This window comes from Cupriavidus agavae, assembly GCF_004217045.1.
GTDB classification, from domain to species: Bacteria; Pseudomonadota; Gammaproteobacteria; order Burkholderiales; family Burkholderiaceae; genus Cupriavidus; species Cupriavidus agavae.
Genome location: NZ_SGXM01000001.1, coordinates 2,232,592 through 2,345,794 on the forward strand (window position 1 = coordinate 2,232,592; position 113,203 = coordinate 2,345,794).

The window sequence follows — 113,203 nt, forward strand, 5'->3', positions numbered from 1 at the left end:
CAGGAGCGCTTCGGCGGCGTGGATATCCTCGTCAACAACGCCGGCATCCAGCACGTGGCGCCGGTGGACGAGTTCCCGGTCGGCAAATGGGATGACATCCTCGCCATCAACCTGACCTCGGGCTTCCACACCACGCGCCTGGCCCTGCCCGGCATGCGCGCGCGCAACTGGGGCCGCATCGTCAACATCGCGTCGGTCCACGGACTCGTCGGCTCGGCCGGCAAGTCGGCGTATGTGGCCGCCAAGCACGGCCTGGTCGGCCTCACCAAGGTCACCGCGCTGGAGACCGCCGCCACCGGCGTGACCTGCAACGCGATCTGCCCCGGCTTCGTGCTGACGCCGCTGGTTGCCGCACAGATCGACGCCATCGCGCAGCGCGAAAGCATCACCGCCGACGCCGCCCAGGCGCGCCTGCTCGCCGACAAGCAGCCATCGGGCCAGTTCGTCACCCCGGAGCAACTCGGCAACCTCGTGCTGATGCTGTGCTCGGCCATGGGCGACCAGGTACGCGGCGCAGCGTGGGCAATGGATGGAGGGTGGACCGCGCAGTGAGGTCCACCTGAACCATGTAGCACTGGGAACCCCGGCCGATGCCGGGGTTTTTTCGGCCTGCGGCGCCGAATGTGAACGTATCGCCGCGCCGCCTTCGTGACCCTCATACTCCCCACCCACCCGATCATACAAAAGCATCCACCGGTCGATACCGACGTGTAATGGTGACGTGGGGCCCGGCCTCCGAGAATGGTCCCGCGCCGTGACGGGCCGCTGTCATGGGGACAGCGGCGTCACGGCGCGGCATTGTCAGGAGGCTGCGACATGGACGTCCAGACCATCCGGGAGCGCGCGTATGCCACGCCGCTGGTCAGCCCGGCCTATCCGAAGGGACCGTACCGGTTCCTGCAGCGGGAGTACTTCGTCGTCTCTTACCGCACCGATCCTGCGCTGTTGCGGCAGGTGGTTCCCGAGCCGCTCGAAGTGGCCGAACCCGTCGTGCATTACGAATTCATCCGCATGCCCGATTCCACGGGCTTCGGCAGTTACACCGAGTCGGGCCAGGTGATTCCGGTCACATACCAGGGCCGGACCGGCAACTACACGCACGCGATGTTCCTTGACGACCACCCGCCGCTGGCGGCCGGACGCGAGCTGTGGGGCTTTCCGAAGAAGCTGGCCAGCCCCCGCCTGTCGATCGAGGCCGATACGCTGGTCGGCACGCTCGACTATGGCCCGGTGCGCGTGGCCACCGGCACGATGGGCTACAAGCACCAGTGCATCGACAGCGACCGGCTGCGCCAATCCCTGGCCACGACACCGAACTACCTGCTCAAGATCCTCCCGCATGTCGACGGCACCGCGCGCATCTGCGAGCTGGTCTGCTATTTCCTCAAGGATGTCGAGGTCAAGGGCGCCTGGACCGGTCCCGCCGCGCTGTCGCTGTTTCCGCACGCGCTGGCCCCGGTCGCCCAACTGCCCGTGCTCGAAGTCATCGATGCCAGGCACTACGTCGCCGACCTCACGCTCGGCCTGGGCGAAGTGGTCTACGACTACCTGCAGTCCTGAAACCTGATTCCCCTTTTTCGCACCGGCATCCGTCGGGGAGGCCGGGCACCCATCCGGAGAGCAACATGAAGCTTCAAGGCAAATCGGCCATCGTCACGGGCGCCGCCAGCGGTATCGGCCGCGCCATCGCGGAACTGCTGGCCGCCGAGGGCGCCGCAGTCGCCATTGCGGACCTGAATGAAGACGCTGCCGCCAGCGTGGCCCGGGGCATCGAGGCCAAGGGCGGCATTGCCATGGGCGTGGCGATGGACGTCACGAACGAGCAGGCCGTCGATACTGCCACCGAGCGTGTGGCCGAGCGGTTCGGAGGCGTGGACATCCTCGTGTCCAACGCAGGCATCCAGATCGTCAATCCGATCCACGAATACAGCTTTGCCCACTGGAAGCGGATGCAGTCGATTCACCTCGACGGCGCCTTCCTGACCACGCGCGCCGCGCTGCGGCACATGTACCGCGACAACCGCGGCGGCACCGTGATCTACATGGGCTCGGTGCATTCGCACGAGGCCTCGCCGCTGAAGTGTGCCTACGTGGCCGCCAAGCACGGCCTGCTGGGCCTGGCGCGCGTGGTGGCCAAGGAAGGCGGCGAGCATAACGTGCGCTCGCACGTGATCTGCCCCGGCTTCGTGCGCACGCCGCTGGTCGACAAGCAGATTCCCGAGCAGGCCCGCGAACTCGGTATCACCGAGGAAGAAGTGGTGCGCCGCGTGATGCTGGGCGGCACAGTGGACGGGGTCTTCACCACCGTGGACGACGTGGCACAGACCGCGCTGTTCCTGAGCGCCTTCCCTTCCAATGCACTGACGGGACAGTCGTTCGTTGTCAGTCACGGATGGTTCATGCAGTAAGGCAATGGCGCACCGCGCCGTGGCCGGCTCCCCCTCCCGTCCCGCGGAAGCGGGGAGCTGCCGGCGCCGGCGCCAGTACAGGAATTCCAACATGTTTCATGAAAAACCACCGCGCCACGGCTCCTCGGGTGCCGTCGGCACGCGTCCCGAGATCGACAAGGGCTATGCCGTCAAGGCGCTGGTGCTGCAGGGCGGCGGCGCCCTGGGCTCATATCAGGCGGGTGTCTACGAGGGGCTGGCCGAGGCCGGCATCGAGCCTGACTGGGTCGCCGGCATCTCCATCGGCGCGCTCAATGCAGCGATCATCGCGGGTAACGCGCCCGGCCAGCGCGTGGCACGGTTGCGCGAGTTCTGGGCGCATATCTGCCGGCAGCCGTGGCTGCCGAGCCTGTTCCCGTACGAGATGGTGGCCGAGAGCGCGCAGCACTGGCCCGATCCGCTGCGCGTCTGGTTCGATGGCGTCGAGGCCGCGCGGGCGCTTGTAGAAGGCCAGCGCGGCTTTTTCTCGCCGCGCCTGTGGCCCACGGGCTTTGCCCAGCCAGCCACGGCACATACCGCGAGCTACTACGACACCACGCCGCTCAAGGCCACGCTGGAACGCTTTGCCGATTTCGACCGCATCAACCGGCCCGGGGAATTGCGCGTCTCGGTCGGGGCCGTCAACGTGCGCAACGGAAACTTCGTCTACTTCGATAACACGCAGATCCGCCTGGAGCCCGAGCACTTCATGGCTTCGGGCGCGCTGCCACCCGGTTTTCCGGCCGTGGAGATCGACGGCGAGTATTACTGGGACGGCGGCCTGGTCTCGAACACGCCGCTCTCCGCCATCCTGAAAGCCAGGCCGCGCCGCCACGCGCTGATCTTCCAGGTCGACCTGTGGAGCGCACGCGGCCCGCTGCCGCACACGCTGGCCGACGTGGCCACGCGCCTGAAAGACGTGCAGTACTCCAGCCGCACGCGCTTCATCACCGACTACATGAGCGAGCAGCAGCACTTTCGCCGCCTGCTCGACGACGTGCTGTCGCTGGTGCCGCCAGAGCAGCGCAACACTGCCGCCTACCGGCGCGCGGCGGAGAGCGCCTGCGACGCACGCGCCAATGTGATCCAGCTGATCTACCGCGACAAGCCGTTCGAAGGCAGTGCCAAGGACTTCCAGTTTGGTCCGCTGACGATGGGCGAGCACTGGACGAGCGGACTGGACGATATCCGCGACACCCTGCGGCACCCGGAATGGCTGGCGATGCCGCCGCACGACGAACCCTTCGTCTCGCACGACATCCATCGCCGGCCAGACGCCGGCTGATCCGCTCAATACCCCGGCGCCGCCCATTGCGGCGTCGCACCCCTCTCGCGGCGCGAGCTGCCGGCTGATGCGGTCTCGCGCAGCAGCAGCGGCATTTCCAGCTCCAGCGCCATCTTCACCAGGTCGGCAAACGTCCGTGCCGCCATCTTGCGCATGGCCCGGCTGCGATGGATCTTGATGGTCACCTCGCTGATGCCGATGGTGGCCGCAATCTGCTTGTTCATGAGCCCCGACGCCGCCAGCGTCATGACCTCGCGCTCGCGGTCGCTGAGCGTGGCCAGGCGCGAGCGCAGATCGTCGCTGCATTGCAGGACATGGCGCTTCTTGCGGTCCGCGGCAATGCCCTCGGCTACCGCGTCGAGCAGGTCCTGGTCGCGGAACGGCTTGGGCAGGAAATCCACCGCGCCTGCCTTCATGGCGCGCACCGACATCTCGATATCGCCATGGCCGGTGATGAACACCACCGGCAGGCACATGCCGCGCCGCTCCATCTCGCGCTGCACGTCGAGCCCGTTGGTGCCGCGCAGCCGTACATCCATGACCACGCAGCCGGGCGCCGTATCGAGCGAAGCCGCCAGGAACGCGTCGGCCGACAGAAAGGCACGGGTGCGCAGGCCCACGGAGCGAAGCAGGTCCTGCACGGCGTCGTTCATGCCGACATCGTCGTCGACGACATAGACCACAGGTTCGCTGGGCGCGCGGCCATTGGGGAGCGAGGGCAAGGCTTTCACGATGGACTCCGATGTACGGGATGGACTTGAGATCGAGCGCCGTACGGCTCGGAGAAATATGTTGCATCGGCCATACGACTTTATGTCAGCAAGTCTAGGCACCGGCGCCGCGCGTCACAAGACACACGGGGGGGAAGCGGCGTTTCCGGATGCGCACCAATCGCCGGCGGCTGGCGGCAGACGAAAAAAAGCCGGCGCCCCCGGAGGAGAAGGCGCCGGCCAACGGGATGAATCCTGTCTTCGTCTGCGTTACGGCGTCAGGCGTAGCTGATGTCGGGGTCGCCGGCGGCCAGCGCCTGCTCGCGCTCGGCGGCGGGCGGATAGATCCACTGCGTGTTGATCAGCATCTTGCGTTCCTTGCCCTCGGCCCGCACGAGCTGGACGTCGCGCTCCCAGCCTTCCGTGTACACCGCGCCCCAGGCACCCAGGTCCAGGCAGGTGGCGTAGAACGGCTGGCGATAAGTCTTGGTGGGCAGGCCGAGCAGGTCGGCAGCCACGTTGTAGCCGGCAAAGCGGCCCATGAACAGCGCGTGCTGGCACGACATCAGCGAGTAATGGCCGTCGTCGTCGGTCAGCGCCTTGACCACGTCGCCGGCACCGAAGACATCTTTCACACCGGTCACGCGCAGGTCCTCGCTCACCTCCAGGCGGCCCTGGCGGTCTACGTCCGGCACCACCTGCGCGGCCAGCGCGCTGGCAACCATGCCGCCGGTCCAGATCACCGTGGCGGCGTCGATGCGCTCGCCCGTGGCCGTGACCACGCCGTTGGCATCGAACGACACCACGCCGCCACCGATGCGCGTCTCGATGTTCAGCTGTTCGAGGGCCTCGAGAATTTGCGGGCGCGGACCCGGGCCCAGGTCCGGGCCGATCGCGTCGGCCCGCTCCACGATCACGATGCGCGGACGCATGGTATCGCCGAAGATCTTGCGCAGCCGCTCGGGCAGTTCGGTGGCCACTTCGAGACCCGTGAAGCCGCCGCCCACCACCACGAATGTATTGCGCGCGGCGGTCTCGGGCTTCGCCGCCAGCCCTTCCAGATGCTCGCGCAGCTTCACGGCCTCATCGAGCTGGTCCACGGCGAACGCGTGCTCGGCCAGGCCGGGCAGCGGCGGGCGGAACAACCGGCTGCCGCTGGTCAGCACCAGGCGGTCGAACGTGAACGCCACGGTCTGGCCGCTGGCCGTGACGATATCGACACTGTGGTCGGCCGGGTGAATGCGCTCCACGGTGCCTTCGATGAATTTCACGCCCACGGCATCGAGCAGCGGCAGGAACGGCACGGCCATCTGCTCGGGGTGGGTTTCGTGCAGGCGCGGGCGGATGTGGATCTCGGCGCGCGGCGAGACCAGCGTGATCTCCACGTCGTGCGCCGCCTTGCGCTGCAGGTCGAGCACGCGCGCGGCGCCCAGGGCCGACCAGAGTCCGGCAAAGCCGCCGCCGACGATCAGGATCTTTCGAGTCATGGTGTTTTCCTCACAAATTCAAGGTGGACCGATGCCAGTTGGCGGTTTCGGCGAATGCGGAACGAGCGCCCCCCTGCCGGAGGCGCCGTGGCGCCGGCAGACAAAGGCGGGAATCACAGGTGGAGTGGGCGCGGCCAGCACGGCCGCGCCAAGGGACAGACGGGCTACTTGACCGGCGTCAGGATCGGCGCCCCCTGCTTCTTGAGCAGGAAGACGACGAACTTCGCCGGCTTGGTCTTGCTGGCGTTGCGGCCCACGGTGTGGATGTCGTCGGGGCCTTCGTAGAAGGTGTCGCCGGGCTTCAGCGTGACTTCCTTGCCGCCCTTCACACCCATCACGATGCTGCCTTCGAGCACGTAGATGAAGCCGTGCGCGTCGTGGCGGTGGACGGGATCGGCCGCACCGGGCCCGTACTCCACGACGATCATCTGCCCTTCCTTGCCGGGATAGTCCGGCAGCGGCTTCACGATCAGGTCCTTGACCTGCACGTCGTCCGTCGCGGCCCGGGCCGGCGGTGCCGCCATCAGCACCGACAGCGCCAGTGCCGAGGTCATGGATACGAGCGCTTTCATGGCATCACTCCAGGCCGGCCTTGTCGAGGCCGAACGCCTTGTCCGACGATCCCGGCACGATGCGGAACGCCACGTTCAGGCGGTTCCACGTGTTGATCGAGCCGACCAGGAACGTCAGGTCCGACAGTTCCTTCTCGCTGAACTGCGTGCGCACGCGCTCGAAGATTTCGTCGGACACGCCGTGCGCGTCCAGATGCGTCACGGCCTCGGTCCAGGCCAGCGCGGCACGCTCGCGCGGGGCGAACAGCGTGGACTCGCGCCAGATGGCCACGTGGTACAGGCGCAGCTCGCGCTCGCCGTGGATCTTGGCCATCTTGGTATGCATGTCCACGCAGAACGCGCAGCCGTTGAGCTGCGATGCGCGGATCTCGACCAGCTCGCGGATATGCGGCTCGATCGTGGTCTTCTGGAACAGCGCGCTCAGCTCCATGAGCTTGCGCGACAGTTCCGGGGATTGCTCGAAGAAGTTGCTACGTTGCGTCATGGTCTCTCCTGGTGGACGATGGGGCGATGCGGTCATGCATCGCGTGGAATGCATCGTAGGTGGCGGCGCGGCGCGGCGGAAGTACCGCCAGGGTGTCAACGCTGTTGCCCGCCGCGCACCAATCGCAACAGCCGCTCAGTTCGATACCGTCACCACGCAGTGCATGCCCTCGCGCGCCACCTTGGCGTACGGGCACATGCGCTCGGTATCGCGCACGAGTTCCTCGGCCAGCACCTTGTCCACGCCGGGCAGCCGCACGCGCACGTCGGCCACCAGCGCATAGCCGCCATCGACCGGGTCGCGCCCGAACGCCACCTGCACGGCGACCGAGATCCCTTCGACGTCAAGGCGCTCGCGCCGGACGATCAGGCTCAGCGCGCCGTGGAAGCACGCGGCAAACCCCGCCGCGAACAGTTGCTCGGGATTGGTGCCGCCGCCCGGCCCGCCCAGCGCCGCCGGCAGGCGCAGGTCGAGCAGCAGGTTGCCGTCGTCGGAACGCGCCACGCCCGAGGCGCGGCCATGGCTGGCTTCGCCGCCCGAGACCGTGACCGTGGTCGTGTAGAGCGAGGTAAAGCTCTCGCCCCGGAAGCGGTCAAGCAGGCTCAGTGGCGGGGGTTGCAGGCTCTCTTCCTTTTCCATGAAGTCTCCTGTGCGGTGCGGTCTACTTCTTCTGGTTGGTGCGCATCCATTCTTCGAAGCCGACGCGGCCAAGCCGCGCGGCACCCTCGGGCACCAGCGAGCTTTCCTCCAGCGGGGCGCCGAAGTAGCCCGCGGCCGGATCGGCGGTCACGGTGCGCGCGTCGCCGGTGGCCTTCAGATAGCGCGCCACGATGTCGCAGAGCCGGTATTTTTCGGGACCAGCGATCTCCACAATGCCGTTGACGGGCGCTGCCAGCGCAGCGTCGGCCACGGCCAGCGCCACGTCGTCGGAGGAAATCGGCTGGATCAGGGCCGGTGTGAGGCGGATCGTGTCGTCCCCGCCCGCCGACTGCGCGATGCTGCCGAGGAATTCGAGGAACTGCGTCGCGCGCACGATCGTGTACGGGATACCCGCCTGGCGGATCAGCCCCTCCTGGGCGTTCTTGGCGCGGAAGTAGCCGCTTTGTTCGAGCTTGTGAGTCCCCACCACCGACAGCGCCACATGGTGCGCCACCCCGGCGGCCTTCTCGGCCTCGGCCAGGTTGCGGCCCGAGGTCTGGAAGAAGTCGAGCACGGCCTTGTCCTCGAACGAGGGCGAGTTGGCGACATCGACCACGACGCTGGCGCCAGCCAGCGCCGCGGCCAGCCCTTCGCCGGTCAGCGCATTGACGCCGGTGCTGGGCGCACCGGCCACCACCTCGTGGCCGTGTTCCTTGAGCCGGGCCACGACCTTGCTGCCAATCAGGCCCGTACCGCCGATCACTACGATTTTCATGATGCGCCTCCGTCTGGGAAATGTGGAATGACTCCACGCTCATGCTAGGCATTGGCCCAGGCATGCACCAGACCGACGCAAGGCGCACGGTGTTTCCCATTTCGCACCAATCGCGGTGCCTGGGCGGAGGGACGGGATGGCAGCCGGCTAGCGGTTGACCTTGAGCCGGTACTCGCTCGGCGACAGCCCGAAGTGCCGCTGGAACGCCACGCGCATGCGCTCCTCGCTGCCGAAGCCACATTCGCGCGAGATCTGGTCGATGGGCCGCGCCGGGTCCTGCAGCAGCCGGCGCGCCGCCTCCATGCGGAAGTGCTCCACGCCCTTGGCCGGCGTGCGGCCGGTCTTTTCCTTGTAGACCCGGGCAAAGTTGCGCGGACTCATGCCGACATGCTCGGCCAACTGCTCCACGCCGAGCGCCTGGCGCGACAGGTTCTGCACGATCCACAGGTGCAGCGTCTCGAACAGCGGCACCTGGCGGCTCTGCGAGATCAGGATCTCGCTGAGCTGCGGCTGGCCGCCCGGGCGCTTCATGTACACCGCAAGTTCCTTGGCGGCGTTGAGCGCCACCTCGTGCCCGTAGTCGGCCTCCACCATGGCCAGCGCCAGGTCGATGCCGGTGGTCACGCCAGCCGAAGTCCACAGGTTCTGCTGCTGCACGAAGATCGCCTCGGGATCGAGGTCCACCGTGGGAAACAGCTCCCTGAAGCGGTCGAGCATGGCCCAGTGGGTCGTGGCGCGCTTGCCGTCGAGCAGGCCCGCATAGGCCAGCAGGAACGCCCCGCTGCACACCGAGGCCACGCGCCGCACGCTGCCGGACACCGTATGCAGCCACGCGATCAGCGGCGCGGAGTTGCGCGCCACCTGGAGGATGTCGGGCGAGCCCGGCACGATCACGGTATCGATCACGCGCGGGTCCCACTCGCACAGCGACTGGGTCTGCATCACGGTGCCCTCCACGCTCGACATGGTGCCGCCCGCATAGCTCGCCGTCAGGCAGCGGTAGCCGGCCATGCCGCGCGCACGCGCGTAGTTGCTGGCGGCCCAGAACACGGTCTGGGGTCCGGCAAGGTCGAGAAGGCTGACATCGGGATATGCCACAAACAGAATGTTGCGTGGCATGTCTTCAGCGGTCCCGGAGACTGGGGGCAGATTGGGATCCATGGTGGGCGGGGCGGTAAGTACCGGATGTTACGTCAAGCAGACATGCCCCGGCAATCGCTCCCCCTGACGGTGGGCGCCAGCGCCAGGACGGGACCGGCATGCCTTCTGCGGGCAGGTGGTGGGACACACGGACCACGTCTTCCTCCATCGTCGAATCGGGAGCGCCCAGGGGCACGATGAAGAGAAAGTCTAGTGAGCGCCGATACCGGTCACAAGACGGCTCGGAGGGAGGCGGCGTTTCCTCGAACTCACCAATCGGCCCCGAAACCTGCCAAACGTGGCGAAGTCTGCCTCTGATCTGGCAGTAAACAAGGGAACGCTGTCATTTACGGCAAATGCACGCGTTATTACCATCTTCTTGCCGTAATTTGGTCAGGGTGAGTACTTAGGCGGGCGCGGCGCGCGGCGCCTCGCAGCCAGTCGACAGTAAGGAATCGAGCATGAATCCAGCACGTCTCGCGATGGTGGGCAAGAGCGGGCACGGCCGGCTGTGCACGCCGGCAACCTAGGCCGTCAGCCGATGCAGCCCGAACACGTGAACCGCCTCGGCATCCTGGGGCGGTCCGTCGCCATGATCGTCCACGAGGCCATGCAGCCCGTGGCGTCGGTGGTCACGCGCGGGCAGGCAGCGCTGCGCTGGATGCGCCAGGACGAACCCGACACCGCCGCCGCCATCGCCTCGCTCGAACGCATGGTCAGCGACGCCCAGCGGGCAGCCACCGTGCTCTCCGAACTGCGTTCGCTGGCCTCGCCGCCCTCGGCCGCCCCCCGGCCCCGTGCACCGCTGGCGCTCGGGGCGCTGCTGCGCGACACCATCCGCTGGCTGGACGATGAACTGCGCCGGATGCAGCTCAGGCCCGACGTCGGACTCCCTTCCGAGGATGTATCGGTCACCGCCGATCCGACGGCGCTGCGGCAGGTGTTCCTGAACCTGCTGCTGAACGCGCTCGAAGCCATGGCCGATTGCCCGCCCGGGACGCGCCGCCTCGCCGTCACGCTGGCCGTGGCCGGAGAGTGGGCCGAGATCACCATTGCCGATGCCGGATGCGGCATCGCGCCGGACGTTGCCGATACGCTGTTCCGCGCCTTCTACACCACCAAGCGCGACGGCATGGGCATGGGGCTGGCGATCTGCCACCGCATCGTCACCAACCATGGCGGCAGCATCCACGCCGAGAACCAGCCGGGCGGCGGGGCCCGCTTCGTGGTGCGCCTGCCGTGCACACCGTTGCCGCCGGCGCCTCAGGCGGCTTCCTGCGCCGCGGCGAGGTAGCCGTGGATCTGCGACACCACAGCGGCCCCCTCGCCCACGGCCGTGGCCACGCGCTTGGTCGAGCCCGAGCGCACGTCGCCGATGGCGAACACGCCCGGCACGCAGGTTTCCAGCGTATGGGTGGGCAGGCCAGCCTGGGTTCCCGTCAGCACGAAGCCCTTGGCATCCACCCCCACGCGGCACCCGCCCAGCCAGCCAGTATTGGGCTCGGCGCCGGTGAACAGGAATACGTGCTCCACCGGCATGGTGCGGCGCTGGCCGGTATCGCAATGGCGCAGCACGGCCTCCGCCAGATGATCGTCGCCGCCCAGGTCGGCTACCTCGGTGCGCGCATGCACGGTGATGTTGGGCTGCGCGGCGATGCGGTCGATCAGGTAGCGCGACATGCTCTGCTCCAGGCTCGCCCCGCGAATCACCACATGCACATGGGCCGCCTGCGCGCCCAGGAACACCGCCGCCTGGCCGGCCGAGTTGCCGCCGCCCACCAGCACCACCTCCTGCCCGGCGCAGAGCTTGGCCTCCACGGGCGACGCCCAGTAATAGATGCCGCGTCCCTCGAAATCGACGCGATGCGGAATCGGCGGGCGCCGGTACGCGGCACCCGAGGCGATGATGACGGTACGCGCCTGGATCACATCGCCGGCGCGCGTCCGGAGCCGGTGCACGGTACCGCATTCGAGCCGCGCCACTTCCACCGGGCTGGCGATATGGGCGCCGAACTTCTGTGCCTGTGCGTAGGCGTTGGCGGTCAATGCCTGCCCCGAGATGCCGGCCGGAAAGCCAAGGTAGTTCTCGATCCGCGCGCTGGCGCCCGCCTGCCCGCCCGGCGACAGCGCATCGAGCACGATCACGCGCAGCCCCTCGGACGCCGCGTAGACCGCCGCCGCCAGCCCGGCCGGGCCCGCGCCGATGATCGCGACGTCATAGACCAGCGTGGCGTCGATCTCGGGCAGCAGGCCAAGGCAGGCGAGCACCTGCGTGGTGTCCGGCCGGCGCAGCACCGTGCCGTTGGGACAAATCAGCAGCGGCAGGTCGGCGGGCACGGCGCCAAACCTGCCGAGCAGGTTGGCGGCGCCCTCGTCGGCATCGATGTCGAGCACCGAGTACGGATAGTTGTGCCGGCGCAGCAGCGCCTGCAGATCGATCAACGCGGCATCGGCACCCCGGCCGATCAGCGTCGGGCCACGCCCGCGCTGGATCAGCCCGGCGCGGCGCTGGATCAGCGCCTGCATGATCAGCTCGCCGAGCGCGGCCTCGGCCACCATCAGCGAGCGCAGGCAGGCCGGGCGCACCACGATGGCGCGCACGTCCTCGATGGCAATGGCGTCGACGAGTTCGGGCATGCCGGACAACTGCCCGATCTCGGCCAGGAAGTTACCGGGGCCGTGTTCGATCACCAGTGCGCTGTCGCCCACGCCGTCGCGCTGCACGATGCGCACCCGCCCCGCCAGCACCAGGATCATGCCGTTGGCCGGATCGCCGGTACGCACCACGTGCGCGCCGGCCTGCCAGGTGCGCTCGCTGCCATAGGGCGCGATGCGGGCGATCTCGGCGGCCGACAGCGTGGGGTACATCTGCTGGCGGTTCAGCATGACCGGCGTGGCCGCGGGCGGCGCCGCGGCAGCCGAGACAGCCGAGACGGCGGAAAGCGACACGCGCGATGGCACGCCGGTGTCGGGCTGCTGGCTCGGGATGGGGGCGTTGGCGGGTTCCATGGCGGCACGCTCTGCAGTGAAGTTGTCCGTGCAAGCAGCCTAGCAGCGCGCGCCGCCAACCTCACTCATGCACTCGGTCACGCCTCTAGTACTTACGTATGCGTGCCTCGCCCCCACGTATTTCATGCCGCCGCGCCGGGCCTTTGCCAGCCTGGCCTGGCGGCCATCCTGCCCCGCATTGTCTTTCTTTGGAAACCCCAGTGATGCCAGACAAGAACCAGTCGGAGTCGACTATGGAGCCCTTGCCGGAGCCAGACGAGGAGATCGGCGCGGACGATTCCGTCGAACCGGCCGAGCGCGGCTTCCGCGTAAGCCTGCCGAACCGCGCCGACGCCCTCTCGACCAGCTTCGCCGCCAGCTACGCGGGGATCATGGCCTTCATGGCCGTGGCCAGCGAGGGCAGCTTCGCACGCGCCGGCGAGCGGCTCGGCATCGGCCGCTCGGCGGTCAGCCGCAACGTGCAGAAGCTGGAGACGCAACTCAGCACGCGGCTGTTCCTGCGCACGACGCGCACCACGCAGCTCACGCGCGAAGGCCAGCGCTTCTTCGATAACTGCAGCCAGGGCGTGACGCACATCGTCGACGCCATGAACGACCTGCTCGAACTGCGCGAAGGCCCGCCGCGCGGGCTCGTGCGCATCAGCTCCACGGTGGGCTTCGGCCGCAAGGTCGTGGCGCCGCTGCTCGACAAGTTCATGTCGGCCTATCCCGACGTCGCCGTGGACCTGCTGCTCGACGACCGGCCCACCGACTTCGCTGCCGAGCAGATCGACGTGGCGTTCCGCAACGGCCGCATCGAGGATTCGAGCATCATCGCGCGCCAGTTGATTCCGATGCAGATGGCGCTATGCGCGGCGCCGTCCTATGTGCAGGCGCATGGCCTGCCGCAGACGGTGGAGGAACTGGCCCGCCACCACTGCGTCAACTTCCGCTTTGCCAGCGGCCGCATCTTCGAATGGGAGTTCAAGGTGGACGGCCGCGTGCGCAAGTTCATGCCCACCGCGCGGCTGACGTTCAACGACGCCGACCTCGTGCTCGACGCCGTGCTGCGCGGCTGGGGCATCGCCCAGATCTCGGGCTACCAGATCTGCGACCACCTCGCCGCCGGCCGGCTGGTGGTGGCGCTGGCCGGCCACATGCCCGACGACCGCGGCCACTACATCTGCTACCTGAGCCGCCAGCACCTGCCCGCGCGTATCCGCGTGTTCATCGATTTCATGATCGAGAACATCCGCGCGCTGCAGCTCAATTGCCTGACCGCGTTCAACACGGAGGAAGCCTGACGGCGGACCTCCCGCGCGGCAGCGGAGACCAGACACCGGCATGCAACCACCGGATCCGACGAAGGTCTCGGGTGCCTACGATGAAAGGCGTAACGGGATCGGACGATGGTCGCGCTTGCCGTCTTCTTCCTTGAAAAAATGCTGCAAAAAGACGCGTTTTGGCGCGCTACCACCGCTTTCTGGATGTTAGGCTGAAGCCCTTTTGCAAACTGGGCGCCGGTCTTTGCGGCTGCCATTTCTCAAGGAGGTAAGCATGAGCACGCAACCGGGTTCGCCCGAGAAGAAAACCGCCTACTGGGGCGTTCCATGGGAAGACGCATATGGCTATGCGCAAGCCGTGCAGGTAGGCAACGAGATCTATGTGTCCGGTCAGCTCAGCCACGACAGCAGCGGCAATCTGATCGCGCCGGCCAGGCTTGACGAGAACGGCAAGCCGAGCGACTTCTCCACCATGGAAGCCCAGATGCGCGCAACCTACGAGAACCTCGCCACCCTGCTCGGCCGGTTCGGCGCAACGCTGGACAATGTGGTCGAAGAAACGGTCTACGTTCTCGATGTGGACGCCGCCTTCGCGGTGGCAGGCAAGGTTCGCAAGGCAGCGTACGGCACAGAACGCCCGCAATGCGCCAGCAACCTGATTGGCGTCTCCCGCCTGGCGATGCCGCCGCAGTTGATCGAGATTGCCTGCAAGGCGGTGTTGAGTCCCAAGGCAACTGCCTGAAACTGACGGCCGCAGTGCAAGAGAGCCCTCGCATGGAGGGCACTCTTTTCTGGACTACCCGGCGTGCGGTACCTCACGCAACCTGCTGGCCCCGAGACGAAGCCAGGAATGCGGCCAGCGAGACCAGCGCCAGTGTGCCTCCCGTGGCCACGATGCCAGCCCATCCGAAACGGGTGTACAACGTGCTGGCAATCGCCGATCCTGCCGCGCCACCAACAAAGATCGCCGTCATGTACAGCGCATTGAGGCGGCCCCGGCTGGCTGCATCCAGTGCATAGATCGCGCGCTGTCCAAGCACCATGTTCATCTGCACTGCAAAGTCGAGGAACACGCCGGTCAGCCCAAGCGCCAGGATCGCCAAGCTGCCGCCCAGCAGACCAGGCAGGAAGCTGAGCGCCGCAGTGACCATGGCAGCCAGGGAAGCGGTGCGGCTATGTCCGGCATCCGCCAGCCGTCCGGCAATGGGGGCCGCCACGGCGCCCAGCGCCCCGACCAGGGCAAACAGGCCAATCTGCGACTGAGAGAGCCCGTGGCGGCCTGCGAGCTCCATGGGCACCGCAGTCCAGAAGAGGCTGAACGCCGCAAAAAGCAGCCCCTGGAACAGTGCTCGTTGACGCAGGACCGAGAAGCGCGCGAACAGGTGCCAGAGAGACGCCAACAGGCTCGCATAGCTGGCGCGATGCTGGGGGACGCGACGAGGTAGGGTCACTGCGATGACGCCGACCGTGAGCAGCGTCATCGCTGCAGCAATCACGAACACGGCACGCCACCCGAGCCACTGGGCGGCCATGCTGGAGAGCGGCCGGGAAAGAAGAATCCCGGAAAGCAGGCCTCCCATGATGGTGCCGACAGTGCGACCCCTGAGTGCCTCAGGCGCCAGATGCGCGGCCAGCGGTATGAGGATCTGCACGCTCACCGAGCTCAACCCGAGCAGCAGCGACACCATGAGGAAAATGCTTGGCTGCGAAGACAATGCCGCAGCCGCCAGGCTTGCCGCCGCAGCGATGCCACTGATGATCAGCAAGCGGCGATTTTCGAGCAGATCCGCGAGGGGGACGAGAAAGAAGAGTCCGATGGCGTAGCCGATCTGCGTGAGGGACACGATGACGCTCGCCCGCTCGATCGACATGCCGATCTCCGGCGCGATCAGCTCGATAATCGGCTGTGCGTAATAGAGATTGGCGACCAGCACGCCCGCGCACAATGCGAAGAGACCGACCAGGCCGGCGGACATTGGTGCATGTTCGCCGCTGGCAAGCGTCGGGGAGGACTGGGTAGACATGGTTCCGTGCTCCAGTGGAAGGGATGCACGGAGGTTACCGATCCGAAGATGTTGCGAGAATCGCAACCGGGCGCAACACAACGTTGCGCCCCGGACATAGCGCTCAGCGCGCCGGACTCCGGTGGAGGCCCGTGGGGCCTGGCAGCGTCTTCAGGAACTCAAGGAAGGCGGCCACGCGCCTGGACCCTCGGTGATTGGGAAGATAGAGCGCCGTGACGGTAGAGCTGGACTGATTTGGCGTCACCTCCCATGCACTGAACAAGCGTTTCAGCCGACCATCGGCAATATCCGAGGCGACCAGCCAATCCGGAAGCAAGCCGATACCGAGCCCCGCAAGCGCCGCATCCCTCAGAATCTCGATGTTGTTGCTGCGCATCGGCCCTTGCACCGGCACGACCAGTTTGCTGGCGTCCTTCTCCGCCCCGCTTTCGCGGAACGCCCAGACCTGTTCGCGGGAGCCGAAGGTGAAACGCAGGCAACGATGGTCCACCAGGTCAGACGGGTCCGAAATAGCTGGCCGTTGCTCCAGGTACGAAGGGCTGGCCACCACCAGTCGGCGGAAAGCGCCGACTTCCCGCGCGATGAGTTCGTCGTAGGCCGAGGCACTGCCAAGGCGTACCGAGACATCGATTCTTGCTCCGACAAGGTCGACGATGTCGTCGCTCAAGTGCACGTCCAGTTCGAGTTGTGGATGTTGCGCCATCCATTGACCGAGATAGGGGGATATACAGCAGCGTCCGAACGCAACAGGCAGCGACACGCGCAGTTGACCCACCGGCGCATCTCCGCGGTCCGCGATTTCGGCGTCGGCCTCCTCCACGGCGTCAAGGATTCTGCGCGCGTGGTGATAGTAGCTGGCACCTGCCTCGGTGATGGTGACTTGCCGCGTCGATCGGTTCAGCAGCACGGCCCCAAGCGACCTTTCCAGCTGGTCGATGGTGCGAGTCACGGAAGACGTGGCGAGGTTCATGCGACGCGCCGCGGCCGAGAACCCTTTTGCGTCCACGGTTTCCACGAAGGTCTTGAGGGCAACTAGCTTGTCCATGACGCTGGGAGTGCGGGAGAAGACGTTGAAGCAGAACTGGGCGCCAAAAAGAAAGCCCTCACTCGGAGGGCTCTCTTTTCGCAACTTTGGCGCGGGGGACTATCGGACCTTCCGAAGTATCGCGCCGCCGCTTCAGGCGAAGTTCTGGGCGGCGAAGTCCCAGTTCACGACGTTCCAGAATGCCTCGACGTACTTCGGACGGGCATTGCGGTAGTCGATGTAGTAGGCGTGTTCCCAGACGTCGCAGGTCAGCAGGGCCTTGGCGTCGGTCGTCAGCGGGGTGGCGGCGTTCGAGGTGGACACCAGGTCCAGCGAGCCGTCGGCCTTCTTGACCAGCCAGGCCCAGCCCGAACCGAAGGTGCCGACGGCCACCTTCGTGAACTCTTCCTTGAACTTGTCGAACGAACCCCACTTGGCGTTGATCGCGTCGGCCAGGGCGCCGGTGGGCTGGCCACCGCCGTTCGGCTTCATCGATTCCCAGTAGAACGTGTGGTTCCACACCTGGGCCGCGTTGTTGAAGATGCCGCCCGACGACTTCTTGACGATCTCTTCCAGCGAGGCGTTCTCGAAGTCCGTGCCCTTGATCAGGTTGTTCAGGTTGGTGACGTAGGTCTGGTGGTGCTTGTCATGGTGGAACTCCAGCGTCTCCTTGGAGATGTGCGGAGCCAGGGCATCATGCGCGTACGGAAGCGGGGGGAGCTTGTGTTCCATTGTTCTGTCTCTGGGTTTTGGTGGGGAGAATTGCCGATTGTAGGTGACTTGCCAGACCCGCGCAAACGGCGCCGGAAAGCCCCCTGGGGTCATGTTAGTTTGCGCCGCGTCGAGTGAGAATCAGTCTCAAAACGTGCCCAGCTTGGGCTGGACGCCGGCGATCTCCAGGTCTGCACTGCCCTCGGCGAGATGGGCCTCGACGATGCTGCCGGCCCGCAGTTCGGCCGGCGAGCGCAGCGCGTGGCCGCGCGGGTCGAGCAGCACCGCGTAGCCGCGTTCCAGCGTGCGCTGCGGCGCCAGCAGTTCGAGCGCGCCGGCCACGCGCGCCAGCCGCTGCGCTTCACGCTCGTGGCGCCGTTCGGCCGCCGTGTCGAGCCGGGCGGCCAGCCGGCCCAGCGCCGCCTGCGCCGCGCCGGTATCGGGTTTCAGCGCGCGCCAGCGCATGGCCAGCACGTCATGGCGATGCCGCTGGGCCGACACCGTGTCGCGCAGCGCCGCTCGCAGGTGCCGGGCCAGGTTGTCCACCCGGGCGCGCCGCTCCTGCAGTTGCGCCTGGGGGCTGCGCAGCCGCCGCGACAGCCACTCCAGGTGCTGCGCGCGGCGTTCGAGCTGCCGGTCCATGCACTGGGCCAGCGCGTCGCGCGCGCGGCGGGCGGCCTGCAGCAGATGGGCGCGATCGGGGCTGACCAGTTCGGCCGCGCCGGTGGGCGTGGGCGCGCGCACGTCGGCGACAAAATCGGCAATCGTGAAGTCGGTCTCGTGGCCCACGCCCGACACCAGCGGCAGCCGGCTACGGGCAATCGCCTGCGCCACCACTTCCTCGTTGAATGACCACAGGTCCTCGATGCTGCCGCCGCCCCGGCACAGGATCAGCACGTCGCATTCGCCGCGCGCGTTGGCGTTGTCGATCATCGCGGCGATCTTCCCGGCGGAGCCCGCCCCCTGCACCGGCACCGGATAGACCACCACCGGCACGTGCGGCGCGCGCCGCTGCAGCGTGGTCAGCACGTCGCGCATGGCCGCCGCCTGCAGCGACGTGATCACGCCAATGGCGCGCGGATGCGCGGGAATCGCGCGCTTGCGTTCGGGATCGAACAGACCCGCCTCTGCCAGTTTCTCCTTGAGCCGGAGAAAAGCCTCGTAGAGGTTGCCCAGGCCGGCCCGGCGCATGGCTTCCACGCCGAGTTGCAGTTCGCCGCGCGCCTCGTACATCGACACCACCGCGCGCACCTCCACGGCCTCGCCCTCGCGCGGCGTGAAGTCCACATGCTGGTTGCGCCCCCGGAACATCACGCAGCGGATTTGCGCGCGCGCATCCTTGAGCGAGAAATACCAGTGTCCGCTGGCCGCCCGGGTGAAGTTCGAAATCTCCCCCCTGACCCATGCCAGCGGAAAGCTGCGTTCGAGCACGCCGGCAATCGCCTGGTTCAGTTCGCTGACCGCAATCACTTCACGGGTCCGCGCGGGCGGCTGAGACGGCGCAAAACGCGAAAGGTTCTCGTTCTGGGACATGGGCGACAACCGCGCAGGCGGCGTGGGATGGACATGTCCACAGCATAACGGGTATGTCAAGAGGGATGGATCATGGCGCGTGTTCGGCCGCCACAGCCCCGCCACTCCGTACAAGCCTTTGATTCTTATGCATTTTCAGACGGGACCAAAAAACAGGCAATGTAGGAGAAAACCTTTCGCGTCAACCACTTACCAAAAACGGAAGCGGCTTGTTCACAAAGTTATCCACAGAAGCTTTGGATAAATGATTTGTCAAGGGCCGCGCCTGTGGACAACGTATACGGCACCGCCGCAACCCCTCTCCGGCAACGGCCAAGGCGCCGCCGGCATAACCTGCCATGCTGCGGCCCGCCCGGGGCGGTTTTGCCCGGTTTTTAGGCAAAGCACTGCCCTCCCATACCAATCAAGGGTTTACGTCGCTTCTCCCGGGTTTATCCACAGGCGGTCCACAAGCCTGTCCGGCGCCGATGTGGACAGCGCGGCGTTGTCTGATTGACAGCCTTCAGGCTTTTGCGTCCGCCCTTGCCCTTTTTTTAGGCACGGCAAGCTTTCTCCTTTTCGATCAATGACTTGCCACGCTTCTCCGACAACTGTCCACAGCCGGTCCACAACACTGTCCCGGTTCGCTGTGGATAGCGGGGGCGGCGCATCGCCGGAAACGCCCGTTCCGGCGATTGCACAAAAAACAGGCAGGCGATGTGACTCCCTTTGCATTCAAGGAGTTAGCGGCCTTTTCCGAAGGCTGTCCACAACCGGTCCACAAGACTGTCCCGCGTTGGTGTGGAAAGCCGCAGACAGCGCGCGCCGGAGTGGCTTGCCGCTGCCATCGGCGCGGGGTAGAGTGGCGCCTGAAATTTTTTCGAGCATCGCCGCTTGCGCCGCCGGAACCGGACGCGCAACAAAGGCTGCCGCGTAGTCATCCGTCGAGTTTCCATTTCGGGTCTGTCGTCCGTCGATTTCGGGGGTCCACGTGTTTTCCATCATTCAAGCGGCCGGCTGGCCGATCTGGCCACTGCTGCTCGCGTCGGTCCTAGCGCTGGCGCTGATCGTCGAACGTTTTGTCTCGCTCAAGCGCAGCAAGGTGCTGCCCCCGCGCCTCTACGAAGAGGCGCTGTCCGCCGCGCAGCAGCGCAAGGCCACGCCCGACGTGGTCAACAACCTCGAAAAGAACTCGCCGCTGGGCCGCGTGCTGGCCGCCGGCCTGCGCCATGTCGTGCTGCAGCCGCAGACCTCGCGCGACGCGGCCAAGGACGTGGTCGAGGAAGCCGGCCGCATCGTGGCCCATGACCTGGAGCGCTACCTGAACGCGCTCGGCACGATCGCCTCGGTGGCGCCGCTGATGGGCCTGCTGGGCACCGTGATCGGCATGATCGAGATCTTCGGCAGCCAGGGCGGCACCGGCGCCAACCCCGAACAACTGGCCCACGGCATCTCCGTGGCGCTCTACAACACGGCCTTCGGCCTGATCGTGGCCATCCCGGCGCTGGTGTTCTGGCGCTATTTCCGCCGCCTGGTCGACGACTACGTGGCCGAACTGGAATTCCGCGCCACCGCGTTCCTCGACGCCATCCTGCCGCAGCGGCGGGCCTGACGCGCACCGGAAACCCGCCATGCGCTTCCGTTCCCGCCAGCGGCGCGAGGAGCCGGAGATCAACCTGATCCCGCTCATCGACGTACTGCTCGTGATCCTGATCTTCCTGATGATCTCGACCACGTACTCGCGCTTTACCGAACTGCAGATCCAGCTGCCCACCGCCGACGCCGAGCGCGCGCAGCAGCGCCCCGCCGAGATCGTGGTGTCGATCTCGGCACGCGGGGTCTACTCCGTCAACAAGCAGGTGCTCGAACAGAAGGACGTGACGAGCCTGGCCGACCAGCTGCGCCACGCCGCCGGCCCGGCCGCGGATGGTCCGCCTCCGGTGGTCATCGTCAACGCCGACGCACAGGCCACCCACCAGGCCGTGATCAACGTGATGGAAGCGGCCCGCGTGGCCGGTCTGTCGCGGCTGACGTTCGCCACCCAGGCCAGCCAGTCCGCCGGGCAGCGCTGACGCCGCCCCGGGCCCGCGCGGCGCGCCGATGGACGGCACGCTTGCCGCATGCGCTGCGCAGTGCCCATAATGTCTGCATTCGACCGGTGCCACCCCTGCGGTGGCATCGTCCTTTTCCATCGGTCCCGTTCATGCCCATTCCCCGACATACCCTTGCCGAGTTCGTGACTGCCCAGTGGCAGCACCGCGGCTGGTTCGCCTGGCTGATGTGGCCGTTCTCGCTGCTGTTCGGGGTCATCGCACGCGTGCGCCGCCTGGGCTACCGGCGCGGCTGGTTCCGGTCCACGCGGCTGCCGATGCCGGTGATCGTGGTCGGCAACGTCACCGTGGGCGGCACCGGCAAGACGCCGGCCGTGATTGCGCTGGCCCAGGCGCTGGCCGAGGCCGGCATGCGGCCCGGCGTGGTGTCGCGTGGCTACGGGGTGACGCTGAAGCATCCGCGCCGCGTCAAGGCCGACTCGAAGGCGGCGGACGTCGGCGACGAGCCGCTGCTGATCGCCCGCGCCACCGACGTGCCGGTCTGGGTCTTCCCGGACCGCGCGCTGTGCGCGCAGACCATGCTGGTGTCGCACCCCGGCGTCAACGTGCTGCTGCTCGACGATGGCCTGCAGCACTACCGCCTGCAGCGCGATTTCGAGATCGTGATGTTCGACGCCCGCATGGGCGGCAACGGCATGCTGCTGCCGGCGGGCCCGCTGCGCGAGCCGCTGGACCGCCCGCGCGACGCCACGCTGATCAACGACCCCAATTTCAAGGCCACGCCCGACAAACCCGATGTCTACGGCATGCGCCTGGAACTCGACGACGCCTGGCAGCTCAACGACCCCACGATGGCGCGCCCGGTCTCGCACTTCGCCGGCAAGCGCGTGCTGGCGGCGGCCGGCATCGGCAACCCGGAGCGCTTCTTCGCCAGCCTGCGCCGCGCCGGTGTCTCGCCCGCCGCCACGCTGCCACTGCCCGACCACTACGACTTCGCCGACGACCCGTTCGCCGGCAACGACGCCGCGCTCGCCGCCGACGTGATCCTGATCACCGAGAAGGATGCCGTAAAATGCGAGCGCTTTGACGACCCGAGGATCTGGGTCGTGCCCACCACGCCCGTGATCGACGCGGGCCTGATCGACAAAATCCGCCGCGCCGTGCTGGCGCGCAACCCGTCCGTCGCCACGCCCGTCACCACCGGGCAAGCCACTGGTGCGACGAACGGCCTAGACAAGGAACACCAGGATGGACAACCGGCTGCTTGAAATCCTCGTCTGCCCGCTGTGCAAGGGCAAGCTGGAACATGACCGCGCCGCCCAGGAACTGATCTGCCATGTCGACAAGCTGGCCTATCCGATCCGCGACGGGATCCCCGTCATGCTGGCCGACGAGGCCCGCCAGTCCGTGCCGGGCCGCGTGATCCCGGTGGAGCCGTCCGGCGCCGGCAACTGAACGGCACGGGCATCCGCACCATGAGCGTTCCCGCCTTTACCGTCGTGATTCCGGCCCGGCTGGCCTCGACCCGCCTGCCGAACAAGCCGCTGGCCGATATCGGCGGACACCCGATGATCGTGCGCGTGGCCGAGCGCGCGCGCGCCTCGTCCGCGCAGCGCACCGTGGTGGCGACTGACGCCCCCGAGGTGGCCGCCGCCTGCGCCGCCCATGGCGTGGAGGCCGTGCTGACGCGCGCCGACCACCCGTCAGGCACCGATCGGCTCGCGGAAGTCGCCGCCCGACTGGGCCTGCCCGACGACGCCATCGTCGTGAACGTGCAGGGCGACGAGCCGCTGATCGAGCCGACACTGATCGACGAGGTGGCGCTGCACCTGGCCAGCCATCCCGACTGCGCCATGGCCACGGCCGCCCACCCGCTGGCCGAGGCGGCCGATGTCTTCAATCCCAATGTGGTCAAGGTGGTCTGCGATCAGGCCGGCCGCGCGCTGTACTTCTCCCGGGCGCCGATTCCATGGGCCCGCGACGCCTGGGCCGGCGTGCCCGCCGCGCCCGCCGCCTCGGCGCAGGTGGCGTTGCCGGCCATGCCGGTGTTGCGCCACGTGGGCATCTACGCGTATCGCGCGGGCTTCCTGCGGCGCTTTCCGACGCTGGCGATCTCTCCGGTCGAACTGGTGGAGGCGCTGGAGCAGTTACGCGCCATGTGGCATGGCGAGCGCATCGGGGTGATGGTGACGGCCGCCGCGCCAGCGCCGGGCGTCGACACGCCGGCCGACCTCGAACGCGTGCGTGCGCTGTGGGCCGAGGGCATGGCCCAGGACGGCCCCTGAACGGGCTGGCCAGACGCCTCCCGGGGCGCCATTGACCGCGGCCAACCGCTGAAGTTCATACTGCTGCAACCTGCATGCAGGCCGAAAAGGCGGTGGCCCATGGCATAATGCCTGCCGATACAGAGCCTCTGGCCGCCCGCGCGGCCAAAAAGGCTCGGTGGGGAGATAGATCGAGCCCGCCCGGATGCGCACCGCTGACCATCGTCCACAAGACCGGCCAGTCGCTGCAGCGCTTCGGGCCCCGCGCCTGAGCGGACGTCGGCAACTGCCCCGGCCTTCACGCCGGGCGGCGCCGCGCGTAAGTCCTGCGTCAAGTTGCGGCGTTACCCTCCATTTATCCCCCGCCAGACCGAATTCAAATACCTTGAGGACCCGTAAATGCGTTTGATCCTGTTGGGCGCGCCTGGCGCCGGCAAAGGCACGCAAGCCAAGTTCATCTGCGAGAAGTTCGGCATTCCGCAAATCTCCACCGGCGACATGCTGCGTGCCGCGGTGAAGGCCGGCACGCCGCTGGGCATCGAAGCCAAGAAGGTGATGGACGCGGGCGGACTGGTGTCGGATGACATCATTATCGGCCTGGTGAAGGACCGCCTTAAGCAGCCCGACTGCCAGAAGGGCTATCTGTTCGACGGCTTCCCGCGCACGATTCCCCAGGCCGAGGCCATGAAGGAAGCCGGCGTCGCCATCGACTACGTGCTCGAAATCGACGTGCCGTTCGACGCGATCATCGAGCGCATGAGCGGCCGCCGCGTGCACGTGGCCTCGGGCCGCACCTACCATGTGCGCTACAACCCGCCGAAGGCCGAAGGCGTGGACGACGAGACCGGCGAGGCGCTGATCCAGCGCGACGACGACAAGGAAGAGACGGTGCGCAAGCGCCTGGACGTCTACTCGCAGCAGACCCGACCGCTGGTCGACTACTACTCCGACTGGGCCACCAAGGGCGACGCCTCGGCCAAGGTTGCGCCGCCGCAGTATCGCAAGATCTCGGGCGTGGGCGACGTGGACAAGATCACGGCAAGCGTGTTCGAGGCGCTGCAGTAAATCTGGCGTTTCTGCGATGGTTCGGAAAAGGCTCGGCTTCGGCTGGGCCTTTTTTGTTTTGGGAGGTGTTCTCCCGAGAGCGAATTTACGTTAACGTAAACGGAAGCTAAAACCATACACACCAACAGGAGACAACCGCATGGAGATCCAGGGCAACGTTTTCATCGTCACGGGCGGCGCATCGGGGCTGGGCGCGGGCACGGCGCGGATGCTGGCGGAGGCGGGCGGCAAGGTGGTCATCGCCGACCTCAACGAGGCAGCCGGCACCGCGCTGGCGCAGGAGCTGGGTGGCCAGTTCGTCAAATGCGACGTCAGCGCCGAGGCCGATGGCCAGGCAGCCGTGGCGGCCGCGCAGAAGCTCGGCCGGCTGGCGGGGCTCGTGAACTGTGCCGGGATCGCCGTGGCGTCGAAGACGGTTGGCAAGAACGGCCCGCATCCGCTCGACGCCTTCGAAAAGACGATTCGCGTCAACCTGGTCGGCACCTTCAACATGACCCGGCTGGCCGCCGCCGCGATGGTGCAGAACACGCCGGACGCCGAGGGCGAGCGCGGGGTCATCATCAACACGGCCTCGGTGGCGGCGTTCGACGGCCAGATCGGGCAGGCCGCCTATGCGGCATCGAAGGGCGGCGTGGTGGGCATGACGCTGGCCATCGCCCGCGACCTGGCGCGCGACGGCGTGCGCTGCATGACGATCGCCCCGGGCCTGTTCGAAACCCCGATGCTGCTCGGCATGCCGCAGGAAGTGCAGGACGCGCTCGGCAAGATGGTGCCGTTCCCCTCGCGCCTGGGCCGCCCGGCCGAGTTTGCCCGGCTGGCGCAGGCGATCATCGGCAACACGATGATGAATGGCGAGGTGATCCGCCTCGACGGCGCCATCCGGATGCAACCGAAGTAATTCAATCCGCCGGCATCAGCAGCGCCAGCATCATGCCCGGCGCGGCCGGCGGCACCAGCGTCAGTTGCTCGAAGGCGATCAGGCCGCGTGCCGGATGGTGAAAGCCGCGCCGGCCGCCCTGCCGCTCCTCCACGTCCTGCGAACGCCACGCGTTGGCAAACGCCGGGCTGTCGGCCATCAGTTGCTCGATCAGGGCGCGCGTCGGCGGGTCTTCGGCGTGCCGCAGGCTGTGCACGCGGAATTCGGCCACGAGCCGCGCCGCGCGGTGCGGCCAGTCGGCCACCAGTGCCTGCAGCCCCGGTGACAGGAACATCGCGCGCAGCAGGTTCTTCTCGCTGGCGCCCTCGTCCAGCCATCCCACGAACAACCCGGCGGCCGCCTGGTTCCAGGCCAGCGCGGTCCATTGGCGGTCCAGCAGGTAGGCCGGTACGCCAATCGCGTGCACGCTGGCCAGCAGGGCCGGTGGCACGCCCGGATCGGTTTCGGCGCGCGGCTCGGGCTTGCCGGCCAGCGCGAACAGGTAGGCGCGCTCCGCCCGCGACAACCGCAGCGCCTGCGCAAGGCTGTTGAGCGCCCGCGCCGACATCGTCACCGGCCGGCCCTGCTCCAGCCACGTCACCCATGTCGCACTGAGCCCCGCCAGTTGCGCCACTTCCTCGCGGCGCAGCCCGGGCGTGCGGCGCCGGCGCCCTGCCGGCAGGCCGATCTCGGCCGGCGTCAGGCGCTCGCGGTGGCTGCGCAGGAAGGCGCCGAGTTCGCTGTCGCGCGAAGCCGGCGGAGCGGGAAGCTGGAGCGGATCGTCAGACATCGTGGTGATTCTTATACCAGGATAAAACTGTGGCTTGTACCGGGAAAAAGCGAGGTCTACATTACGTGAACCCCGGGCCCAGGGCAATCGCAACCCCTCTCCACAAGAACGAGGCACCCCTCATGCAACAGCAAGAACTCGTCGCCGCCCAGTTCGGCGCCACCGCCAGCGCCTATCTGACCAGCGCCGTACACGCCCAGGGCGCGGATCTCGAACAACTGCGGCAGGCGCTGGCCCACCTGAAGCCCGTCAGCCACAGCCGCGTGCTCGATCTCGGCTGCGGCGCCGGACACGCAAGCTTTGCCGCCGCCACCATGGCAAACGAAGTGGTCGCTTACGACCTGTCTGCCGAAATGCTCGGCGTGGTCGCTGCGGCGGCCTCCGATCGGGGTCTGACCAATATCCGTACCCGGCAGGGCGCGGCCGAGGCGTTGCCGTTCGACGACGCCAGCTTCTGCGCCGTGGTGTCGCGCATGAGCGCCCATCACTGGCGCGACGTGCCGGCCGCGCTGCGCGAGATCCGCCGTGTGCTGAAGCCGGGCGGCAAGGTGGTACTGATCGATATCGTGGGCGCCGAGGACCCACTCTGCGATACCTGGCTGCAATCGGTCGAACTGCTGCGCGATCCGTCGCACATCCGCGACTACACGCCGTCAGGCTGGGCGCAACTGTTCCGGGAGGCCGGCTTTGGCGCCGAGGTGTCGCCGGTCTGGCGCATCCGGATCGAGTTCGCCAGCTGGGTGGCGCGGATGCGTACGCCCGAGGTGGCGCAGGCCGCCATCCAGCACCTGTGGAGCAAGGCCCCGGCCGAAGTACGCGAGCGCTATCTTGTGCAGCCCGATGGCAGTTTCGCGCTGGAAGCGGCGCTGATCACGGCACTGCCGCGGTAGCGTCCGCCGGGATCGGCATGGTCCGGACCATCTGCCAGACCGCCGCGGCGGCTGGCGAGAGCGAGCGATCCTCGCGCCGGACCATGACGATGCTGCGATCCTCGCGCGGCGTCAGCGGCAGCGACACCAGCGGCGACGCGGCGGGCAGCGGCAGCGAGAACGATGGCAGCACCGAGGCGCCGATCCCCGCCTCGACCATCCCGAACACACTGGCCGAATGGCCCAGTTCCTGCACCACGTGCGGCGCCACGCCGTGGCGGGCCAGGATGCGGTCGATCAGCGGACGGCTGCCCGAGGCAAAATCCAGCAGCACCAGCCGCTCGCCATGCAGCGCGCTCCACGGCACCGAGCCGGCCTGCGCCAGCGGGTGGTCGCGCCGGCAGACAAAGCAGAACGGGTCGGTCGCCAGCGGCGCAATGGTGAGGCCGTCGCGCGCCAGCGGATCGATCAGCACGCCAAAATCCACGGCCCCGGCGCGGATCTGTTCCAGCCCGTCGGCCTGCACGTTGTCGCGCACGAACAGCCGGATCTCCGGATACTGCGCCGCGCAGGCCGCGACATACATCGGCATCAGCCGCGCCGAGATGGTCGGGGCGCTGGCTATCACCACCCTCCCCCGATAGCGTTCGCCTGACTGCCGGGTCTCTTCGAGCGTGTCATCGAGCTGGCCCAGAAGTCGCTCCAGTGCCGGAACCAGCGCGGTACCGGCGTCGGTCAGCATCACCTCGCGCGTGGTGCGGTCGAGCAGACGTATCCCCAGCGCCTCTTCCAGTTCCGCCACGCCACGGCTGACGGCGGGCTGGGTGAGGCCCACGGCATCTGCCGCCCGGCTGAAGCTGCCGTGAGCCGCCACCGCCAGGAAAACCCGCAACTGCCGCAGTGTGTAATTCATGCAACTACGAAATGAATGAATGAAATAAATGAATTTGCATTCTAGACAAGACAAGCGAACAATACCAAGCGGAAACCCTTACGCACTATCCCGAATGTCTGTGATTCTTGCCCCCTTCAAAAAGCTTTACGACCTGATCGACGGGTTCGTCCTCGTCATGCTTGGCGCCATCGGCGTGGCCCTGCTGGCGCCCGAAATCGGCGCCGGCGACGGCCCGCTGCGACTTGGCATCGTGACCAACCTCGGTGTCGCGCTGGTGTTCTTCCTGCACGGCGCCGCCCTCTCGCGCGAAAAGCTCGTGGCCGGGGCCCGCCACTGGCGCCTGCACGTGTTCGTGCAATCGTTCACCTATATCGTGTTCCCGATCGTGGGCGCGGCGCTGATGTTCTCGCTGCACGACCAGTTGCCGCCGGAACTGCTGCTGGGGGTGTTCTACCTGTGCGCGCTGCCGTCCACGGTCTCGTCGTCGGTGGCCATGACGTCGATGGCGCGCGGCAACGTGCCGGGCGCCATCTTCAACGCCACGGTCTCCGGGCTGCTCGGCATGGCGCTGACGCCGCTGCTGATGGGGCTGGTGATCAGTGCCAGCGGCGCGTCGATGCCGCTCGGGCGCGCGCTGATGGGCGTGGCGCTGCAACTGCTGCTGCCGTTTGCGCTCGGGCAGGCCGCGCGCCCGCTGATCGGCAAGTGGCTGGCCACCAAGAAGCAGATCACCACCAAGATCGACCGGGGCGTGATCGTGCTGATCGTGTATTCGTCGTTTTGCGATGCCACGGCGGCCGGACTGTGGCACCAGTACTCGTGGCAGACGATTGGCGCCGTGATGGGCATTGCCGCGATCATGCTGTTCGTGATCCTGGCCACCACCACCTTCACCGCGCGCCGCCTGGGCTTCCCGGTCGAGGACGAGATCACCGCCGTGTTCTGCGGCTCGAAGAAGAGCCTGGCGAACGGCATCCCGATGGCCAAGATCCTGTTTGCCGGCCATCCGGCGCTGGGGCTGCTGGTGCTGCCGCTGATGGTCTACCACCAGTTGCAGCTGATCGTCTGCTCGGTGCTGGCCTCGCGCTACGCCCGGCGGGACGATGTGGAGAACGGCAACGCGGTGCGTGCCTGAGCGGTCTCGGGACTTCATGAAAAACGGCGCCGAGGCGCCGTTTTTTTTGTCCCTGCACCTCCTACACCGACGGATTCTTCGACAACGGCGGGTTCTTGGCGAAGTAAGCCTTGATCCCGCGCAGGATGGCGTTGGCCAGTTGCTCCTGGTGGGCGTCGTCGTTGAGCTTGCGCTCTTCCTCGGGGTTGCTGATGAACGCGGTCTCGATCAGGATCGAGGGGATGTCCGGCGCCTTGAGCACGGCAAACCCGGCCTGTTCCACGCTGCCCTTGTGCAGCCGGTTCACGCCGCCGATCTCCTGCAGCACCGCCTTGCCCACCTGCATGCTGTCGTTGATCTGCGCCGTCGTGGACAGGTCGAGCAGCACGCGCGACACCTGGGCGTCCTTGTTGCCCATGTTGGTGCCGCCGATCAGGTCGGCATTGTTTTCCTTGTTGGCCAGCCAGCGGGCCGCCGAACTCGACGCGCCGCGCTCCGACAGCGCGAACACCGACGCCCCGCGCGCCGTCGGCTGGACGAACGCGTCGGCGTGGATCGAGACGAACAGGTCTGCCTGCACGCGGCGCGCCTTCTGCACGCGCACGTTCAGCGGCACGAAGAAATCGGAGTCGCGCGTCATCATGGCGCGCATGTTGGGCTCGGCGTCGATCTTCTTGCGCAGCCGGTGCGCAATCTGCAGCACCACATCCTTCTCGCGCGAGCCTGCCGCGCCCGTGGCGCCGGGGTCTTCACCGCCGTGGCCCGGGTCCAGCGCCACCGTCAGCAGGCGGCGCATCTTGAACTGGCTCGGCGGGGGTACGTTGGTCTGCGCCACCGGCGGCGGCACCGGCGGGGCCGAGGGTTTCTCGGGCGCCGAGGGCTTCGGCTTCACGGTAGCCACCACCGGCGGCGGAGCCGTGGTGCCGGTGGGAATCTGGTCACGGTCCTCGAACTTGCGGACGATCGCGCCAATGGCGTCTTCCTCGGCGCCGGCCGGGGCGCCGGCCACCTGCCCGCTGCCGGGCGGCGGCGGGTTCGAGGCGAAGCGGCGCTGCTTGTCCTCGGTATCGCGCACGAGCTTCCAGAGCGGGTCGGGCGGATTGACCGGGTAGAGGTCGAAAACCAGGCGGTTGCGGTAGTCGCCGATCGGCAGCAGCGAGAACACCTGCGGCGAGACGTCTTCCTTGAGGTCGAACACCATGCGCACCACGTGCGGCCGGTTCTGGCCCACGCGCACCGACTGGATATACGGGTCGTTCGGGGTGATCTTGGCCACCAGCTCGCGCAGCGTGGGCGAGAGGTCCAGCCCGTCGATATCGACCACCAGGCGGTCCGGGCTGCGGATCATCTGGTGCACGGCCACGAGCTTCTCGTCCGATTCGATCGTGACACGCGTGTAATCTTCAGCGGGCCAGACGCGCACGGCCACGATGCCGGCGCCGCGCGCGATCTGCGGTCCGGCCAGCGTCAGGACCACCGTCCCGGCGCTGACCTTCAGGGCCTGCGCCATCCATTTGCGGCGGGCCTGGAGCAGTCCGTCGGGTCCATCGGGGCGGTCGGTGGGAAGTCGCTTGATCAGCATGCGTTCAGCAAGGTAAGTCCAACGGGAGTATAGGCGCGCAGCGTGGCCATGCGGCGATCGGCGCCCGCTTCGGCACCGTTATCGGCCGGATCGGCGCCGTTTTCAACAGCTGGCGGCACGCGGTTGTCCGATTGGAGCAACACGTGCAGGTCGGGTTCCCCAAGCAGGCGTCCGGCTTTCTCGGGCCACTCCACCAGATTGAAGGCCGGCTCGGCGAAGCAGTCGCGGAAACCCGCGTCGATCCACTCCTCGGGATCGGCAAAACGGTACAGGTCGAAGTGGTAGACGGTCAGCGGCGAGCCATCGGCGCGCGCCACGGCGTAGGGCTCGCACAGCGTGTAGGTGGGGCTGCGCACCTTGCCGGCGTGGCCCAGCGCGCGCAGCACGGCGCGCGACAGCGTGGTCTTGCCCGCGCCGAGGTCGCCGGACAGCTGCAGATGCACCGTTTGCGGCGGCAGGTTGCGGACCGTGGCGGCCAGCGCGGCGCCGAAGCGGTCGGTGGCGGCTTCATCGGGCAGCGGCAGGATGCGTTCTTCGAGCAGGGGCATTGCGTACAATTCAGGGATGATCGACCGTGCAGTGCCCGCCCCGTCCCCCGAATCCCGAGAGAAAGATTCCGTTCCGGCGCACGCCGGTCCGGCTTCGGCCGCCAACCTGGCGCCGGGGGCGGACCTGGCGGCGCTGGCGGCATCGCTGCGCGGCTGGGGCGCCGAACTGGGGTTCGACGCGGTGCGCATCGCCGATGTCGATCTGCGGCACGCCGAGGCGGGCCTGCTGGCGTGGCTCGCGGCGGGCCACCATGGCGACATGGATTATATGGCGAACCATGGCACAAAGCGCGCCCGGCCCGGCGAACTGGTGCCCGGCACGGTACGCGCCATCGTGGCCCGCATGCCCTACCTGCCGGCCGCCGGCCCCGCCGACTGGCGCGGCCACGAACTGGCCCGGCTCGACGATCCGGCCACCGCCGTGATCTCGCTCTACGCGCGTGGCCGGGACTACCACAAGGTGCTGCGCAACCGGCTGCAGCAGCTGGCCGCGCGCATCGAGGCGGCCATCGGCCCGTTCGGCTACCGCGTCTTCACCGACTCGGCGCCGGTCATGGAGGTGGCGCTGGCCAGCCAGGGCGGGCTGGGCTGGCGCGGCAAGCACACGCTGCTGCTGGACCGCGACGGCGGGTCGATGTTCTTCCTCGGCGAGATACTGGTCGATATCCCGCTGCCGGCCGATCCGCCCACCGCGCCCCATTGCGGCCAGTGCCGCCGCTGCATCGACGTGTGCCCCACGCAGGCCATCCTGGCGCCGTACCGGCTTGACGCGCGGCGCTGCATCTCGTACCTGACCATCGAGCACAAGGGCGCCATTCCGGAAGACCTGCGTGCCCCCATGGGCAACCGCGTCTATGGCTGCGACGACTGCCAGGTGGCCTGCCCGTGGAACAAGTTCGCGCACCGCGCCACGCTGCCCGATTTCGACGTGCGCAACGGTTTCGACGCGCCGGACATGGTGGACCTGTTCGGCTGGAGCGAGGCCGAGTTCAACCAGCGGCTCGAAGGCAGTCCGATCCGGCGCATCGGACACGAGCGGTGGCTGCGGAATCTGGCGGTCGGGCTCGGAAATGGCTTGCGGGCGGCGGGTGTCGCGGACCCGGCGCAGGCGGGCCGTATCCGGGCGGCGCTGCGGGCGCGGCTCGACGGCGCCACGCCGCTGGTACGGGAGCATATCGAGTGGGCGCTGCGGCAGGAAGGACCGGCCGCCTGATCCGTTTGAGCAAGAAAACGCATGGTTTCTTGCTCAAACGTCTCATTTCGCGCTAGCTGACCAGCACCAGCCACAACGGCGTGGTCAGCACCGCCGCGATCGTCATGGCCGAGATCGTGGCCGCAACCATGGGTCCGTTGCCGCCCATGCGCACGGCGAGGATGTACGCGCTCGATGCCGTGGGCAGCGAGGCGTAGAGCACCACGATCTGGTACTGCAGCGTGGTCAGCGGCAGGTAGCGCCCCACCACCCACGCGAAGCACGGCATGGCCAGCAGCTTGACGCCGGTCCACCAGGCCATCGGGCCCAGCGCCCCCGTGGCGCCGCTGACCTGCAGCCCGGCGCCCACCGTCATCAGGCCCAGCGCGGTCGAGGCCGAGCCGAGCCGGTTCAGCGTCATCGCCACCACCTCGGGCGGATGCAGGCCCAGCAGGTTGGTCACGAGCCCCGTGGCCGTGGCCAGGATCAGCGGATTGCGCGCCAGCTCGCGCAGCAGCTTCGACTCGCCGTGCCGGGCCAGCGCCCACACCGCCACCACGTTGCACGCGGGCACCGTGATGCCCACCACCAGCGCCATCAGCGCCAGCCCTTCGCCGCCGCCGAGCCGCGCGGCCAGCGCCAGCCCGATATACGAGTTGAAGCGGAATGCCGTCTGCACGCCCGAGGCAAAATCCACCGGGTTGGGGCGCAGCACGAACTTGACGAGGTAGCCGGTGGCCATGCCGAAGGCCATCGTGGCGACGGCCAGCCCGAGCATGGCCGAGGTGGAGGAAAAATCGAACCGGGCGCTGTTGGTGGACTGCAACAGCAGTGCCGGGAACAGCACGAAGTAGACCAGGCGTTCCACGCCGGCCCAGAAGCCGCGGTCAAAGGGGGTGTAGCGGACCAGCAGCCAGCCGATCAGGATCAGGCTGAAATCCGGCACCAGCAGCAGCGCGGCAGACATGTCTCGAATGTTTCTCTGGTTATCGTCGCATCTGTCGGCACCTTTCGTGAAAAGTGAAGGCTAGGGCAGATACGGATGGGTATTTTTTCAGAATTCCGGCAGCATGGCACGCTGAATTTCGCCTTGCCCGCGCGTTTTGCGCGCATCCGCAGTCATCTTTCGCAGCCATGAAGTACCAGCCGTCCCGCTTTCTCCGCACCCGGCCCGTGCGCCGTCTTGCCGCCTCGCTGAGCGCAGCGCTGGTGCTGGGCGCGCTGTTGCCGCCGGCCGCGGCGATGGAAGTGGGCGGCGTGCGCTTTGACGACGCCGCGCGCCTGGGCGGCAAGGAACTGCCGCTCAACGGCACGGGCCTGCGCCAGGTGTTCGTGCTCAAGGGGTACGCGGCGGGGCTCTACCTGCCCGAGCGGGCGCGCAACGCCACGCTGGCGCTGGTCACGCCGGGGCCGAAGCGGCTGCAGATCCGGCCTCTGCGCGAGGTGGAGTCGGCGTCTTTCGTCAAGGCGCTCAACACGGGGCTGCGCGAGAACCACTCGGAGCTGCAGCTCAGGCAGTTGTCGGACCGCGTGTCGCAACTGGAGCGCACCATGGCCCAGATCGGGCCGGCGCACCGTGGCGACATCATCAATTTCGATTTCACGCCCGATGGCGGCACGGCCATCACGCTGAACGGCATTCCACGCGGCCAGGCCATCCATGGCGAGGATTTCTACCAGGCCGTGCTGCGCATTTTCCTGGGTGAGCACCCGGTGGACCGCAACCTCAAGCGCGGACTGCTGGGCGGCTGACCCGGTAAGCCGGCGCGCCCTGGCAACCCGCCCAGGACGCACCAGTGATGCAACCTCGCCGGACGCGATCCGTCCGGCCTTATGACGGGAGACTCTCTTCTCATGCAAGCTCGCAAAACCATCCTGACCGTGGCCATCGCCGCCGTTGCCTCCGTGGCATCGCTCGCGCACGCCCAGACCGCCTATCCGACCAAGCCGATCCGGCTGATCATCCCGTTTGCGCCGGGCGGCACCACCGACATCGTCGGCCGTGGCGTGGGCGACCAGATGAGCCGCATCCTCGGCCAGCCCGTGGTGGTGGAGAACCGTGCCGGTGGCGGCGGCTCGATCGGCGCCGATGCCATTGCCAAATCGGCCCCGGACGGCTACACGATCGGCATCTCCACGGTGTCGACCATGGCCGTGAACCCGGCCTGCAACCCGAAGCTGTCGTACGACCCGATCAAGGACTTCAAGCCCATCGCCAACGTGGCGAACGTGGCCAACGTGATCGCCGTGAACCCGAACTTCCCGGCCAAGGACTACAAGGAGTTCCTGGCCGTGCTGAAGGCCAATCCAGGCAAGTTCTCGTACGCCACGTCGGGCACCTGCGGCTTCGGCCACATGCTGGGCGAGCAGTTCAAGGTCTCGACCAAGACGTTCATGGTGCACATTCCGTACCGTGGCGCGGGTCCGGCGCTGAACGACGTGCTGGCCGGCCAGGTGCCGATCATGGTCGACAACCTGCCCTCGTCGATGCCCTACATCAAGGCCGGCAAGCTGCGCCCGATCGTGGTGGCCTGGAACAAGCGCGTGGAGGGCCTGCCCGACGTACCGACCTTTGGCGAAATGGGCCTCAAGGAGCCGAACGACCCGGCCTGGTACGGCCTGGTGGCCCCGGCTGGCACGCCTGACGACGTGATCGCCAAGCTCAACGCCGCCGTGGTCAAGGCGCTGCAGGACAAGGGCTTCGTCGAGCGCCTGCGCGGCGCCGGCGCCGAGCCGTCGGGCAACACCCCGGCCCAGCACGCCGCCGAGATAAAGAAGGAATTCGACAAGATGAAGAACCTCGTGAAGGTTCAGAACATCAAGCTGGAGCAGTAAAGGCGTCAAACTGCCGCTTTCTCGCTCCCCTCTCCCGCGCGGCGGGAGAGGGGAGAAAGACAACACGAATCGGCATAGAATCGCGTATTTCCGCCCTACCCTCACCCCCATGTCCCCCAACTTCGATGCCATCCTGCCTGCGCCATTCGGCAAGGTCGGCGTGCGCATCGCAGGCACGCAGGTGCATGAGATCGTCTACCTGCCAGACAGCTTCGAAGAGATTGCGCCCGCGGATGCCTTGCTGCAGCGCGTGGCGGAACAACTCGATGCCTACTACGCCAACCCCGACTTCCCGTTCGACCTGCCGCTGGCCGCACGCGGCACCGATTTCCAGCGCAAGGTCTGGGGCGCGATTGCGGCCGTGCCGCGCGGCGGGCTGACGACCTACGGCACCATCGCAAAATCTTTAAAAAGCGTACCGCGCGCCGTGGGCCAGGCGTGCGGGCAGAACTGGTTTCCGATCGTGATCCCGTGCCACCGCGTGGTGGCGGCCAACGGGCTGGGCGGCTTTGCCCACCATGGCGAGGAAGGATTCCACCTGGGCGTCAAGCGCTGGCTGCTGCGCCATGAGGGCGCGATGCTGCTATGACGGCGGGGCTTGACGACGACCTGTTGCTGGTCGACCGCTTCTGCGATGCGCTGTGGCTCGAAGACGGGCTGTCGCGCAACACCATCGACGCCTACCGCCGCGACCTGGCGCTGCTGACGCGCTGGCTGCACGAGAGCGAGACCGGCACGCTGCTGGCCGCCGACGACACCGCGCTGTCGGCCTATTTCGCCGCGCGCCACACGCAGACGCGCGCCTCGTCGGCCAACCGGCGGCTCACGGTATTCCGGCGCTTCTTCCAGTGGGCGCTGCGCGAGCATCTGGTCAGCGCCGATCCCTGCCTGCTGCTGCGCCCGGCCAAGCAGCCGCCGCGCTTTCCGAAGACGTTGTCCGAAGCCAATGTCGAGGCGCTGCTCGAAGCGCCCGATACCGGCACGCCGCTGGGCCTGCGCGACCGCACGATGCTCGAACTGATGTACGCCAGCGGGCTGCGGGTGTCCGAACTCACGAACATGAAGACGATCGAGATCGGCCTCAACGAGGGCGTGGCGCGCGTGGTGGGCGGCAAGGGCAACAAGGAGCGGCTGGTGCCGTTCGGCGCCCAGGCCGGCGACTGGCTGCGCGACTACCTTGCCGAGGCCCGCCCGGCGCTGCTGGCGGGCCGCGCCTGCGACGCGCTGTTCGTCACCCAGCGCGGCGACGGCATGACGCGCCAGGCGTTCTGGCACCTGATCAAGAAGCACGCGCGCGAGGCCGGCATTCACGCGCCGCTCTCGCCGCACACGCTGCGGCATGCGTTTGCCACCCACCTGCTGAACCACGGCGCCGACCTGCGCGTGGTGCAGATGCTGCTGGGCCACGCCGATATCTCCACCACGCAGATCTATACCCACGTGGCGCGCGAGCGCCTGCGCGAGCTGCACCTGCACCACCATCCGCGCGGCTAGCGCGCGGCGGTTCGACCCCCACGCACCATGAGCAAGAGCAAGCACGTCTCCGAGACCCCGGCCACCCAGCAGTTGCGCCGCCACGGCGTGGCCTTCGGCGAACATCCCTATGACTATGTGGACCATGGCGGCACCGGCGAATCGGCGCGCCAGCTCGGCGTGCCCGAGCACCACGTGGTCAAGACGCTGGTCATGGAAGACGAGGCCGCCCGCCCGCTGATCGTGCTGATGCACGGCGACTGTTCGGTCTCGACCAAAAACCTGGCGCGCCAGATTGGCTGCAAGAGCGTGCAGCCGTGCAAGCCCGAGGTGGCGCAGCGGCACAGCGGCTACATGGTGGGCGGCACCTCGCCGTTCGGCACCAGGAAGCGGCTGCCGGTCTACGTGGAGGCGTCGGTGCTGGCGCTCGACACGATCTATCTCAACGGCGGGCGCCGCGGCTACCTGGTGAGCATTGCCCCGGCGGTGCTGACGGCGCTGCTGGAAGCAAAACCCGTGGAATGCGCGCTGCCGGACTGACCGGCGCCGCGCTACAATCGCGCCAGCCCGAAATCAGAGCCAGACTCAGACTCATGTCCCCCACAATGGTCAACCTGCTATTTGCCGTCCTCGCCTACCTGATCGGGTCGGTGTCCTTCGCCGTCGTGGTCAGCAAGGCCATGGGCCTGCCCGATCCGCACACCTATGGCTCGGGCAACCCCGGCGCCACCAACGTGCTGCGCAGCGGCAGCAAGAAAGCCGCCATCCTGACGCTGCTCGGCGACGCCCTGAAGGGTTTCGTGGCGGTCATGCTGGTCAAGCTCCTGGGGCCGGGGTACGGGGTGGACGATTCCGGCGTGGCAATGGCCGCGCTGGCCGTGTTCCTGGGCCACCTGTTCCCGGTCTTCCACCGCTTCGCGGGCGGCAAGGGCGTGGCCACGGCCGCCGGCATCCTGTTCGCCATCCACCCGCTGCTGGGCGCCGGTACGCTGGCCACCTGGCTGATCATCGCGGTCTTCTTCCGCTATTCCTCGCTGTCGGCCCTGGCCGCCGCTATCTTCGCCCCGTTCTTCTATGTGCTGATGTTCGGCGTGAACCTGATGGCCGGCGCGATCCTGCTGATCAGCGTGCTGCTGATCGTCCGGCACCGTAGCAATATCGCCAATCTGCTGGCGGGCAAGGAACGCCGGATCGGAGAGAAGAAGAAGGTTTGAGGGGGGTAGCGGTAGCTATCCCGCCGGGGTTCGCCGGCTACGCCGCCTGCGCCAGCGCCGTGAACGGGAACACCATCTCCACGCGCAAGCCGCCTTCCGCGCGGTTGCTGATCGACAGCCTGCCCCCGCCCTGCCGGACCAGCCGGTCCACGATCGCCAAACCCAGGCCCGAATGGGCATTGCCGCCGCGTGCCGGATCGAGCCGGACGAACGGCATCGTCACGCGGTCGATGGCGTCCTCGGGGATGCCGGGGCCCTGGTCTTCCACGGTCAGCAGCCAGCCCTCGTTGGTGCGCGACGTGGCCACATAGACCGGTGGCGCGCCGTAGGCGTAGGCGTTGTCCACCAGGTTGCCGATGATCCGGTCCACCTGCGTGGCGATCATGCGGAAGCCGTCGCCGGCCGTCAGTTCGAGCACCACCTGGCGGTCCTGCTCCAGCAGCGAGGCGGCCAGCTCGTGGATGCGCTTGTCCACGGGCACCGGCCGCGCGGTGGGCTCGCTGCTCTGGGCAAATGTCAGGAACTGCTCGACGATGGCCGACATCGACTCCACGTCACGTGTCACGCCGGCGGCCGCCTTGGGGTCCGTCAGCATCTCGGCGCGCAGCCGCAACCGGGCCAGCGGCGTCTTGAGGTCGTGCGCGATGCCGGCCAGCATCGTGTTGCGCTCCTGGTCGATACGGAACAGGTCCGCGACCATGCGATTGAAGCGCTCGATCAGCTGGCGCAGCTCGTGCGGCCCGCGCTCGCGCAGCGGCGGCACGGCCTGCTGGCGCGACAGCTTCTCGGCCGCCTCGGCCATGTCGCGCACCGGGCGCTGGATCTGCCACGCCACGAACAGCGCGAAGATGATTGCCACGCCCACCACCAGCACCACGCCCGGCACCAGACGGTTGTCGGGCGGCGGGTTGTGCACGAACAGGATCGGCATGGCGATCCAGCGGTTGCGGTTCGGCAGCTTGATCCACAGGCGCGGCGTGGACAGTTCGTCTTCGAGCCGCACCTCGGTACCCGTGGGCAGGCGCCGCGTGAACTGCTCCACCAGCCGGCGCGGACGGCCGGGATTGGGCGCGCCGGCCTGCTGGTCCACGCCGGCCGTCTCGGACACCTCGATCAGGCTCGGCAGCGCCACGGGCGGCCTGGCGTCGAGCGCCCGCTCGATGCTCTCCAGCTGGAACATCATCTGGTCCACCGAGTAGTCGATCTGCTGCTGCCGGCGGTCCATGCGCAGGATGGCCAGCCACGAGAAATGGCTGATCACCAGCACGGCGGCGATCAGCAGCGCCATGCGGCCGAACAGGGTGTCGATGCGAAGCTTCATTGCGGAATGCTGTCCTCGGCCTCGTCGGGCACGAATGTATAGCCCCGGCCGCGCACGGTCTGGATGTAGCGCGGGCGCTGGGCGTCCTCGTCCAGCAGCCGGCGCAGGCGCCAGATCTGCACGTCGATGCCGCGGTCGCTGATGCCGTTGGCGGTGCCGTACATCAGTTCCACGATGCGTTCGCGCGAGAGCACTTCCAGCGGATGCATCAGCAGCAGCTTGAGCAGCGCGAACTCGGTATCGCTGATCGACACCGACTGGCCGGCGCGCTCCAGCGAGCGCTGGCGGAAGTTCACGCGGAATGGCCCGAAGGCGATCGATTCGCGGTCTTCGGGGGCGGCGGCCGGGCGGGCCAGCTTGCGGCGCAGCACGGCATTGATGCGCGCCAGCAGCTCGCGCGGCGAGAAAGGCTTGCCGAGGTAGTCGTCGGCGCCGATTTCCAGCCCCACGATGCGGTCGATCTCGTCGCTGCGCGCGGTCAGCAGGATCACCGGGATGTCGTCGTTCTTGGCGCGCAGGTTGCGCAGCGCGGTCAGGCCGTCCACCTTCGGCATCATCAGGTCGAGCACGATCAGCGCGGGCCGCTCGCGCTCCAGGCGGGCCTGCAGGCCGTCGCCGTCGTGGAGCACCGAGACGGCAAAGCCCTGGGATGTCAGGTACTCGCGCAGCAGGTCGCGCAGTTCGGGGTCGTCGTCGACGACGAGGATCTGGGTGGGCTGGTTCGTTCGCATAGCCGAATGATAGTCAGGGCGGCCGCTGCACATCGTAATTCGGCCAAGGCGTTTTGTTTCCGGAGGTTACACCCGCGCCGCTGGTAATCCGCTGTAACAAAAGCGGCGCGGCGCGAAATACGTGGGATCACGGGGGCACATTATGCTTGCATCCCATAACGTGCCCGACCGTGTCAGTCGTGGCGCCATCCCACCAGACGGCGGTTAGTCCTGCCCCGGCGATGCGGCATACTGCTGCCAATTCCTCGTCACAGCCGGCCGTCACCGTCGCAGTGCGAATACCGTTTGGCACGCGCCCCTTTTTTGTCGTGCCGCTCCCAGGATTCCGTTCATGTCCCACCCACAACAAGGCCAACCCATTCCGCCCACTCCGCCCCGCCGCCGTCGCCCGGCCCGCCGTACCTGGATTGCCGCCGCCGCGGTGGTGGCGCTGGCCGCCGCCGGCTGGTACTGGCTCAGCCAGCGCCAGGCCGCCCAGGCCCCGGCGGCCGGGGCGCCCGGCGCCGGCATGGGCCAGCGCGGCGGCCCGGGCGGACCCGGCGCGATGCCGCGCTCGCCCGTGGTGGTCAACACGGTGGCCCGGCGCAACATGGACGTGGTGCTCAACGGGCTGGGCAATGTGACGCCGGTGGCCAATGTCACGGTGCGCGCGCAGGTGTCCGGGCCGCTGCTCAAGGTGCTGTTCAAGGAAGGCCAGATGGTCAAGGCCGGCGACCTGCTGGCCGAAATCGACCCGCGCCCGTTCCAGGCCACGCTCGACCAGGCCGTGGGCCAGCTGGCGCGCGACCAGGCGCTGCTGCAGAATGCGCGGCTGGACCAGCAGCGCTACAAGACACTGCTCGGTCAGGATTCGATCTCCAGGCAGCAGGTGGATACCCAGGACGCGCTGGTGCGCCAGTACGAGGGCACGGTCAAGACCGACCAGGGCAATGTGGATACGGCGCGCATCCAGCTTGGCTACACCAGGATCGTGGCGCCCACGTCGGGCCGGATCGGCCTGCGGCAGGTGGACCCTGGCAATATCGTGGGCACCAGCGACGCCAACGGCATCGCGCTGATCACGCAGATCCAGCCGATCACGGTGCTCTACACGATCCCCGAGGACAACCTCCCGGCGGTGCTGAAGAAGCTCAACGCCGGCGAGAAACTGTCGGTGCAGGCATGGGATCGCCAGATGCGCAACCAGCTGGCCGACGGCACGCTGCTGACCACGGACAACCAGATCGACACCACCACCGGCACGGTCAAGCTCAAGGCCATCTTCGAGAACAAGGACGGGATGCTGTTCCCGAACCAGTTCGTCAACGTGCGCACGCGCGTGGACACGATGGAAGACGCCGTGGTGGTGCCGGTGGCCGCCATCCAGCGCGGCCAGCAGGGCACGTTCGTCTACACGGTGGGCGACGACAACGCGGTCAAGGTGCAGGCCGTGACGCTGGGCCCGACCGACGGCAGCCGCACCGTGGTGCTCAAGGGTGTGGAACCCGGCCAGCGCGTGGTGGTGGATGGCGCCGACCGGCTCAAGGAAGGCATGGTGGTCGAGGCCGTGGACCCGGCGGCACGCGCTGCCGCGCTGACGCCGGCCAGCGCCCCGCGCGGCCGTGGCCGGCGCGGCAACTGGAGCGGCGCCAGCGGTGCGCACGGGGCCAGCGGCGCCCATGGCGCGAGCGATGCCGCCGGCGCCTCGGCCGCCCATGGCGAGCGCCGCCGCCTGCGCGATGCCGACGCGAATCCGAACCCCACCACGCCCACCCCGGCCAATCCGGCTGGCAGCGTCGGCCAGCGGCCGCAGCAGTAACGGCATCGCCAGGAGCGCAGACGCGGCATGAATCCTTCACGCATATTTATCGAGCGGCCCGTCGCCACGGCCCTGCTGATGCTGGCCATCCTGCTGTCGGGGCTGGTGGCATTCCGGCTGCTGCCGCTCTCCGCCCTGCCTGAAGTCGACTACCCGACGATCCAGGTCACCACGCTCTACCCCGGCGCCAGCCCCGATGTGATGACTTCGGCGGTCACCGCGCCGCTGGAGCGCCAGTTCGGCCAGATGCCGGGGCTCAAGCAGATGTCCTCGTCGTCCTCGGGCGGCGCCTCGGTCATCACGCTGCAGTTCGAGCTGACGCTGTCGCTCGACGTGGCCGAGCAGGAGGTGCAGGCGGCCATCAACGCCGGCGGCAACCTGCTGCCGGCAGACCTGCCCATGCCGCCGGTCTACAGCAAGGTCAACCCCGCCGACGCGCCGATCATGACGCTGGCGATGACCTCCGACACGCTGCCGCTGCCCAAGCTGCAGGACATGGTCGATACCCGCGTGGCGGCCAAGATCTCGCAGATCCAGGGCGTGGGACTGGTTACCATCAGCGGCGGGCAACGCCCGGCCGTGCGCATCCAGGCCAACCCCACGGCGCTGGCCTCGCTGGGAATGTCGATCGACGATCTGCGCACTGCCATCGGCAGCGCCAACGTGAACGGCGCCAAGGGCAGCTTCGACGGCCCCTCGCGCGCCTCCACGATCGACGCCAACGACCAGCTCAGGTCCGCCGACGAATACCGGCAGATCATCATCGGCTACCAGAACGGCGCGCCGATCCGCATCACCGACGTGGCCGAGATCGTCGACGGTCCCGAGAACAGCCGGCTGGCCGCGTGGGCCAACGCCAGGCCCGCCATCGTGGTCAACATCCAGCGCCAGCCCGGCGCCAACGTGATCGACGTAGTGGACCGCATCAAGACGCTGCTGCCGCAGCTGCAGTCGTCGCTGCCGGCCTCGGTGCAGGTGCAGCTGCTGACCGACCGCACCACCACGATCCGCGCCTCGGTCAAGGACGTGGAGTTCGAGCTGCTGCTGGCCATCGCCCTCGTGGTGATGGTGATCTTCGTGTTCCTGCGCAATGTCTCGGCCACGATCATCCCGGGCGTGGCCGTACCGCTGTCCCTGGTGGGCACCTTCGGGGTCATGTACCTGGCCGGTTTCTCGATCAACAACCTGACGCTGATGGCGCTGACCATCGCCACGGGCTTCGTGGTGGACGACGCCATCGTGATGATCGAGAACATCATGCGCTACATCGAGGAAGGCGATTCCCCGATGGCGGCGGCGCTCAAGGGCTCGAAGCAGATCGGCTTCACGATCATCTCGCTGACCTTCTCGCTGGTGGCCGTGCTGATCCCGCTGCTGTTCATGGGCGACGTGGTGGGCCGGCTGTTCCGCGAATTCGCCATCACGCTGGCCGTCTCGATCCTGATCTCGGCCGTGGTCTCGCTGACGCTGACCCCGATGATGTGCGCGCGGCTGCTGCGCCACGTGCCGGAAGCCGAGATGAACCGCTTCCACCGCGCCACGGGCCGCTTCTTCGACCGCGTGATCCACCACTACGGCCGCGCGCTGGAGTGGGTGCTGGCGCGCCAGACCGCCACGCTCGTGGTGGCCATCGGCACGCTGGTGCTGACCGGCCTGCTTTACCTGGTGGTGCCCAAGGGCTTCTTCCCGATCCAGGACACCGGCGTGATCCAGGCCATCACCGAGGCCGCGCAGACCAGCTCGTTCCAGTCGATGGGGCGCAAGCAGGAGGCCGTGCAGAAGGTGATCCTCGAAGACCCGGCCGTGGCCAGCGTATCGTCGTTCATCGGCGTGGACGGCACCAACCAGACCATCAACGCGGGCCGCATGCTGATCAACCTGAAGCCCAAGGGCCAGCGCGACAGCATGGCGGTGGTCACCCAGCGGCTGCAGGATGCGGTGCAGAAGCTTGGTGGCGTGTCGCTGTACATGCAGCCCGTGCAGGACCTGACCATCGAAGACCGCGTGGCGCGCACGCAGTACCAGTTCACCGTGGAAGACCCCGACCCCAAGGTGCTGGCCGAATGGGTGCCGAAGCTCGTGGAGCGCCTGAAGCAGGAGCCCGAACTGCGCGACGTGGCCAGCGACCTGCAGAACAACGGCCTGCGTGCGTTCGTGGAGATCGACCGCGACGCTGCCGCACGCTTCGGCATCACCACGGCAGTGATTGATAGCGCACTCTATAGCGCCTACGGCCAGCGTTTGATCTCGACGATCTTCACGCAGGCCAGCCAGTACCGCGTGGTGCTGGAGACCATGCCCGAATTCCGCACCTCGCCGGCGGCGCTCGCCGAACTACGGCTGCCGTCGTCGTCGGGCGGGCAGGTGCCGCTGGGCTCGATCGCGCGCATCTCGGAGCGGACCGGCCCGCTGGTGATCAACCACCAGGGCCAGTTCCCGGCCTCGACGATCTCGTTCAACCTGGCCCCGGGCGCGTCGCTGGGCGCGGCGGTGGACAAGATCACCGCCGTCGAGCAGGAAATCGGCCTGCCGATCTCGATGGCCACCGAGTTCCAGGGCGCCGCGCTGGCGGTCCGGGCCTCGCTGTCGAACACGCTCTGGCTGATCCTGGCCGCGGTGGTGACGATGTATATCGTGCTCGGCGTGCTCTACGAGAGCACGATCCACCCGGTGACCATCCTCTCGACGCTGCCGTCGGCCGGCGTGGGCGCGCTGCTGGCGCTGCTGGTGTTCCGCCAGGACCTCGGCATCATCGCCATCATCGGCATCATCCTGCTGATCGGCATCGTCAAGAAAAACGCCATCATGATGATCGACTTCGCGCTCGAAGCCGAACGCGAGCAGGGCATGAAGCCGTACGACGCCATCTTCCAGGCTTGCCTGCTGCGCTTCCGGCCGATCCTGATGACGACCATGGCCGCGCTGCTGGCCGCCCTGCCGATGATGCTGGGCTCGGGCATCGGCTCGGAGCTGCGCCGCCCGCTCGGCATCACGATGGTGGGCGGCCTGCTGGTCAGCCAGGTGCTGACGCTGTTCACCACGCCCGTGATCTACCTGGCCTTCGACCGCCTGGCGCTGCGCCTGAGGGACTGGCGCCAGCGCCGTTTCGGCGGCGATGACGACGGCGACGAAGGTCCGCGCCAGCATGGCCCGATCGTGCCGCGCCCGCAGGAGCCGAACGCCTGATGAACCTGTCGGCCGCCTTCATCCAACGCCCGGTCGCCACTGCGCTGCTGACCATCGGCATCCTGCTGGCCGGTCTGGCCGCGCTGCGGCTGCTGCCGGTCTCGCCGCTGCCGCAGGTGGACTTTCCCACGATCTCGGTCTCGGCGTCGCTGCCCGGCGCCAGCCCCGAGACCATGGCCTCCACGGTGGCCACGCCGCTCGAACGGGCGCTCGGCGCCATCGCGGGCGTCACCGAGATCACGTCGAGCAGTTCGCTGGGCTCCACGCGGGTGACGCTGCAGTTCGACCTCTCGCGCGACATCGACGGCGCCGCCCGCGACGTGCAGGCCGCCATCAACGCCTCGCGCGCCACGCTGCCCACGAGCCTGCCGAACAATCCCACCTACCGCAAGGTGAACCCGGCCGACGCGCCGATCATGATCATCGCGCTGACCTCGCCGACCATGACGCGCGGCCAGCTCTACGACGCGGCCTCGACCATCCTCTCGCAGAAGCTGTCGCAGGTGGAAGGCGTGGGCCAGGTCACGATCGGCGGCTCGTCGCTGCCGGCCGTGCGCGTGGAACTGAACCCCACGGCGCTGAACAACTACGGCATCTCGCTGGAGGACGTGCGCAACACGATCTCGGCCACCAACGCCAACCGGCCGCTCGGCATCCTCGACAACCGCGACCACGCGTGGCAGGTCTACGCCAACGACCAGGCGATGACGGCGAAGGAGTACATGCCGCTGATCATCCGCTACGCCACGCCGGGCACCTATTCGTCCACCTCGGCCGGCGCGCTGATCGCCAGCACCGCCAACGCCACGGCCGGCGGCAACGTCAGCACCAAGACCGTGAACGGCGTGACCACCACGACGATCACCACCAGCAGCGGCACCCAGACCATCAGCTCCGGCGCCACGGGCGGCAACGCGGCCAACCCCGGCCCGAACTCGTTCGCGGTGCCGGTGCGGCTGCAGGACGTGGCAAATGTGACCGATTCAGTACAGGACATCCGCAACGCCGGCTCGGCCAACGGCAAGCCGGCCGTGCTGCTGGTGCTGAACCGCTCGCCGGGCGCCAACATCATCGAGACCGTGGACCGCGTCAACGCGATGCTGCCGACGCTGCGCAAGATGATCCCGGCCACGATCTCGATGGACGTGATGATGGACCGCACGCCCACCATCCGCGCGTCGCTGCGCGAGGTGGAGCACACGCTGATGATCTCGGTGGCGCTGGTGATCATGGTGGTGTTCGTGTTCCTGCGCAATGTGCGCGCCACGCTGATCCCGAGCGTGGCGGTGCCGGTGTCGCTGGTGGGCACGTTCTCGATCATGTACCTGGCCGGCTTCTCGCTGAACAACCTCTCGCTGATGGCGCTGACGATTGCCACCGGCTTCGTCGTGGACGACGCCATCGTGGTGCTCGAAAACATCTCGCGCCACATCGAGGAAGGCATGAAGCCGATGGCCGCCGCCCTGCGTGGCGCCCGCGAGGTAGGCTTCACGGTGCTGTCGATGAGCCTGTCCCTGATCGCCGTGTTCATCCCGCTGCTGCTGATGGGCGGCATCGTGGGCCGGCTGTTCCAGGAGTTCGCCATCACGCTCTCGGTGGCCATCCTGGTGTCGCTGGTGGTCTCGCTGACCACCACGCCGATGATGTGCGCCCGGCTGCTGCGCCCCGCCAGCGAGCAGCAGCACGGCCGCTTCCACCGCGCCACGGAACGCGGCTTCACGTGGCTGCAGGACCGCTACGCCAGCACGCTCGGCGTGGCGCTGCGGCACGGCCCCATCGTCTGGATCGTGCTGCTGCTGACCATCGCGCTGAACGTCTACCTCTACGTGATCGTGCCCAAGGGCTTCTTCCCGCAGCAGGACACGGGCCGGCTGATCGGCTTCATCCGCGCGGACCAGGCCACGTCGTTCCAGCTGATGCGCACCAAGCTCGACACCTTCATCGGCATCGTGCAGTCCGACCCGGCCGTGGTCAACGTGACCGGCTTCACGGGCGGCTCGCAGCGCAATACCGGCCAGATGTTCGTGACGCTCAAGCCGCTGTCCGAGCGCTCCGAGACCGCCGACCAGATCATCGCGCGGCTGCGCCTGAAGCTGGCCAAGGAACCCGGCGCGAGCCTGTTCTTCGCGCCGGTGCAGGACATCCGCATCGGCGGCCGGCAGAGCAGTTCGGCCTACCAGTTCACGCTGCAGTCCGACGATCTGGAAGTGCTGCGCGCCTGGGAGCCCAAGGTGCGCGCGGCGATCTCCAACATCAAGGGGATCGAGGACGTGGACACCGACACCAACGACAAGGGGCTGCAGACCACGGTCACGATCGACCGCGATACGGCGTCGAAGCTCGGCGTGACCGCCCAGCAGGTGGACGCGATCCTCAACGACGCGTTCGGCCAGCGGCTGGTCTCCACGATCTACCATCCGCTGAACCAGTACCGCGTGGTGATGGAGCTGAGCCAGGAGTACCTGCAGAGCCCGAACGCGCTCAAGGACATCTACATCATCACCGGCGGGGGCAACCGCGTGCCGCTGTCGGCCTTCGCCACCATCGCCCCGACCAGCACGCCGCTGGGCGTGAACCACCAGGGCCAGTTCGCGGCGTCGACGATCTCGTTCAACCTGGCCGAGGGCTTCTCGCTCTCGCAGGCCACCGACGCGATCAAGCTGGCGATGGCGAAGATCGGCGCACCCGAAACGCTGCAGGCCAACTTCCAGGGCGGCGCCAAGGCGTTCCAGGACTCGCTCAAGAGCCAGCCGCTGCTGATCCTGGCCGCCATCGTCACGATCTACATCGTGCTTGGCATCCTGTACGAGAGCTACGTCCACCCGCTGACCATCCTGTCCACGCTGCCGTCGGCGGGCGTGGGCGCGCTGCTGGCGCTGCTGCTGTTCAAGACCGAGTTCAGCATCATCGCGCTGATCGGCGTGATCCTGCTGATCGGCATCGTCAAGAAGAACGCGATCATGATGATCGACTTCGCCATCGACGCCGAACGGCGCGACGGCCTGACGCCGCGCGAAGCCATCTACCGCGCCTGCCTGCTGCGCTTCCGCCCGATCATGATGACCACGGCGGCGGCACTGCTCGGCGCCATCCCGCTGGCCATCGGCCGGGGCGACGGCGCGGAGCTGCGCGCGCCGCTCGGCATCTCGATCGTGGGCGGGCTCGTGGTCAGCCAGTTGCTGACGCTCTACACGACACCCGTGGTCTACCTGACGCTCGACCGCTGGCGCCTGAAGGTCAACGCCTGGCGCGCGCGGCGCCGGCGCGGCCACGGAGACGGCGCCACGCCGCACCTCGAACACTGATGAAAGCTTCCGCCATGTTTCGCCGCCATTCCCCGATTTCCGCTGCCGCACTGGCCTGCGCCCTGCTGGCCGGCTGCGCCGTGGGCCCCGACTACCAGCGCCCCGATGCGCCCGTGCCCAAGGCCTTCAAGGAAGCCAGCGACGCCATGCCGGTCTGGACCGGCGACTGGAAGACCGCCGAGCCGCAGGAGCTGATGGCGCGCCCCGACTGGTGGCGCGCGTTCGACGACCCCGTGCTCGATGGTCTGATGTCGCAGGTGCAGGTCTCGAACCAGAACATCAAGGCTGCCGAGGCGGTCTACCGCCAGGCCACGGCGGCGCTGGCCGCCGCGCGGGCTGGCTACTTCCCGAACGTGGGCGCCAACGCCGGCGTGTCGCGCGGCGCGGCCAGCTCGGGCGGGCGCATCACCAACGGCCAGAACGCGACGCTGTCGGCCACCTGGGAGATCGACGTCTGGGGCCGCATCCGCCGGCAGGTGGAAAGCGCCCAGGCCGGCGCACAGGCCAGCGAGGCCGACCTGGCCTCGACGTTGCTCTCGACCCAGGCCACGCTCGCGCAAAGCTATTTCCTGCTGCGCGTGGCCGATGCCCAGCGCGCGTTGCTCCAGCGCACCGTGGCGGACTACCAGCGCTCGCTGCAGCTTGTGCAGAACCAGTACAACGCCGGCACCGCCCAGCGCTCGGACGTGCTGCAGTCCGAAACCCAGCTGAAATCGGCGCAGGCCCAGCTGATCGACATCCAGATCACGCGCGCCCAGTACGAGCATGCGCTGGCCGTGCTGGTCGGCAGGCCGCCGGCGGACCTCGGCATCGCCGTGGCCGAGGCCGACGTGACGCTGCCGCGCGTGCCGGTGGCCGTGCCGTCGACGCTGCTCGAACGCCGCCCCGACATCGCCGCCGCCGAGCGCCGCATGGCCTCGGCCAATGCCGACATCGGCGTGGCACAGGCCGCGTACTACCCCACGCTGTCGCTCTCGGCGTCTGGCGGACTCACCGCCAGCACGCTGGCCCGCTGGCTGTCACTGCCGGACCGGGTGTGGTCGGTGGGCGCCGGCCTGGCCGGCACGGTCTTCGACGGCGGCCTGCGCAGTGCCGCCAAGGCCCAGGCCGTGGCCGCCTACGACCAGACCGTGGCCAATTACCGGCAGACCGTGCTCGAAGCGTTCCAGGAAGTCGAGGACAACCTCGCCTCGGCACGCCTGCTCGAAGAAGAGGCCACGGTCCAGTACGACGCGCTGCGCTCGGCCCGCGAGGCGCTGGCGCTCGTCAACAACCGCTACAAGGCCGGCACCGCCGGGCTGCTCGACGTCCTGACCGCCCAGACCGCCGCCTACACCGCCGAGCGCACGGCGCTGTCGATCACGGGCCGCCAGTACACGGCGGCGGTGACGCTGATCAAGGCGTTGGGGGGTGGGTGGCATGGGACGGCGGCAGAGACGGCAGGCGAGCCGGCGGCGAAGGCTGATGCTCAGCACTCGTCGTGACGGAGCAGGTACTCCCAATTGTCGTTGCTGCGCTGAGTGGAAGGCGTGGCGCCGTAGACACGCGATAGTATTCGCACGCGCCTGGCGATACCCGGAAGATTCCGGCGACGCCGGGGTCGCGGTGACAAAACTTCAGGTTTGCCGGTCGTTCAGGTGGAGCGAGGCAACGACCCAGCGTCCATCGCACACGATCCAGAACTCGGAGAATTCGCACTCGCTAATGACTTTCCCGTTGCGACGAGCGATGGACGAACCCGCCACCGTCGCCCAGTCATCCTGTTCGTGGATCGCATGAATTGTCTGAGTCAACTGAAAATCGTCGCTACGCGGGAGTGCCTGCCTGCGCGTGGATAACGCCTCGATCTGCTCGACCTTGGTCGTCATCTCTGTTCCCTGCAGCACCACGAATCCCGGTGCTTCGATGCATTGCAGCGATTCCACATCGGCGCTGACGAACGCGTCGATCCATGCACGCCGCGCGCTTGCCAACGAGTCCTTGTCGGTCATGATCTTCCTCACTTGAGATGGCGGCCGACTGGAACCGCCCGCCGACGATGTTATCGGTCAGTCCTGGCTGCGCAAATATGCGTAGCCAACGGCGGCAGCCCAGCTTGACCCATCTCAACCCTCTCGCCCCTACCGCTCCGGCACCGGCAACGCCTGCTGGCTCACCCGGTCCCGGAGCCACGTCGCTGCCTTCCCCAGTGGCCGCTGTTTGTGCCAGATCAATTCGAGCGGCACGGGCCAGTCCTGGTCCTGGAAGGCGAGCTTCGGCGAAACGAGTCCGGCGGCGGCAGGCGAGTTGGCCACGACGTGCCATGGCACGAAGGCCCAGCCCAGCCCGCGCTTGACCAGTTCGACGATGACCCACTGGCTCTCCACCCACCAGACCTCGGCCGCCACGCGCAGGCGCTTCTTTTCCTCGCTGTCGCTGCGCGTGGCCACCATGAGCTGCCGGTAGCGCTTCAGGTCCTCGAAATCGACGCGCACCTGGCCCGCCAGCGGGTGGTCCGGCGCGCAGACGATGGGCAGCGGCACCCAGCCCAGTGCGTGGAACCCCAGTTCCGGCGGCAGGATTTCCTGGCGCCACATGATGCCGATGTCGGCGCACTGGCTCAGCACCAGGCGGCTGACGTCCTCCATCAGCGGAAACAGCAGTTCGAGTTCGACGGACGGAAAGCGCTGCGAGAATTCCTCAAGCATCCCGCCCAGCGCTTCCTCGGGGTACAGCTCGTCCACGGCCAGCGTCAGGCGCGATTCCACCCCCTCGCCCAGGCTCTTGGCCACGCCCCGGAAGTGCTCGCACCGCTCCAGGATCACGCGCGCCTCCACCAGCAGGCGCTCGCCGGCTGGCGTCAGCACCGGATAGCGGCCGGTGCGGTCGAACAGCGCGGTATCGAGGTCGATTTCGAGATTGGCCACGGCAGCGCTGATCACGGACTGGGCCTTGCCCAGATGGCGCGCGGCGGCCGAAAACGAACCGGCTTCGGCGGCGGCGGCAAACGACTGGAGTTGGTCGATCGAGAGGCTCATGGCGAGTTCCTGGGTTACGCGGTGGCCGACGAAACATGGCGCTTTCGCCAATCCATCGGAATTTCAGATACTACCTAACTTGCCACCAGCGGTATGGCCGATAGAATGCCACGCATTGTCCTCACACGCCCCACAGGAGAAATTCGATGCGCACCACAGCAGACCGTATCCGTCACACGATCGGTTTCGAGGTGATCGGCCTGATCACGTTCGCGCCGCTGGCCACCCTGGTCTTTGGCTACGAACTGCACCAGATGGGCATCGTCGGCGCCGTCGCGGCGCTGATCGCCGCCACCTGGAACTTCATCTACAACATCCTCTTCGACCGCGCGATGCTGCGCTACACCGGCCAGCTCAAGAAGAGCACGCCGGTCCGCGTGCTGCACGCCATCCTGTTCGAAGGCGGCCTGCTGATCGTGTTCCTGCCGTCGGTGGCCTGGTATCTCGACATCGGGCTGTGGGACGCCTTCATCATGGATATCGCCGTGGCCGGCTACTACATGGTCTACGCGTTCTTCTACAACTGGGCCTACGATGTGGTCTTCCCGATCCCGAACGCAACCGGCGCCAAGACGGCGTCGGCCACGCAGGATTGCCAGGCCGCCAACTGACGCACCCCGGCCACGCGGCGCGTGGTCGACCTCCCACCCGAAAAGCGGCCTGAAACGGCCGCTTCACGTCATCCGGCGCACGTGGGGCATGCGTTAACATGCTCGCCATGCCCAAGTCCGCGCCCCGCCTCCGTTTTCATTCTCCCGTTCCTGCCGCGCTGCTGCGCCGCCGCCTGGCCTCCGCCGTCACCGCAGCCGTGTTGACCGTCTTCGGCGTCTCCACGGTGCAGGCGGCACCCGCCAAGCCCGCGAAGTCGTCGAAATCGGCCAAGGCCGGCAAGGCAGCCAAGGCGGCCGCCGCTGCCGGCGCCACCGCCGCGGTGGCCTCGCGCGCGCGGGCCGAGCCGGCCGATCCGGCCGCGGCCCGCTCCGGGTTGCCGGCGACGGTGACCACGGCGCTGCGGCGCGCCAACGTGCCGCTGTCGAGCACCAGCTTCTATATCGTCAAGGTCGGCGCGCCCCAGGCGCGCGTGAGCTGGAACGCCGAGACGCCGATGAACCCGGCCTCGACCATGAAGGTGGTCACCACGTTCGCCGGCCTGCAGCTGCTGGGGCCCGAGTACCGCTGGCAGACCTCGCTCTACGCCGACAGCCAGCCCACCTTCGACGGCACGGTCAACGGCAACGTCTACCTGCGCGGCAGCGGCGATCCGAAGCTGGTGCCCGAGGAAATGGCCAAACTGGTGGCCAAGGCCCGGACAGCCGGCGCCAGCACGATCAACGGCGACATCGTGCTCGACCGCAGCTATTTCGGCGACGGGCTCAATGGCGGGGACTACACGATCGACGGCGAGACGCAGCGCGCCTACAACGTGAACCCCGACGCGCTGCTGTACGCCTTCAAGACCCTGTCGTTCACGATCACGCCCGACGCGGCAAACCGCAGCGTGGGCGTGGCCGTCACACCGGCGTTGGCGCAATTGCGCGTGGACAACCGCCTGACGCTCGCCAACGGCCGCTGCGGCGACTGGAAGACCCGCGCCACGCCGAGCATCACGCCGCAGCCGGACGGCACCGTCGTCGCCGCGTTCGACGGCAACTATTCGGCCGATTGCGGCGAGCACATCGTCAATCTGGCCACGCTGAGCCACAGCGACTTCATCTGGGGCGGGTTCGTGGCCGAGTGGCAGTCCGCTGGCGGCCGCTTTCAGCACCCGCCGGGCCTGCGCAGCGGCCCCGTGCCGCGCGGCGCCTTCCTGCTGGCGCGCCACCACGGGCAGCCGCTGTCCGAAATCGTGCGCGATATCAACAAGTACTCGAATAACGTGATGGCGCGCCAACTGTTCCTGACCATCGGCGCCGAGATCGACCGCAATGGTCCCGCCAGCACCGAGAAATCGGCGCGCGTGATCAAGCGCTGGCTGACGCGCCAGGGGCTGGACATGCCGAATCTGGTGATGGAGAACGGGTCGGGGCTGTCGCGCGAGGAACGCATCAGCGCCTATGACATGGCGCGCCTGCTGCAACAGGCGGTGGCCAGCAACGTCGGCCCGGCCCTGCTCGACTCGCTGCCGATCCTCGGCGTGGACGGCACGCTGCGCAACCGCCTGACGCGCGCCAATGCGGCCGGCAATGCCTACCTGAAGACGGGCACGCTGGCCGATGTGCGGGCGCTGGCGGGGTATGTCGATGCGCTGAACGGTGACCGGTACGTGGTGGTGGCGTACATCAACCACCCTAACGCCTCGGCGGCGCAGGAAGCGCACGATGCGCTGATGCAGTGGGTGTACAAGGGCGCGCAGTGATTGACGGCCTGCTGGGTTTTGCTCCCCTCTCCCGCGCCCCTCTCCGGCCCTGCGGGAGAGGGGAGAAAACCGAGAGTTAATCAGCTGTTTTCAAACGCCGCCGCAGCCCGACCCAGCCGGTCCCGCACGCCATCCCACTCGTGGGACCCCGGCACCGGTTCGAACACCAGCCGTTGGAAACCTTCCTTGTCCAGGCGACGCAGCAGGCCATAGAGCGCCTGAGCATAGGCATCCGGAGTGGCAGGCGCCTGCACGAACACGCAGCGCGTATCGATGCTCGCCGGTGAGCGGGCGACGAACGCGATCCGCCCGTCTGCGGGCAGCGCATCCAGATACGTCTGCAAACCCTCCGCCGTGCCCAGCGTCAGCGTGGTGCGCGGCGCGTAGTGGGCCTTGAGCGTGCCCGAGGCGCGCGGTGCCGCGGCGTCGGGCGCCAGCGGCGCCGTGCCGAGCACTTCGGCCATCATCTGCGCCGTGATAGCGCCCGGGCGCAGCAGCACCGGCCCCACGGTATCGAGGCGCGACAGATCGATGATCGACGATTCGATGCCGATATCCACGTTGTCGCCTTCCAGTACATACACCACACCGCCGAATTCATCGCGCACATGCTCGGCCGTGGTCGGGCTGACCTGGCCGAACTTGTTCGCCGAAGGCGCCGCAATGCCGCCCCGGCCGCGCTTGAAGCGCCCCAGCAGCGCCTGGGCCACCGGGTGCGACGGGCAGCGCAGGCCGATGCTGTCCTGCCCGCCGGCCACGGCTGCATCGATATGGGCGGCGCGCTTGAGAATGAGGGTCAGCGGACCGGGCCAGAAGGCGTCGATCAGTGCCCGCGCAGCGTCGGGCACCTCGTCGGTCCAGTAGCCCACGTCCGCGCCGTCCACCACGTGCACGATCACGGGATGGTTCGACGGCCGGCCCTTGGCGGCGAAGATGCGCGCCACGGCCTCGGGGTTCTCGGCATCGGCGCCGAGTCCGTAGACCGTCTCGGTCGGAAACGCCACGAGCTGGCCCGCTTCGAGCAGGCGCACGGCTTCGTCAAGCTCGGCGGCGGTGGGCAGGCGGGAAGACATCAGAAAAACCTTAAAGCTGGATATGCAGGGCCTTGGCCGACGCGTCGAACGCCTCGGCGGCTTCGTCGGCGTGCTCGCCCACGCAGTTCACGTGGCCCATCTTGCGCGACGGCCGGGCGTCGTTCTTGCCGTACAGGTGCAGCTTGGCGCCCGCCGTTCCCATCACCTCGTCCCAGGCCGGCGTGCGCTCCAGGCCGAACTCGAACCAGCAGTCGCCCAGCAGGTTCAGCATCTTGCCGGCCGAGTGCTGGCGCGTGCTGCCCAGCGGCAGGCGGGCCATGGCGCGCACCTGCTGCTCGAACTGGCTCGTTTCGCACGCGTCCATCGTAATATGGCCAGAATTGTGCGGGCGCGGCGCCATTTCATTGGCGACCAGCGTGCCATCGGTCAGCACGAAGAACTCGATGCAAAGCACGCCGACATAGCCCATTTCCGAGGCCACCGTCGCGGCAGCCGCACGGGCGCGGGTAGCGATATCGTCGGACACGCTGCCCGAGGGCATCGTGGTCGAAAACAGGATGCCGTCGCGGTGCACGTTCTCGGCCAGCGGCCAGGTAGCCGTGGTGCCATCGGCGGCACGCGCGGCCAGCACCGAGACCTCGTAGGCCAGCGGCAGCATCTGTTCGAGCACGCACGGCACGTGCTGCATGGCTTTCCACGCGGCGCGCACGTCCTCGCGCGTCTTCACGCGGGCCTGGCCCTTGCCGTCGTAGCCCATGCGCGCGGTCTTCAGGATGCCCGGCAGCACGGCGTCGGGCACGTTGTCCACGTCTGCGTCGTGCTGGATTACCCAGTGCGGCGCCGGCGGCACGCCGGTGCGCTCGGCGCACGAGGCAAAGAACTTCTTCTCGCCAATGCGGTTCTGCGCAATCGACACGCAGTAGCCGCGCGGCGCCACGAACACGCCGGCCTGTTCCAGCCGATCCAGCGAGATCGACGGCACGTTCTCGAATTCGGTGCTCACCGCCGCGCACAGCTTTGCCATCTCGGCCAGCGCGGCCTCGTCGGTGTAGGTGGCGCAGATATGGCGGTCCGCCACGTTGCCGGCCGGGCTGTCCTGGTCCGGATCGAGCACGCAGACCCGGTAGCCCATCGACTGCGCCGCGTGCGTGAACATGCGCCCCAGCTGGCCGCCGCCGAGCATGCCGAGCCAGGCGCCGGGCAGGATCGGCGAGTTCGGGGTATCGACGCCGAACTCGGCGCGCGACTCCTCGGTGTGCGCTTCGGACAGGTAGGGATGGATATCGGTCGGCATGGCTCAGGCTTTTCTACGGGTGTGTCCCGGGCGGCCGGCTGCGGGCCGCCCCTGTGTTCAAACGGGCAGCGTCATGGCCCGCGCGGCGGCGGTCTGCTTCGCGCGGAACGCTTCCAGCGCCTCGGCCAGCGCCGCGTCGGTGGTGGCCAGCGTGGCGATCGCGTGCAGCGCGGCGTTGGCGGCGCCGGCCTCGCCAATGGCGAACGTCGCCACCGGCACGCCCTTGGGCATCTGCACGATCGACAGCAGCGAATCCTCGCCGCGCAGGTACTTCGACGGCACCGGCACGCCGAACACCGGCACGATCGTCTTGGCGGCGATCATGCCCGGCAGGTGGGCGGCACCGCCGGCCCCGGCGATGATCGCCCGGATGCCACGGCCGCGCGCCGACTCGGCGTAGGCGAACATATCGTCGGCCATGCGGTGCGCGGAGACCACTTGTGCCTCGAACGCCACACCGAAATCCTTGAGCATGGCCACGGCGTGCTGCATCACGTCCCAGTCGGAACTGCTGCCCATCACCACGCCCACCACGGGCTTTGCTGCTTCAGTCATGTCTTGTGTCCGGTCCCGTGGCTCAGAGCAGTTCCTCGCCGGTCAGGCGGGTCAGTGCTTCCTTGTACTTGTCGGCGGTCTTCTGCACCACGTCGGCCGGCAGTTGCGGCGCCGGCGCGGTCTTCGGCCACGGCTTGCCGTCGATGCGCACGGCTTCGAGCCAGTCGCGCACGAACTGCTTGTCGAACGACGGCGGGTTGGTGCCCACCTGGTACGAATCGGCCGGCCAGAAGCGCGACGAATCGGCGGTCAGCACCTCGTCCATCAGCGTCAGCGTGCCGTCCTCATCCAGGCCGAACTCGAACTTGGTGTCGGCGATGATGATCCCGCGCGTGGCGGCATACTCGGACGCTTCCTTGTAAAGCTGGATCGAGATGTCGCGCATCTTCGCGGCCAGCTCGCGGCCAATGCGCTGCTCGGTTTCCTCGAACGAGATGTTCTCGTCGTGCTCGCCCAGGTCAGCCTTGGCGGCCGGCGTGAAGATCGGCTCGGGCAGCTTCTGCGAGTTCTGCAGGCCGGCCGGCAGTTCGATGCCGCACACCTTGCCCGTGGCCTGGTAGTCCTTCCAGCCGCTGCCGGCCAGGTAGCCGCGCACCACGGCTTCCACCAGGATCGGCTTCAGGCGCTTGACCACCACGGCGCGGCCCTTGACCTGGGCCACCTCGTCGGCCGCCACCACGCTCTCGGCGCTCACGCCGGTCTCGTGGTTCGGCACGATGTGGGCCAGCTTGCGGAACCAGAAGTTGGCCATCTGGTTGAGCACGCGGCCCTTGGCCGGGATCGGCTCGCCCATGATCACGTCGAACGCCGACAGCCGGTCGGTGGTCACGATCAGCAGCTTGTCTTCGCCCACGGCGTAGTTGTCGCGGACCTTGCCCTTGCCGAGCAGCGGCAGGGACTGGATGGAGGATTCGTAGAGGGCGTCAGACATGATGTGAAAGCGGCTGCGGCTGAAAACAGGCGGGGCTTCCGGCGCAGACATTGCGCGAAGCCCCATGAAGTACGAACGCCCCGCGCGCAGGCACTGCGCGGCGGGGCGGCAGGACGAAAATTACTGCACCACCTGGGCGAGCTTGCCGGCCTTGTACTGGCCGGCGATGTCCACCAGCGAGACCGACTTGATCTTGCTGGCCTGGCCTTCGCAGCCAAACGCGATGTAGCGGGCCTTGCAGACCTGCTTGGCGGCCTCGCGGGCCGGCTTCAGGTATTCGCGCGGGTCGAACTTGCTCGGGTTCTCGGCAAAGAAGCGGCGGATCGCGCCGGTCATCGCCAGGCGGATGTCGGTGTCGATATTGATCTTGCGCACGCCGAACTTGATGGCTTCCTGGATCTCTTCGACCGGCACGCCATACGTTTCCTTCATGTCGCCACCGAACTTGCGGATCTCTTCCAGCAGTTCCTGCGGCACCGACGACGAGCCGTGCATCACCAGGTGGGTGTTCGGAATGCGCGCGTGGATTTCCTTGATGCGGCTGATCGCCAGGATGTCGCCCGTGGGCTTGCGCGTGAACTTGTAGGCGCCGTGCGAGGTGCCGATGGCGATGGCCAGCGCATCCAGCTGGGTGGCCTTGACGAAGTCGGCGGCCTGCTCCGGATCGGTCAGCAGCATCGAGTGGTCCAGCACGCCTTCGGCGCCGATACCGTCTTCCTCGCCGGCTTCACCGGTTTCCAGCGAGCCCAGGCAGCCCAGTTCGCCTTCCACGGTCACGCCCACGGCGTGGGCCAGCTGCACCACCTTGCGGGTCACGTCGACGTTGTAGTCGTACTCGGCCGGCGTCTTGCCGTCCTCGCGCAGCGAGCCGTCCATCATGACCGACGAGAAGCCCAGGTCGATCGCGCCCTGGCAGATCGCCGGCGACTGGCCGTGATCCTGATGCATCACGACGGGGATGTGCGGGTAGGCTTCCACCGCGGCTTCGATCAGGTGACGCAGGAAGTGCTCGCCAGCATACTTGCGGGCACCGGCCGACGCCTGCATGATCACCGGGGCGTTGACCTCGTCGGCGGCCTGCATGATGGCCTGCACCTGTTCGAGGTTGTTCACGTTGAAGGCCGGCAGGCCGTAGCTGTTCTCGGCGGCATGGTCCAACAGCTGGCGCATGGATACGAGTGGCATGTCTGACTCCTGAATGTAAAAGCTTGGGGTTCCGAATTCTGTTCGATGCGGCGCCGGGCAGGTTCGCGCACCGGTGGCGCCGCGTCTGTCCGCCGCGCCACATGGACGTTCTGTTATTTCTTGCCGACTCTCACGATCTTCAGCGTGTTCGTGCCGCCGGCCTGGCCCATCGGCTCGCCGATCGTCAGCACGATGAAATCGCCGTGCTGCACCACGCCCTGCGCCAGCAGCAGTTCCTCGGCCTGCTCCAGCGCCTCGTCGCGGTCGGTGCTCGACTGCAGCGGCAGCGGCACCACGTTGCGGTACAGCTGCATCTTGCGCTGCGAGGCCAGGTTCGGCGTCATCGCGTAGATGGGCACGTGGATGCGGTGACGGCTCATCCACAGCGCGGTGGCGCCGGAATCGGTCAGCGCGGCAATCGCCTTCACGCCTAGATGATAGGCGGTGAACAGCGCACCCATGGCGATCGACTGGTCGATGCGCGAGAACGTCTGGTTCAGGAAGTCCGTGTCGAGCTGCACCACCTCGGACTTCTCGGCTTCCAGGCAGACCGCGGCCATGGTTTCGACCGTTTCCACGGGATAGCGCCCGGCGGCGGTCTCGGCCGAGGTCATCACGGCATCGGTGCCGTCGAGCACGGCATTGGCCACGTCCGACACCTCGGCGCGCGTGGGCACCGGGTTGACGATCATGCTCTCCATCATCTGCGTGGCGGTGATGGTCAGCTTGTTGGCTTCGCGGGCGAGCCGGATCATGCGCTTCTGCAGCGCCGGCACGGCGGCGTTGCCCACTTCCACGGCCAGGTCGCCGCGCGCCACCATGATGCCGTCCGAGGCGGCCAGGATTTCTTCGAGCACGCCCGGCCGGATCGCCTCGGCACGCTCGATCTTGGCGATCATGCGCGCCTTGTGGTTGTGCGGCTGGCCGGCCACGTTGGCCAGCTGGCGCGCCATTTCCATGTCGGTGGCGTTCTTCGGGAAGCTCACGGCCACGTAGTCCGCGCCCAGTGCCATGGCGGTCTTGATGTCCTCCATGTCCTTGGCGGTCAGCGCCGGCGCCGACAGCCCGCCGCCCTGGCGGTTGATGCCCTTGTTGTTCGAGAGATCGCCGCCCACGCGCACCGTGGTGAAGATCTCGGTGCCGATCACGCGGTCCACCACGAGCACGATCAGCCCGTCATTGAGCAGCAGCAGGTCGCCGGGGCCCACGTCGCGCGGCAGGTCCTTGTAGTCCAGCCCGGCGCGTTCCTGGTTGCCAAGCTGGCAGTTCGAATCGAGCACGAACGGATCGCCGGCCTTGAGCGTGACCTTGCCGTTCTCGAACTTGCCCACGCGGATCTTGGGGCCCTGCAGGTCGGCCATGATGGCCACCTCGCGGCCGCACGCGGCGGCCGCCTCGCGCACCATGGTGGCGCGGTCGATATGGTCCTGGGCGGTGCCGTGCGAGAAATTCAGGCGCACCACGTCGACACCGGCCCCGATCATGCGGGTCAGCACTTCCAGCGTGCTGGAGGCGGGGCCAATCGTGGCGACGATCTTGGTGGAACGGGTCATCCGGGCGGCTTCCTTCAATGGGGGCGTTGCATGGTCCTGCACGTCAGGCCGGCACGTGCCGGCCGCCTGTGCGCCGCGTCAGCCGGCGGCGCGCTGTTCCAGCACTTCGAAGGCCGGCAGCTTGCGGCCTTCGAGGAATTCCAGGAAGGCGCCGCCGCCCGTGGAGATATAGCCCACGCGGTCGGCAATGCCGTATTTGGCGATGGCGGCCAGCGTGTCGCCGCCGCCGGCAATCGAGAACGCCTTCGACGACGCAATGGCTTCGGCCAGCACCTTGGTGCCGTTGCCGAACTGGTCGAACTCGAACACGCCGACCGGGCCGTTCCAGACGATGGTGCCGGCCGTCTTCAGTTGGTCGGCCAGCATCGCGGCGGTCTTCGGGCCGATGTCCAGGATCATGTCGTCGTCGGCCACATCGGCCACGTCCTTGACGGTGGCGGCGGCCGTGGCGCTGAATTCCTTGGCGCAGACCACGTCGACGGGAATCGGCACCGAGGCGCCGCGTGCGGCCATGATGTCGATGATGGCGCGGGCGTCGCCTACCAGGTCGGCCTCGGCCAGCGACTTGCCGATCTTCAGGCCGGCGGCCAGCATGAACGTGTTGGCGATGCCGCCGCCGACCACGAGGTTGTCCACCTTGTCGGCCAGCGCCTTCAGGATGGTCAGCTTGGTCGACACCTTCGAACCGGCCACGATGGCGGCCAGCGGACGGGCCGGCTGGCCCAGCGCACGGCCCAGCGCGTCGATTTCGGCAGCCAGCAGCGGGCCGGCGCAGGCGATCGGGGCGTACCTGGCAATGCCATGCGTGGTGGCCTCGGCACGGTGGGCTGTACCAAATGCATCATTTACGTACACATCGCAGAGCTTGGCCATTTTCCGGGCCAGTTCGTCGCTGTTCTTCTTCTCGCCCTGGTTGACGCGGCAGTTTTCGAGCAGCACGACCTCGCCCGGTGCAACGTCCACGCCATCCACCCAGTTCTGCACCAGGCGTACCGGCTTGCCGAGCAGTTCGGACAGGCGCGTGGCGATCGGGGCCAGCGAATCAGCGGGCTTGAATTCGCCCTCGGTCGGACGGCCCAGGTGCGACGTGACCATCACCGCCGCGCCCGCCTCCAGACTGGCCTGGATGGCCGGCACGGAGGCCCGGATACGGGTGTCTTCCGTGATGTTGCCGGCGTCGTCCTGCGGCACGTTCAGGTCGGCGCGGATGAACACCCGCTTGCCGGAAAGTTTGCCTTGGGAAATGAGATCGGAAAGACGCAGGACAGAGGTCATGGCTATGAGCGCGGAGGACGGACGGCATGATGCCGCACATGAAAGTCGGGGAAACCGGCATTTTACCTGATCGCCGATACGGATTTGAGGGTTTGCCGACAGGTGTCGAAAGGACAACTTCCGACACGCGAGTACCCCCACCAAATTGGGGGATACAACGGGTTGCAGACGCGCGTGTTTGGTTTATTGTATGGCCCAATGTATTAAACATATGCATCGTCAGACACCCAAGCCATTTTTGGCGGTTTTAGTACATTATGGTGACGAGCCGACCCAGATCGGCCGTTGACGAAAAGACCATTCCCGCAGGCTGAGCAAATCGGCGGGAAGGATGTCGTTGGAGTGCACAGGGGTAGTCACATGGAATCTGCAACCGTCCACGGTTCGAGCCGTGGTGTATCCGCACGTCTTCTGTTCTGTCTCGCGCGTCATGGCGGCGCGCATCCCACCCAGGTTCTTCATCCTGCCCATGCGCGCGCCACGGGGCGGCGCGCCGTCGCACCGTGATCCCCCATCCGGCACCGGCCCTCGAACCGGCACGCCCGGGCAGCCTGACATGCGGAACCGTCTTCCCGCGCCTGCCCCGACAAGAACAGCCTCACGAGACAGGAAGAAGCAGGATGACCGAAGGTGACATGCACGAGACCATCCGTGGCCTCTATCAAGGTGTTTTCGACCCGATGGCGTGGCAACGCAGCCTCTACGCCCTCTGCCGGTACAGCGAAAGCAGCCAGGCCTCGCTGGTTGTGGTCGACGCCGGCCGCCACACCGTACTGGCACGCCATGCCGTGGATATCGTGCCCGGCGATCCCGCCCGCCCCACGCGCTCGCCCGCCCTGCCCGGCGGCCTGCCGTCCTCGGGCTCGCTGCCCGTGGGCAGCTGGCACATCGACCGCCGCGAGGTGCCGCTGGCGGCGCCGGCCCGGTTTCCGCTCGACGGCAACGCCTTCGACGAGCCCCTGCACACGTCGACGATGACCTGCCTGGTGGATCGCCAGCGCAGCCACGAGGTGTACCTGGCCCTGCAGCGCCCGGCCGGCGAGGCGGGGTTCTCCGAGGATGACGCGCGCCGGCTGGACTGGGCCATCCCGCACCTGCGCGAGGCCATGGCGCTGCGCGAGCGCATGCACGGCGTGGCGGCCCAGAGCCATGTCTCGGCAGACCTGCTCGACCGGCTGCCGTTCGGCGTCATCGTGTTCGCGGAGTCCGGCAAGGCGCTGCTGACCAACCCGGCCGGCGAGCCATGGGTTCGGCGGCTGCTGCCCGGCACCGCGGCAGCGGATGCGGCCCGGGCGATGGCGCCGGGCACCCCTGGCGCCCCCGGCCAGGCCAACGGCCATGGCTGGCGGCTGTCGCGCCCGTTCGGCGAGGTGTTCCGCGCGCTGGCCGATCCCGGCACGCTGCAGGCCACCCAGGCCATCCAGGCCATTGGCGCCGATGGCCGCGCCGCGCAGATCGTGGCGCTGGCGATGAAGCCGGCCCTGTATCTCACGCCCGACTGGCAGGGCCAGCCGGTGCTGGTCACGATTCACGAGCACCACGGCTCACCGCGCGCCATCCCGGCCGTGCTGCGCGATCTCTATGCGCTGACGCCGGCCGAGTGCCGCCTGGCGGTGCTGCTGACCACCGGCATCGGCCTGCCCGACGCCTGCCTGCAGCTCGGCATCAAGCGCGAAACCAGCCGCTCGCAGCTCAAGTCGATCTTCACCAAGACCAATACCAGCACGCAGGCGCAGCTTGCACACCTGCTCACGCGGCTGGGCAGTGTCCTGACCGAGCCCGCCCCCTGCGACGCCCGCTAGCCCAGCAGGCGCAGCGCGGTGTACACCGCCATCCCCACCACGATCATGCCCACCATGCGGCGGGTCAGCACGTAGCAGACCGTGGCCGCAATGCCGGCCATGAGTTTGTCGTTGCCGGGCGAGAGCGCAAGATGGCCCTCGAACGTGAGCAGGTCCGGCAGGATGATCGCCGCCAGCGCAGCCGCCGGGGCATAGCGCAGCGCCCGCTGGATGCGGTCCGGCACGGTCACGCGCTCGCCTGCCATCAGGAACAGCGCGCGCGAGAGCACCGTGACCACGGTCATGCCGACGATGGCGATCCAGGTTTCCGTGGCGCTCATGGGCGGTCTCCCGCCTGCGGGCCGCTGGCCTGCTCCCGCGTGCGCGCCTCCGGCCCGCGCCGGCGGATGCCGCGCAGCGTGGCGCGCGCCGCCATCTCGTCGCTGGCCATGCCGGCGGCAATGGCCGACACCACGGCCAGCACCAGCGCCAGCCGGTACGGCAGGTCGAAGCAGAGCAGCGCCACCACGCCGGCCACCACCACGGCCATCAGCGTGGAGCGCGAGTTGATCGTCGAGACCATCACCGGGATCAGCGCCAGCGTGCCCGCCAGCGCCAGTCCCCAGCTGTCCGGGAACAGGCTCGCCAGCAGGATGCCCACCAGCGACGACACCTGCCACGTGGCGCAGTTGATCAGCGCCATGCCCCAGAAATAGCCTTCCTTGCCCGGCGCGTAGCCGGGCTCGGCATAGCGCTGCATGAAATAGACGAAGTGCAGGTCGCCGTTGAAGAAGCCCAGCAGCGTGCGGCGCCACCCCGGCAGGTAGCTGAAATGCGGCAGCAGCGCCGCGCTGAAGATCAGGAAGCGCAGGTTGACCACGGCCGCCGTGAGCCAGACCGTCCAGATCGGCAGGCCCGCCGCGAACAGCGGCAGCACGGCCAGCTGGGCCGAGCCCGCGTAGACCAGCAGCGACATGCCGATGGCCTGCGGCACGGTCAGCGCCGACTTGCTCATGGCCACCCCGGTGACCAGGCCCCACGAGAAGATCGCGGGCAACGAGGGCGCGAAGAAACGCGCGCCGTCGAGAAAGGCGTTGCGCTCGACCTCGGCAAAGCGATGCCAGAGGCGAGACCACGCCGGGGACAACTGTCGGGGTGTCATGGGCGGAAGGCGGAGAGGAAGCGGGACGGCGGCCGTCTTAAGCGGCGTCGCCATCGGATACGCCATCGGCCACGCAAGGCGCGGCCGATGGCGGAGCCCCATTATAGGCGCGCGGCCGCCGCTGGTAAGCAGTGACTTAAAAGTGATCCGGCGACTGTTGTTTCGTGGCGAAAATACGATGCGTGCCGCGATGCCGCCACCCTATCTGCGCAGCAGCCCCACCAGTTCGTCGATATCGGGCAGCACCGCCGCGCGCCCCATGGCTTCGCCGTCCGCCGCGTCGAGCACGCCGTCCGCCAGCGCGCGCTTGCCCTGGTGCAGGTCGACGATCCGTTCCTCGATGGTGCCCGCCGAGATCAGCCGGTAGACCGTGACCGGCCGCTGCTGGCCGATGCGGTGCGCGCGCCCCATCGCCTGGTCCTCGGCGGCGGGGTTCCACCACGGATCGGCAATCACCACGTAGTCGGCGGCAGTCAGGTTCAGCCCGAAGCCGCCCGCCTTGAGGCTGATCAGGAACGCATCGCCCTCGCCCGCCTGGAAGGCCGCCACGCGGCGCGTGCGCTCCGGGGCCGGCGTGGCGCCGTCCAGGTACTGGTACGCCAGCCCGGCCTGCGCCATGGCGTCGCGCAGCATCTGCAGGAAATCGACGAACTGGCTGAAGACCAGCGTCCGGTGGCCGTTGGCGGCCAGCGTGGCGACCAGATCGGCAAAGGCCCGCACCTTGGCGCCGGGCTGCGCCACCTCGGGCGTGACGAGCCGGGGATCGCACGCGGCGCGCCGCATCCGCATCAGTTGGGCCAGCACATGGATACGCGCCTCGGGCTCGGGCAGCGTCGCCCGGGCGCGCTTGTCCTGCTTCGGACGCAGCAGCGCGCGCTCGGCCTCGGACAGCGCCTGGCGCCGCAGCGCCTCGTAGTGCGCCGCCTCGGCCGGCTCCGGCGTCACGCGGATCACCAGTTCGGTACGCGGCGGCAGTTCGTCCAGCACCTGCGCCTTGGTCCGGCGCAGCACGAACGGCGCAATCAGCCGGCGCAGCACCACGCGCGGCGCGCGGGCACCGTTGCGCTCGATCGGATTGGCGAAGTGTTCGTTGAAGCGCGCCAGCGACCCGAGCAAGCCCGGATTGCAGAAGCGCATCACGGCCCAGAGTTCCGCCAGGCGGTTCTCCACCGGTGTGCCGGACAGCGCGATGCGGCAGCCGGCATCGAGCGCGAACATCGCCTGCGCGCGCCGCGAGGCCGGATTCTTGAACGACTGGGCCTCGTCGGCCACCACCGTGTGCCAGTGCCGCGCGCCGAACGCGCGGCGCGCCTGCTGCAGCAGCGTGTACGAGACGATCACCAGATCGTGCGCGCCGGCCTGTCCGACGATGGCATCCCGCCCGCCCTCGCCTTCCGCTTCGGCATAGACCTGCACGCGCAGCGACGGCGCGAAGCGGCGCGCCTCGGCCGCCCAGTTGCCGCACACCGAGGTCGGCGCCACCACCAGCGCCGCCCCGTCCGGCGCGCGTGCCAGCAGCACGGCCAGGGACTGCAGCGTCTTGCCCAGCCCCATGTCGTCGGCCAGGCAGGCGCCCAGCCCGGCCTCGGCCAGCGACATCATCCAGCGGAAGCCCTCGCACTGGTACGGGCGCAGGTCGGCGGCCAGGGTGGCCGGCACCGGCGCGTCGGCCTCGCGTGCGGCGCGCAGCCGCCCGACCCGGGTGCGGAAGTGGGCGTCGGGATCGACGCCCACGCCGGCCAGCACATCGTCGAGCCACGGCGTGGCCACCAGCGGCACACGGATGCCGTCGCGCACGGTATCGCCCACGCCAGCCAGGTCGCGCAGGCGGTCGCGCAACTGCCGGGTCAGCGCCACGTAGACGCCGTGCTCCATCGGGATGAAGCGCCCGGCATGACCGTGCGCCCATTTGACCAGTGTCTCCAGCGAAAGTACGAGGCCCTCGGCCACCTGCAGTTCGCCCACCAGCTTGAACCACTCGCTGCCGGTTTCCACGCTGACCGCCAGTTGCGGCAGGTCGGCGGCCACCAGGCGCAGTTCGCGGCCGCGCGGCCATTCGAGGTCGAGCACGCCGGCCAGGCCCGGCAGCATCTCCACGGCGGTCAGTGCGTCCTCGGGGTCGTCGAGCGTCCAGCTGTGTTCGCCGCTGGCCGGCGCCTGCTGCACGAGGAACGGGAGCGCATCGAACACTTCGGCCACATGGGCCAGTTCGGCGTCGAGGTCGCGCGTGGTGACCAGCGTCTCGCCGCCCAGCGTGGCCATCAGCTGCGCGCGGCCATGGCCCGGCGCCAGCCGTGGCCCGAGCGGCCCCAGCGGCGTGACCACGAGCCGCAGGCTGATGCCGCGCCCCACGGGCGCCACCTCGGCGCGCAGCCGCGTTTCGGGCTCGCGCTCGCGCGCCTCGCCCGCACGATCGGCGTGGATCTGGAAATGCCCGGCCAGCGCCCGCAGCGTGCTGTCGAGCCGCGCCTGGGCGTTGGCCGGCACCGCCAACCCGCCCGCGATCAGCTTCGCGGCGCCCTGCTGGGCCTCGGTGAAGCGGATCACGCGCAGCCGCCGCGCGCCGTCCTGCAGCACCGTGATCTGGCGCAGCGCCTCGGCCTCCTGCTTCGCGGCGGCGGGCAGGAAATCCTCCATCGCCCGGGCCGGACGCGGCGGCGGCACGATACGGAGCAAGTAGCGGTCGCCCTCGCGCACGGCTTCGAGCGCAGGAGACCCTTCCACCACTTCCAGCAACACGGTCGGCGCGTGGGACAGGACCACGGCGGGGTGCCCGACCAGCGCCAGCGCGGCGGCGGCGCGGTCCAGCACGTGGCGGCGGCTGCGCGAGGTGTCGCGCCGGATCGCCCGTGCCACGCGGGCATCCCAGGGCGGCAGCGTGTCGTCCGCGGCCACGCGGGCCAGCGGAACCGGCCGGGGCTGGCCCCAGCCGCGCGGGCCGCAGCCCTGCGCCAGCGGTTCGATCGTGCCGATCTCGCCGTCGACATCCAAGGTCAGCGCCCAGACCAGCCGGCGGGCGCCGCCGGGGGTCTCGGACGGCGGCGCCCCGCCCGCCAGCGCTTCGAGCGCCCCGAGCGTGTCCTGCCAGTCCGGCGCGGCGGGATCGGCAGGGTCGTGCGGTTCGGGGCGGTCGGGGACGGGATCGGGCTGGGCCACGCGCAGGCTTCCGGGCAAAGCTGCGATTGTAGATCGGTAGAACGGGCGTCCGGCGGCCCGCGTTGGCACGCAAGGCCCCGCGGCTTACAATGGCGCCTTTACGACTTTCGTTGGTGCAGAGGGAGACAACCATGTCGATGGCGGATCGCGACGGCAAGATCTGGATGGACGGCAAGCTGATTGAATGGCGCGACGCCAAGATTCACGTGCTGACGCACACCCTGCACTACGGCATGGGCGTCTTCGAAGGCGTGCGCGCCTACAAGACCCCGGACGGCCCGGCGATCTTCCGCCTCAAGGAGCACACGCGCCGCCTGTTCAACTCGGCCAAGATCTTCCAGATGGCCATGCCGTTCGACGAAGCCACGCTCGAAGCCGCCCAGCGCGAGGTGGTGCGCGCCAACAACCTCGATTCCGGCTATATCCGTCCGCTGGTCTGGATCGGCTCCGAGAAGCTCGGCGTCTCCGCCAAGGGCAACACGATCCACGTGGCCATCGCCGCCTGGCCGTGGGGCGCCTACCTGGGCGAGGAAGGCATGGAACGCGGCATCCGCGTGAAGACCTCGTCGTTCACGCGCCACCACGTCAATGTCTCGCTGGTGCGCGCCAAGGCCAGCGGCTACTACATCAACTCGATCCTGGCCAACCAGGAAGCCACCGGCCTGGGCTACGACGAGGCGCTGCTGCTCGACACCGACGGCTACGTCAGCGAAGGCTCGGGCGAGAACGTGTTCATCGTGCGCAACGGCGTGATCTACACCCCGGACCTGGCCTCGTGCCTGGACGGCATCACGCGCGACGCCACGCTGACCATCGCCCGCGACCTCGGCATCGAAGTCCGCGAAAAGCGCATCACGCGCGACGAGATGTACTGCGCAGACGAAGCCTTCTTCACCGGCACCGCCGCCGAAGTCACCCCGATCCGCGAACTGGACGACCGTGTCATTGGCGAAGGCCGCCGTGGCCCGATCACCAAGCGTATCCAGGACACGTTCTTCGCGGCCGTGGGCGGCACCGACGAGAAGTACAAGAAGTGGCTGACGCTGGTCTGACCGGCGCCCGCCCACCAGAATTCCTCCTCCCTGCAAGACAACGCAAGACAAACGCAAGACCATGACGCAAACCGCAACCCTCGTAGAAATCGGCGCGGAAGACATTCCGCTGCACTGCCCCACCGGCAACACCCCGGCCTGGAACTATCACCCGCGCGTCTTCCTGGACGTGGCGGATACCGGCGAGGTCAAGTGCCCGTACTGCGGTACCGTGTACAAGCTCAAGCCGGGCACCGTGCTGAAGGGTCACCACTGATCCGCACGGCGCACGCTTCCTCCTGCCGTTTCGACCTGACGCCCCGGGCCGCCCAGCGCCCCGGGGCGTTGACATGCCCGGGCACCGCAGAAAAGGGCCACGCAAGACCCACTCCATGAGAAAAGCCCTCGTTATTGCCCCGAACTGGATCGGCGACGCCCTGATGGCGCAGCCGCTCTTCGCACTGCTCAAGGCGCGCCACCCGCGCCTGGTGATCGACGCCCTGGCGCCCAAATGGGTGGCGCCCGTGCTGGCGCGCATGCCCGAGATCGGCAAGGTGTTTCCGAGCGATCTCGCGCACGGCAAGCTGCAGCTCAGCGCGCGGCTGATGTTCGCCCAGCAGCTCAAGCACGAGGGCTACGACGTGGCCTACGTGCTGCCGAACTCGCTGAAATCGGCGCTGATCCCGTTCCTGGCCGGCATTCCGCTGCGCATCGGCTACCGGGGCGAGGCGCGCTTCGGCATGCTCAACATCCGCCACGCCAACCCGCCGCGCGACAACCGCCCGCCGATGGTGGAGCACTACGCGCGCCTGGCGCTCAAGCCCGGCGCCCGCCTGCCCGAATCGATTCCCGACCCGCAGCTCAAGGTGGACCCCGCGCGCATGGCGGCCACGGCGGGCCGCTTCGGCATCGCCCCCGGCACGCGCGTGATCGCGTTCTGCCCCGGCGCCGAGTTCGGCCCGGCCAAGCGCTGGCCCGCCGCCCATTTCGCGGCGCTGGCGCAGATGCTGCGCCGCTCGTATCCGTATGCACAGATGATCACTCTGGGCTCGGCCAAGGACAGCGAGATCGCCGGGGAAATCGTCGCCGGGGCGCCCTTCGTGCGCAACCTGTGCGGCCAGACCTCGCTCGACGACGCCGTGGACCTGCTGGCGCTGTCCGAGGCCGCGGTCTGCAACGATTCGGGCCTGATGCACGTGACGGCCGCCCTGAACCGGCCCCAGGTGGCCGTCTACGGATCGAGCGACCCGCGCCATACGCCCCCGCTGTCACAGGCTGCGAGTATCATGTGGCTGCAACTCGAGTGCAGCCCTTGCTTCAAACGTGAGTGCCCGCTCGGCCACCTGCGCTGCCTCAAGGAGATCGAACCCGAAATGGTGTTCGTCGAGTTGCGCAAACTCCTGCACCGCCCCTGACCACGCCAACATGCCTCGTTTCGCCCGCCTGTTCGATTCCGCCGAAGACATCGTCGATGCCTTCCGAGAAGCCATGAAGTTGCGCGACGCCGAGGGCGCGCTGCGGCTCTGGCTGGACGAAGACTCGGTTACCTGCGTCATGCCCGACGGCCAGCGCCTGATCGGCCACGACAGCCTGCGCCAGGCCTTCGCCCAGTTGCTCGAAGAGCAGCCCGTGCTGATCGATGCCATCGAGACCAGCAGCCACGCCTCGCTGGGCGTGTCGATCTTCGACGTGACCGAGGCGCTGCGCTTCGGCGACGGCCGCGTGGAGGCCGACCTGTTCGTGCACACCACCTACGTGCTGATGCAGAACCACGAGGGCTGGCGCCTGGCCCATATCCACTGCAGCCCGGCCAACGCGGTGCAGGTGGCCGCCGTGGCCTCCGCCCCGGGTCAGGCCCTGCACTGACGGCCGGGGCGCCCATGCTGTTCGGCGACGCCTTCCAGACGCCCTGGTGGCTGCGCGGCGGCCACGCGCAGACCATCCTGCCGGCCCGCTTCACGCGGCACCGTCGCGTGACGTTCCGGCGCGAGCGCTGGACCACCCCGGACGGCGATTTCATCGATCTGGACTGGACCACCCACCCCGCCGCGCCCGACGCGCCGCTGGTGGTGATGTTCCACGGCCTCGAAGGCGACTCGCGCAGCCACTATTCCCAGACGCTGATGACCGCGCTGCGCGAGCGCGGCTGGCAGGGCGTGATTCCGCACTTCCGCGGCTGCTCGGGCGAGCTGAACCACGCGCCGCGCTTCTACCACTCGGGCGACTCGGCCGAGATCCGCTGGGTGCTGCGGCGCCTGCACGACACCGTGCACACCGCCACGCCGGCCCGCCCGATGCTGGCCGTAGGGGTCTCCCTGGGCGGCAACGCACTGCTGCGCTATCTCGGCGAGGACGGCCACGCGGCCGGCTTCCTGCGCGCGGCGGCGGCCATCTCGGCGCCGCTGGACCTGGCCGCCGGCGGTGCGGCGCTCTCGGGCGGCTTCAACATGCTCTACACGCGGATGTTCCTGCAGACGCTCAAGCGCAAGTCGCTGGCCAAGCTCGACCAGTTCCCGGGCCTGTTCGACCGCGCCACGATGCTGGCCAGCCGCGACCTGTATGCGTTCGACAACGTGGTCACGGCGCCGCTGCACGGGTTCCGCGATACCGACGACTACTGGGCCCGCGCCTCCAGCAAGCCGATCCTGGGCGAGATCCGCATTCCCACGCTCGTGCTGAACGCGCGCAACGACCCCTTCCTGCCGGGCCGCCACCTGCCCGGCCCCGCCGAAGTCAGCGCCGATGTCACGCTGGAACAGCCCGAGCACGGCGGCCACGTGGGCTTCATGACGCCACGCGAGGGGCTGCTCGGCCACCTGCCGCTGCTGCCCGTGGCCGGCCATATCGACTGGCTGCCGGCGCGCATCCTGGCGTACTTCGACACCGTGGGCGCCACCCGCAAGTAAAAGGAGACCGACCATGGACGAGGTAGTCAGGCAAGCCATGGCCCGCTGGCCCAATGTGCCGAACTGCTTTGGCTGGCTGGCGCTGGACCGGCGCGGCCAATGGCGCATGCGCAACGAGTACGCGCAGCAGCACGGGCTGTCGGGCGACCCGATCCGCCACGAGGCGCTGATCGGCTTCATCGAGCGCAACTACACGCACGACGAGCGCGGCGGCTGGTTCTTCCAGAACGGCCCGCAGCGCGTGTTCGTGTCGCTGGCCTACACGCCCTGGATCGTCCGGCTGCACAACGGCGTGCTGTCCACCACGACGGGCCGCGCGTTTGTTCCGACTTCATGCTTCACCGACGAGCACGGCAACGTGGTGCTGGCAGGCACCGTGGCCGGCGTGGCGGGCCAGCAGGCCGCGCTGCTGCACGACCATGACCTCGACGCCTTCAGCACGAGCTGCGACTGGCACGGCGAGGCGTGCGGGGCGACGCTGGGGGTGTTTCACTACGGCGGGCGGGATCTGGAGATCGAACCGATTGTGCAGGCCGAGGTAGCCGGAAGGTTCGGGTTCGTGAGGGAACCGGTGGGGGAGTGATTGTTGTCTCCCCGCTCCCGCAAGCGGGAGAGGGGAGACAACCACGGGAAGAACCAAGCCTGCTAGTTCGGCATCCCCTTGCTGTCCTGCCGGTCCTCCTTGTACTGCAGCTGCAGCTGATGCAGCCGCGCGTCGACCTCCGACAGCGTGTAGAAATCGCCATCGGTCGCCTTGCGGGCGATCTGCAGTTGCTCGATGGCGGCCTGGTAAGAACCATCCATCGCGTACTTCTCGGCCAGCGCCTGATGCTGCTGCAGCCGCTTGCCCTGCGCCGCGTAGGCGCGCGCCAGCAACTCCCACCATTCGGACCGGCCCGTTTCCTCGCGCGTGCGGGATCGTAAAAACGCCACGGCGTCGTTGAGGCGATTCGCCGCGACCAGGGTGTCCGCATAGGCCAGCGCGGCCGCGTGCGAGAGCGGGAACGCCTTGAGCGTGGCCGACGCCTGGTTCAGCGCGTCCTGAATGCGACCTTCCCCGCGCGCCAGCTCCACGGCCATCACATCGAGCATCGGCGTGCCCGAGGTGGCACCGGGAATGTTGCCGTAGAGCCGCCGGGCCTCGGTCAGTGCCTTCTCGGCATCCTGGAACCGCCCGAGCCGCTGGTTGGCGAACGCCATGCCGTAGTAGACCGCCGGCAGCCGTACGGCCGAGGCCGTGCTGGTCTGCGCCTGGAACGAGGCCAGCACGTTGCGCACGTCGTTCGGCGTGGGCGCCTGGATGACAGCGGCCCGGGCGCGTGCGAACTCGTAGTCGGGGGTGTTGGGCACCTTGCGCGCCGAGACATGGCGGGCGCGGTCGGTCATGTCGGCGATCCGCTCGGAGGTGAGCGGGTGGGTGCGCACGTAGGCCGGCACCGAAGTGTCCGAGATGCCGGTCACGCGCTGCAGCCGCTGGAAGAAATCGGGCATGCCCTGCGGATCGAAACCGGCGGCGGTCATGATCTGGAAGCCGACCCGGTCAGCCTCACGCTCGGCGCCGCGCGAGAACGACAACTGGTTGGCCACGGCCGCGCCCTGCCCGCCCATGGCCAGCGCCGCCGCCGCGTCGCCGCTCTTGGTGGCAGCCAGCCCGGCAAGGACCATCGACGCCAGCGCAATCCACATCGACTGGTCCTGGGTCGTGATCCCGCGCGCAATGTGGCGCTGCGTGACGTGGCCGATTTCGTGGCCGAGCACCGAGGCGAGTTCCGACTCGGTATCGGACTGCACCAGCAGCCCCGTATGCACGCCGATATAACCGCCCGGCATCGCAAACGCGTTGATCGACCGGTCGCGCACGCCAAACAGCTCGAAACCCGTGGCGAACGTGCCAGCACCCGACGTGCCGGCAAGGTTCTGGCGCCGCGCGGCCTGCACCAGCCGGTAGCCGATGGCGTTCAGGTAATCGTTCAGCAGCGGGTCGGACACGTAATCGGGATCGCGCCGGATGCTGCGCATGATGCGGTCGCCTAGCCGTTTCTCCATATCCGGCGACAACGACGCGGTCGACGGATCGCCCAGATCGGGTAGCTGGATGCCCGACGACTCCACCACGGTATTGCCGCTGCGCAGCCCGAAATCTGACTTCTGCCCGGCGCGCACGCTGCGGCTGAGATTGTCGTAGACCTGATCGCTGACATCGCCGGAAAGCCCCGGCGGTACCGACGGCGCCGGCAACCCGGCCGTCGCCGCGGGCTGGCCGGACAACCGCAGATTGGCGGCAGCGGCGGCACCCGGCGCCGAGGCCGGCGTGCGCCCCGCCGAGGCACTTTGCGGCCACGCCGGCGCGGCCACAGTCAGCACGAGCGCAGCCGCCAGCGCACGCGCCAAAAGTGACGCACGGACGGCAGGCGGAGCAGAGACGGCAGGAACGTTTGCGCGGGCGCTCGACCGGACGGGCAGGCGGCGAGGCCATGAAGTCTTTGGCATGTTGCTATGATAGCGGCCTCTCGATGACGTTCCCATCGGGCAAGCCCTGTCTGGCCCGCTTCCGCCCATGACCCAGCTCACCCATTTCGACAACGCCGGCCAGGCCCATATGGTCGACGTCGGCAGCAAGGCCAGCACCCACCGCGTGGCCGTGGCCACCGGCACCATCACGATGCAGCCCGAAACCTTCGCGCTGGTCCGCGACGGCACCGCCAGGAAAGGCGACGTGCTCGGCATCGCCCGCGTGGCCGCCATCATGGCCACCAAGCGCACCGCCGACCTGATCCCGCTATGCCACCCGATCGGCCTGACCCGCGTCGCCGTCGACTTCGCCCTCGACGCCCCGAGCAGCACTGTGGCCTGCGTGGTCCGCACCGAAACCCAGGGCCAGACCGGCGTGGAAATGGAAGCCCTCACCGGCGTCCAGATCGCCCTGCTGACGATCTACGACATGTGCAAGGCGGTGGACCGGGGCATGGTGATCGGCAATGTGAAGCTGCTGGAGAAGCATGGCGGGAAGTCTGGGGATTGGGTGGCTTCCTGAGGCCGCGCCCGGCTATCTGGCGAAATTGCCACGGCACCAGTGCTCTTCGCAGGGCACCCCGTCGCCATCGCCGTCCATTTTTGTGCCGGGACAGTTGTTCAGGAAGAACCGGGCCTCCGGGCACGATGTCATTTCGCTGCAGTGCTTCCGGCCATCGCAGCGGAAGGCGACAGGCTGCACCGCCACCGGTTCCTCGACTGGTTCGGTGATCGACGCCACAGGCGGGCTGGACCGCCTGGCCAGGCTGTCATACCCGGCGAACGCGGCAGCACAGAGCATGGCAACGACGACCCATGCCGTCACGCGGTAGCCGGTTACTTTCCCCGTGCGGACTGGCGGTTGCGGACTCCCCCGGCGAGCCGCTGCCGGGGCGGCACCGGGTCGCTGGACCAGAATCGCCCGCGTCTTGCCATCCCGGTTCAGCATGATCTGGAAGTTCAGCCGTTCGCCGGGCCTTGGTGGTCCGCCCTCCCTCGGAAAATCCGAGATGTGGACGAAGACATCCGGGCCACCCTCCATGGGCGTGATGAACCCGAATCCCTTGTCGCCATTCCAGCTCTTGAGTCTCCCTTCGATCCGCATGTTCAGCGGTTTTGAGGATTCGGCCATGTCGGGGCTTCTCACCAATTATTCGTTTGGTCTGCAATCTAGCAGAACTGCACGCAATGTTCTGGTTGCGGCACCCCAACACCCCTCCAAGGGGCTAAGCTCCGTCTGGTTGTCCTGCCGGTAATAGCCGTAACGCCACATTTCAGAAGCCTCCGCGCGGTGCCGGTCTCGGGCAAATTGATGTTCAATAGAACGTAACAATTCCGCCATCTGTGCCGGTATCCCGGCAGTACGAGTCGGACGTTAATGGGAAGTTGGCGGGCGTCGGCCTGCGGCAAGGCAATTCGAGGTAACGATCATGAACGGGCGCAAGCTCTGCCAGGTGGCTCTGGCGCTGGCCGCGATTGGGGCGGTCGCATTTGCAACGACGGCCGAGGCGCGCACGCGTGTCGGCGTGGGGGTCTATGTGGGACCGGGCTGGGGCTATGGCCCGGGCTGGGGTCCCGGCTGGGGTGGTCCGGGCTGGGGGCCGGGATGGGGACCGTACGGCTCCTACTACGGGCCGTACTATGCGCCGGGCTACTACGCGCCGCCGGCTGTGGTGGCGGTGCCGGCGCCGAATCCGCCGCAGTACATCGAGCAGGGCAGCGACGGCAATCCGGCGCTGACCGATGGCACGTCGCCCAACGCCTGGTGGTACTTCTGCAACCAGCCGCAGGGCTATTACCCGTACGTGAAGGAGTGTCCGGGCGGCTGGCAGCGCGAGCAGCCGCGTGCGCCCTCTTCCGCCGTGCCGGTGCCGGGCGCGCCCACGGCCTCGTCCGCCCTGCCGGGAGCCGCGTCATGAGAACCCGTTCCGTTTGTCTGCTGCTGGCCGCCACGGGCGCGCTGGGCGCCTGCGCCGTGATGCCATCGGGTCCGAGCGTGATGGCGCTGCCGGGTACCAACAAGTCGTTCGACCAGTTCCGGGGCGACGACTACAACTGCCGCCAGTACGCCTTCGGCCAGATCGGCGGCACCAGTCCGCAGCAGAACGCCAACGCCGCCGCCGTGGGTAGCGCGGCACTGGGTACGGCGCTGGGCGCTGCCGCCGGGGCGGCGTTCGATGGCGGCTCGGGTGCCGCGGTCGGGGCCGGCATCGGCCTGCTGACTGGCGCGGCGGTGGGCGCGGGCAGCTCGTACAACGCCGGCTATGGCTCGCAGCAGCGTTATGACGCCGCCTACGTGCAGTGCATGTACGCCAGCGGCAACCGCGTGCCGGTCTATGGGCGCATGGTCAACACGCCGCCCCCGGCGCGGGCGGCGATGCCGCCGGCCAACTACCAGCCCTACTACCCGCCTCCGCCGCCGCCCGGCTACGTCCGCTGAGGCACGACCGTCCGCCTCAGCCGCCGCCGCGCGGATGACGCTCGCGGTGCGTGGCCCAGGCGCAGAACTCGCGCGGCCGGTGGCTGGAAGCCACCGCCTCGCAATCGTGCACCAGCGCCGCCAGTTGCGCGGCCTCGTCGCCCTGGTAGTAGTAGCGCAGGCGTTCCATCCATAGCCGCGCGCGCACCTGCTCGCCGGTCAGCGCGAGCAGCCACGCCGTGCGCCGGATCATCGTCGGCGTTGGCAGCAGGTGCAAGGCCGCCATATGGGCCGGCAACAGCGTCCGCGCGTCACCGTAGGTAATCGCCGCCCGCTCGGCCGCGTCTGACGCGGCGTGCTGGCGGAACCACTGGCGCGGCATCGGCAGGCTGTCGCGCTGGGCGTCGCTCGCGTATTCGCGGGCTTCCACGCGCTTGTAGTCCTGCCACATCCCCGCCAGCACGAAGCCCGCGGCCACCACGAACACCACGCCGGCCAGCCCCGCCGCACCGCGCGGCAGGCGCCGGCCAAACCCGGACGGATCGAGCCACGCGAGCATGAAGCAGAACGGCAGGAAGAAATAGAGATAGTGGAGCGGGTATTCGAGCATCGAATGCGCGCCGAGCATCGCCAGCCAGACCAGCACCGGGGCCGTGGCCACGCGCTCGGCCGTCGACCCGCGCCAGATGCGCGCCCGTACCACGCGCCAGAGCCACGCGGCAAGCACCAGCGCCACCCCGCCTGCCCCGGCCGCGCCGGTCTTGGCCATCAGGTCGAGCACCGCGTTGTGGGCATGCAGTGACATTTCGGCCACCACGCCCACCTCGGCCGCCTGCTGGAACTGCGCCCAGCCAAACTCGCCGTAGCCCACGCCAAACAGCGGATGGGCGCGGAACATCGCCAGCGCCTGCGCCCACATCGCGCCGCGTGCCGACATCTGGTTGCTCGACTGCAGTTGCGCCACGGTGTCGAACAGTTGCCAGTCGAACGCACGCCCGGCCAGCTTGATGCCGGGCTGCATCACGAGGATGCCCACCACCAGGATCACCGCAGCCGCCACCAGCCCCGGCGAGCGGTGCATCGGGCTGGCCCCGCGCGGCGTGCCGCGCGCCATGGCCGCCGCCATCAGCGCGTAGCTGGCAGCCAGGCCCACATGGACGACACCCGTGCGCGAGCCCGACAGCGCGATCCCGCTTTCCAGCAGCAGCGTGGCCACGAGCCAGCTCGGAAACTGCAGCCAGCCGCGCGTGGCCAGCCAGACCGCCGCCGCCAGCGCCAGCCCGTGGATCGTGGCCTGGTGGTTCGGCTGGTTCAGGTTGCCCCACAGCCGGCGGTTGGCGCTGTAGAAGTACTCGGAGACGAGGCCGAACGCCTGGTCTTCCATCCGGAACACCTGGACCCACTGCGCCAGCGTGCCCAGCAGCCCCGCCACCAGCAGCGCAATCGCCAGCGCATCGACGATCGTGGCGCGCCGCTCCGTGGACATGTTCTGGCCGAATTGCCATGTGGCGAGCATCGTCGCGGCGCCGAGCGCCAGAACGAGCTGCGTGGTGAGCCGCGTGCCCGTGATGTCGGCCATGCCCGTGGCGGCCTGCGCGATCGTCACCACGATCAGCCACAGCGGCAGCCAGGCCACCCATGGCAGCGCGCCGCGCACCGGTGCGAGCCGGTCTTCGAGGCGCGTCAGCGCCAGCACGGCCACCAGCAGTACGCCGAGTGCGGCCGCCGTCCACTCGCCATAGAACGTGGCCAGCGGCAGCGTGTGCTTCGACACGAGCAGGGGAACGGTAAAGGCGACGACGATCATCGCCGCCGGAAGCGTGGCTTTCTGTGCCGGCATGCGCACCAGGTGGGAGGGCAAAGGCGCCATGATAGCGTGGCAGGTGGCGCAGGATGCAACGCCCGGCACCATGGCCGGACGTCACCCGGATCATTCCGATCCGGACCCCGCTCACTTGCCGGCCGGTGTCACGGCAACCTGGGCGCAGACCTGCGGAAGGAACTTCTTGTCCGCCGACGACTGGCAGGCCCACGTGACCGAGCCCTTGTCGGCGTTGCCCATCGTCAGTTTCACGTATTTGCCGAGCAGCCCCTTGGCGATCCCCGCCTCCTTGAAGTTCGCCGTGATCGTGCAGCCGCCGGCCTCGCTGGCCGTGCCGCCCACCTCCACGCCGGCCACGTAGCTGCCCTGGATCGACGTTGCGGTGGGAATGCCGTCAGTCCCGCCGCTCGCGTTGGACGGGCAGATGCCCTTGTACGAGAACGCTTCGGTGACCGCCGCCTTCTGGCCCGACGCCAGGCTGAGACCCTCGGAGAACTGCGAACGCGCCACGTAATCCTGGTACTGCGGAATGGCGATGCCGGCCAGGATGCCGATGATCGCCACCACGATCATCAGTTCGATCAGCGTGAAGCCGCCGGCGCGGCGCGGCCGTGCGGGCGAAGCGAGTGGCCTGCGCGAAGACGGGCAGGCGCGGCGGATGGCGTTGAGCTTGTGTTGCATGGTGACCCCTTTCGGTTGTGTAGGAAGAAAGCGTGCCTGTGTGGCACGGGGGTCATCATCGGCAGGCTGCCGCGCGCCCGATCTGACCTCGGACAAATCCGACCGGCTTGCGCAAAAAGTTTAGAAAACCGCAGGAGTCCGTGGTTTGGAAGCCGCACCCGGCGGGGCGGACCGGTGTCCGGGCTGGACGCGGAAAGCAAAACGGGCGACCGTATCGGGTCGCCCGTTTTGCTGGCTGACTGTCCCGCGCAGGGCGGGAAATCGTCAGGCGGTCTGCGTGTTGCGGCGCTGGAGCAGCTTGCCCACCAGCACCACCAGTACCGCGCCGGCGATGCCGAACACCAGGTGGGCGTGCGGCACGTGCACTTCGAACCAGGCGGCGTCCACCGGATCGCTGACCAGCATTTCGCCGGCCAGGTAGCCCAGCAGCGCGGCGCCCAGCACGATGATGATCGGGAAGCGCTCCATCACCTTGAGCAGCAGCGTGCTGCCGAAGACGATCAGCGGGATCGACAGGCCCAGGCCGATGATCAGCAGCATCAGCTGGCTGCCTTCCGGACCCTTCTGGGCGGCGGCGGCCACGGCCACCACGTTGTCGAGCGACATGACCAGGTCGGCGATCAGGATGGTGCGGATCGCGGCCCAGATATTGTCCTTGGCGTCATGGCCGTCTTCGCCGTCGTCACCGGTCAGCAGTTGCACGCCGATGTAGACCAGCAGGATGGCACCCACGATCTTCAGGTACGGCAGGCTCAGCAGTTTCACTGCGGCCACAGTCAGTACCACGCGCATGATGATGGCGGCGGCGCTGCCCCAGAAAATGGCCTTCTTCTGCTGGGCGGGGGGCAGGTTGCGCGATGCGAGCGCGATCACCACGGCGTTATCGCCCGACAGGACGATGTTGGTCAGGATGATCGAACCCAGCGCAAGCCAGAACGTGCTGCTGGACAACAATTCCACGGCAAGACTCCTCGAATTTCAAAGTTATGTTCCGTGCCCTTGGGCGGCCTCGCCGGCTGTGGCGGAACCGTTGCAACTGCGGGCATTCGGATGTCTGAACTACCAGACATGAAGATGTATCGCACGAACCTTTCGATTCGGTTTCAATTACAGCGCTGTAATGTTGGGAAATACCCTAGGATCGGTGCCGCCAGAACGACATTGCCCCCGCCAGTGACGGCGGGGGCAATGTTTGCGGCCGATGCGCCACCCCGTTCGCGCTGGAACGGGGCGCCGCGGCGGCCACGGCTTTCACCGGAGTGGCTTACAGCATTGCCTTCAGCAGGCGGGCCATTTCCGACGGGTTCTTGGTCACCGTGATACCGCAGGATTCCATGATTTCCAGCTTGGCCTGTGCCGTATCGGCACCGCCCGAGATCAGCGCGCCGGCGTGGCCCATGCGCTTGCCCGGAGGCGCGGTCACGCCAGCGATGAAGCCAACCACCGGCTTCTTCATGTTTTCCTTGATCCAGTAAGCCGCGTTGGCTTCGTCCGGACCACCGATTTCACCGATCATGACCACGGCGTCCGTATCCGGATCGTCGTTGAACATCTTCATGACGTCGATGTGCTTCAGACCGTTGATCGGGTCGCCACCGATACCAACAGCCGACGACTGGCCCAGGCCCAGCGCGGTCAGCTGGCCCACGGCTTCGTACGTCAGCGTGCCCGAGCGCGACACCACGCCGATGCGGCCCTTGCGGTGGATGTGGCCCGGCATGATGCCGATCTTGATTTCGTCCGGCGTGATCAGGCCCGGGCAGTTCGGTCCCAGCAGCAGCGTCTTCTTGTTCTGCTTACGCATCTTGTCCTTGACTTCCATCATGTCGCGGACGGGGATGCCTTCGGTAATGCAGACCACGAGGTCCAGGTCGGCGTCGACGGCTTCCCAGATGGCGGCGGCAGCGCCGGCGGGCGGCACGTAGATCACCGACACGGTGGCGCCCGTCTGCTCCTTGGCGTCCTTGACGCTGGCGTAGATGGGAATGCCTTCGAAGTCTTCGCCGGCCTTCTTCGGGTTCACGCCGGCAACGAACGCGTTCTTGCCGTTGGCATAGTCACGGCAGCCACGGGTGTGGAACTGTCCGGTCTTGCCGGTGATGCCCTGGGTGATGACCTTCGTATCCTTGTTGATCAGAATGCTCATTTGCTAGTCCTTTTAGTCGCCCCGCCCGGCCCGTCGTTCACGTCGGCCCGGCGGCAACGCAGTTGTCCTTACTTGCCAGCGGCAGCGGCCACGACCTTCTGGGCGGCTTCTTCCATCGTGTCGGCCGAAATGATCGGCAGACCGGATTCGGCCAGCATCTTCTTGCCCAGGTCTTCGTTCGTGCCCTTCATGCGGACGACCAGCGGCACGCCCAGCTGAACAGCCTTCGAGGCCGAGATCACGCCTTCGGCGATCACGTCGCAGCGCATGATGCCGCCGAAGATGTTCACCAGGATGGCTTCCACGTTCGGGTTCTTGAGCATCAGCTTGAAGGCTTCGGTCACCTTCTCGGTCGTGGCGCCACCGCCCACGTCCAGGAAGTTGGCCGGCTCGCCGCCGAACAGCTTGATGGTGTCCATCGTGGCCATGGCCAGGCCGGCGCCGTTCACCAGGCAGCCGATGTTGCCGTCCAGCGAGATGTAGGCCAGGTCGAACTTCGAGGCTTCGATTTCGTTGGCGTCTTCTTCGTCCAGGTCACGGTACGCGACGATTTCCGGGTGACGGAACAGGGCGTTGGAGTCGAAGTTGAACTTGGCGTCCAGCGCGATGACCTTGCCGTCGCCGGTCAGGATCAGCGGGTTGATTTCGGCCAGCGAGGCGTCGGTGTCCCAGAACGCCTTGTACAGGCCCTGCAGCGCCTGGCGGGCTTGCGGCACGCTGGCGTCGGGCACGCCGATCTTGCGGGCGATGTCGTCGGCGTCCGAATCCTTCAGGCCTTCAGCCGGGTCCACCAGCAGCGTGTGGATCTTTTCCGGGCTGTGGGCAGCCACTTCCTCGATGTCCATGCCGCCTTCGCTCGATGCCATCAGGGCAACCTTCTGCGACACGCGGTCCACCACCAGCGAAACGTACAGTTCCTTCTTGATGTCGGCGCCTTCTTCGATCAGCAGGCGGTTGACCTTCTTGCCTTCCGGACCGGTCTGGTGCGTCACCAGGGTCATGCCCAGGATGTTCGTGGCGTAGGTCTTGACGTCCTCGATGCTCTTGGCCACCTTCACGCCGCCGCCCTTGCCGCGGCCGCCTGCGTGGATCTGTGCCTTGACGACCCACACCGGGCCGCCGAGCTGTTCAGCGGCCTTCAGGGCCTCTTCGACCGAGAAAGCCGGGATGCCGCGCGGAACCGGCACATTGTATTTGCGCAGGATTTCCTTGCCTTGGTACTCATGGATATTCATGCGTGTTTCCTTTCGGGTAGGCGTAAAGGGATGGGAAAAGATTGGAATCGAAGGGCTTGCGCCTGTTCCTTGGGCAGACCGTGACGGTCAGCCCGACGTACCGTTGGGCCGGTGGACCGGGGTCTCCCCCCCTCCCGATGCCGTGGCATCGGCGCGTGACGCGCTCTGGGGGGACGACGCCGTGGCGCCGGCTCGCGGTTTCGGCTGGTGACCATACCAGCGCGGGTAAAACTTGCGGACCACCTCGCCCTCGAAATGCAGGGCATGGCAGCCGTGGAGCTGCATCGGCGGCTCCGGATTCGGATCATCGCCGCCGTCGCGGATCTTGAACACGTCGCCGGCAAAGGCCTGGATCGCGGTGGTCGGCAGCACGCCGGCCAGCTCCGTCAGGTGGCTGCATCCGGCCACGCCGCCCAGGCGCTCGCGCACGGCCTTGCGGAACCCCTTCATCAGGTTCAGGCCGATCAACTGGCGATAGGCCGGGCCGATCGTGTCGCAATGTGTCGGATAAGGCACCCAATCGGAACACGCTTCGGCGTCCACGATGGTCAGGCGCAGATCCACCGTGACGCGCAGCCACAGGTCATGGAGCGGCTGGCCCTCGGGGCGGATGCGGTTGCCGGCCAGCTCGATGTCGCGCGGCTTGGTGTCGGTCAGGCGCGCTTCGATGTCCCACAGGCCGTCTTCCCGCAAATACGCTTCGGCCGTGATGGCACGGCGATGACGCAAGGCTCGGTTGACTGGGGGGGAAAGCGGCATGACACCAGGGGCTGACGCGGCAGGCTGTTGTGGCGGAAATGGGGGCGAAATTCGCGGCGAAGATGGCCGGACAACAAGGCAGACGGCCCGGCAACAGACCGGACGGCCGCCATGGCCGGGAAAACGCGTGGAGTTTAACATGCCGCGCCGCTCCGACCGGGAACATCCTGCGCGACAGTCTGTCTGGCGCCGATTGTTGCATCGACAAAGCCCGCAAACCCTTGCTGCACAAGGACATCAGACATCCGCCGCGATTTGCCGCTGCGTTGCACCAGTGGTACGACAACTGCCTTGACGAGCGCACGAATACCCCTTATGCGTACGCAGGTATGCAGATGCCTACTCGTCGGCGCCGTCGAATTCGCCCTCGTCCTCGGCGCCTTTGAGTATCCGGCCAACGACCGAGCGCGAAAACCCGCGCGCCATCATGAAACGGATCTGCTTCGCGCGGGCCTCGGGGGTGTCCGGCGGACTGCCGAAGCGTTTGCGCCAGACCTCCGTGGCGCGTTCCAGTTCGGTGTCGCGCAACCGGTCCTGCAGGTCGCGCAGTTGCTCGCCGCCAAGTTGGTGGGTCTTCGCTTCCTGCATGACGCGGGCCGCGCCATAGCGGCTGGCCCGCCGGTGCACGAGGCTATCGACGAAACGGTCATTGGACAGCCAGTTCTCGCGCTCCAGCGCATCGAGCAGCGTCTCCACCTGCTCGGCCGATTCCGCGTGCGGCGCCAGCTTGCGCGCCAGTTCGGCACGGCTGTGCTCGCGGCGCGAGAGATAGCCGACGGCGCGGGCCTTCAGGGAGAGCGGGGGGCGGGGCATGGCGAAAATACGAGGCAGGCGATCAGAAACAAAAAAGCCGCCGCACGATCATGCGACGGCTTTTTCTACCGGGTCAGGTTTGCAAGGCCGGGACGGCTCAGCCTTCCACCTCGGCCGGCGCCGTGGCGCCGTTGGTCAGCGCCACGCCCAGCGCGGCACGGACCTTGTTCTCGATCTCGTTGGCGATGTCGGGATTCTCGCGCAGGTATTCGCGCGCGTTGTCCTTGCCCTGGCCAATCTTCTCGCCGTTGTAGCTGTACCAGGCGCCCGACTTCTCGACGATCTTGGCGTCCACGCCCAGGTCGATGATTTCACCCTGGCGCGAAATGCCCTGGCCATACAGGATGTCGAAGAACGCTTCGCGGAACGGCGGCGAAACCTTGTTCTTGACCACCTTGACCTTGGTTTCGTTGCCGATGACCTCGTCGCCCTTCTTGATCGAGCCGATACGGCGGATGTCCAGGCGCACCGAGGCGTAGAACTTCAGCGCATTACCGCCGGTCGTCGTTTCAGGTGAACCAAACATCACACCGATCTTCATGCGGATCTGGTTGATGAAGATCACCAGGCAGTTGGTGCGCTTGATGGTGCCGGTCAGCTTGCGCAGCGCCTGGCTCATCAGGCGGGCCTGCAGGCCGGGCAGCGAGTCGCCCATTTCGCCCTCGATTTCGGCCTTCGGCACCAGTGCGGCCACCGAGTCGATCACGATCAGGTCGATCGAGCCCGAGCGCACCAGCGCGTCGGTGATTTCCAGCGCCTGCTCGCCGGTATCCGGCTGCGAGATCAGCAGGTTGCCGACGTCCACGCCGAGCTTGCCCGCGTACTGGACGTCCAGCGCATGTTCCGCGTCGATGAACGCGCAGGTGCCGCCAAGCTTCTGCATCTCGGCCACGACCTGCAGCGTCAGCGTGGTCTTGCCCGACGATTCCGGGCCGTAGATCTCGACCACCCGGCCGCGCGGCAGGCCGCCGACGCCGAGCGCGATGTCCAGGCCCAGCGAGCCGGTGGACACCACCTGGATGTCCTGTTCGACGTCGCCGTCGCCCAGGCGCATGATCGAGCCCTTGCCGAACTGCTTCTCGATCTGGGAGAGCGCGGCGGCAAGCGCCTTCTGCTTCTCAGCGCTCACGCCGGCGCCGGCCTTCTTGTCGTCCATGGTCGTCCTTCAGTTCAATGGGTAGCAATTGGTGTATAAATAGGCCGCATGCGGCGCGGCGCCTGATTTTCAAGACTTTTCCGATTGTTTTCGGAGGATTTCGAAGTTTTCGGCGCCCTGCCCGGCCCTGCGCGAGTCCCTTTCGGCCACCTGCGCGGAATGTCGGGTACTGTATAAAAAAACAGTATGCTTGGCAAGCCCCACCGGTACCGCAGCCGGCGGCCGGCGATGCCAGGCCATAAAAGCTGCACAAGGGTGGAGACAACCATGCGGATTCTGATCGCCGAAGATGACGATGTACTGGCCGATGGCCTGACGCGGTCGCTACGCCAGTCTGGCTATGCGGTGGACCACGTCGCCAATGGCGTGGAGGCGGATTCGGCACTTTCCACGCAGAATTTCGACCTGCTGATCCTCGATCTGGGCCTGCCCCGCATGCCCGGCCTCGAAGTGCTCAAGCGCCTGCGCACGCGCGGCGCCATGCTGCCGGTACTGATCCTGACCGCCGCCGATGGCGTGGACGAGCGCGTCAAGGGGCTCGATCTGGGCGCCGACGACTACATGGCCAAGCCGTTCGCGCTTTCCGAACTGGAGGCGCGCGTGCGCGCCCTGGTGCGGCGCGGCGCCGGCGGCGGGGCCACGCTGATGCGCCACGGGCCGCTGGCGTTCGACCAGGTAGGCCGCATCGCCTATCTCAACGACCAGATGCTCGATCTCTCGGCGCGCGAGATCGGCCTGCTGGAGATCCTGCTCACGCGCAGCGGCCGGCTGGTGTCGAAGGAGCAACTGGTGGATCACCTCTGCGAATGGGGCGAGGAAGTCAGCAACAACGCGATCGAAGTCTACGTGCACCGGCTGCGCAAGAAGATCGAGGTGGGCGGCATCCGCATTGCCACCGTGCGCGGGCTGGGCTACTGCCTCGAAAAATTCCAGCCGGCGCTGGCCGCGCATGGCTGACGGGGCCGGCGCCTTGCGTCCATGAGCCTCCTGCGACTGCCCTGGCGGCGCCAGCCAGCCGCCGCGCGCGCGTCGGACACGGCCCGCCCCACGCTGGCCGACGCCGCCGCCGATGACGCGGCGCTGGCCGATGCCCTGCCCCACCTCGAAGAAACCTCGGCGCATCCCGCGCCGCGCTCGCTGTTCGGCGAGATCCTCGACTGGATGCTGGCGCCGTTGCTGCTGCTCTGGCCGATGAGCATCGCGGTCACGTACCTGGTGGCGAAATCGATCGCCAACGGCCCGTTCGACCGCGCGCTGGAATCGAGCGCCATCGTGCTGTCGCAGCAGGTGCGCGAGGTGAACGGCCGCGTGACGCTGCAACTGCCGCTCTCGGCGCGCGAGATCCTGCGCGCCGACGAGACCGACAACGTCTATTACCAGGTGGTGGGCCGGCGCGGCGAGTACGTGGCCGGCGACCACGACCTGCCGCTGCCGCCCGAGGACGAACAGGGCCACGCGGGGCTGGTGTCGCTGCGCGACGACCGCGTGGGCGGCAACGACGTGCGCGTGGCCTATACCTATGTCGACCTCAAGAACGTGGGCGGCCCGCAGCACGTGCTGATCCAGGTGGCCGAGACGCTCGACAAGCGCGCCCGGCTGGCCAACGAGATCATCAAGGGCGTGATCCTGCCCCAGTTCGTGATCCTGCCGCTGGCCGTGGTGCTGGTCTGGTTCGGCCTGTCGCGCGGGCTGGCGCCGCTGACCGCCATCCAGCAACGCATCCGCGCCCGCAATCCCGGCGACACGAGCCCCATCGACGAGCGCGCCGCGCCGCAGGAAATCACGCCGCTGGTGGCGTCATTCAACGGCCTGCTGGCGCAGCTCGACCAGTCGGTGCAGACACAGAAGCGCTTCATCGCCGATGCCGCGCACCAGATGAAGACGCCGCTGGCGGGGCTGCGCATGCAGGCCGAGCTGGCGCAGCGCGAGCAGTCGCCCGAGGAGTTGCGCCGCTCGCTGGCGCAGATCGCCGGCAGTTCGGAGCGCACGGCGCACCTGGTCACGCAGTTGCTGTCGCTGGCGCGCATGGAGAACCTGGCCGGCGCGGGCGGCATGGTGCCGCTGGACCTCTCCGCGCTGGCGCGCGACGTGGTCAAGGACTGGCTGCCGCAGGCGTGGTCGCGCCGCATCGACCTCGGTCTGGAGGCCGACGACCACCCGGTGCTGATCACCGGCAACCGGCTGATGCTGACCGAGATGCTGAACAACCTGCTCGACAACGCCATCCGCTACACGCCGTCCGGCGGCCACGCCACGGTGCGCGTGGCCAGCGACGCGTTCGAGCCGTTCGCCTATCTCGATGTGGAAGACACCGGCCCCGGCATTGCCCCGGCCGAGAGAGAACGCGTGATGGAGCGCTTCTACCGCGTGCTGGGCACCAACACCGATGGCAGCGGCCTGGGGCTGGCCATCGTGCGCGAGATCGTGCAGCAGCACGGCGGCGAGGTGAAGATCGACGACCACGTCTACCAGCAGTCGCCGCGGCTGGCGGGGGCGCGGCTGCGCATCACGCTGCGCCGCACGCCCACGGAAGACACCCCGGCATGAGACGGCCGCCACGTGACCGGATGACGCCGCTGGAGCGGCGCGCATGGCGCCACAACGTGCGCTGGATCGGCGCGCTGGTGGCCGTGTGGTTCGTGATGACGTTCGGCGTGAGCTGGTTCGCACGCGAGCTGCGCTTCGACTTCCTGGGCTGGCCGTTCTCGTACTGGATGGGCGCCCAGGGCGCGCTGATCCTCTATGTACTGATGGCCGCGCTGTACGCCTGGCGCATGAACCGGGCCGACGACGAACTGCACGAGCGCGAGCGGATCGGGGCCGAGGCCCATCCCGCCGCGCCGGCAACACCGTCCCCGCCGGTTCCTGACACGTCCGGCGCCGGCGCGCGGCCCGTGCCGTAGGGGTTTTCGCCAACCGCGCCACGCGATGCTGCGCAGCAAGAGGGCCCGCCGCCGCGCTGCGGGGCGCCCCGCGCGCCGATCCACGGCATACCGCCCCGCGCCGCAGCAAAACCGCCGGCCTGCACCGCGCGGCGCCCGAGTAGCGTATACCCCGACGCTTTCGGCGACGTTTGCCGAAGTTCTGTCAGAACGCAGTAAGTTTCGCCTCCCACAATCCTTCCAACTTTGGTGAACAGGCCGGCACGCGCTCATGCACGGACCTGGCGCCGGGGACCATTTCGACGGAACGACGTCAAACGGAGGAGATAACAAATGGCAAACGCGCAAAACGTGGGGACGGTCCCGTCCGCCAGCAATGCGCCGATGACGAAGGAAGAACGCAAGGTCATTCTGGCGTCTTCCCTCGGCACGGTGTTCGAGTGGTACGACTTCTATCTGTACGGTTCGCTGGCGGCCATCATCGCCAAGCAGTTCTTCGCGGGGCTGGACCCGACCTCGGCCTTCATCTTCGCGCTGCTGGCGTTTGCCGCGGGCTTCATCGTGCGGCCATTCGGCGCGCTGGTGTTCGGCCGCCTCGGCGACATGATCGGCCGCAAGTACACCTTCCTGGTCACCATCCTGATCATGGGCGTGTCGACGTTCATTGTCGGCCTGCTGCCCGGCTACGCCACCATCGGCTGGGCCGCCCCGATCATCCTGATCCTGCTGCGCATGCTGCAGGGCCTGGCGCTCGGCGGCGAGTACGGCGGTGCCGCCACCTACGTGGCCGAGCACGCACCGCACGGCAAGCGCGGCGCCTACACGGCGTGGATCCAGACCACGGCCACGATGGGCCTGTTCCTGTCGCTGATCGTGATCCTGCTGTGCCGCGAACTGACCGGCCCGGCGTTCGACGTCTGGGGCTGGCGCATCCCGTTCCTGCTCTCGATCCTGCTGCTGGCCATGTCGGTGTACATCCGCCTGTCCATGAGCGAATCGCCGGCCTTCCAGAAGATGAAGGCCGAGGGCAAGACCTCGAAGGCGCCGCTGTCCGAGGCATTCGGCCAATGGCGCAACCTGAAGATCGTGATCCTGGCGCTGGTGGGCCTGACCGCCGGCCAGGCCGTGGTCTGGTACACGGGCCAGTTCTACGCGCTGTTCTTCCTGACGCAGGTGCTCAAGGTGGATGCCAAGACGGCCAACCTGCTGATCGCCGGCGCCCTGGTGATCGGCACGCCGTTCTTCATCTTCTTCGGCTCGCTGTCGGACAAGGTTGGCCGCAAGTGGATCATCATGCTGGGCTGCGCGCTGGCCGTGCTGACCTACTTCCCGCTGTTCAAGGCGCTGACGCACTACGCCAACCCGGCGCTGGAACGTGCCCAGCAGTCGGCCCAGATCGTGGTGACGGCTGACCCGAAGACCTGCTCGTTCCAGGGTAGCCCGATTGCCCGCGAGATCGACTTCCGCAGCTCGTGCGACATCGTCAAGCGCACGCTGGCCCAGGCATCGGCCAGCTACGAGGTGATCGAAGCGCCGGCCGGTACGGTGGCCTCGGTCAAGATCGGCGACAAGGAGATCAAGGCGTTCGACGCCAACGTGACCGGCGGTGCCTTCGACGACGCCAGCAAGAAGCAGATCGCCGACTTCAAGAAGGCAGTCAGCGGCGAGATGACCTCGCACGGCTACCCGACCAAGGCGGACCCGGCCCAGATGAACACGATCATGGTGCTGGTGATCCTGGTCATCCTGGTGATCTACGTCACGATGGTGTACGGGCCAATCGCGGCCATGCTGGTGGAAATGTTCCCGACCCGCATCCGCTACTCGTCGATGTCCCTGCCGTACCACATCGGCAACGGCTGGTTCGGCGGCCTGCTCCCGACCATCTCGTTCGCGCTGGTGGCCCAGAACGGCAACATCTACTACGGCCTCTGGTACCCGATCGTGATCGCCGCGATCACCTTCGTGATCGGCGCGCTGTTCGTGCGCGAGACCAAGGACGTGGACATCTACGCGAACGACTGAATGTCCCACGGCTCAAAGCCTTATCGGAGGGACCGGTAACCCTCGCTCAGGATGGCTGGCCAACCGGCCAGCCGCTCCTTCCAGGCAGACCCTCGGGTCTGCCATTTTTTTTGGCAGCCGGCCGGCCCCTGCCGAAGCTTGCAGAAAGTTGTCACAAAGGTGTTGACAGCCCGCGATCCACAGGTATAATTGCGGTCTTCGTTGGCGAATTAGCTCAGTCGGTTAGAGCGACGGAATCATAATCCGCAGGTCCGGGGTTCGAATCCCTGATTCGCCACCAGTATTTCCAAGGGGTTAGCGCAAGCTAACCCCTTTTTGCTTTGGGCGGCTGTCAACGAAGTGTCAACGGCCGCCAACGGTAGCGCCTGACGTGGTGCTCCCTCCCTCGCTCCTATATGGCCGCCTCGGGAGTTCCGGTAGACTTAGTTTGTTAGGGGGAAACCATGGCAGCCGCAGACTCGCTGAAGGCTTTGTTGCACTCGCATGTTCGTGGAGACGACGAGCAGTTCTACTCCATAGCCATGCAACTTGCAGCGAGCCAAGCTCGCCAAGGTCACGCGAAGCTAGCGCAAGAACTGTTGAGTCTTGTAGAGGAAGGCAAGGAGCGGTCAAAGCAAGACACGCCACATGGTGTTGGCCGAGCTATTCCCCTGCGCCGCCCTAAAGGCGAACTCGGCACAATTCTGACAGCTGAATACCCGCGAACCCGAATGGGTGACCTTGTGATCGAAAGCAGCGTTCGCGAAAAGCTCGCTCGCACTGTTCAGGAACAACGAAATCATTCAAAGCTTGCGCGATATGGATTGACGCCACGACGCAAGCTTTTGCTTGTTGGCCCGCCGGGTACGGGCAAAACGATGACCGCCTCGGTTTTGGCAGCAGAGTTGGGCATACCGTTGTTTTCGGTACGTCTTGACGGCCTTATCACCAAGTTCATGGGCGAAACTGCAGCCAAGCTGCGACAAGTCTTTGATGCGGCAGCTCAAGTACGCGGCGTTTACTTCTTTGATGAGTTCGACGCCATAGGATCCCAACGTGGGCTGAGCAACGACGTCGGTGAAATTAGGCGCGTGCTCAACAGCTTTCTGCAGTTGCTTGATCTGGATCATTCGAGCAGCCTGTTTGTTGCTGCAACCAATCATCCCGAGATTTTAGACTACGCACTGTTCCGTCGTTTCGATGACGTGCTGGAGTATTCGTTACCGAGTTCGGATCAAGCAGTGGCGATGCTCAAACATCGGCTCGCCTCGTTCAAAGCCCCCAGGATTCAGTGGGCAAAATTGGCTGATATGGCGCAAGGATTGAGCCATGCGGACATTGCCAAGGCCGCAGAGGATGCCATCAAGGACGCATTGATAAACGACCGTTCTGCTCCGGCGGAGAAGGACCTCGCCAGAACGATCTTGGAACGCAAGGCCTCACGTGCAAGGCTGCGAACAAGTTAGCACACACCCTCCAAGTTAGCGATGGCACAAGAAAATCAAGAAGGTCGGTCGCATATTTTTCTCTCGGGCTTCGTTTCATCGGGCCCATATCAACGCCCTCCCCGGGCTGTTACGCCGCCTGAGCGCCCAGAGATTAATCGTGCAATCCACGGGGCAGGTCTTGTCGCTTCCATACTAGGCCTACAGGCTGATGCGACTACCGCCAATGAAGAGCAAGTAGCGGCTGGCTTGCCCGGACGAGGCGGCATCATTATCGAGTTTCGGAGTTTTGGCGACGATTTGCATCTACCGGGACTGGAAGATGCGAGGCAGGGCATTGAAGTCTTGAACGTACGTCATGGTCATGACGGCAATCGCTCGTACACATTGGCTACCGTTTTTGTTCCGCACGGTCGCCTGACGAGCTTTGAGGAGCATTTTCGTCAGTATGCGGAAGACCCTCTGCAACCCGGCAGAAGCAATCCAAGATACCGAGACCTTTCCGAGAGCATTGCAGCTATCCGGCGAGCTGCCTTTGATGCGCTTTGGAACGACCCCGTGGAGTTGCTACCTGCCGACCCCGACCTGAGAGTTTGGTGGGAGGTATGGTTGCCTGTGCGAAATAATGCCGACGGAGTCTTGCAACGGTTTCGCATCGCAGCCATGGCTATCGGCGCCGAGCTTGGTAGGGATGTACAGCTGTTTCCGGAGCGCATGGTTACGCTGCTCAAGGCATCCAAGACACAGTTGAGCGAGCACTTGCCGCTTCTCGACACAATTGCCGAATTGCGTAAGCCTAAATCCACTGCCGAGTTCTTCACCAATCTCACGCCCGTAGAACAGTGGGAGTGGGTGGATCATCTTAAAGGGCGTTCTGAGCTGAGCGAAAACTACAACGCAGTAGTGTGTCTCATCGACACAGGCCTGAACGATGGGCACCCATTGATTGAACATACCGTTCGCCCGGGTGGCACGTATGCAGTTGACCCTGACTGGCACACCGGTGACGAGCACGGTCATGGTACTGAGTTGGCCGGCCTTGCTATCTACGGTGACCTCAGCCGACTACTCGACTCTAACGATCCTGTTCGCATTGAACACAGACTAGAATCCGTAAAGCTCCTGAGGCAACCCGGCGACAACGACGATCCACGGCTGTATGGGCATCTCACGGGACAAGCCGTGGCTCGACCCGAGGTCGATCTACCGCATGTAAATCGAGTCTTTAGCCTAGCAGTGACCACCGGTGACGACCATGATAGAGGTCGCCCTTCATCCTGGTCGGCTGCGATCGATAGGCTCGCTTTCAATCCCGTCGACGAGGGGGCAAAACGCCTAATAGTTGTTTGCGCAGGAAACGTTGACGACGGCGACGCTTGGAAAGAGTACCCCCAATCCAATCAGCGACGACATATTCATGATCCGGGTCAGGCTTGGAACGTGTTGACGGTCGGCGCGTACACGGCAAAGGCATTGGTGGCTGAAGGCTTTGACGAAAGCTACTCACCAATTGCGCCCGCCGGAGGACTAAGCCCGTTTAGTACCACTGGCATAGGCTGGAACTCTATGCACCCTCTCAAACCTGACGTCGTCATGGAGGGCGGGAACGTTTTGATAACCGATATGTACGCAGAACCTTACGTCGAAGCCAATGACAAGCTGATGCTGCTATCGTGTGCCCACGGAGTTGCCGATCGACTGTTCAGCGCAACGGGTATGACTAGCGCGGCGACGGCCCTTTGCGCGCGCTTCGCCGCTCAGTTGATGGCGAAGTATCCCGACGCTTGGCCAGAGACGGTACGGGCGCTTGTTGTTCATTCGGCCGAGTGGACCGAAGAAATGAAAAGCCAATTTCTAGGGCCACGCGCTAACAAAGCAGATCATGCGCGATTGGTGCAACATGTTGGTATGGGCGTCCCCAACCTCGAACGTGCGCTAGAAAGTTATAGCAATTCTCTTGTCCTGATTGCGCAAGAATCGATCCAACCATATCGCCGGGATGCTACGGCGTCCCCGCCGCGAGCAAATGAGGTCCACTACCACGAGCTTCCGTGGCCCAAGGAATCTCTTGAACAACTGCACAGCGATGTTCGGCTCAAGGTTACGCTGTCATACTTCATTGAGCCGAATCCGGGAGTCAACGAGAGAGGGTACGCAAGCAGGTATTCATACGAGTCCTTCGGGCTTCGCTTTGATGTCAAACGTGGGAATGAAACCGTAGAATCGTTCGCTCGCCGAATTAGCGCGCTCGCTGACGCGTCTCCGGACGTCCCCGATTTGGAGACTTCCGACCCCGATTGGCGTTTCGGGCAAAGGCGTAATTCCGGCTCTATCCATACTGACGTATGGGAGGGATCCGCCGCGGAACTGGCAGCACGCGGAGTGATCGCTGTTTTCCCTGCGTCGGGCTGGTGGAAAACCCGTACCGGCCAGAGGAAATGGGACTCAGTTGCGCGTTATTCACTCGTGGTGTCGATACACGCCCCAGACGTCGACACCGACCTCTATGCCGAGATTGTTACCCTCATCGAGGCACAAGCAGCGGCGACAAGTGTTGAAGCCCACGTTGCCAACTAGTCTTCACGCAACGGCAAGATTTAGACCCGCGAGCGGATTTAGCTGCCGTGCTTCGATTAGATGGTCAGGCGCCAGATGCGCATAGCGCACTGTCATCGTCAGGCTCTGTCCATGCAAGCTATGCGCTTCGCTAACGACGAAGTGTCAACAGCACTGCGGCCTATAGCTGTCCAATGGAGGATTCGGCAACGGCGGCAGCCCTATAGCAGGACATTGCTGTCCAAAGACGTCCTCCGTCACGGAATCATAATCCGCAGGTCCGGGGTTCGAATCCCTGATTCGCCACCATCTATTAGAAAAGCCGCAGTCCCCCACGGGATTGCGGCTTTTTGCTTTGGGGCGGCGAAATGAAAATTTCGCAGAGGGTGGGTTCGTAAAACAACGATGGCTGTCTCGCGGAGGCGCCCCCACGCCGGGTAAAGGCAAGGGCAGCAAGAAGAAGAAATAGAAAAGGAAACGCCCCCTGCGATGAGGGGGCGTTCAGAATTAACGCGGGGATCTCTTGGGTATTCCACTCCTGGTGGAACCTCAGCACGTCGAGTCTTGCATCGAGGCGCCGCCGAGGCGGCTCTTAGCTTTCGAAACCGGACACCCCGCAAAGCTAAGTCTTTCCGATCCTGATCGAACTACCGGAGCATCGGGCCATTGCCGGCTATAGACACATGGCCATCAGCGGACATTGGACTTGGTGCAACAGACGGATTATAGCCACCGGTCAGCGGGGTCGCAGCGCAATGCCGTGGTTGACCCCAGCATGCTCCGACATAAAGTGCGAAAAAAGTCACCTTAATAAGCCGCCCTGCCCCACGCTGAGACATTCGAGCAAGAAAACCGCCGTTTACTTGCTCGAATGTCTCATCACCGCCGCCAGCTTCCCGCTTTTCCCCGCCAGTTCCCGTTGTTCCGCCAACACGGCCTGCAGGATCTCGTGGGTGGTGTCGGGGTTGGCCAGGACCACGCGGAACACCGCGATGGCGCGGCCGGCCCATTGCGATGACGTCAGTTGCGTGCGGGAGACGAACGAGCGGCCGGCCTCGCGCTGCATTTCCTGGATGTCGATCGTGAGCGCGTCGAGCGCCTGCTGGAGCTGTTCGCGCCGTTCGGGCGGGGTCGCGGGCGAGGCCAGCGCGGCGCGGGCGGCCTCGGGCACGTAGCGGTAGGTCAGGATGCAGAGCTGCGGGCGGCTGTCGAGCTCGAAATCGGGCTGCTGCTCGATCAGCCCGGCGAAGTAGCGGGCGTTGTCGATGCCGGTTTCGATCAGCGTGGCCAGTCCGCGCCGGCCCAGCAGGTGCAGGTTGGCGTAGAGCATGACGGCGGCGGCGCCCCGCGAGCCTTCGAGCGTATGGCGGCCCAGGTCGACCGAGCCCTTGCGGACGATGTAGTTGGCGTGCTGGATGATGTCCTGCGTCCAGGCGGGATCGCGGAACAGCACCATGCCGGCGCCCATCGGCACGTAGAACTGCTTGTGGGCGTCGATGACGACCGAATCGGCGCGCTCGATGCCGGCGAACCGGCCCCGCTCGCGCGCCGACAGCAGCGTGGCACCCCCCCAGGCGGCGTCCACGTGGAAGTGGCAATCGAACGCCTCGGCCACGTCGGCGATGGCGTCGAGCGGATCGACGGCGCCCGTCTCGGTCGAGCCGGCGATGCCGACGATTGCCAGCGGGCGGATATTGCGTTGCTGCAGGTCGTGCAGGGTGCCGCGCAGCAGGTCGACGCGCATGCGGCCATCGGCGTCCACGCCGACCGGCACGAGGTTGTCGCGCCCGATGCCGAGCACGTCGGCGGCCTTGCGCAGCGAGTAGTGGCCCCGCTCCGATACGACGATGGCAAGCCCGTCATACCCGTAGTGCCGCAGCGCGGCCACCAGCCCGGCGCTGTGCAGGCCGGCAAACCCGTCGCGGGCGCGCAGCAGGTTGTTGCGGCTGGCCCAGAGCGCGGCGAGGTTGGCCGTGGTGCCGCCCGCGCAGAAGGCGCCTAGCGAATGTTCGGGATCGTGCAGCCACTGCGCGTAGAACGCGTCGCCGCATCCGTAGACCAGCCTGTGCAGCATGCCCACGACCTGCCGCTCCAGCCCGGTCAGTGCGCCCGAGGTTTCGAGCTTCACCACGTTCTGGTTCAGCGCGGCCACGATCTTGGCCAGCGCCGGCATGAACGAAGGCAGCGACGAGGTCATGTGGCCGATGAAGGTCGGCGAGGCTACCGGCATGACGTGCCGGAACACGTCATGGAGCAGATGGTCCGCATGCACCTGCGGCGCCGTGGGGTGCTCAGGCAGGTCCACCGAGGCAAACTGCGCCTCGCGCGTGGCGCACGCGCCGGCCGGCTCGAAATCTGCGCTGGCGAAGAACCCGGCAGGATGCTCCGCGATACGCCGTTCGAGGTCCTCGAACGCGCCGCGGTCCGTGTCGAACCAGTGCAGCGGGCAGCCTTCGTCCGTGCGCGTGTCGTGCCCGGCCGTGCCGCGAGCGTCCTGCAATGTCTCCGCCTTCGCCTTCATTTGCCTCACCCGGTCATGCCGGCGCCGCTGAAGCCGGCGCCGGTCGGACTGGGGATTATGCCGGATTCGGCGGATTGGCCGGAAGCCCCGCCCGGCGCGGGTCAGCAGGCCAGCTGGTGGCGCCGCGCGAACTCGGCGAGATCGATCAGCGAGTTGAAGCCGAGCTTGGTCATGATGCTGGTCTTGTGCGAGCTGACGGTCTTGTTGCTGATGCCGAGCACGTCCGAGATCGCCTTGTTCGACTGCCCCACCGCCAGGAAGCGCAGCACGGTCAGCTCGCGCCGGCTCAGCAACGTGCGCGGATCGGCCGGGTTGGTGGCGGCGCGGCGGATGGTGGGCAGCGACGACAGCGGGAAGGCCGCGTAACCGCCCATCACCGCGCGCACCGCGTCGCCCAGGTTCTCCAGGCCGCCGCCCTTGTCCACATAGCCATGGGCACCGCTGAGCAACGCGCGCTCGGCCGCCTGCGGCAGCGCGGAGAGCACCAGCACCCGCGTCAGCGGGTAGTTCGACACCACCTCTTCGAGCACGGCGTCGCCGGGCAGGTCTTCGAGCTGGAGGTCGAGCACGACCAGATCGGCTTCGCGCTCGCGCAGCGCTTCCAGCGCCGCGGCGCCGCCGTTGGCGAACCGGACTTCGTCGAAACCGGTCTGGTCCTTCAGTACAGCCAGCGCGCAGCGGCGGATGGCGGGATGGGAATCGATGACAAGAGCATTGGGCATGGCAGTTCTCCGAGTGAACGAACAAGCCGCAGCTTAATTTTTCCTTTGGCGGGAGGGATGGGGAAACGTCCGGAAGTTACGAGCGAAAACTCCGATCATTCCTACGGAAATTTCAGACGTTGTGGAGTTGTGTCGTGCGGCGCGCTTTCTTGGGTGGCAAAGCTCGATTGCTGACCACAAAGCGAGCAACATGACAATCGTGAAAACATTAAATATTCGCCGCGGAATTGATCTAAGTTACGGTGTAAGCACCCCTCGCGTGCCATGATGGTTTTTGCGGCGCCCCGAGGCGCCCGCCGTTTGCAAACAAGGAGATTGCGCCATGACCCAGATCGTTCTCGCCACCGACGGCTCCCCGTTCAGCGATGCCGCCGCGCGTTTTGTCGCCGAAGGCCGGCTGCTGCAGCCCGGCTACACCGTGCATGTCGTGCACGTGACGCCCGATGTCACGGGCGGGGTGCGCGCATTCGTGAACAAGGAAACCATCGACGCCTGGCACAACGAAGAAAGCGGCAAGGCCATGAACTCGGTCTGCACCATCCTGGAGGCGGCCGGCGTGCCGTTCGAGCGCCACGCGCTGCATGGCTTTGCGCCGGAGAAGATCATGGGCTTCGCCAGGTCGATCCAGGCCGACGCCATCGTGATGGGCACCCACGGGCGCGGCTCGTTCTTCGACGCCGTGCTGGGCTCGGTGGCCGGGCGCGTGCTGTCCCAGGCCGACTGCCCGGTGATCATGGTCAAGGCGGAGAAATCGGCCGGCTGACACCGGCCTGCGGGGCTAGGCCGTCGCCCAGAGCGGCGGCTCGTCCATCAGCGCGATCTGTTCGCGCAGTTCAAGAATGCGGTCCTGCCAGTAGCGCGCGGTGCCGAACCACGGGAACGCCGCCGGGAACGCCGGATCGCGCCAGCGGCTGGCCAGCCAGGCGCTGTAGTGCAGCAGCCGCAGCGTGCGCAGGGCTTCCACGAGCCACAGTTCGCGCGTATCGAATTCCGCAAAATCCTCGTAGCCCGCCACGATGTCGGCCAACTGGTCCTGCATCGCGGCGCGGTCGCCTTCGAGCAGCATCCAGAGATCCTGCACGGCGGGCCCCATGCGGCTGTCATCGAAATCCACGAAATGCGGGCCCGGCGCGCCACGTCCGCGTGCATCGGCCTCGTCGATCCACAGCACGTTGCCGCGATGGCAGTCGCCATGCAGCCGCAGCAGGCGCACCGCGCCGGCGCGCTCGTAGCAGCGGCGTACCGCGTCAAGGGCCAGATCCACCGCCGCGCGCCACGGGGCGAGCAGTTCCGCGGGAATGCAGTCGTGGGAGAGCAGGTAGTCGCGCGGGGCCACGCCGAACGTGTCGGGATCGATGGCCGGGCGCGACTGGTACGGCGCGGCGGCACCCACGGCGTGGATGCGGCCGATGAAGCGGCCCAGCCATTCGCGCGTCTCGCGCTGGTCGAGGGCCGGTTCGCGGCCGCCGCAGCGCGGGAACACGGCAAAGCGGAAGCCGGCGTGCGTCAGCAGCGTGCCGGCGGCCCCGCCCAGCGCGGGCACGGCGGGAATTTCCGCGTCGGCCAGCTGCTGCACGAAGGCGTGCTCTTCCAGGATGGCCGCGTCGCTCCACCGGCCGGGCCGGTAGAACTTGGCGATGACCGGCGCGGCATCCTCGATGCCCACCTGCCAGACGCGGTTCTCGTAGCTGTTCAGCGCGAGCAGCCGGCCGTCGGGCAGATACCCCGCCGATTCGAGCGCATCGAGGATGCACTCGGGAGTGAGGCCCGCGTACGGGACCTCGTCATCGGGCTGGGGCGCCGTGCCGGAGTCGAGCATGGTGCCGCGTCAGGGCGCCGGCTTGCGGCTGCCGCCGAGCAGCGCGGCCTGCGGGGCCGGGCGACGGTTGCGCGCGGGCGGCGCGGCAACGTCCTGGGCCGGGCGAGCCTGCTGCGGACGGGCCTGTTGCGGGCGAGCCTGTTGCGGACGCGGGGCGTTGGACTTGGCATTGGCGGCGCCATTGCCGTTGCCGTTGCCATTGCGGGCGCCTTGGCCACCCTGGGCGCCATTGCGGGCGCCGTTGCCGTTGCGGCCCTCGCCACGCGCGGGCTGGGCCGACTGGCCCGCCTGCGCCGGACGCGGCTGGCGCGGCGTTTCCTGGCGCTGGCCCTGCGGACGCGGGCGGCGCTCGCCACCGTTGCCCCCGCTCCCACCATTGCCGGCGGCACCCTGGCGCGGCGCGCCCCGGCCCTGCCCCTGGCCGCCGCCGCGTTGCTGGCGGCCCTTCTGGATCGGCTCGGCGGCGATGCTCGGGTCCACTTCGAAGCCCGGCAGCACCACCTGTTCGATCTGGCGCTTGATCAGACGCTCGATATCGCGCAGCAGGACGTGCTCATCCACGCAGACCAGCGAGATCGCCTCGCCCTCGGCGCCCGCGCGGCCGGTGCGGCCGATGCGGTGCACGTAGTCCTCGGGCACGTTGGGCAGGTCGAAGTTGACCACGTGCGGCAACTGGTCGATGTCGATGCCCCGTGCGGCGATGTCGGTGGCCACCAGCAGGCGCAGCGTGCCGGCCTTGAACTCGGTCAGCGCACGCGTGCGGGCCGACTGGCTCTTGTTGCCGTGGATCGCCAGCGCGGACAGGCCGTCCTTGGTCAGCTGCTCGGCCAGCCGGTTGGCGCCGTGCTTGGTGCGCGTGAAGACCAGCACCTGGTGCCAGTCGTGCTGGCTGACCAGATGCGCCAGCAGCTCGCGCTTGCGGTCGCGGTCCACCGGGTAGACGCGTTGCTCCACGGTTTCGGCGGTGGTATTGCGGCGCGCCACCTCGATCGAGGCGGGGTTGTTCAGCAGGCGGTCGGCCAGCGCGCGGATATCGTCGGAGAACGTGGCCGAGAACAGCAGGTTCTGCCGCTTGGGCGGCAGCACGTTCAGCACCTTGCGGATATCGTGGATGAAGCCCATGTCGAGCATGCGGTCGGCTTCATCGAGCACCAGCAGTTCCACATGGCTCAGGTCGATGGTCTTCTGCGACACGTGGTCGAGCAGACGGCCCGGCGTGGCCACCACGATATCGACGCCGCGCTTCAGGGCCTCGATCTGCGGATTGATGCCGACGCCGCCGAACATCACCATCGAGCGCAGCTTCAGGTATTTGCCGTAGTTGCGGACGCTCTCTTCCACCTGCGCGGCGAGTTCGCGCGTCGGGGTCAGCACCAGCGCGCGCACAACCGGGCGGCCGCCGCGCGGCGCCGGGTTCCTGGCGGCCGAATCGGACAGCAGTTGCAGCAGCGGCAGCGTGAAGCCCGCGGTCTTGCCGGTGCCGGTCTGCGCACCGGCGAGGAGGTCGCCGCCCTTGAGGATTGCGGGAATGGCTTGCGCCTGGATCGGGGTCGGCGTGGTGTAGCCCTGTTCGGCCACGGCACGCACCAGCTTGTCGGACAAGCCGAGTTCGGAAAAAGACATGAAAGGACGCTTCGGCCACCCGTCGCGCAAGGGAAGTGCGCCAATCGTGGGGTGGCTCGGGTAGAAAACCGTACCTGAGGGTCAGGGCCGGCGGGACGGGTCGATTGCCCCCGGTTCCCGGGCTAGGAAAGGCCCGTAGTGTACCAGTGTGTGGAAACGGCTGCGCCGTTGACGGGCCGGCCGGGGGGCTGCGCTATGATGGCGGCCACCCGGCGCCGGGCGCGCCGACCTCCACCAGCCGTTGCCCCTCGCCATGCGGTTCCGCTTTCTCGAAGACCAGGAAGTCACACTGTTCGCGGCCATTCCCGTGGGAATCCTGGCCGGCGTGGTGACCACGCTGTTCAAGGACGCCCTGGAGGCCAGCGGGCTGGTCATGTTCGGCCAGGACGCCGATATCGTGATGATCTTCGCCGGCCTGGCGCTGGCCTGGCGGGTGCTGATCCCGACACTTGGAGGCGCCGTGGCCGGCGCGCTGCTGTGGCTGGCGCAGCGCGAGGCACGTACCGAGCCGCTGCCCAGCGAATACATGGAGGCCGTGGCGCGCGGCACCGGCCGGCTGCCGGTGAAGATCACGCTGCTGCGGGCGCTGTCGTCGTTCTGCTCGATCGTCTCGGGCAGTTCGGTCGGCAAGGAAGGCGCGATGATCCAGCTGGCCGCGCTGGCCGGCTCGGTCTTTCCGTCCACGCGCGCTGACCAGGCCAGCGGCAACAGCAACATGCGCCGCATGCTGACCGCCTGCGGCGCGGCGGCCGGGCTGGCCACGGCCTACCACACGCCCCTGTCCGCCGCCGTGTTCGTGGCCGAGGTGGTCTTCGGCGCGCTGGCCGTGCAGCGCCTGATGCCGCTGTTCCTGGCGTCGGTGGCCGGCACCATGGTCAGCCAGTGGCGTGGCGGCCTGGAACCGCTCTACACCGGCCTGCACATGGCGCCTGACATCCTCCAGCCACATCTGCTGCTGGCCGCCGCCGGGATCGGGCTCGCCGCCGGGGTCTCGGGCGCGGTCTTCATGCGCGCCAACACGCTGGCCCGCAACGCATTCCGCCACGTGCCGGGCGGCCCCGTGGCGCGGCTCGCGCTGGGCGGGCTGCTGGTGGGCCTGCTCGCCATGGCCGTGCCCGAAGTGGTTGGCAACGGCTACTACACGATCCGCACCATCCTGCACAACGAGCCGCTCTCGGTGGCGGTCTGGGCCGTGCTGCTGGCCAAGCTGCTGGCCACGGTGGTCAGCATGGGCTCGGGGGCGGTAGGCGGGGTGTTTACGCCGTCGATGTTCGTGGGCGCGGCGCTGGGCCAGATGCTGGCGATGGCAATTCCGGGCGGCACCGCCTCGCCGGTGCTGCCGCTGGTCGGCATGACGGCCTTCCTGGCGGCCACGAGCCAGGCGCCGCTGATGTCGATCCTGATGGTGTTCGAGATGACGCTGGCGCCCACCCTGCTGCTGCCGCTGATGATCGGCGCGGTGGCGGCGTACTACACGGCCTCGCGCTGCCAGACGCTCTCGCTGTACAGCGTGGTGGTGGAGCGCGCCGAGGCGTCGGCTGCCGTGGAGCGCGCCCGGCGGCTGCAGCTCGACGGCCTGTGCGACCCCACCGACACCGTGATCGACCCGGCCGCCTCGCTGGCACAGGCCGCCGACAAGTTCGCCGAGACCGGCACGCGCTACCTCTATCTGGTGGACGCCCAGGGCGCGCTGCGCGGGGCGATCTCGATCCACGCGGTGCAGCGTGCCCAGCGCGACGGCACCCACGCCACGCTGCTGGCGCTGGGCGAGCCCGATTTCCCGAGCCTGACGCCGGACTCCCGGCTGCGCGATGCGCTGGCGATCTTCGCCGCCCACGGCATCAACCGCATTCCGCTGGTGCGCGACAACACCAGCCGCGAACTGCTCGGCACGGTCTCCAAGCAGCGCGTGCTGCAGGAGGCATCGTGCCTGTTCTGACCGGCTCGATGTAATGTTTGCGCCACATCCTCAGCCTCGCGGCGGGTGACGCAAACGGGTAGAATCGCGGGTTATCCAGCCTGCGCGTACCCCCACAGCAAGCGTGATGGCGTCCGGCGCCGGCGGTATTCCTTATTCCTATAACGATTGCCGTATTTTTTTGTCGGGAGCTGTCATGCTGAAGCTGTCTGGGCTGTTGTCGGGCGCCGCGTGCGCCATGGCGCTGCTGGGCCCTGCCCATGCGCAGGAAATGTCGATCACCACCGCGCCAGCCGCCATGGCCGGCATCACGGCGAACCCCGGCACACCGGTGCGCGTGATCCCGGCAGATGCAGGCATGGCACGCATGGAAATGGCGCCGCCCTCGGCGGCCGAGCCGCTGCGGGCCAGGCTCGACGGCAAGGTGATTGGCGTGGCGCCGGGGCTGCGCATCTTCAGTACCGAGACGCTGCTGCTCAATCCGGTAGCCATCGCCGGCAAGAAGCTCAACGTGCGCTACAAGCTCGACCTCTACGGCCAGTTGCTGACGGCCTGGGTCATGACCGACGCGGAAGTGAAGGCCTGGAAAGCCGCCCACTGACCGTTTTTTGCATTTGCATCAACCTGTTGTGCCCCGATGCCCCCAGGTATAACACTGAGACCGGCACCCATGAAGAAGGTATTTGTCAAAACGTACGGCTGCCAGATGAACGAGTACGACTCGGACAAGATGGTGGACGTGCTGAACGCCACGCAGGGCATGGAGCCCACCGATAACGTCGAGGACGCCGACGTGATCCTGTTCAACACCTGCTCGATCCGCGAGAAGGCGCAGGAGAAGGTGTTCTCCGAACTGGGCCGCATGAAGGCGCTGAAAGCCGCCAAGCCCGGCCTGGTGATTGGCGTAGGCGGCTGCGTGGCCAGCCAGGAAGGCGCGGCGATCGTGTCGCGCGCGCCCTATGTCGACGTGGTGTTCGGCCCGCAGACGCTGCACCGGCTGCCCGACCTGATCCACCGCCGCCAGCAGACCGGCGTGTCGCAGGTGGACATTTCCTTCCCCGAGATCGAGAAGTTCGACCACCTGCCGCCGGCCCGCGTGGACGGCCCCAGCGCGTTCGTCTCGATCATGGAAGGCTGCTCGAAGTACTGCAGCTACTGCGTGGTGCCCTACACGCGCGGCGAGGAGGTGTCGCGCCCGTTCGAGGACGTGCTGGCCGAGGTGGCCGGGCTGGCCGACCAGGGCGTGCGCGAGGTGACGCTGCTGGGCCAGAACGTCAACGCCTATCGCGGGGCGATGGGCGGCACCACCGAGATCGCCGATTTCGCGCTGCTGATCGAGTATGTGGCCGAGATCCCCGGCATCGAGCGCATCCGCTACACCACGAGCCACCCGAAGGAGTTCACCTCGCGCCTCGTGGAGCTGTACGAGCGCTGCGACAAGCTCGTGAACCACCTGCACCTGCCCGTGCAGCACGCCTCGGACCGCGTGCTGGCGGCGATGAAGCGCGGCTACAGCGTGCTGGAGTACAAGAGCATCATCCGCCGGCTGCGCGCGATCCGGCCGCAGATGTCGATGTCGTCTGACTTCATCGTCGGCTTCCCCGGCGAGACCGATGCCGATTTCGAAAAGCTGATGGCGATGGTGGAGGAGATCGGCTACGACACCTCGTTCTCGTTCATCTTCAGCGCGCGCCCCGGCACGCCCGCAGCCAACCTGCACGACGACACGCCGCACGACGTGAAACTGCGCCGGCTGCAGCGGCTGCAGGCGACCATCGAGGAAAACGTGGTGCGCATCAGCCATGGCATGGTGGGCAGCGTCCAGCGCATCCTGGTGGAAGGCCCGGCCCGCAAGGACCCCACCGAGCTGCACGGCCGCACCGAGAACAACCGGGTGGTCAACTTCGCGCTGCCGGGCGTGCCCCAGGCGCAGCGCGACCGCATGATCGGCCAGACGGTCGACGTGAACATCACGCAGGCGTTCCCGCACTCGCTGCGCGGGGAAGTCGTCGTGCGCCAGTGAGTGCCCCGAGCCCATGAAAGTCTCGACCGCCGAATTCGTCGCCCCCAAGGACGACAACTCCCGCCTGCAGAACCTGTGCGGGCCGCTTGACGAGAACCTGCGCCAGATCGAGCAGGCGCTCGACGTGACGATCCAGCGCCGCGGCCACCGCATGACCGTGCGCGGCGAACGCGCGCAGGACGCCGCGCTGGCGCTGGAGCGTTTCTACAACAGTGCGAAGACCGAACTGTCGGTGGACGACGTGCAACTGGGGCTGGTGGAATCCCGCCAGATCTCGGCGCACGGTGCCTACCTGCCCGGCAACGGCGCAGACGAGCCAGCCAGCGCCGACGACGAATCGCCGGTGCTGCACACGCGCCGCACCGGGCTGCAGGGCCGCACGGCGATGCAGCGCGAGTACCTGCGCAACATCCTGTCGCACGACCTGTCGCTCGGCATCGGCCCGGCCGGTACCGGCAAGACCTACCTGGCCGTGGCGTGCGCCGTCGACGCGCTGGAGCGCGACGCGGTGAAGCGCATCGTGCTGACGCGCCCGGCCGTGGAAGCCGGCGAGCGGCTGGGTTTCCTGCCCGGCGACCTGGCGCAGAAGGTGGACCCGTACCTGCGCCCGCTCTACGACGCGCTCTACGACCTGCTCGGCTTCGACCGCACGCAGAAGATGTTCGAGCGCCAGATGATCGAGATTGCCCCACTGGCCTACATGCGCGGCCGCACGCTGAACCACGCGTTCATCATCCTGGACGAGGCGCAGAACACCACGCCCGAGCAGATGAAGATGTTCCTGACGCGGATCGGCTTCGGCTCGAAGGCCGTGATCACCGGCGACACCACGCAGATCGACCTCCCGCGCGGCCAGAAGAGCGGCCTGGTGGAGGCGCAGCACGTGCTGCGCGACGTGCGCGGGGTGTCGTTCACCCGCTTTACCAGCATCGACGTGGTGCGCCATCCGCTGGTGGCCCGCATCGTCGAGGCTTACGACGAATACCACGCCCAGCACAAGGACGCCTGAACTTGACCAAGAAGTCTCCTCCCCCCCAACGATCGGGCAAGCAAGCCGCCAGCCTGGTGCTGTTCGATGCCGAGGGCCGCGCCCGCAAGGCCACCGCCCACGCGCTGCGCGTGCAGCTGGCCGATGGCCGCAGCCTGACGCTCGACCTCTCGCAGGCCGAGGACGGCGTGGTGGCCCTGCTGGCCGAACACACCGACCCGCGCCAGCAGGCCGGGCTGCTGATGCGCCCGGACAACAGCGACGCGCTGTCGGTGGCGGTCACCGCCACCCCGCTGGTCACCACCACCGGCACGCCCGCCACGCCGCCCGAAGTCGATCTCGACGTGCAGCACGGCGACGGCACGGCCCGGCGCGCCGGGCTGCCGGGCCGCCGCCAGATCGAGAAGTGGGTGCAGTCGGCGCTGTACGAGGACGCCGCGCTGACCGTGCGCTTCGTCGACGAGGAAGAGGGCCGCACGCTGAACCGCACCTACCGCGGCAAGGACTACGCCACCAACGTGCTGACCTTCGCCTACGCCGAAACCGCCGACGACCCGGTAACCGGCGACATCGTGCTGTGCTGCCCCGTGGTGGAAGCCGAGGCCCGCGAGCAGAACAAGCCGCTGGAAGCCCACTACGCCCACCTGATCGTCCACGGCGTGCTGCATGCCCAGGGCTACGAGCACGAGGACGACGGCGAAGCCGAGGAAATGGAAGCGATCGAAACCGAGACGATGCAGGCGCTGGGGTACGGCGACCCGTATCAGCCGGTGCGCGAAATCTGAGGAAGGATTCGGGGAGATTGCGGCGAATAAGCCACCGTAATCCCCCCGTCACGGGCATGCAAGCCTTTTAGTGTATGCTTCAGACGATCTCCACCACGCGCTAGCCGCGACATGAACGACCCCTATCCCAGTTCGAAGTCTGCCAATTTCAAGCAGACGGATCGTCCCAGATCTCTTCTCGAACGCCTTTCGGATTTCATTTCCCCCGAGCCTGACACCCGCGCCGAACTGCTCGAAGTGTTGCAGGATGCGCACGAGCGCAACCTGATCGACGCCGATTCGCTTTCGATGATCGAGGGGGTGTTCCAGGTCTCCGAACTGACCGCGCGAGACATCATGGTGCCCCGGGCCCAGATGGACGCGGTCAACATCGCAGAAACGCCAGAACAGTTCATCCCGTACATGCAGGAGACGGCGCATTCGCGCTTCCCGGTGTACGAAGGCAACCGCGACAACATCATCGGCATCCTGCTGGCCAAGGATCTGCTGCGCTACTACACCGATGCCACGTTCGACCTGCGCGAAGCGCTGCGTCCGGCCGTGTTCATTCCGGAGTCGAAGCGGCTGAACATCCTGCTGCGCGAGTTCCGGATCAACCGCAACCACATTGCAATCGTGGTCGACGAATACGGCGGCGTGGCCGGGCTGGTCACCATCGAGGACGTGCTGGAACAGATCGTGGGCGATATCGAGGACGAATTCGACCTCGACGAGGACCAGGACAAGATCCTGCCCACCGCCGAGGGCGCCTGGCGCGTGCATGGCCTGACCGAGATCGAGCAGTTCAACGAGGCGTTTGGCACGGCTTTCCCGGACGACGATGTCGATACCGTGGGCGGCCTGCTCACCAATCATGTCGGTCACGTGCCGCACCGTGGCGAAATCATCACGTTGCCGCCGTTCCAGTTCGAAGTGCTGCGGGCCGACGCCCGTCAGGTGCACCTGCTCCAGGTGAAGCGCGAAGCACCTGTTGAAATCGACGGCGTGGCCGAAGCATGAAGCGTGTCGGCGCGCCCGACGCCGTGGGTACTGGCCGCGCCGATCCGGCGAGCGGCAATGCCTCGCCAAACCCGATTCCCTCCGCACCGTCTGCAACGCTGCGCGACGCCACGCGCGGCGCCCACCTGTTCCGGCTGCTGATCGCGGCCGTGCTGGGCGTGGCGCATACGCAGGCGTTCGCCCCGCATGACTGGTGGTGGCTGCAGTTGCTGGCGCTCTCGGGCCTGTTCGCGCTGCTCGCCGGCGCCCCGCGCCCCCGGGCGGCGGCCGCCACGGCCTATGCGTTCGGCCTGGGCTGGTTCCTCTCGGGCATCTGGTGGCTCTATATCAGCATGCACGTCTACGGCGAGATGCCGGCGTGGATGGCGGCGCTGGCCGTGGTGCTGTTCGCGGGTTACCTGTCGATCTGGCCGGCGCTGGCCGCCGGCACGTGGCACTGGCTGACCGCGCGCCACCGCAACGGCGTGCTGACGGCGCTGGCCTTCGGCGCGGCCTGGGCGCTCTCGGAATGGTTGCGCGGTGTGGTGTTCACGGGCTTCCCGTGGCTCGGCAGCGGCTATCCGCACACGGACGGCCCGCTGGCGGGCTTCGCCCCGCTGGTGGGTGTCTACGGGATCACATTTATCGCGGCGAGCCTGTCGGCGCTGCTGGCAACGGGGGTGCGGGCATGGCTGCGCCGTACCGAGCCGCACGCCGCGCGCACCGCTGGCTGGTCTGCCGGACTGGTCGCGGTGGCGCTGGGCGGCGGCACCGGCCTGGCCGGCATTGCCTACACCAGCCCGATCGGCACGCCGATTGCGGTGCGGCTGCTGCAAGGCAACGTGGCACAGGACATCAAGTTCGAGCCGGCCGGCATCCAGCGCTCGCTCGAACTCTACCGGGACCTGATCACGGCGGCGCCGGCCGATCTGGTGGTCACGCCGGAAACCGCGTTCCCGATCATCCTGCAGGACCTGCCGGTCGATATCGCCCGGGACGTGCGCACCTATATGGAGAAGACCGGCACGACCGTGGTCTTCGGCGCCGCCGGGGCCGATTCGCCGGTGGATTTCACGAACAGCGTGTTCGCCATCGGGCCGGAGCAGGAACAGCTCTACCGCTACAACAAGCACCATCTGGTGCCGTTCGGCGAGTTCATCCCGTTCGGGTTCCGCTGGTTCGTGGACATGATGAAGATGCCGCTCGGCGATTTCCGGCGTGGCACGCTCGACCAGCCGGCCGTGCCGGTGCGCGGCATCCACGTGGCGCCCAATATCTGCTACGAGGATCTGTTCGGCGAGGAAATCGCCGAAACGCTACGCAAGCAGCCGACCCCGGCCAACATGCTGGCCAACGTGACCAACCTGGCGTGGTTCGGCGACACCATCGCGCTCGATCAGCATCTGCAGATCTCGCGGATGCGGGCGCTGGAGATGCGCCGGCCGATGCTGCGGGCCACGAACACGGGCATGACGGCCGTGGTCAGGCCGGACGGGACCGTCCAGGCAACCTTGCCGACCTTCGAAGTGGGCACGCTCGCGGCCACCGTGCAGGGCATGCAGGGGCTGACCCCGTACATCCGCTGGGGCAATCTGCCGGCGCTGGCCGGCTGCGTGCTGGTACTGGTGCTGGCGTTCCGGGCGCGCCGCGCGCGGCGCCCCGCCTGACCCGGCGGCCCGGGCATGGCCCGGGCGGCGGCGCCTAGGTGGCCAGCGACGTCACCATCGAGACCGCGGCGGCAGCCGCCATCACGGCGATGGCGACGAGATAAGGTTTGCGAGAGAGCAGCGACATGACCAATCCCCTTCAATAACGTTCGACCTGCAGCCGTTTGGTTTTGTTTGCGTCGGCTGCGTGTTTCAACTGTATACAAAAACGGTATCGGCATCGATAGGCCGGTTCTGAAACGCGGATCGGGATTTTCCCCACCCGTTGCGCGCCGCCGACAGCCTGCCCACGCACGATCCGTGCCCTGCCTCACGCTTTATGGCCGCGCCCGGCGGGACGCCGCCAAAAACCCGATAGAATTCGGGGTTTGGCAAACTGGCCCGGGCCGTCCCGGGCACTTGCCCGCCAGCTTCCTTTTTCGTCTTCCTATGCTGACCTTCCAACAAATGATTCTGACCCTGCAGGCCTACTGGGACCGGCAGGGCTGCGCATTGCTGCAACCGATCGATCTGGAGGTCGGCGCCGGTACGTCGCATGTGCACACGTTCCTGCGCGCCATCGGCCCCGAGCCCTGGCGCGCCGCCTACGTGCAGCCGTCGCGCCGGCCCAAGGATGGCCGCTACGGCGAGAACCCCAACCGCCTGCAGCACTACTACCAGTACCAGGTGGTGCTCAAGCCAGCGCCCGAGAACATCCTGGAGTTGTACCTCGGCTCGCTGGAGGCGCTGGGTCTGGACCTGAAGCAGAACGACATCCGCTTTGTCGAGGACGACTGGGAGAACCCCACGCTCGGCGCCTGGGGCCTGGGCTGGGAAGTCTGGCTCAACGGCATGGAAGTCACCCAGTTCACGTACTTCCAGCAGGTGGGCGGCATCGACTGCAAGCCGATCACGGGCGAGATCACCTACGGGATCGAACGCCTGGCGATGTACCTGCAGAAGGTGGAGAACGTCTACGACCTGGTCTGGACCGAGTGGGAAGAAAACGGCGAGACGCGCCGCCTGACCTATGGCGACGTCTACCACCAGAACGAGGTGGAACAGTCCACCTACAACTTCGAGCACAGCAACACCGAAATCCTGTTCCGCCACTTCGCCGAACACGAAGGCGAGGCCAAACGCCTGATGGGCGATACCGGCGAGAAGAACGAGGACGGCACGCCGAAGACCACCGATACCCGCCTGGCCCTGCCCGCCTACGAACAGGTGCTTAAAGCGGCACATACGTTCAACCTGCTCGACGCCCGGGGCGCCATCTCGGTGACCGAGCGCGCGGCGTACATCGGCCGCATCCGCAACCTGTCGCGCTCGGTGGCGCAGGCGTACTACGATTCGCGCGAAGCCCTGGGCTTCCCGATGTGCGGCAACGGGGCGCGCGCATGAAGGCCCGCGTGCGCGGCGTGATCGCCCTCGCCGCGTTTGCCGTGCCGGTCATGCTGCCCGCCGCGCTGGGCGGCAGCGCGCTGGCCTCGGCCCGCACCGCGCCGGCACCGTCGCCGCAGGCGCTGTACCTGCCGGCGGACCTCGCCAATGTCTGCGAGGCCGACACGCAATCGCTGCAGCAGGCCATCGCGCGGCACTGGCGCCCGGCGCTGTCGTCGATCGACCAGTGGACCCAGCTCGTGCGCTCGTTCTCGTGCGACCTGTCTGGCTCGCGCGACCTGGGCTGGCACCGCGTGCCGCTGCGCGCCTATGAGAGCGCGATCCGCTATCCGCTGCAGTGGGTGTCGTGGGAGGAGCGCAACGGCCGCTCGCGCCGCACCGTGCGCACGTACTACTCGGCGGCCCAGTTGCCGCAGAAAATCGATTTCTGGGTGGGCGGGCGCATCGACGAGATCCGCTATGACCGCCGCGCGCAGCGCATCGACGCCCGCTTCCCGGCCGCCGGCACCCGCGGCGCCTCCGGCGTGGCCGCGCAGTGCGCGTACACCACGCTGCAATTCCGCCAGCAGAACGGCCTGTGGCTGCTGTCTGGCGTGGAACCGAACAACGCGCCGCGCTGCTGACGCAGGCGCCAACTAGTTGGAAACGCATTCATGTCGCAACCCATGACCGATTCGCTGCTGATCGAACTGTTCACCGAGGAACTGCCGCCCAAGGCCCTCGCCCGCCTGGGCGAGTCCTTCGCGCAGGGCCTGGCCGACGGCCTGCGCGCCCGCGACCTGCTCGACGCAGGCGCCGCCGTGACCCCGTTCGCCACGCCGCGCCGCCTGGCTGCGCTGGTGACCGGCGTGCGCCGCACCGCCCCGGACCGCGAACAGCGCGAGAAGGTGCTGCCGCTGACCGTGGCGCTCGACGCGAACGGCGCCCCGACCGCTCCGCTGGCCAAGAAGCTGGCCGCGCTGGCCAAATCCACGGGCGTGGCCGAGATCGACTGGCAGACGCTGGAGCGCGCCTCCGACGGCAAGGCCGAGGCCTTCTTCCATCGCTACACCGCCCGCGGCGCGACGCTGGCCGACGGCCTGCAGGCCGCGCTGGACGACGCGCTGGGCAAGCTGCCGATCCCCAAGCTGATGAGCTACCAGCGCCCGGACGGCACCACGGTGCACTTCGTGCGCCCGGCGCACAGCCTGATCGCGCTGCACGGCGCGGAGATCGTGCCGGTGTCGGTGCTCGGCCTGCCCGCCAGCAACATCACGCAGGGCCACCGCTTCCTGTCGCAGGGCACGATCGAGATTCCGCACGCCGCCGAGTATGCCGGCCTGCTGGAATCGCGCGGCCGCGTGGTGGCGAGCTACGCCGACCGCCGCGAGCGCATCCGCACGGCGCTGCTCAGGGAAGCCGGCGCCGACCAGGTGGTGATGCCCGACGCGCTGCTCGACGAGGTGAACTCGCTGGTCGAATGGCCGGTGGTCTACCCGTGCCACTTCGAGGAAGCCTTCCTGGCGGTGCCACAAGAGTGCCTGATCCTGACCATGCAGACCAACCAGAAGTATTTCGCGCTGACCGACGCCGCCGGCCAGCTGCGCAACCGCTTCCTGATCGTCTCGAACCTGGCCACGGACACGCCGCAATCGATCATCACCGGCAACGAGCGCGTGGTGCGCCCGCGCCTGGCCGATGCCAAGTTCTTCTTCGACCAGGACCGCAAGAAGACGCTGGCGTCGCGCGTGCCGCTGCTGGGCAACGTGGTCTACCACAACAAGATCGGCAGCCAGCTGGACCGCGTGCAGCGCCTGCAGCAGATTGCCGGCCACGTGGCCGACGCGATGAACGCCGCCGGCGCCCCGGTCGACAAGGCCGCCGCGATGCGCGGCGCCGAACTGGCCAAGGCCGACCTGCTGACCGACATGGTGGGCGAGTTCCCCGAACTGCAGGGCACCATGGGCACGTACTACGCGCGCCATGACGACGAAGCCGCCGACGTGGCGCTGGCCTGCTCCGAGCACTACCGCCCCCGCTTTGCCGGCGACGCGCTGCCCGAGGGCAACGTGAGCACGGCCGTGGCGCTGGCCGACAAGCTGGAGACGCTGGTGGGTATCTGGGGCATCGGCCTGCAGCCGACCGGCGAGAAAGACCCGTTCGCGCTGCGCCGCCACGCGCTGGGCATCCTGCGCATGCTGATCGAGAAGCCGCTGGCGGTGCCGGTGGACACGCTGCTGGCGCTGACGGAACAGGCATTCGCCGGCATCGCGGCCGTGAAGCCGGCCCGCGAGGCCATCGCCGACTTCCTGTACGACCGCGTGCGCGGCTACCTGAAGGACAAGGGCTACACCACGAACGAGGTCGAAGCCGTGGTCAGCCTGCGTCCGCAGACGCTGCACGACGTGCTGGCCCGCATGGAAGCCGTGCGCACGTTTGCCGCGCTGCCCGAGGCCGAGGCGCTGGCCGCCGCCAACAAGCGCATCACGAATATCCTGAAGAAGACCGACGAGGCCATTGGCAGCGTCGATACCAGCCTGTTCCGGGAAGCCGCCGAGGGCGCGCTGCACCAGGCCATCGAGCGCGTGCGCCCCGGTGTGGAAGCGGCCTTCGCGGGCGGCGACTTCACCGCCGCGCTGCGCGACCTGGCCCAGCTGCGCGAGGCCGTGGACCGCTTCTTCAACGACGTCATGGTGATGGCGGAGGACGCGAAGCTGCGCGCCAACCGCCTGGCGCTGCTGGCCACGCTGCACGGCCTGGCCAATCGCGTGGCAGACATCTCGAAGCTCGCGGCCTGACGCGGGCGAGGAAGCCGACATGCCCCAGTCCCATCCGAAGTTCGTGATCCTCGACCGCGACGGCGTGGTCAACCTCGACAGCGACCAGTTCATCAAGACACCCGATGAATGGGTGCCGATCGAGG

102 protein-coding genes and 2 tRNA genes (2 of these 104 running past the window's edge) are annotated in these 113,203 nt (G+C 67.5%); 59 read left to right on the forward strand and 45 right to left on the reverse strand.

Translation table 11 applies throughout. The features are described 5' to 3' along the window. From EV147_RS10095 to EV147_RS10110, 4 genes are all read left to right on the forward strand, one after another. On the forward strand, positions 1–552 hold the 3' portion of the coding sequence (locus EV147_RS10095) for a 3-hydroxybutyrate dehydrogenase (protein ID WP_130390936.1). Its footprint begins 225 nt before the window's first position; only the last 552 of its 777 coding nucleotides appear in the window; the start codon falls outside the window, past its left edge; it ends in the stop codon at positions 550–552. Positions 553–816: 264 nt separating this feature from the next. Next, the gene (locus EV147_RS10100; protein WP_130390937.1) at positions 817–1,560 is read left to right on the forward strand and encodes an acetoacetate decarboxylase; all 744 of its coding nucleotides are present in this window, start codon (positions 817–819) and stop codon (positions 1,558–1,560) included. A gap of 65 nt (positions 1,561–1,625) precedes the next feature. Beyond that, complete coding sequence (locus EV147_RS10105) at positions 1,626–2,408, forward strand: 3-hydroxybutyrate dehydrogenase (protein WP_130390938.1); 783 nt, start codon at positions 1,626–1,628, stop codon at positions 2,406–2,408. Positions 2,409–2,499: 91 nt separating this feature from the next. Next, a complete protein-coding gene (locus EV147_RS10110; protein WP_235844645.1) occupies positions 2,500–3,711 on the forward strand; it encodes a DUF3734 domain-containing protein in 1,212 nt (403 codons plus the stop codon). Between the two features lie 5 nt (positions 3,712–3,716). Here the strand turns inward: EV147_RS10110 and EV147_RS10115 are convergent, their stop codons facing one another. From EV147_RS10115 to EV147_RS10145, 7 genes are all read right to left on the reverse strand, one after another. Further along, the gene (locus EV147_RS10115) at positions 3,717–4,442 is read right to left on the reverse strand and encodes a response regulator transcription factor (RefSeq protein ID WP_130390940.1); all 726 of its coding nucleotides are present in this window, start codon (positions 4,440–4,442) and stop codon (positions 3,717–3,719) included. Positions 4,443–4,699: 257 nt separating this feature from the next. Further along, positions 4,700–5,908, reverse strand: a complete 1,209-nt coding sequence (locus EV147_RS10120) for an NAD(P)/FAD-dependent oxidoreductase (RefSeq protein ID WP_130390941.1) — start codon at positions 5,906–5,908, stop codon at positions 4,700–4,702. A gap of 164 nt (positions 5,909–6,072) precedes the next feature. Then, entirely contained in the window at positions 6,073–6,480 is a 408-nt protein-coding gene (locus tag EV147_RS10125) for a cupin domain-containing protein (protein ID WP_130390942.1), read from the reverse strand. 4 nt (positions 6,481–6,484) lie between these two features. Next, complete coding sequence (locus tag EV147_RS10130; RefSeq protein WP_130390943.1) at positions 6,485–6,964, reverse strand: carboxymuconolactone decarboxylase family protein; 480 nt, start codon at positions 6,962–6,964, stop codon at positions 6,485–6,487. Between the two features lie 135 nt (positions 6,965–7,099). Next, positions 7,100–7,603 (reverse strand): Ohr family peroxiredoxin, encoded by a 504-nt coding sequence (locus EV147_RS10135; RefSeq protein WP_130390944.1) that lies wholly within the window; start codon positions 7,601–7,603, stop codon positions 7,100–7,102. A 22-nt stretch (positions 7,604–7,625) separates the two neighbouring features. Beyond that, positions 7,626–8,378 carry an SDR family oxidoreductase gene (locus EV147_RS10140; protein ID WP_130390945.1) on the reverse strand — a complete coding sequence of 251 codons (753 nt, stop codon included), beginning with the start codon at positions 8,376–8,378 and terminating at the stop codon, positions 7,626–7,628. 147 nt (positions 8,379–8,525) lie between these two features. After that, complete coding sequence (locus EV147_RS10145; RefSeq protein WP_235844646.1) at positions 8,526–9,497, reverse strand: GlxA family transcriptional regulator; 972 nt, start codon at positions 9,495–9,497, stop codon at positions 8,526–8,528. Between the two features lie 562 nt (positions 9,498–10,059). Between EV147_RS10145 and EV147_RS10150 the strand changes: the two genes are divergently transcribed. Further along, positions 10,060–10,812, forward strand: coding sequence for a sensor histidine kinase (locus EV147_RS10150; RefSeq protein WP_130390947.1), 753 nt, complete (start codon positions 10,060–10,062; stop codon positions 10,810–10,812). On the opposite strand, the gene EV147_RS10155 is transcribed toward EV147_RS10150, so the two are convergent. Beyond that, a complete protein-coding gene (locus EV147_RS10155) occupies positions 10,782–12,527 on the reverse strand; it encodes an FAD-dependent oxidoreductase (RefSeq protein WP_130390948.1) in 1,746 nt (581 codons plus the stop codon). The two genes, EV147_RS10150 and EV147_RS10155, sit on opposite strands and share 31 nt — an antisense overlap. Before the next feature lie 233 nt (positions 12,528–12,760). Here EV147_RS10155 and EV147_RS10160 point away from each other — a divergent pair, with 233 nt between their 5' ends. Further along, a complete protein-coding gene (locus tag EV147_RS10160; RefSeq protein WP_130390949.1) occupies positions 12,761–13,810 on the forward strand; it encodes a LysR family transcriptional regulator in 1,050 nt (349 codons plus the stop codon). Positions 13,811–14,063: 253 nt separating this feature from the next. Continuing rightward, on the forward strand, positions 14,064–14,531 hold the full coding sequence (locus EV147_RS10165; RefSeq protein WP_130390950.1) for a Rid family hydrolase: 468 nt from the start codon (positions 14,064–14,066) through the stop codon (positions 14,529–14,531). Between the two features lie 73 nt (positions 14,532–14,604). On the opposite strand, the gene EV147_RS10170 is transcribed toward EV147_RS10165, so the two are convergent. From EV147_RS10170 to xseA, 4 genes are all read right to left on the reverse strand, one after another. Beyond that, a complete protein-coding gene (locus EV147_RS10170; RefSeq protein ID WP_198680198.1) occupies positions 14,605–15,813 on the reverse strand; it encodes an MFS transporter in 1,209 nt (402 codons plus the stop codon). A gap of 103 nt (positions 15,814–15,916) precedes the next feature. Continuing rightward, on the reverse strand, positions 15,917–16,858 hold the full coding sequence (locus EV147_RS10175) for a LysR family transcriptional regulator (RefSeq protein WP_130390951.1): 942 nt from the start codon (positions 16,856–16,858) through the stop codon (positions 15,917–15,919). A gap of 132 nt (positions 16,859–16,990) precedes the next feature. Beyond that, positions 16,991–17,569 (reverse strand): superoxide dismutase [Fe], encoded by a 579-nt coding sequence (sodB, locus tag EV147_RS10180; protein ID WP_130390952.1) that lies wholly within the window; start codon positions 17,567–17,569, stop codon positions 16,991–16,993. 126 nt (positions 17,570–17,695) lie between these two features. Further along, the gene (xseA, locus tag EV147_RS10185) at positions 17,696–19,081 is read right to left on the reverse strand and encodes an exodeoxyribonuclease VII large subunit (RefSeq protein ID WP_130390953.1); all 1,386 of its coding nucleotides are present in this window, start codon (positions 19,079–19,081) and stop codon (positions 17,696–17,698) included. 970 nt (positions 19,082–20,051) lie between these two features. Here xseA and EV147_RS10190 point away from each other — a divergent pair. From EV147_RS10190 to EV147_RS10220, 7 genes are all read left to right on the forward strand, one after another. After that, complete coding sequence (locus EV147_RS10190; protein ID WP_130390954.1) at positions 20,052–20,672, forward strand: MotA/TolQ/ExbB proton channel family protein; 621 nt, start codon at positions 20,052–20,054, stop codon at positions 20,670–20,672. 19 nt (positions 20,673–20,691) lie between these two features. After that, on the forward strand, positions 20,692–21,132 hold the full coding sequence (locus EV147_RS10195) for an ExbD/TolR family protein (RefSeq protein ID WP_130390955.1): 441 nt from the start codon (positions 20,692–20,694) through the stop codon (positions 21,130–21,132). A 131-nt stretch (positions 21,133–21,263) separates the two neighbouring features. Beyond that, positions 21,264–22,379, forward strand: a complete 1,116-nt coding sequence (gene lpxK / locus EV147_RS10200) for a tetraacyldisaccharide 4'-kinase (RefSeq protein ID WP_130390956.1) — start codon at positions 21,264–21,266, stop codon at positions 22,377–22,379. Further along, a complete protein-coding gene (locus EV147_RS10205; protein ID WP_130390957.1) occupies positions 22,360–22,566 on the forward strand; it encodes a Trm112 family protein in 207 nt (68 codons plus the stop codon). The genes lpxK and EV147_RS10205 overlap by 20 nt, the downstream gene beginning before the upstream one ends. Before the next feature lie 20 nt (positions 22,567–22,586). Then, the gene (gene kdsB / locus EV147_RS10210; protein ID WP_130390958.1) at positions 22,587–23,396 is read left to right on the forward strand and encodes a 3-deoxy-manno-octulosonate cytidylyltransferase; all 810 of its coding nucleotides are present in this window, start codon (positions 22,587–22,589) and stop codon (positions 23,394–23,396) included. Positions 23,397–23,774: 378 nt separating this feature from the next. After that, positions 23,775–24,440: an adenylate kinase gene (gene adk, locus EV147_RS10215; RefSeq protein ID WP_130390959.1), complete on the forward strand. Its 666-nt coding sequence runs from the start codon at positions 23,775–23,777 to the stop codon at positions 24,438–24,440. A 139-nt stretch (positions 24,441–24,579) separates the two neighbouring features. Beyond that, positions 24,580–25,338, forward strand: coding sequence for a 3-hydroxyacyl-CoA dehydrogenase (locus EV147_RS10220; RefSeq protein ID WP_130390960.1), 759 nt, complete (start codon positions 24,580–24,582; stop codon positions 25,336–25,338). 1 nt (position 25,339) lies between these two features. Here EV147_RS10220 and EV147_RS10225 read toward each other — a convergent pair whose 3' ends face one another. Beyond that, positions 25,340–26,146 (reverse strand): helix-turn-helix transcriptional regulator, encoded by an 807-nt coding sequence (locus tag EV147_RS10225; RefSeq protein WP_130390961.1) that lies wholly within the window; start codon positions 26,144–26,146, stop codon positions 25,340–25,342. Positions 26,147–26,268: 122 nt separating this feature from the next. Between EV147_RS10225 and EV147_RS10230 the strand changes: the two genes are divergently transcribed. Further along, on the forward strand, positions 26,269–27,036 hold the full coding sequence (locus EV147_RS10230; protein WP_130390962.1) for a class I SAM-dependent methyltransferase: 768 nt from the start codon (positions 26,269–26,271) through the stop codon (positions 27,034–27,036). On the opposite strand, the gene EV147_RS10235 is transcribed toward EV147_RS10230, so the two are convergent. Beyond that, on the reverse strand, positions 27,017–27,928 hold the full coding sequence (locus EV147_RS10235) for a LysR family transcriptional regulator (RefSeq protein ID WP_130390963.1): 912 nt from the start codon (positions 27,926–27,928) through the stop codon (positions 27,017–27,019). The two genes, EV147_RS10230 and EV147_RS10235, sit on opposite strands and share 20 nt — an antisense overlap. Before the next feature lie 94 nt (positions 27,929–28,022). Between EV147_RS10235 and EV147_RS10240 the strand changes: the two genes are divergently transcribed. After that, positions 28,023–29,045 (forward strand): bile acid:sodium symporter family protein, encoded by a 1,023-nt coding sequence (locus tag EV147_RS10240; protein WP_130390964.1) that lies wholly within the window; start codon positions 28,023–28,025, stop codon positions 29,043–29,045. 61 nt (positions 29,046–29,106) lie between these two features. Here EV147_RS10240 and EV147_RS10245 read toward each other — a convergent pair whose 3' ends face one another. Then, positions 29,107–30,606 (reverse strand): N-acetylmuramoyl-L-alanine amidase, encoded by a 1,500-nt coding sequence (locus EV147_RS10245; RefSeq protein ID WP_130390965.1) that lies wholly within the window; start codon positions 30,604–30,606, stop codon positions 29,107–29,109. Then, on the reverse strand, positions 30,600–31,154 hold the full coding sequence (gene tsaE, locus EV147_RS10250; protein WP_130390966.1) for a tRNA (adenosine(37)-N6)-threonylcarbamoyltransferase complex ATPase subunit type 1 TsaE: 555 nt from the start codon (positions 31,152–31,154) through the stop codon (positions 30,600–30,602). The genes EV147_RS10245 and tsaE overlap by 7 nt, the downstream gene beginning before the upstream one ends. A gap of 16 nt (positions 31,155–31,170) precedes the next feature. Between tsaE and queG the strand changes: the two genes are divergently transcribed. Beyond that, positions 31,171–32,367 (forward strand): tRNA epoxyqueuosine(34) reductase QueG, encoded by a 1,197-nt coding sequence (gene queG / locus EV147_RS10255; RefSeq protein ID WP_235844647.1) that lies wholly within the window; start codon positions 31,171–31,173, stop codon positions 32,365–32,367. Between the two features lie 52 nt (positions 32,368–32,419). Here the strand turns inward: queG and EV147_RS10260 are convergent, their stop codons facing one another. After that, on the reverse strand, positions 32,420–33,313 hold the full coding sequence (locus tag EV147_RS10260) for an AEC family transporter (RefSeq protein ID WP_130390968.1): 894 nt from the start codon (positions 33,311–33,313) through the stop codon (positions 32,420–32,422). Between the two features lie 167 nt (positions 33,314–33,480). On the opposite strand from EV147_RS10260, the gene EV147_RS10265 reads away from it, so the two are divergent. The 6 genes from EV147_RS10265 to plsY all read left to right on the forward strand — a co-directional run bounded on the left by EV147_RS10265 (position 33,481) and on the right by plsY (position 37,868). Further along, the gene (locus EV147_RS10265; protein ID WP_130390969.1) at positions 33,481–34,098 is read left to right on the forward strand and encodes a chalcone isomerase family protein; all 618 of its coding nucleotides are present in this window, start codon (positions 33,481–33,483) and stop codon (positions 34,096–34,098) included. Between the two features lie 102 nt (positions 34,099–34,200). Beyond that, a complete protein-coding gene (locus EV147_RS10270; RefSeq protein ID WP_130390970.1) occupies positions 34,201–35,181 on the forward strand; it encodes a tripartite tricarboxylate transporter substrate binding protein BugE in 981 nt (326 codons plus the stop codon). A 109-nt stretch (positions 35,182–35,290) separates the two neighbouring features. Further along, the gene (locus tag EV147_RS10275) at positions 35,291–35,770 is read left to right on the forward strand and encodes a methylated-DNA--[protein]-cysteine S-methyltransferase (RefSeq protein ID WP_130390971.1); all 480 of its coding nucleotides are present in this window, start codon (positions 35,291–35,293) and stop codon (positions 35,768–35,770) included. Beyond that, entirely contained in the window at positions 35,767–36,675 is a 909-nt protein-coding gene (gene xerD / locus EV147_RS10280) for a site-specific tyrosine recombinase XerD (RefSeq protein ID WP_130390972.1), read from the forward strand. The genes EV147_RS10275 and xerD overlap by 4 nt, the downstream gene beginning before the upstream one ends. A 27-nt stretch (positions 36,676–36,702) precedes the next feature. Continuing rightward, the gene (locus EV147_RS10285) at positions 36,703–37,194 is read left to right on the forward strand and encodes an aminoacyl-tRNA deacylase (RefSeq protein WP_130390973.1); all 492 of its coding nucleotides are present in this window, start codon (positions 36,703–36,705) and stop codon (positions 37,192–37,194) included. A gap of 65 nt (positions 37,195–37,259) precedes the next feature. Beyond that, on the forward strand, positions 37,260–37,868 hold the full coding sequence (plsY, locus tag EV147_RS10290; protein WP_130391257.1) for a glycerol-3-phosphate 1-O-acyltransferase PlsY: 609 nt from the start codon (positions 37,260–37,262) through the stop codon (positions 37,866–37,868). A 37-nt stretch (positions 37,869–37,905) separates the two neighbouring features. Here plsY and EV147_RS10295 read toward each other — a convergent pair whose 3' ends face one another. Continuing rightward, complete coding sequence (locus tag EV147_RS10295; protein ID WP_130390974.1) at positions 37,906–39,189, reverse strand: ATP-binding protein; 1,284 nt, start codon at positions 39,187–39,189, stop codon at positions 37,906–37,908. Beyond that, positions 39,186–39,920: a response regulator gene (locus tag EV147_RS10300; protein WP_130390975.1), complete on the reverse strand. Its 735-nt coding sequence runs from the start codon at positions 39,918–39,920 to the stop codon at positions 39,186–39,188. Before EV147_RS10300 ends, EV147_RS10295 begins: the two co-directional genes overlap by 4 nt. A gap of 331 nt (positions 39,921–40,251) precedes the next feature. On the opposite strand from EV147_RS10300, the gene EV147_RS10305 reads away from it, so the two are divergent. From EV147_RS10305 to EV147_RS10320, 4 genes are read left to right on the forward strand one after another with little or no spacing between them, the layout of a single operon-like run. Further along, on the forward strand, positions 40,252–41,718 hold the full coding sequence (locus EV147_RS10305) for an MdtA/MuxA family multidrug efflux RND transporter periplasmic adaptor subunit (RefSeq protein ID WP_130390976.1): 1,467 nt from the start codon (positions 40,252–40,254) through the stop codon (positions 41,716–41,718). A 27-nt stretch (positions 41,719–41,745) separates the two neighbouring features. Continuing rightward, positions 41,746–44,904: an MdtB/MuxB family multidrug efflux RND transporter permease subunit gene (locus tag EV147_RS10310; protein ID WP_130390977.1), complete on the forward strand. Its 3,159-nt coding sequence runs from the start codon at positions 41,746–41,748 to the stop codon at positions 44,902–44,904. Beyond that, on the forward strand, positions 44,904–48,209 hold the full coding sequence (locus tag EV147_RS10315) for an efflux RND transporter permease subunit (RefSeq protein ID WP_130390978.1): 3,306 nt from the start codon (positions 44,904–44,906) through the stop codon (positions 48,207–48,209). Before EV147_RS10310 ends, EV147_RS10315 begins: the two co-directional genes overlap by 1 nt. Further along, positions 48,209–49,693, forward strand: coding sequence for an efflux transporter outer membrane subunit (locus EV147_RS10320; RefSeq protein ID WP_130390979.1), 1,485 nt, complete (start codon positions 48,209–48,211; stop codon positions 49,691–49,693). The genes EV147_RS10315 and EV147_RS10320 overlap by 1 nt, the downstream gene beginning before the upstream one ends. Positions 49,694–49,825: 132 nt before the next feature. Here the strand turns inward: EV147_RS10320 and EV147_RS10325 are convergent, their stop codons facing one another. Beyond that, a complete protein-coding gene (locus tag EV147_RS10325) occupies positions 49,826–50,200 on the reverse strand; it encodes a DUF4440 domain-containing protein (RefSeq protein WP_130390980.1) in 375 nt (124 codons plus the stop codon). A 129-nt stretch (positions 50,201–50,329) separates the two neighbouring features. Beyond that, entirely contained in the window at positions 50,330–51,226 is an 897-nt protein-coding gene (locus EV147_RS10330) for a LysR family transcriptional regulator (RefSeq protein WP_130390981.1), read from the reverse strand. A 146-nt stretch (positions 51,227–51,372) separates the two neighbouring features. On the opposite strand from EV147_RS10330, the gene EV147_RS10335 reads away from it, so the two are divergent. Both EV147_RS10335 and dacB read left to right on the forward strand, forming a co-directional pair. Then, positions 51,373–51,837, forward strand: a complete 465-nt coding sequence (locus EV147_RS10335; RefSeq protein WP_130390982.1) for a PACE efflux transporter — start codon at positions 51,373–51,375, stop codon at positions 51,835–51,837. 98 nt (positions 51,838–51,935) lie between these two features. Next, a complete protein-coding gene (dacB, locus tag EV147_RS10340) occupies positions 51,936–53,582 on the forward strand; it encodes a D-alanyl-D-alanine carboxypeptidase/D-alanyl-D-alanine endopeptidase (protein ID WP_130390983.1) in 1,647 nt (548 codons plus the stop codon). A gap of 80 nt (positions 53,583–53,662) precedes the next feature. Here the strand turns inward: dacB and EV147_RS10345 are convergent, their stop codons facing one another. From EV147_RS10345 to EV147_RS10375, 7 genes are all read right to left on the reverse strand, one after another. Next, positions 53,663–54,655, reverse strand: a complete 993-nt coding sequence (locus EV147_RS10345) for an L-threonylcarbamoyladenylate synthase (protein ID WP_130390984.1) — start codon at positions 54,653–54,655, stop codon at positions 53,663–53,665. 10 nt (positions 54,656–54,665) lie between these two features. Continuing rightward, positions 54,666–55,910, reverse strand: a complete 1,245-nt coding sequence (locus tag EV147_RS10350) for a 5-(carboxyamino)imidazole ribonucleotide synthase (RefSeq protein WP_130390985.1) — start codon at positions 55,908–55,910, stop codon at positions 54,666–54,668. A 57-nt stretch (positions 55,911–55,967) separates the two neighbouring features. Further along, the gene (gene purE / locus EV147_RS10355; protein WP_130390986.1) at positions 55,968–56,465 is read right to left on the reverse strand and encodes a 5-(carboxyamino)imidazole ribonucleotide mutase; all 498 of its coding nucleotides are present in this window, start codon (positions 56,463–56,465) and stop codon (positions 55,968–55,970) included. A gap of 22 nt (positions 56,466–56,487) precedes the next feature. Then, complete coding sequence (locus EV147_RS10360) at positions 56,488–57,396, reverse strand: phosphoribosylaminoimidazolesuccinocarboxamide synthase (protein WP_130390987.1); 909 nt, start codon at positions 57,394–57,396, stop codon at positions 56,488–56,490. A gap of 120 nt (positions 57,397–57,516) precedes the next feature. Beyond that, on the reverse strand, positions 57,517–58,581 hold the full coding sequence (gene fba, locus EV147_RS10365; protein ID WP_130390988.1) for a class II fructose-bisphosphate aldolase: 1,065 nt from the start codon (positions 58,579–58,581) through the stop codon (positions 57,517–57,519). A 113-nt stretch (positions 58,582–58,694) separates the two neighbouring features. Next, positions 58,695–60,134: a pyruvate kinase gene (gene pyk / locus EV147_RS10370; protein ID WP_130390989.1), complete on the reverse strand. Its 1,440-nt coding sequence runs from the start codon at positions 60,132–60,134 to the stop codon at positions 58,695–58,697. Between the two features lie 78 nt (positions 60,135–60,212). Continuing rightward, positions 60,213–61,409, reverse strand: a complete 1,197-nt coding sequence (locus EV147_RS10375) for a phosphoglycerate kinase (RefSeq protein ID WP_130390990.1) — start codon at positions 61,407–61,409, stop codon at positions 60,213–60,215. Positions 61,410–62,029: 620 nt separating this feature from the next. Between EV147_RS10375 and EV147_RS10380 the strand changes: the two genes are divergently transcribed. Beyond that, positions 62,030–63,211 carry a helix-turn-helix transcriptional regulator gene (locus tag EV147_RS10380; RefSeq protein ID WP_130390991.1) on the forward strand — a complete coding sequence of 394 codons (1,182 nt, stop codon included), beginning with the start codon at positions 62,030–62,032 and terminating at the stop codon, positions 63,209–63,211. Here EV147_RS10380 and EV147_RS10385 read toward each other — a convergent pair. From EV147_RS10385 to EV147_RS10395, 3 genes are all read right to left on the reverse strand, one after another. Then, positions 63,208–63,531 carry an AzlD domain-containing protein gene (locus EV147_RS10385; RefSeq protein ID WP_130390992.1) on the reverse strand — a complete coding sequence of 108 codons (324 nt, stop codon included), beginning with the start codon at positions 63,529–63,531 and terminating at the stop codon, positions 63,208–63,210. The two genes, EV147_RS10380 and EV147_RS10385, sit on opposite strands and share 4 nt — an antisense overlap. Further along, entirely contained in the window at positions 63,528–64,352 is an 825-nt protein-coding gene (locus EV147_RS10390) for an AzlC family ABC transporter permease (RefSeq protein WP_130390993.1), read from the reverse strand. The genes EV147_RS10385 and EV147_RS10390 overlap by 4 nt, the downstream gene beginning before the upstream one ends. A 201-nt stretch (positions 64,353–64,553) precedes the next feature. Continuing rightward, the gene (locus EV147_RS10395; protein ID WP_235844648.1) at positions 64,554–67,508 is read right to left on the reverse strand and encodes a DEAD/DEAH box helicase; all 2,955 of its coding nucleotides are present in this window, start codon (positions 67,506–67,508) and stop codon (positions 64,554–64,556) included. A gap of 131 nt (positions 67,509–67,639) precedes the next feature. Here EV147_RS10395 and EV147_RS10400 point away from each other — a divergent pair, with 131 nt between their 5' ends. The 6 genes from EV147_RS10400 to EV147_RS10425 all read left to right on the forward strand — a co-directional run bounded on the left by EV147_RS10400 (position 67,640) and on the right by EV147_RS10425 (position 72,028). Then, on the forward strand, positions 67,640–68,560 hold the full coding sequence (locus EV147_RS10400; RefSeq protein WP_130390994.1) for a branched-chain amino acid transaminase: 921 nt from the start codon (positions 67,640–67,642) through the stop codon (positions 68,558–68,560). A 61-nt stretch (positions 68,561–68,621) separates the two neighbouring features. Then, positions 68,622–68,816 carry a zinc-finger domain-containing protein gene (locus EV147_RS10405; protein WP_130390995.1) on the forward strand — a complete coding sequence of 65 codons (195 nt, stop codon included), beginning with the start codon at positions 68,622–68,624 and terminating at the stop codon, positions 68,814–68,816. Between the two features lie 115 nt (positions 68,817–68,931). Continuing rightward, positions 68,932–69,954, forward strand: a complete 1,023-nt coding sequence (waaF, locus tag EV147_RS10410) for a lipopolysaccharide heptosyltransferase II (protein WP_130390996.1) — start codon at positions 68,932–68,934, stop codon at positions 69,952–69,954. Between the two features lie 10 nt (positions 69,955–69,964). Next, a complete protein-coding gene (locus tag EV147_RS10415; protein WP_130390997.1) occupies positions 69,965–70,405 on the forward strand; it encodes a YybH family protein in 441 nt (146 codons plus the stop codon). A 14-nt stretch (positions 70,406–70,419) separates the two neighbouring features. Continuing rightward, positions 70,420–71,445 (forward strand): hydrolase, encoded by a 1,026-nt coding sequence (locus tag EV147_RS10420; RefSeq protein WP_130390998.1) that lies wholly within the window; start codon positions 70,420–70,422, stop codon positions 71,443–71,445. Positions 71,446–71,458: 13 nt separating this feature from the next. Next, a complete protein-coding gene (locus EV147_RS10425) occupies positions 71,459–72,028 on the forward strand; it encodes a DUF2946 family protein (protein ID WP_130390999.1) in 570 nt (189 codons plus the stop codon). Positions 72,029–72,090: 62 nt separating this feature from the next. Here the strand turns inward: EV147_RS10425 and EV147_RS10430 are convergent, their stop codons facing one another. Then, complete coding sequence (locus EV147_RS10430; protein WP_130391000.1) at positions 72,091–73,971, reverse strand: beta-barrel assembly-enhancing protease; 1,881 nt, start codon at positions 73,969–73,971, stop codon at positions 72,091–72,093. Positions 73,972–74,002: 31 nt separating this feature from the next. On the opposite strand from EV147_RS10430, the gene moaC reads away from it, so the two are divergent. Further along, a complete protein-coding gene (moaC, locus tag EV147_RS10435) occupies positions 74,003–74,479 on the forward strand; it encodes a cyclic pyranopterin monophosphate synthase MoaC (RefSeq protein ID WP_130391001.1) in 477 nt (158 codons plus the stop codon). Positions 74,480–74,491: 12 nt separating this feature from the next. Here moaC and EV147_RS10440 read toward each other — a convergent pair whose 3' ends face one another. Continuing rightward, complete coding sequence (locus EV147_RS10440) at positions 74,492–75,088, reverse strand: excalibur calcium-binding domain-containing protein (RefSeq protein WP_235844649.1); 597 nt, start codon at positions 75,086–75,088, stop codon at positions 74,492–74,494. Between the two features lie 298 nt (positions 75,089–75,386). On the opposite strand from EV147_RS10440, the gene EV147_RS10445 reads away from it, so the two are divergent. Next, entirely contained in the window at positions 75,387–75,875 is a 489-nt protein-coding gene (locus EV147_RS10445; RefSeq protein WP_130391002.1) for a hypothetical protein, read from the forward strand. Continuing rightward, positions 75,872–76,396, forward strand: coding sequence for a hypothetical protein (locus EV147_RS10450; RefSeq protein ID WP_130391003.1), 525 nt, complete (start codon positions 75,872–75,874; stop codon positions 76,394–76,396). Before EV147_RS10445 ends, EV147_RS10450 begins: the two co-directional genes overlap by 4 nt. A 16-nt stretch (positions 76,397–76,412) precedes the next feature. Here the strand turns inward: EV147_RS10450 and EV147_RS10455 are convergent, their stop codons facing one another. The 8 genes from EV147_RS10455 to recA form a co-directional block, all read right to left on the reverse strand. Next, positions 76,413–78,215, reverse strand: a complete 1,803-nt coding sequence (locus EV147_RS10455) for a PglL family O-oligosaccharyltransferase (RefSeq protein ID WP_130391260.1) — start codon at positions 78,213–78,215, stop codon at positions 76,413–76,415. 111 nt (positions 78,216–78,326) lie between these two features. Then, positions 78,327–78,878, reverse strand: coding sequence for a pilin (locus tag EV147_RS10460; RefSeq protein WP_130391004.1), 552 nt, complete (start codon positions 78,876–78,878; stop codon positions 78,327–78,329). Between the two features lie 264 nt (positions 78,879–79,142). Then, the gene (locus tag EV147_RS10465; RefSeq protein ID WP_130391005.1) at positions 79,143–79,838 is read right to left on the reverse strand and encodes a TerC family protein; all 696 of its coding nucleotides are present in this window, start codon (positions 79,836–79,838) and stop codon (positions 79,143–79,145) included. A 304-nt stretch (positions 79,839–80,142) separates the two neighbouring features. Continuing rightward, on the reverse strand, positions 80,143–81,024 hold the full coding sequence (gene sucD, locus EV147_RS10470) for a succinate--CoA ligase subunit alpha (RefSeq protein ID WP_130391006.1): 882 nt from the start codon (positions 81,022–81,024) through the stop codon (positions 80,143–80,145). A gap of 68 nt (positions 81,025–81,092) precedes the next feature. Then, positions 81,093–82,259, reverse strand: a complete 1,167-nt coding sequence (gene sucC / locus EV147_RS10475) for an ADP-forming succinate--CoA ligase subunit beta (RefSeq protein ID WP_130391007.1) — start codon at positions 82,257–82,259, stop codon at positions 81,093–81,095. A gap of 87 nt (positions 82,260–82,346) precedes the next feature. Then, positions 82,347–83,018, reverse strand: a complete 672-nt coding sequence (locus EV147_RS10480; protein ID WP_130391008.1) for a DUF2889 domain-containing protein — start codon at positions 83,016–83,018, stop codon at positions 82,347–82,349. A gap of 339 nt (positions 83,019–83,357) precedes the next feature. Continuing rightward, positions 83,358–83,831, reverse strand: a complete 474-nt coding sequence (gene recX / locus EV147_RS10485; protein WP_130391009.1) for a recombination regulator RecX — start codon at positions 83,829–83,831, stop codon at positions 83,358–83,360. 97 nt (positions 83,832–83,928) lie between these two features. Beyond that, positions 83,929–84,987 carry a recombinase RecA gene (gene recA, locus EV147_RS10490; RefSeq protein ID WP_130391010.1) on the reverse strand — a complete coding sequence of 353 codons (1,059 nt, stop codon included), beginning with the start codon at positions 84,985–84,987 and terminating at the stop codon, positions 83,929–83,931. 267 nt (positions 84,988–85,254) lie between these two features. Between recA and EV147_RS10495 the strand changes: the two genes are divergently transcribed. From EV147_RS10495 to EV147_RS25930, 8 genes are all read left to right on the forward strand, one after another. Next, positions 85,255–85,944, forward strand: coding sequence for a response regulator (locus EV147_RS10495; RefSeq protein ID WP_130391011.1), 690 nt, complete (start codon positions 85,255–85,257; stop codon positions 85,942–85,944). 21 nt (positions 85,945–85,965) lie between these two features. Next, positions 85,966–87,534, forward strand: coding sequence for a sensor histidine kinase (locus tag EV147_RS10500; protein ID WP_130391012.1), 1,569 nt, complete (start codon positions 85,966–85,968; stop codon positions 87,532–87,534). Further along, a complete protein-coding gene (locus EV147_RS10505; protein WP_130391013.1) occupies positions 87,531–87,890 on the forward strand; it encodes a DUF4212 domain-containing protein in 360 nt (119 codons plus the stop codon). The genes EV147_RS10500 and EV147_RS10505 overlap by 4 nt, the downstream gene beginning before the upstream one ends. Positions 87,891–88,202: 312 nt before the next feature. Then, the gene (locus EV147_RS10510) at positions 88,203–89,894 is read left to right on the forward strand and encodes an MFS transporter (RefSeq protein ID WP_130391014.1); all 1,692 of its coding nucleotides are present in this window, start codon (positions 88,203–88,205) and stop codon (positions 89,892–89,894) included. Positions 89,895–90,097: 203 nt separating this feature from the next. Further along, positions 90,098–90,174 (forward strand) — tRNA-Met (locus tag EV147_RS10515). A gap of 163 nt (positions 90,175–90,337) precedes the next feature. Beyond that, positions 90,338–91,339 carry an AAA family ATPase gene (locus EV147_RS10520; protein ID WP_130391015.1) on the forward strand — a complete coding sequence of 334 codons (1,002 nt, stop codon included), beginning with the start codon at positions 90,338–90,340 and terminating at the stop codon, positions 91,337–91,339. A gap of 21 nt (positions 91,340–91,360) precedes the next feature. Beyond that, complete coding sequence (locus EV147_RS10525) at positions 91,361–93,895, forward strand: S8 family peptidase (RefSeq protein WP_130391016.1); 2,535 nt, start codon at positions 91,361–91,363, stop codon at positions 93,893–93,895. A gap of 175 nt (positions 93,896–94,070) precedes the next feature. Beyond that, positions 94,071–94,183, forward strand: a tRNA-Met gene (locus EV147_RS25930). A gap of 550 nt (positions 94,184–94,733) precedes the next feature. Here the strand turns inward: EV147_RS25930 and panP are convergent. Next, positions 94,734–96,395, reverse strand: a complete 1,662-nt coding sequence (panP, locus tag EV147_RS10535) for a pyridoxal-dependent aspartate 1-decarboxylase PanP (RefSeq protein ID WP_130391017.1) — start codon at positions 96,393–96,395, stop codon at positions 94,734–94,736. A 101-nt stretch (positions 96,396–96,496) separates the two neighbouring features. Next, positions 96,497–97,117 (reverse strand): response regulator transcription factor, encoded by a 621-nt coding sequence (locus EV147_RS10540; RefSeq protein ID WP_130391018.1) that lies wholly within the window; start codon positions 97,115–97,117, stop codon positions 96,497–96,499. A gap of 322 nt (positions 97,118–97,439) precedes the next feature. Between EV147_RS10540 and EV147_RS10545 the strand changes: the two genes are divergently transcribed. Further along, positions 97,440–97,880 carry a universal stress protein gene (locus tag EV147_RS10545; protein WP_130391019.1) on the forward strand — a complete coding sequence of 147 codons (441 nt, stop codon included), beginning with the start codon at positions 97,440–97,442 and terminating at the stop codon, positions 97,878–97,880. 15 nt (positions 97,881–97,895) lie between these two features. Here the strand turns inward: EV147_RS10545 and EV147_RS10550 are convergent, their stop codons facing one another. Both EV147_RS10550 and EV147_RS10555 read right to left on the reverse strand, forming a co-directional pair. Then, entirely contained in the window at positions 97,896–98,936 is a 1,041-nt protein-coding gene (locus EV147_RS10550) for a serine/threonine protein kinase (RefSeq protein ID WP_130391020.1), read from the reverse strand. 9 nt (positions 98,937–98,945) lie between these two features. Next, positions 98,946–100,559, reverse strand: coding sequence for a DEAD/DEAH box helicase (locus tag EV147_RS10555; protein WP_130391021.1), 1,614 nt, complete (start codon positions 100,557–100,559; stop codon positions 98,946–98,948). Positions 100,560–100,812: 253 nt separating this feature from the next. Here EV147_RS10555 and EV147_RS10560 point away from each other — a divergent pair, with 253 nt between their 5' ends. From EV147_RS10560 to gmhB, 11 genes are all read left to right on the forward strand, one after another. Continuing rightward, a complete protein-coding gene (locus EV147_RS10560; RefSeq protein ID WP_130391022.1) occupies positions 100,813–102,498 on the forward strand; it encodes a ClcB-like voltage-gated chloride channel protein in 1,686 nt (561 codons plus the stop codon). Between the two features lie 175 nt (positions 102,499–102,673). Then, complete coding sequence (locus EV147_RS10565; protein WP_130391023.1) at positions 102,674–103,078, forward strand: hypothetical protein; 405 nt, start codon at positions 102,674–102,676, stop codon at positions 103,076–103,078. Between the two features lie 69 nt (positions 103,079–103,147). Next, positions 103,148–104,500 carry a tRNA (N6-isopentenyl adenosine(37)-C2)-methylthiotransferase MiaB gene (miaB, locus tag EV147_RS10570; RefSeq protein WP_130391024.1) on the forward strand — a complete coding sequence of 451 codons (1,353 nt, stop codon included), beginning with the start codon at positions 103,148–103,150 and terminating at the stop codon, positions 104,498–104,500. A gap of 13 nt (positions 104,501–104,513) precedes the next feature. Continuing rightward, positions 104,514–105,509, forward strand: coding sequence for a PhoH family protein (locus EV147_RS10575; protein WP_130391025.1), 996 nt, complete (start codon positions 104,514–104,516; stop codon positions 105,507–105,509). Between the two features lie 2 nt (positions 105,510–105,511). Beyond that, positions 105,512–106,273 carry an rRNA maturation RNase YbeY gene (ybeY, locus tag EV147_RS10580; protein ID WP_130391026.1) on the forward strand — a complete coding sequence of 254 codons (762 nt, stop codon included), beginning with the start codon at positions 105,512–105,514 and terminating at the stop codon, positions 106,271–106,273. A gap of 111 nt (positions 106,274–106,384) precedes the next feature. Then, entirely contained in the window at positions 106,385–107,272 is an 888-nt protein-coding gene (locus EV147_RS10585) for an HlyC/CorC family transporter (protein ID WP_130391027.1), read from the forward strand. Next, positions 107,269–108,918 carry an apolipoprotein N-acyltransferase gene (gene lnt, locus EV147_RS10590; protein WP_130391028.1) on the forward strand — a complete coding sequence of 550 codons (1,650 nt, stop codon included), beginning with the start codon at positions 107,269–107,271 and terminating at the stop codon, positions 108,916–108,918. Before EV147_RS10585 ends, lnt begins: the two co-directional genes overlap by 4 nt. Before the next feature lie 429 nt (positions 108,919–109,347). After that, entirely contained in the window at positions 109,348–110,301 is a 954-nt protein-coding gene (gene glyQ / locus EV147_RS10595; protein ID WP_130391029.1) for a glycine--tRNA ligase subunit alpha, read from the forward strand. Then, a complete protein-coding gene (locus EV147_RS10600) occupies positions 110,298–110,924 on the forward strand; it encodes a hypothetical protein (RefSeq protein WP_130391030.1) in 627 nt (208 codons plus the stop codon). The genes glyQ and EV147_RS10600 overlap by 4 nt, the downstream gene beginning before the upstream one ends. A gap of 30 nt (positions 110,925–110,954) precedes the next feature. Next, a complete protein-coding gene (gene glyS, locus EV147_RS10605; protein WP_130391031.1) occupies positions 110,955–113,078 on the forward strand; it encodes a glycine--tRNA ligase subunit beta in 2,124 nt (707 codons plus the stop codon). A 19-nt stretch (positions 113,079–113,097) separates the two neighbouring features. Beyond that, positions 113,098–113,203 carry the 5' end (the start) of a D-glycero-beta-D-manno-heptose 1,7-bisphosphate 7-phosphatase gene (gene gmhB / locus EV147_RS10610; protein ID WP_130391032.1) on the forward strand. Its footprint extends 506 nt past the window's final position, so only the first 106 of its 612 coding nucleotides appear in the window; it begins with the start codon at positions 113,098–113,100; the stop codon falls past the right edge of the window.

What these genes read in the sequence shown, in the direction of transcription:
- EV147_RS10100 (WP_130390937.1), top strand. Translation starts at nt 817, where the DNA reads ATGGACGTCCAGACCATCCGGGAGCGCGCGTATGCCACGCCGCTGGTC.
- EV147_RS10105 (WP_130390938.1), top strand. Translation starts at nt 1,626, where the DNA reads ATGAAGCTTCAAGGCAAATCGGCCATCGTCACGGGCGCCGCCAGCGGT.
- EV147_RS10110 (WP_235844645.1), top strand. Translation starts at nt 2,500, where the DNA reads ATGTTTCATGAAAAACCACCGCGCCACGGCTCCTCGGGTGCCGTCGGC.
- EV147_RS10120 (WP_130390941.1), bottom strand. Translation starts at nt 5,908, where the DNA reads ATGACTCGAAAGATCCTGATCGTCGGCGGCGGCTTTGCCGGACTCTGG.
- EV147_RS10125 (WP_130390942.1), bottom strand. Translation starts at nt 6,480, where the DNA reads ATGAAAGCGCTCGTATCCATGACCTCGGCACTGGCGCTGTCGGTGCTG.
- EV147_RS10130 (WP_130390943.1), bottom strand. Translation starts at nt 6,964, where the DNA reads ATGACGCAACGTAGCAACTTCTTCGAGCAATCCCCGGAACTGTCGCGC.
- EV147_RS10135 (WP_130390944.1), bottom strand. Translation starts at nt 7,603, where the DNA reads ATGGAAAAGGAAGAGAGCCTGCAACCCCCGCCACTGAGCCTGCTTGAC.
- EV147_RS10140 (WP_130390945.1), bottom strand. Translation starts at nt 8,378, where the DNA reads ATGAAAATCGTAGTGATCGGCGGTACGGGCCTGATTGGCAGCAAGGTC.
- EV147_RS10145 (WP_235844646.1), bottom strand. Translation starts at nt 9,497, where the DNA reads ATGCCACGCAACATTCTGTTTGTGGCATATCCCGATGTCAGCCTTCTC.
- EV147_RS10150 (WP_130390947.1), top strand. Translation starts at nt 10,060, where the DNA reads ATGCAGCCCGAACACGTGAACCGCCTCGGCATCCTGGGGCGGTCCGTC.
- EV147_RS10155 (WP_130390948.1), bottom strand. Translation starts at nt 12,527, where the DNA reads ATGGAACCCGCCAACGCCCCCATCCCGAGCCAGCAGCCCGACACCGGC.
- EV147_RS10160 (WP_130390949.1), top strand. Translation starts at nt 12,761, where the DNA reads ATGGAGCCCTTGCCGGAGCCAGACGAGGAGATCGGCGCGGACGATTCC.
- EV147_RS10165 (WP_130390950.1), top strand. Translation starts at nt 14,064, where the DNA reads ATGAGCACGCAACCGGGTTCGCCCGAGAAGAAAACCGCCTACTGGGGC.
- EV147_RS10170 (WP_198680198.1), bottom strand. Translation starts at nt 15,813, where the DNA reads ATGTCTACCCAGTCCTCCCCGACGCTTGCCAGCGGCGAACATGCACCA.
- EV147_RS10175 (WP_130390951.1), bottom strand. Translation starts at nt 16,858, where the DNA reads ATGGACAAGCTAGTTGCCCTCAAGACCTTCGTGGAAACCGTGGACGCA.
- sodB (WP_130390952.1), bottom strand. Translation starts at nt 17,569, where the DNA reads ATGGAACACAAGCTCCCCCCGCTTCCGTACGCGCATGATGCCCTGGCT.
- xseA (WP_130390953.1), bottom strand. Translation starts at nt 19,081, where the DNA reads ATGTCCCAGAACGAGAACCTTTCGCGTTTTGCGCCGTCTCAGCCGCCC.
- EV147_RS10195 (WP_130390955.1), top strand. Translation starts at nt 20,692, where the DNA reads ATGCGCTTCCGTTCCCGCCAGCGGCGCGAGGAGCCGGAGATCAACCTG.
- lpxK (WP_130390956.1), top strand. Translation starts at nt 21,264, where the DNA reads ATGCCCATTCCCCGACATACCCTTGCCGAGTTCGTGACTGCCCAGTGG.
- EV147_RS10205 (WP_130390957.1), top strand. Translation starts at nt 22,360, where the DNA reads ATGGACAACCGGCTGCTTGAAATCCTCGTCTGCCCGCTGTGCAAGGGC.
- kdsB (WP_130390958.1), top strand. Translation starts at nt 22,587, where the DNA reads ATGAGCGTTCCCGCCTTTACCGTCGTGATTCCGGCCCGGCTGGCCTCG.
- adk (WP_130390959.1), top strand. Translation starts at nt 23,775, where the DNA reads ATGCGTTTGATCCTGTTGGGCGCGCCTGGCGCCGGCAAAGGCACGCAA.
- EV147_RS10220 (WP_130390960.1), top strand. Translation starts at nt 24,580, where the DNA reads ATGGAGATCCAGGGCAACGTTTTCATCGTCACGGGCGGCGCATCGGGG.
- EV147_RS10225 (WP_130390961.1), bottom strand. Translation starts at nt 26,146, where the DNA reads ATGTCTGACGATCCGCTCCAGCTTCCCGCTCCGCCGGCTTCGCGCGAC.
- EV147_RS10230 (WP_130390962.1), top strand. Translation starts at nt 26,269, where the DNA reads ATGCAACAGCAAGAACTCGTCGCCGCCCAGTTCGGCGCCACCGCCAGC.
- EV147_RS10235 (WP_130390963.1), bottom strand. Translation starts at nt 27,928, where the DNA reads ATGAATTACACACTGCGGCAGTTGCGGGTTTTCCTGGCGGTGGCGGCT.
- EV147_RS10240 (WP_130390964.1), top strand. Translation starts at nt 28,023, where the DNA reads ATGTCTGTGATTCTTGCCCCCTTCAAAAAGCTTTACGACCTGATCGAC.
- EV147_RS10245 (WP_130390965.1), bottom strand. Translation starts at nt 30,606, where the DNA reads ATGCTGATCAAGCGACTTCCCACCGACCGCCCCGATGGACCCGACGGA.
- tsaE (WP_130390966.1), bottom strand. Translation starts at nt 31,154, where the DNA reads ATGCCCCTGCTCGAAGAACGCATCCTGCCGCTGCCCGATGAAGCCGCC.
- queG (WP_235844647.1), top strand. Translation starts at nt 31,171, where the DNA reads ATGATCGACCGTGCAGTGCCCGCCCCGTCCCCCGAATCCCGAGAGAAA.
- EV147_RS10260 (WP_130390968.1), bottom strand. Translation starts at nt 33,313, where the DNA reads ATGTCTGCCGCGCTGCTGCTGGTGCCGGATTTCAGCCTGATCCTGATC.
- EV147_RS10265 (WP_130390969.1), top strand. Translation starts at nt 33,481, where the DNA reads ATGAAGTACCAGCCGTCCCGCTTTCTCCGCACCCGGCCCGTGCGCCGT.
- EV147_RS10270 (WP_130390970.1), top strand. Translation starts at nt 34,201, where the DNA reads ATGCAAGCTCGCAAAACCATCCTGACCGTGGCCATCGCCGCCGTTGCC.
- EV147_RS10275 (WP_130390971.1), top strand. Translation starts at nt 35,291, where the DNA reads ATGTCCCCCAACTTCGATGCCATCCTGCCTGCGCCATTCGGCAAGGTC.
- xerD (WP_130390972.1), top strand. Translation starts at nt 35,767, where the DNA reads ATGACGGCGGGGCTTGACGACGACCTGTTGCTGGTCGACCGCTTCTGC.
- EV147_RS10285 (WP_130390973.1), top strand. Translation starts at nt 36,703, where the DNA reads ATGAGCAAGAGCAAGCACGTCTCCGAGACCCCGGCCACCCAGCAGTTG.
- plsY (WP_130391257.1), top strand. Translation starts at nt 37,260, where the DNA reads ATGGTCAACCTGCTATTTGCCGTCCTCGCCTACCTGATCGGGTCGGTG.
- EV147_RS10295 (WP_130390974.1), bottom strand. Translation starts at nt 39,189, where the DNA reads ATGAAGCTTCGCATCGACACCCTGTTCGGCCGCATGGCGCTGCTGATC.
- EV147_RS10300 (WP_130390975.1), bottom strand. Translation starts at nt 39,920, where the DNA reads ATGCGAACGAACCAGCCCACCCAGATCCTCGTCGTCGACGACGACCCC.
- EV147_RS10305 (WP_130390976.1), top strand. Translation starts at nt 40,252, where the DNA reads ATGTCCCACCCACAACAAGGCCAACCCATTCCGCCCACTCCGCCCCGC.
- EV147_RS10310 (WP_130390977.1), top strand. Translation starts at nt 41,746, where the DNA reads ATGAATCCTTCACGCATATTTATCGAGCGGCCCGTCGCCACGGCCCTG.
- EV147_RS10315 (WP_130390978.1), top strand. Translation starts at nt 44,904, where the DNA reads ATGAACCTGTCGGCCGCCTTCATCCAACGCCCGGTCGCCACTGCGCTG.
- EV147_RS10320 (WP_130390979.1), top strand. Translation starts at nt 48,209, where the DNA reads ATGAAAGCTTCCGCCATGTTTCGCCGCCATTCCCCGATTTCCGCTGCC.
- EV147_RS10325 (WP_130390980.1), bottom strand. Translation starts at nt 50,200, where the DNA reads ATGACCGACAAGGACTCGTTGGCAAGCGCGCGGCGTGCATGGATCGAC.
- EV147_RS10330 (WP_130390981.1), bottom strand. Translation starts at nt 51,226, where the DNA reads ATGAGCCTCTCGATCGACCAACTCCAGTCGTTTGCCGCCGCCGCCGAA.
- EV147_RS10335 (WP_130390982.1), top strand. Translation starts at nt 51,373, where the DNA reads ATGCGCACCACAGCAGACCGTATCCGTCACACGATCGGTTTCGAGGTG.
- dacB (WP_130390983.1), top strand. Translation starts at nt 51,936, where the DNA reads ATGCTCGCCATGCCCAAGTCCGCGCCCCGCCTCCGTTTTCATTCTCCC.
- EV147_RS10345 (WP_130390984.1), bottom strand. Translation starts at nt 54,655, where the DNA reads ATGTCTTCCCGCCTGCCCACCGCCGCCGAGCTTGACGAAGCCGTGCGC.
- EV147_RS10350 (WP_130390985.1), bottom strand. Translation starts at nt 55,910, where the DNA reads ATGCCGACCGATATCCATCCCTACCTGTCCGAAGCGCACACCGAGGAG.
- purE (WP_130390986.1), bottom strand. Translation starts at nt 56,465, where the DNA reads ATGACTGAAGCAGCAAAGCCCGTGGTGGGCGTGGTGATGGGCAGCAGT.
- EV147_RS10360 (WP_130390987.1), bottom strand. Translation starts at nt 57,396, where the DNA reads ATGTCTGACGCCCTCTACGAATCCTCCATCCAGTCCCTGCCGCTGCTC.
- fba (WP_130390988.1), bottom strand. Translation starts at nt 58,581, where the DNA reads ATGCCACTCGTATCCATGCGCCAGCTGTTGGACCATGCCGCCGAGAAC.
- pyk (WP_130390989.1), bottom strand. Translation starts at nt 60,134, where the DNA reads ATGACCCGTTCCACCAAGATCGTCGCCACGATTGGCCCCGCCTCCAGC.
- EV147_RS10375 (WP_130390990.1), bottom strand. Translation starts at nt 61,409, where the DNA reads ATGACCTCTGTCCTGCGTCTTTCCGATCTCATTTCCCAAGGCAAACTT.
- EV147_RS10380 (WP_130390991.1), top strand. Translation starts at nt 62,030, where the DNA reads ATGACCGAAGGTGACATGCACGAGACCATCCGTGGCCTCTATCAAGGT.
- EV147_RS10385 (WP_130390992.1), bottom strand. Translation starts at nt 63,531, where the DNA reads ATGAGCGCCACGGAAACCTGGATCGCCATCGTCGGCATGACCGTGGTC.
- EV147_RS10390 (WP_130390993.1), bottom strand. Translation starts at nt 64,352, where the DNA reads ATGACACCCCGACAGTTGTCCCCGGCGTGGTCTCGCCTCTGGCATCGC.
- EV147_RS10400 (WP_130390994.1), top strand. Translation starts at nt 67,640, where the DNA reads ATGTCGATGGCGGATCGCGACGGCAAGATCTGGATGGACGGCAAGCTG.
- EV147_RS10405 (WP_130390995.1), top strand. Translation starts at nt 68,622, where the DNA reads ATGACGCAAACCGCAACCCTCGTAGAAATCGGCGCGGAAGACATTCCG.
- waaF (WP_130390996.1), top strand. Translation starts at nt 68,932, where the DNA reads ATGAGAAAAGCCCTCGTTATTGCCCCGAACTGGATCGGCGACGCCCTG.
- EV147_RS10415 (WP_130390997.1), top strand. Translation starts at nt 69,965, where the DNA reads ATGCCTCGTTTCGCCCGCCTGTTCGATTCCGCCGAAGACATCGTCGAT.
- EV147_RS10420 (WP_130390998.1), top strand. Translation starts at nt 70,420, where the DNA reads ATGCTGTTCGGCGACGCCTTCCAGACGCCCTGGTGGCTGCGCGGCGGC.
- EV147_RS10425 (WP_130390999.1), top strand. Translation starts at nt 71,459, where the DNA reads ATGGACGAGGTAGTCAGGCAAGCCATGGCCCGCTGGCCCAATGTGCCG.
- EV147_RS10430 (WP_130391000.1), bottom strand. Translation starts at nt 73,971, where the DNA reads ATGGGAACGTCATCGAGAGGCCGCTATCATAGCAACATGCCAAAGACT.
- moaC (WP_130391001.1), top strand. Translation starts at nt 74,003, where the DNA reads ATGACCCAGCTCACCCATTTCGACAACGCCGGCCAGGCCCATATGGTC.
- EV147_RS10440 (WP_235844649.1), bottom strand. Translation starts at nt 75,088, where the DNA reads ATGGCCGAATCCTCAAAACCGCTGAACATGCGGATCGAAGGGAGACTC.
- EV147_RS10445 (WP_130391002.1), top strand. Translation starts at nt 75,387, where the DNA reads ATGAACGGGCGCAAGCTCTGCCAGGTGGCTCTGGCGCTGGCCGCGATT.
- EV147_RS10450 (WP_130391003.1), top strand. Translation starts at nt 75,872, where the DNA reads ATGAGAACCCGTTCCGTTTGTCTGCTGCTGGCCGCCACGGGCGCGCTG.
- EV147_RS10455 (WP_130391260.1), bottom strand. Translation starts at nt 78,215, where the DNA reads ATGCCGGCACAGAAAGCCACGCTTCCGGCGGCGATGATCGTCGTCGCC.
- EV147_RS10460 (WP_130391004.1), bottom strand. Translation starts at nt 78,878, where the DNA reads ATGCAACACAAGCTCAACGCCATCCGCCGCGCCTGCCCGTCTTCGCGC.
- sucD (WP_130391006.1), bottom strand. Translation starts at nt 81,024, where the DNA reads ATGAGCATTCTGATCAACAAGGATACGAAGGTCATCACCCAGGGCATC.
- sucC (WP_130391007.1), bottom strand. Translation starts at nt 82,259, where the DNA reads ATGAATATCCATGAGTACCAAGGCAAGGAAATCCTGCGCAAATACAAT.
- EV147_RS10480 (WP_130391008.1), bottom strand. Translation starts at nt 83,018, where the DNA reads ATGCCGCTTTCCCCCCCAGTCAACCGAGCCTTGCGTCATCGCCGTGCC.
- recX (WP_130391009.1), bottom strand. Translation starts at nt 83,831, where the DNA reads ATGCCCCGCCCCCCGCTCTCCCTGAAGGCCCGCGCCGTCGGCTATCTC.
- recA (WP_130391010.1), bottom strand. Translation starts at nt 84,987, where the DNA reads ATGGACGACAAGAAGGCCGGCGCCGGCGTGAGCGCTGAGAAGCAGAAG.
- EV147_RS10495 (WP_130391011.1), top strand. Translation starts at nt 85,255, where the DNA reads ATGCGGATTCTGATCGCCGAAGATGACGATGTACTGGCCGATGGCCTG.
- EV147_RS10500 (WP_130391012.1), top strand. Translation starts at nt 85,966, where the DNA reads ATGAGCCTCCTGCGACTGCCCTGGCGGCGCCAGCCAGCCGCCGCGCGC.
- EV147_RS10505 (WP_130391013.1), top strand. Translation starts at nt 87,531, where the DNA reads ATGAGACGGCCGCCACGTGACCGGATGACGCCGCTGGAGCGGCGCGCA.
- EV147_RS10510 (WP_130391014.1), top strand. Translation starts at nt 88,203, where the DNA reads ATGGCAAACGCGCAAAACGTGGGGACGGTCCCGTCCGCCAGCAATGCG.
- EV147_RS10520 (WP_130391015.1), top strand. Translation starts at nt 90,338, where the DNA reads ATGGCAGCCGCAGACTCGCTGAAGGCTTTGTTGCACTCGCATGTTCGT.
- EV147_RS10525 (WP_130391016.1), top strand. Translation starts at nt 91,361, where the DNA reads ATGGCACAAGAAAATCAAGAAGGTCGGTCGCATATTTTTCTCTCGGGC.
- panP (WP_130391017.1), bottom strand. Translation starts at nt 96,395, where the DNA reads ATGAAGGCGAAGGCGGAGACATTGCAGGACGCTCGCGGCACGGCCGGG.
- EV147_RS10540 (WP_130391018.1), bottom strand. Translation starts at nt 97,117, where the DNA reads ATGCCCAATGCTCTTGTCATCGATTCCCATCCCGCCATCCGCCGCTGC.
- EV147_RS10545 (WP_130391019.1), top strand. Translation starts at nt 97,440, where the DNA reads ATGACCCAGATCGTTCTCGCCACCGACGGCTCCCCGTTCAGCGATGCC.
- EV147_RS10550 (WP_130391020.1), bottom strand. Translation starts at nt 98,936, where the DNA reads ATGCTCGACTCCGGCACGGCGCCCCAGCCCGATGACGAGGTCCCGTAC.
- EV147_RS10555 (WP_130391021.1), bottom strand. Translation starts at nt 100,559, where the DNA reads ATGTCTTTTTCCGAACTCGGCTTGTCCGACAAGCTGGTGCGTGCCGTG.
- EV147_RS10560 (WP_130391022.1), top strand. Translation starts at nt 100,813, where the DNA reads ATGCGGTTCCGCTTTCTCGAAGACCAGGAAGTCACACTGTTCGCGGCC.
- EV147_RS10565 (WP_130391023.1), top strand. Translation starts at nt 102,674, where the DNA reads ATGCTGAAGCTGTCTGGGCTGTTGTCGGGCGCCGCGTGCGCCATGGCG.
- miaB (WP_130391024.1), top strand. Translation starts at nt 103,148, where the DNA reads ATGAAGAAGGTATTTGTCAAAACGTACGGCTGCCAGATGAACGAGTAC.
- EV147_RS10575 (WP_130391025.1), top strand. Translation starts at nt 104,514, where the DNA reads ATGAAAGTCTCGACCGCCGAATTCGTCGCCCCCAAGGACGACAACTCC.
- EV147_RS10585 (WP_130391027.1), top strand. Translation starts at nt 106,385, where the DNA reads ATGAACGACCCCTATCCCAGTTCGAAGTCTGCCAATTTCAAGCAGACG.
- lnt (WP_130391028.1), top strand. Translation starts at nt 107,269, where the DNA reads ATGAAGCGTGTCGGCGCGCCCGACGCCGTGGGTACTGGCCGCGCCGAT.
- glyQ (WP_130391029.1), top strand. Translation starts at nt 109,348, where the DNA reads ATGCTGACCTTCCAACAAATGATTCTGACCCTGCAGGCCTACTGGGAC.
- EV147_RS10600 (WP_130391030.1), top strand. Translation starts at nt 110,298, where the DNA reads ATGAAGGCCCGCGTGCGCGGCGTGATCGCCCTCGCCGCGTTTGCCGTG.
- glyS (WP_130391031.1), top strand. Translation starts at nt 110,955, where the DNA reads ATGTCGCAACCCATGACCGATTCGCTGCTGATCGAACTGTTCACCGAG.